93 protein-coding genes, 7 tRNA genes and 1 pseudogene (1 of these 101 cut by a window edge) are annotated in these 113,937 nt (G+C 76.7%); 27 read left to right on the forward strand and 74 right to left on the reverse strand.

Going from position 1 to position 113,937, the window contains the following annotated elements; genetic code table 11:
- Nucleotides 1-52: 52 nt before the first annotated feature.
- The 4 genes from ACFY07_RS02020 to ACFY07_RS02035 form a co-directional block, all read right to left on the reverse strand.
- Nucleotides 53-574, reverse strand: a complete 522-nt coding sequence (locus ACFY07_RS02020; RefSeq protein ID WP_390866932.1) for a GNAT family N-acetyltransferase — start codon at nt 572-574, stop codon at nt 53-55.
- A gap of 94 nt (nt 575-668) precedes the next feature.
- Complete coding sequence (gene aspS / locus ACFY07_RS02025; protein WP_390866933.1) at nt 669-2,453, reverse strand: aspartate--tRNA ligase; 1,785 nt, start codon at nt 2,451-2,453, stop codon at nt 669-671.
- Nucleotides 2,450-3,712: a histidine--tRNA ligase gene (gene hisS, locus ACFY07_RS02030; protein ID WP_390866934.1), complete on the reverse strand. Its 1,263-nt coding sequence runs from the start codon at nt 3,710-3,712 to the stop codon at nt 2,450-2,452. Before hisS ends, aspS begins: the two co-directional genes overlap by 4 nt.
- A gap of 11 nt (nt 3,713-3,723) precedes the next feature.
- The gene (locus ACFY07_RS02035) at nt 3,724-4,434 is read right to left on the reverse strand and encodes an MBL fold metallo-hydrolase (protein WP_390866935.1); all 711 of its coding nucleotides are present in this window, start codon (nt 4,432-4,434) and stop codon (nt 3,724-3,726) included.
- Nucleotides 4,435-4,783: 349 nt separating this feature from the next.
- Here ACFY07_RS02035 and ACFY07_RS02040 point away from each other — a divergent pair, with 349 nt between their 5' ends.
- Nucleotides 4,784-5,605 (forward strand): peptidylprolyl isomerase, encoded by an 822-nt coding sequence (locus ACFY07_RS02040; RefSeq protein ID WP_390866936.1) that lies wholly within the window; start codon nt 4,784-4,786, stop codon nt 5,603-5,605.
- A 273-nt stretch (nt 5,606-5,878) separates the two neighbouring features.
- Nucleotides 5,879-7,108 carry a DUF349 domain-containing protein gene (locus tag ACFY07_RS02045; RefSeq protein WP_390866937.1) on the forward strand — a complete coding sequence of 410 codons (1,230 nt, stop codon included), beginning with the start codon at nt 5,879-5,881 and terminating at the stop codon, nt 7,106-7,108.
- Nucleotides 7,109-7,360: 252 nt separating this feature from the next.
- Here the strand turns inward: ACFY07_RS02045 and ACFY07_RS02050 are convergent, their stop codons facing one another.
- From ACFY07_RS02050 to pgsA, 15 genes are all read right to left on the reverse strand, one after another.
- Nucleotides 7,361-9,907 carry a RelA/SpoT family protein gene (locus tag ACFY07_RS02050; RefSeq protein WP_390866938.1) on the reverse strand — a complete coding sequence of 849 codons (2,547 nt, stop codon included), beginning with the start codon at nt 9,905-9,907 and terminating at the stop codon, nt 7,361-7,363.
- A gap of 109 nt (nt 9,908-10,016) precedes the next feature.
- The gene (locus ACFY07_RS02055; RefSeq protein WP_390866939.1) at nt 10,017-10,622 is read right to left on the reverse strand and encodes an adenine phosphoribosyltransferase; all 606 of its coding nucleotides are present in this window, start codon (nt 10,620-10,622) and stop codon (nt 10,017-10,019) included.
- 137 nt (nt 10,623-10,759) lie between these two features.
- On the reverse strand, nt 10,760-11,875 hold the full coding sequence (gene secF / locus ACFY07_RS02060; RefSeq protein WP_390866941.1) for a protein translocase subunit SecF: 1,116 nt from the start codon (nt 11,873-11,875) through the stop codon (nt 10,760-10,762).
- Nucleotides 11,875-13,704, reverse strand: a complete 1,830-nt coding sequence (gene secD / locus ACFY07_RS02065; protein WP_390866942.1) for a protein translocase subunit SecD — start codon at nt 13,702-13,704, stop codon at nt 11,875-11,877. Before secD ends, secF begins: the two co-directional genes overlap by 1 nt.
- A 147-nt stretch (nt 13,705-13,851) precedes the next feature.
- The gene (yajC, locus tag ACFY07_RS02070; protein WP_308188811.1) at nt 13,852-14,322 is read right to left on the reverse strand and encodes a preprotein translocase subunit YajC; all 471 of its coding nucleotides are present in this window, start codon (nt 14,320-14,322) and stop codon (nt 13,852-13,854) included.
- A 302-nt stretch (nt 14,323-14,624) separates the two neighbouring features.
- Entirely contained in the window at nt 14,625-15,731 is a 1,107-nt protein-coding gene (gene ruvB, locus ACFY07_RS02075; protein ID WP_390866943.1) for a Holliday junction branch migration DNA helicase RuvB, read from the reverse strand.
- Nucleotides 15,732-15,848: 117 nt separating this feature from the next.
- Nucleotides 15,849-16,460 carry a Holliday junction branch migration protein RuvA gene (ruvA, locus tag ACFY07_RS02080; RefSeq protein WP_230647710.1) on the reverse strand — a complete coding sequence of 204 codons (612 nt, stop codon included), beginning with the start codon at nt 16,458-16,460 and terminating at the stop codon, nt 15,849-15,851.
- Nucleotides 16,457-17,110: a crossover junction endodeoxyribonuclease RuvC gene (gene ruvC / locus ACFY07_RS02085; protein ID WP_390866944.1), complete on the reverse strand. Its 654-nt coding sequence runs from the start codon at nt 17,108-17,110 to the stop codon at nt 16,457-16,459. Before ruvC ends, ruvA begins: the two co-directional genes overlap by 4 nt.
- Nucleotides 17,111-17,284: 174 nt before the next feature.
- A complete protein-coding gene (locus ACFY07_RS02090; protein WP_230647714.1) occupies nt 17,285-18,040 on the reverse strand; it encodes a YebC/PmpR family DNA-binding transcriptional regulator in 756 nt (251 codons plus the stop codon).
- Nucleotides 18,041-18,125: 85 nt separating this feature from the next.
- Nucleotides 18,126-18,737: a pyridoxal 5'-phosphate synthase glutaminase subunit PdxT gene (gene pdxT, locus ACFY07_RS02095; protein WP_230647716.1), complete on the reverse strand. Its 612-nt coding sequence runs from the start codon at nt 18,735-18,737 to the stop codon at nt 18,126-18,128.
- A 279-nt stretch (nt 18,738-19,016) separates the two neighbouring features.
- Nucleotides 19,017-19,946, reverse strand: coding sequence for a pyridoxal 5'-phosphate synthase lyase subunit PdxS (pdxS, locus tag ACFY07_RS02100; protein WP_390866945.1), 930 nt, complete (start codon nt 19,944-19,946; stop codon nt 19,017-19,019).
- A 192-nt stretch (nt 19,947-20,138) separates the two neighbouring features.
- Nucleotides 20,139-20,684: a hypothetical protein gene (locus ACFY07_RS02105; RefSeq protein WP_230647718.1), complete on the reverse strand. Its 546-nt coding sequence runs from the start codon at nt 20,682-20,684 to the stop codon at nt 20,139-20,141.
- Nucleotides 20,685-20,759: 75 nt separating this feature from the next.
- On the reverse strand, nt 20,760-21,941 hold the full coding sequence (locus tag ACFY07_RS02110) for a glycosyltransferase family 4 protein (protein ID WP_390866947.1): 1,182 nt from the start codon (nt 21,939-21,941) through the stop codon (nt 20,760-20,762).
- Nucleotides 21,938-23,026 carry a phosphatidylinositol mannoside acyltransferase gene (locus tag ACFY07_RS02115; protein ID WP_390866948.1) on the reverse strand — a complete coding sequence of 363 codons (1,089 nt, stop codon included), beginning with the start codon at nt 23,024-23,026 and terminating at the stop codon, nt 21,938-21,940. Before ACFY07_RS02115 ends, ACFY07_RS02110 begins: the two co-directional genes overlap by 4 nt.
- Nucleotides 23,023-23,700, reverse strand: coding sequence for a phosphatidylinositol phosphate synthase (gene pgsA / locus ACFY07_RS02120; RefSeq protein WP_390866949.1), 678 nt, complete (start codon nt 23,698-23,700; stop codon nt 23,023-23,025). The genes ACFY07_RS02115 and pgsA overlap by 4 nt, the downstream gene beginning before the upstream one ends.
- Before the next feature lie 173 nt (nt 23,701-23,873).
- Between pgsA and ACFY07_RS02125 the strand changes: the two genes are divergently transcribed.
- Complete coding sequence (locus ACFY07_RS02125; RefSeq protein ID WP_390866951.1) at nt 23,874-26,090, forward strand: elongation factor G-like protein EF-G2; 2,217 nt, start codon at nt 23,874-23,876, stop codon at nt 26,088-26,090.
- 194 nt (nt 26,091-26,284) lie between these two features.
- Here the strand turns inward: ACFY07_RS02125 and ACFY07_RS02130 are convergent, their stop codons facing one another.
- A complete protein-coding gene (locus tag ACFY07_RS02130; protein WP_390866952.1) occupies nt 26,285-26,701 on the reverse strand; it encodes a thiol-disulfide oxidoreductase DCC family protein in 417 nt (138 codons plus the stop codon).
- Between the two features lie 219 nt (nt 26,702-26,920).
- Here ACFY07_RS02130 and ACFY07_RS02135 point away from each other — a divergent pair, with 219 nt between their 5' ends.
- Nucleotides 26,921-28,567: a hypothetical protein gene (locus tag ACFY07_RS02135; RefSeq protein WP_390866953.1), complete on the forward strand. Its 1,647-nt coding sequence runs from the start codon at nt 26,921-26,923 to the stop codon at nt 28,565-28,567.
- 84 nt (nt 28,568-28,651) lie between these two features.
- Here the strand turns inward: ACFY07_RS02135 and ACFY07_RS02140 are convergent, their stop codons facing one another.
- From ACFY07_RS02140 to ACFY07_RS02155, 4 genes are all read right to left on the reverse strand, one after another.
- Nucleotides 28,652-29,212, reverse strand: a complete 561-nt coding sequence (locus ACFY07_RS02140; protein WP_390866954.1) for an HIT family protein — start codon at nt 29,210-29,212, stop codon at nt 28,652-28,654.
- A 58-nt stretch (nt 29,213-29,270) separates the two neighbouring features.
- Nucleotides 29,271-31,250: a threonine--tRNA ligase gene (gene thrS, locus ACFY07_RS02145; protein WP_390866955.1), complete on the reverse strand. Its 1,980-nt coding sequence runs from the start codon at nt 31,248-31,250 to the stop codon at nt 29,271-29,273.
- Nucleotides 31,251-31,326: 76 nt separating this feature from the next.
- On the reverse strand, nt 31,327-32,652 hold the full coding sequence (locus ACFY07_RS02150) for a hypothetical protein (RefSeq protein ID WP_390866956.1): 1,326 nt from the start codon (nt 32,650-32,652) through the stop codon (nt 31,327-31,329).
- Nucleotides 32,653-32,664: 12 nt separating this feature from the next.
- Nucleotides 32,665-33,231: a DUF4365 domain-containing protein gene (locus ACFY07_RS02155; protein WP_390866957.1), complete on the reverse strand. Its 567-nt coding sequence runs from the start codon at nt 33,229-33,231 to the stop codon at nt 32,665-32,667.
- Between the two features lie 182 nt (nt 33,232-33,413).
- On the opposite strand from ACFY07_RS02155, the gene ACFY07_RS02160 reads away from it, so the two are divergent.
- Nucleotides 33,414-34,187 (forward strand): exonuclease domain-containing protein, encoded by a 774-nt coding sequence (locus ACFY07_RS02160; protein ID WP_390866958.1) that lies wholly within the window; start codon nt 33,414-33,416, stop codon nt 34,185-34,187.
- Nucleotides 34,188-34,301: 114 nt separating this feature from the next.
- Here ACFY07_RS02160 and ACFY07_RS02165 read toward each other — a convergent pair.
- The 3 genes from ACFY07_RS02165 to ACFY07_RS02175 form a co-directional block, all read right to left on the reverse strand.
- Nucleotides 34,302-34,373: transfer RNA gene (locus ACFY07_RS02165), tRNA-Val, on the reverse strand.
- A gap of 218 nt (nt 34,374-34,591) precedes the next feature.
- Nucleotides 34,592-34,663, reverse strand: a tRNA-Val gene (locus ACFY07_RS02170).
- Between the two features lie 57 nt (nt 34,664-34,720).
- Nucleotides 34,721-35,341, reverse strand: coding sequence for a TIGR02611 family protein (locus ACFY07_RS02175; RefSeq protein ID WP_390866959.1), 621 nt, complete (start codon nt 35,339-35,341; stop codon nt 34,721-34,723).
- Between the two features lie 208 nt (nt 35,342-35,549).
- Here ACFY07_RS02175 and ACFY07_RS02180 point away from each other — a divergent pair, with 208 nt between their 5' ends.
- Together ACFY07_RS02180 and ACFY07_RS02185 are read left to right on the forward strand one after the other, a co-directional pair.
- Complete coding sequence (locus tag ACFY07_RS02180; RefSeq protein ID WP_055586074.1) at nt 35,550-35,963, forward strand: SsgA family sporulation/cell division regulator; 414 nt, start codon at nt 35,550-35,552, stop codon at nt 35,961-35,963.
- A 296-nt stretch (nt 35,964-36,259) separates the two neighbouring features.
- Entirely contained in the window at nt 36,260-36,847 is a 588-nt protein-coding gene (locus tag ACFY07_RS02185; RefSeq protein ID WP_390866960.1) for a CGNR zinc finger domain-containing protein, read from the forward strand.
- A gap of 177 nt (nt 36,848-37,024) precedes the next feature.
- On the opposite strand, the gene ACFY07_RS02190 is transcribed toward ACFY07_RS02185, so the two are convergent.
- Entirely contained in the window at nt 37,025-37,564 is a 540-nt protein-coding gene (locus ACFY07_RS02190) for a hypothetical protein (RefSeq protein WP_390866961.1), read from the reverse strand.
- A gap of 217 nt (nt 37,565-37,781) precedes the next feature.
- Between ACFY07_RS02190 and ACFY07_RS02195 the strand changes: the two genes are divergently transcribed.
- A complete protein-coding gene (locus tag ACFY07_RS02195; RefSeq protein ID WP_230647753.1) occupies nt 37,782-38,282 on the forward strand; it encodes a DsbA family protein in 501 nt (166 codons plus the stop codon).
- A gap of 58 nt (nt 38,283-38,340) precedes the next feature.
- On the opposite strand, the gene ACFY07_RS02200 is transcribed toward ACFY07_RS02195, so the two are convergent.
- From ACFY07_RS02200 to ACFY07_RS02210, 3 genes are all read right to left on the reverse strand, one after another.
- Nucleotides 38,341-39,195, reverse strand: coding sequence for a GNAT family N-acetyltransferase (locus ACFY07_RS02200; protein WP_390866962.1), 855 nt, complete (start codon nt 39,193-39,195; stop codon nt 38,341-38,343).
- Between the two features lie 165 nt (nt 39,196-39,360).
- A complete protein-coding gene (locus tag ACFY07_RS02205; protein WP_390866964.1) occupies nt 39,361-40,185 on the reverse strand; it encodes an aminotransferase class IV in 825 nt (274 codons plus the stop codon).
- Nucleotides 40,186-40,310: 125 nt separating this feature from the next.
- Entirely contained in the window at nt 40,311-41,381 is a 1,071-nt protein-coding gene (locus ACFY07_RS02210; RefSeq protein ID WP_390866965.1) for a chorismate-binding protein, read from the reverse strand.
- Nucleotides 41,382-41,744: 363 nt separating this feature from the next.
- Here ACFY07_RS02210 and ACFY07_RS02215 point away from each other — a divergent pair.
- The 5 genes from ACFY07_RS02215 (at nt 41,745) to ACFY07_RS02235 (ending at nt 42,270) form a co-directional block, all read left to right on the forward strand.
- Nucleotides 41,745-41,817: transfer RNA gene (locus ACFY07_RS02215), tRNA-Gly, on the forward strand.
- Nucleotides 41,818-41,845: 28 nt separating this feature from the next.
- Nucleotides 41,846-41,919 (forward strand) — tRNA-Cys (locus tag ACFY07_RS02220).
- A gap of 29 nt (nt 41,920-41,948) precedes the next feature.
- Nucleotides 41,949-42,020 (forward strand) — tRNA-Val (locus ACFY07_RS02225).
- Between the two features lie 68 nt (nt 42,021-42,088).
- A tRNA-Val gene (locus ACFY07_RS02230) sits at nt 42,089-42,160 on the forward strand.
- Nucleotides 42,161-42,198: 38 nt separating this feature from the next.
- Nucleotides 42,199-42,270, forward strand: a tRNA-Val gene (locus ACFY07_RS02235).
- Between the two features lie 181 nt (nt 42,271-42,451).
- Here ACFY07_RS02235 and ACFY07_RS02240 read toward each other — a convergent pair.
- The 3 genes from ACFY07_RS02240 to ACFY07_RS02250 form a co-directional block, all read right to left on the reverse strand.
- Entirely contained in the window at nt 42,452-42,763 is a 312-nt protein-coding gene (locus tag ACFY07_RS02240) for a zf-TFIIB domain-containing protein (RefSeq protein ID WP_230647942.1), read from the reverse strand.
- Between the two features lie 95 nt (nt 42,764-42,858).
- Nucleotides 42,859-43,896 (reverse strand): phosphotransferase, encoded by a 1,038-nt coding sequence (locus tag ACFY07_RS02245; RefSeq protein ID WP_390866966.1) that lies wholly within the window; start codon nt 43,894-43,896, stop codon nt 42,859-42,861.
- Nucleotides 43,897-44,072: 176 nt separating this feature from the next.
- Nucleotides 44,073-44,267 (reverse strand): hypothetical protein, encoded by a 195-nt coding sequence (locus tag ACFY07_RS02250; protein ID WP_390866967.1) that lies wholly within the window; start codon nt 44,265-44,267, stop codon nt 44,073-44,075.
- Nucleotides 44,268-44,940: 673 nt separating this feature from the next.
- On the opposite strand from ACFY07_RS02250, the pseudogene ACFY07_RS02255 reads away from it, so the two are divergent.
- A pseudogene (locus ACFY07_RS02255) lies at nt 44,941-46,209 on the forward strand (protein kinase); the annotation flags it as partial.
- Between the two features lie 789 nt (nt 46,210-46,998).
- On the opposite strand, the gene ACFY07_RS02260 reads toward ACFY07_RS02255, so the two are convergent.
- The 7 genes from ACFY07_RS02260 to ACFY07_RS02290 form a co-directional block, all read right to left on the reverse strand.
- The gene (locus ACFY07_RS02260) at nt 46,999-48,330 is read right to left on the reverse strand and encodes a glutamate--cysteine ligase (RefSeq protein WP_390866969.1); all 1,332 of its coding nucleotides are present in this window, start codon (nt 48,328-48,330) and stop codon (nt 46,999-47,001) included.
- Between the two features lie 183 nt (nt 48,331-48,513).
- Nucleotides 48,514-49,380 (reverse strand): RNA methyltransferase, encoded by an 867-nt coding sequence (locus ACFY07_RS02265; protein ID WP_230647777.1) that lies wholly within the window; start codon nt 49,378-49,380, stop codon nt 48,514-48,516.
- A gap of 248 nt (nt 49,381-49,628) precedes the next feature.
- Nucleotides 49,629-50,657: a S66 peptidase family protein gene (locus tag ACFY07_RS02270; protein ID WP_390866971.1), complete on the reverse strand. Its 1,029-nt coding sequence runs from the start codon at nt 50,655-50,657 to the stop codon at nt 49,629-49,631.
- A gap of 52 nt (nt 50,658-50,709) precedes the next feature.
- The gene (gene cobA / locus ACFY07_RS02275) at nt 50,710-51,936 is read right to left on the reverse strand and encodes a uroporphyrinogen-III C-methyltransferase (RefSeq protein WP_230647781.1); all 1,227 of its coding nucleotides are present in this window, start codon (nt 51,934-51,936) and stop codon (nt 50,710-50,712) included.
- A gap of 204 nt (nt 51,937-52,140) precedes the next feature.
- Nucleotides 52,141-56,409 carry a nicotinate-nucleotide--dimethylbenzimidazole phosphoribosyltransferase gene (cobT, locus tag ACFY07_RS02280; protein WP_390866972.1) on the reverse strand — a complete coding sequence of 1,423 codons (4,269 nt, stop codon included), beginning with the start codon at nt 56,407-56,409 and terminating at the stop codon, nt 52,141-52,143.
- 688 nt (nt 56,410-57,097) lie between these two features.
- On the reverse strand, nt 57,098-58,393 hold the full coding sequence (gene cbiE / locus ACFY07_RS02285) for a precorrin-6y C5,15-methyltransferase (decarboxylating) subunit CbiE (protein ID WP_390866973.1): 1,296 nt from the start codon (nt 58,391-58,393) through the stop codon (nt 57,098-57,100).
- A gap of 205 nt (nt 58,394-58,598) precedes the next feature.
- The gene (locus ACFY07_RS02290) at nt 58,599-59,240 is read right to left on the reverse strand and encodes a GNAT family N-acetyltransferase (RefSeq protein ID WP_390866974.1); all 642 of its coding nucleotides are present in this window, start codon (nt 59,238-59,240) and stop codon (nt 58,599-58,601) included.
- A gap of 264 nt (nt 59,241-59,504) precedes the next feature.
- Here ACFY07_RS02290 and ACFY07_RS02295 point away from each other — a divergent pair, with 264 nt between their 5' ends.
- Nucleotides 59,505-60,272, forward strand: coding sequence for a class I SAM-dependent methyltransferase (locus ACFY07_RS02295; RefSeq protein ID WP_230647789.1), 768 nt, complete (start codon nt 59,505-59,507; stop codon nt 60,270-60,272).
- A 71-nt stretch (nt 60,273-60,343) separates the two neighbouring features.
- Here the strand turns inward: ACFY07_RS02295 and ACFY07_RS02300 are convergent, their stop codons facing one another.
- From ACFY07_RS02300 to argC, 14 genes are all read right to left on the reverse strand, one after another.
- A complete protein-coding gene (locus ACFY07_RS02300) occupies nt 60,344-61,180 on the reverse strand; it encodes a MetQ/NlpA family ABC transporter substrate-binding protein (protein WP_390866975.1) in 837 nt (278 codons plus the stop codon).
- 151 nt (nt 61,181-61,331) lie between these two features.
- Complete coding sequence (locus ACFY07_RS02305; RefSeq protein ID WP_390866976.1) at nt 61,332-62,156, reverse strand: methionine ABC transporter permease; 825 nt, start codon at nt 62,154-62,156, stop codon at nt 61,332-61,334.
- Nucleotides 62,153-63,178 carry a methionine ABC transporter ATP-binding protein gene (locus ACFY07_RS02310; RefSeq protein WP_230647794.1) on the reverse strand — a complete coding sequence of 342 codons (1,026 nt, stop codon included), beginning with the start codon at nt 63,176-63,178 and terminating at the stop codon, nt 62,153-62,155. The genes ACFY07_RS02305 and ACFY07_RS02310 overlap by 4 nt, the downstream gene beginning before the upstream one ends.
- Nucleotides 63,179-63,712: 534 nt before the next feature.
- Nucleotides 63,713-64,375, reverse strand: coding sequence for an HAD-IA family hydrolase (locus tag ACFY07_RS02315; protein WP_390866977.1), 663 nt, complete (start codon nt 64,373-64,375; stop codon nt 63,713-63,715).
- 124 nt (nt 64,376-64,499) lie between these two features.
- A complete protein-coding gene (locus ACFY07_RS02320) occupies nt 64,500-65,024 on the reverse strand; it encodes a GNAT family N-acetyltransferase (RefSeq protein ID WP_390866978.1) in 525 nt (174 codons plus the stop codon).
- 455 nt (nt 65,025-65,479) lie between these two features.
- Nucleotides 65,480-66,340, reverse strand: coding sequence for a hypothetical protein (locus ACFY07_RS02325; RefSeq protein ID WP_390866979.1), 861 nt, complete (start codon nt 66,338-66,340; stop codon nt 65,480-65,482).
- 118 nt (nt 66,341-66,458) lie between these two features.
- Nucleotides 66,459-67,748, reverse strand: a complete 1,290-nt coding sequence (locus ACFY07_RS02330) for a glycerophosphodiester phosphodiesterase (protein WP_390866980.1) — start codon at nt 67,746-67,748, stop codon at nt 66,459-66,461.
- A 603-nt stretch (nt 67,749-68,351) separates the two neighbouring features.
- A complete protein-coding gene (gene argH, locus ACFY07_RS02335) occupies nt 68,352-69,794 on the reverse strand; it encodes an argininosuccinate lyase (RefSeq protein ID WP_390866982.1) in 1,443 nt (480 codons plus the stop codon).
- Between the two features lie 115 nt (nt 69,795-69,909).
- A complete protein-coding gene (locus ACFY07_RS02340; RefSeq protein ID WP_230647804.1) occupies nt 69,910-71,106 on the reverse strand; it encodes an argininosuccinate synthase in 1,197 nt (398 codons plus the stop codon).
- A 165-nt stretch (nt 71,107-71,271) separates the two neighbouring features.
- Nucleotides 71,272-71,817 carry an arginine repressor gene (locus ACFY07_RS02345; protein WP_230647805.1) on the reverse strand — a complete coding sequence of 182 codons (546 nt, stop codon included), beginning with the start codon at nt 71,815-71,817 and terminating at the stop codon, nt 71,272-71,274.
- Between the two features lie 28 nt (nt 71,818-71,845).
- Nucleotides 71,846-73,048, reverse strand: coding sequence for an acetylornithine transaminase (locus tag ACFY07_RS02350; RefSeq protein ID WP_390866983.1), 1,203 nt, complete (start codon nt 73,046-73,048; stop codon nt 71,846-71,848).
- On the reverse strand, nt 73,045-74,019 hold the full coding sequence (gene argB / locus ACFY07_RS02355) for an acetylglutamate kinase (protein ID WP_390867059.1): 975 nt from the start codon (nt 74,017-74,019) through the stop codon (nt 73,045-73,047). Before argB ends, ACFY07_RS02350 begins: the two co-directional genes overlap by 4 nt.
- Before the next feature lie 124 nt (nt 74,020-74,143).
- Nucleotides 74,144-75,289 (reverse strand): bifunctional glutamate N-acetyltransferase/amino-acid acetyltransferase ArgJ, encoded by a 1,146-nt coding sequence (gene argJ, locus ACFY07_RS02360; RefSeq protein ID WP_390867060.1) that lies wholly within the window; start codon nt 75,287-75,289, stop codon nt 74,144-74,146.
- 65 nt (nt 75,290-75,354) lie between these two features.
- Nucleotides 75,355-76,383, reverse strand: coding sequence for an N-acetyl-gamma-glutamyl-phosphate reductase (argC, locus tag ACFY07_RS02365; protein ID WP_390866984.1), 1,029 nt, complete (start codon nt 76,381-76,383; stop codon nt 75,355-75,357).
- Nucleotides 76,384-76,634: 251 nt separating this feature from the next.
- On the opposite strand from argC, the gene ACFY07_RS02370 reads away from it, so the two are divergent.
- Nucleotides 76,635-77,255, forward strand: coding sequence for a DinB family protein (locus tag ACFY07_RS02370; protein WP_390866986.1), 621 nt, complete (start codon nt 76,635-76,637; stop codon nt 77,253-77,255).
- A gap of 463 nt (nt 77,256-77,718) precedes the next feature.
- The gene (locus ACFY07_RS02375; protein ID WP_390867061.1) at nt 77,719-79,257 is read left to right on the forward strand and encodes an FAD-dependent oxidoreductase; all 1,539 of its coding nucleotides are present in this window, start codon (nt 77,719-77,721) and stop codon (nt 79,255-79,257) included.
- 7 nt (nt 79,258-79,264) lie between these two features.
- On the opposite strand, the gene ACFY07_RS02380 is transcribed toward ACFY07_RS02375, so the two are convergent.
- Nucleotides 79,265-80,974, reverse strand: a complete 1,710-nt coding sequence (locus tag ACFY07_RS02380) for a RecQ family ATP-dependent DNA helicase (RefSeq protein WP_390866987.1) — start codon at nt 80,972-80,974, stop codon at nt 79,265-79,267.
- 600 nt (nt 80,975-81,574) lie between these two features.
- On the opposite strand from ACFY07_RS02380, the gene ACFY07_RS02385 reads away from it, so the two are divergent.
- From ACFY07_RS02385 to ACFY07_RS02400, 4 genes are all read left to right on the forward strand, one after another.
- The gene (locus tag ACFY07_RS02385) at nt 81,575-82,669 is read left to right on the forward strand and encodes a CaiB/BaiF CoA-transferase family protein (protein ID WP_308188814.1); all 1,095 of its coding nucleotides are present in this window, start codon (nt 81,575-81,577) and stop codon (nt 82,667-82,669) included.
- A gap of 147 nt (nt 82,670-82,816) precedes the next feature.
- Nucleotides 82,817-84,034 carry an acetyl-CoA C-acetyltransferase gene (locus tag ACFY07_RS02390; protein WP_230647815.1) on the forward strand — a complete coding sequence of 406 codons (1,218 nt, stop codon included), beginning with the start codon at nt 82,817-82,819 and terminating at the stop codon, nt 84,032-84,034.
- A gap of 91 nt (nt 84,035-84,125) precedes the next feature.
- Complete coding sequence (locus ACFY07_RS02395; protein ID WP_390866988.1) at nt 84,126-86,339, forward strand: 3-hydroxyacyl-CoA dehydrogenase NAD-binding domain-containing protein; 2,214 nt, start codon at nt 84,126-84,128, stop codon at nt 86,337-86,339.
- A gap of 69 nt (nt 86,340-86,408) precedes the next feature.
- The gene (locus ACFY07_RS02400) at nt 86,409-86,774 is read left to right on the forward strand and encodes a hypothetical protein (RefSeq protein ID WP_390866989.1); all 366 of its coding nucleotides are present in this window, start codon (nt 86,409-86,411) and stop codon (nt 86,772-86,774) included.
- A 20-nt stretch (nt 86,775-86,794) separates the two neighbouring features.
- Here the strand turns inward: ACFY07_RS02400 and ACFY07_RS02405 are convergent, their stop codons facing one another.
- On the reverse strand, nt 86,795-87,619 hold the full coding sequence (locus ACFY07_RS02405; RefSeq protein ID WP_390866990.1) for a MerR family transcriptional regulator: 825 nt from the start codon (nt 87,617-87,619) through the stop codon (nt 86,795-86,797).
- Nucleotides 87,620-87,828: 209 nt separating this feature from the next.
- Here ACFY07_RS02405 and ACFY07_RS02410 point away from each other — a divergent pair, with 209 nt between their 5' ends.
- Nucleotides 87,829-88,095, forward strand: a complete 267-nt coding sequence (locus tag ACFY07_RS02410; protein ID WP_230647824.1) for a DUF2630 family protein — start codon at nt 87,829-87,831, stop codon at nt 88,093-88,095.
- Between the two features lie 59 nt (nt 88,096-88,154).
- Here the strand turns inward: ACFY07_RS02410 and ACFY07_RS02415 are convergent, their stop codons facing one another.
- Complete coding sequence (locus ACFY07_RS02415) at nt 88,155-88,973, reverse strand: SDR family NAD(P)-dependent oxidoreductase (RefSeq protein ID WP_390866991.1); 819 nt, start codon at nt 88,971-88,973, stop codon at nt 88,155-88,157.
- 196 nt (nt 88,974-89,169) lie between these two features.
- Between ACFY07_RS02415 and ACFY07_RS02420 the strand changes: the two genes are divergently transcribed.
- Nucleotides 89,170-90,039: a 3-hydroxybutyryl-CoA dehydrogenase gene (locus tag ACFY07_RS02420; RefSeq protein WP_390866992.1), complete on the forward strand. Its 870-nt coding sequence runs from the start codon at nt 89,170-89,172 to the stop codon at nt 90,037-90,039.
- 61 nt (nt 90,040-90,100) lie between these two features.
- Here ACFY07_RS02420 and ACFY07_RS02425 read toward each other — a convergent pair whose 3' ends face one another.
- The 9 genes from ACFY07_RS02425 to infC all read right to left on the reverse strand — a co-directional run bounded on the left by ACFY07_RS02425 (nt 90,101) and on the right by infC (nt 101,143).
- The gene (locus ACFY07_RS02425; protein ID WP_390866993.1) at nt 90,101-91,213 is read right to left on the reverse strand and encodes a glycoside hydrolase family 10 protein; all 1,113 of its coding nucleotides are present in this window, start codon (nt 91,211-91,213) and stop codon (nt 90,101-90,103) included.
- A gap of 488 nt (nt 91,214-91,701) precedes the next feature.
- Entirely contained in the window at nt 91,702-93,234 is a 1,533-nt protein-coding gene (locus tag ACFY07_RS02430) for a S8 family serine peptidase (protein WP_390866994.1), read from the reverse strand.
- 194 nt (nt 93,235-93,428) lie between these two features.
- Nucleotides 93,429-95,957 carry a phenylalanine--tRNA ligase subunit beta gene (pheT, locus tag ACFY07_RS02435; protein ID WP_390866995.1) on the reverse strand — a complete coding sequence of 843 codons (2,529 nt, stop codon included), beginning with the start codon at nt 95,955-95,957 and terminating at the stop codon, nt 93,429-93,431.
- A complete protein-coding gene (pheS, locus tag ACFY07_RS02440) occupies nt 95,957-97,078 on the reverse strand; it encodes a phenylalanine--tRNA ligase subunit alpha (protein ID WP_230647832.1) in 1,122 nt (373 codons plus the stop codon). The genes pheT and pheS overlap by 1 nt, the downstream gene beginning before the upstream one ends.
- A gap of 207 nt (nt 97,079-97,285) precedes the next feature.
- Nucleotides 97,286-98,530 (reverse strand): ATP-binding protein, encoded by a 1,245-nt coding sequence (locus ACFY07_RS02445; protein ID WP_390866996.1) that lies wholly within the window; start codon nt 98,528-98,530, stop codon nt 97,286-97,288.
- A gap of 79 nt (nt 98,531-98,609) precedes the next feature.
- Entirely contained in the window at nt 98,610-99,488 is an 879-nt protein-coding gene (locus tag ACFY07_RS02450; protein WP_390866997.1) for a TrmH family RNA methyltransferase, read from the reverse strand.
- Between the two features lie 203 nt (nt 99,489-99,691).
- Nucleotides 99,692-100,075, reverse strand: coding sequence for a 50S ribosomal protein L20 (gene rplT, locus ACFY07_RS02455; protein WP_230647838.1), 384 nt, complete (start codon nt 100,073-100,075; stop codon nt 99,692-99,694).
- Nucleotides 100,076-100,183: 108 nt separating this feature from the next.
- Nucleotides 100,184-100,378 carry a 50S ribosomal protein L35 gene (rpmI, locus tag ACFY07_RS02460; RefSeq protein ID WP_230647840.1) on the reverse strand — a complete coding sequence of 65 codons (195 nt, stop codon included), beginning with the start codon at nt 100,376-100,378 and terminating at the stop codon, nt 100,184-100,186.
- Between the two features lie 108 nt (nt 100,379-100,486).
- On the reverse strand, nt 100,487-101,143 hold the full coding sequence (gene infC, locus ACFY07_RS02465) for a translation initiation factor IF-3 (protein WP_230647949.1): 657 nt from the start codon (nt 101,141-101,143) through the stop codon (nt 100,487-100,489).
- 461 nt (nt 101,144-101,604) lie between these two features.
- Here infC and ACFY07_RS02470 point away from each other — a divergent pair, with 461 nt between their 5' ends.
- Complete coding sequence (locus ACFY07_RS02470) at nt 101,605-102,057, forward strand: DUF1844 domain-containing protein (RefSeq protein ID WP_230647842.1); 453 nt, start codon at nt 101,605-101,607, stop codon at nt 102,055-102,057.
- A 107-nt stretch (nt 102,058-102,164) separates the two neighbouring features.
- Here the strand turns inward: ACFY07_RS02470 and ACFY07_RS02475 are convergent, their stop codons facing one another.
- Nucleotides 102,165-102,911, reverse strand: a complete 747-nt coding sequence (locus tag ACFY07_RS02475; RefSeq protein WP_390866998.1) for an SseB family protein — start codon at nt 102,909-102,911, stop codon at nt 102,165-102,167.
- Between the two features lie 299 nt (nt 102,912-103,210).
- Between ACFY07_RS02475 and ACFY07_RS02480 the strand changes: the two genes are divergently transcribed.
- Nucleotides 103,211-104,188, forward strand: a complete 978-nt coding sequence (locus ACFY07_RS02480; protein ID WP_390866999.1) for a serine hydrolase — start codon at nt 103,211-103,213, stop codon at nt 104,186-104,188.
- Here the strand turns inward: ACFY07_RS02480 and ACFY07_RS02485 are convergent.
- Together ACFY07_RS02485 and ACFY07_RS02490 are read right to left on the reverse strand one after the other, a co-directional pair.
- The gene (locus ACFY07_RS02485; RefSeq protein WP_390867000.1) at nt 104,160-105,473 is read right to left on the reverse strand and encodes a S8 family serine peptidase; all 1,314 of its coding nucleotides are present in this window, start codon (nt 105,471-105,473) and stop codon (nt 104,160-104,162) included. The two genes, ACFY07_RS02480 and ACFY07_RS02485, sit on opposite strands and share 29 nt — an antisense overlap.
- Before the next feature lie 243 nt (nt 105,474-105,716).
- Entirely contained in the window at nt 105,717-106,703 is a 987-nt protein-coding gene (locus ACFY07_RS02490) for a hypothetical protein (RefSeq protein ID WP_390867001.1), read from the reverse strand.
- Nucleotides 106,704-106,886: 183 nt separating this feature from the next.
- On the opposite strand from ACFY07_RS02490, the gene ACFY07_RS02495 reads away from it, so the two are divergent.
- Nucleotides 106,887-108,095, forward strand: coding sequence for an amino acid deaminase/aldolase (locus ACFY07_RS02495; RefSeq protein ID WP_390867002.1), 1,209 nt, complete (start codon nt 106,887-106,889; stop codon nt 108,093-108,095).
- A gap of 130 nt (nt 108,096-108,225) precedes the next feature.
- Here ACFY07_RS02495 and ACFY07_RS02500 read toward each other — a convergent pair whose 3' ends face one another.
- The 4 genes from ACFY07_RS02500 to ACFY07_RS02515 are packed head-to-tail and all read right to left on the reverse strand — an operon-like array spanning nt 108,226 to nt 113,241.
- Entirely contained in the window at nt 108,226-109,536 is a 1,311-nt protein-coding gene (locus ACFY07_RS02500; protein ID WP_390867003.1) for a DUF2510 domain-containing protein, read from the reverse strand.
- A 46-nt stretch (nt 109,537-109,582) separates the two neighbouring features.
- Complete coding sequence (locus ACFY07_RS02505; RefSeq protein WP_390867004.1) at nt 109,583-110,401, reverse strand: 3-oxoacyl-ACP reductase; 819 nt, start codon at nt 110,399-110,401, stop codon at nt 109,583-109,585.
- Nucleotides 110,402-110,408: 7 nt separating this feature from the next.
- On the reverse strand, nt 110,409-111,881 hold the full coding sequence (locus tag ACFY07_RS02510; RefSeq protein WP_390867005.1) for an aldehyde dehydrogenase family protein: 1,473 nt from the start codon (nt 111,879-111,881) through the stop codon (nt 110,409-110,411).
- 10 nt (nt 111,882-111,891) lie between these two features.
- A complete protein-coding gene (locus ACFY07_RS02515) occupies nt 111,892-113,241 on the reverse strand; it encodes a glutamine synthetase family protein (RefSeq protein WP_390867063.1) in 1,350 nt (449 codons plus the stop codon).
- A 239-nt stretch (nt 113,242-113,480) separates the two neighbouring features.
- Between ACFY07_RS02515 and ACFY07_RS02520 the strand changes: the two genes are divergently transcribed.
- Nucleotides 113,481-113,937 carry the 5' portion of a gamma-glutamyl-gamma-aminobutyrate hydrolase family protein gene (locus ACFY07_RS02520; protein WP_390867006.1) on the forward strand. Its footprint extends 254 nt past the window's final position, so only the first 457 of its 711 coding nucleotides appear in the window; its start codon is at nt 113,481-113,483; its stop codon lies beyond the right edge, outside the window.

The following is a 113,937-nucleotide window of genomic DNA, read 5'->3' on the forward strand; positions in this document are numbered from 1 at the left end:
CGGGGCGGACGGGCCCGTCCGCCCGGGCCCGTCCGCCCCGGCCCGGGGCCGGTCAGACCTGGGCGAAGGGCGGCGGGTAGACCGCGACGCCGCGCGGCGCCCCGTCGTGGGCCGCCAGCGGCAGCGCCTGGAAGTGGGCGGCGGCCCCGTCGAACGGGCCGTCGACGCCGTGGTCGGCGGCGGGGGCGAAGCCGAACCGGCCGTACCAGCGCGGGTCGCCCAGCACCACGACCAGCCGCTCCCCGGCGGTCTCGGCGGCCTCCAGGGCGGAGCGGACGACGAAGGTCCCGACCCCGCGGCGCTGCCACTCCGGGGCGACCCCCACCGGGGCGAGGGCCAGCGCGTCGCCGCCGCCGACGTCGAGCCGGGTGAGGAGCGCGTGGGCGATCACCAGGCCGCGGTGGTCCACCGCGACCCAGGACAGGCCGGGCAGCCACACCGGGTCCTTGCGCAGCGTGTCGACCAGGTCGGCCTCCGCGGGACTCGGGAAGGCCGCCATGTGCACGCGGCGCACCGCCGGTGCGTCGCCGGGCTCCTCGGGTCTCGCCCGGACCACTCCGGTGCGCTCGATCATCGCCTGCTCCCTCCGTGCTCCACACCGTTGTGAACGGGCCCCGGCGGCCGCCAGGTACGCGGCCGCCGGGGCCCGGAAGGTCCTGCCGCCCGGGTCAGGACCCGGACGCCTGCTCCGCCTCGCCCCTGGGCCTGGGCTTGGCGTCGACCCCCGCCTCGCGGCGCTGCTCGGGGGTGATCGGGGTCGGGGCCCCGGTCAGCGGGTCGCCGCCGGTCGACGTCTTCGGGAAGGCGATGACGTCCCGGATGGTGTCGTACCCGCCGAGGAGGGTCACCAGCCGGTCCAGGCCCAGCGCGATGCCGGCGTGCGGCGGCGGGCCGTAGTTGAAGGCCTCCAGCAGGAAGCCGAACTGCGAGGCGGCCTCCTCCGGGGAGAGGCCGATGGCCTCGAAGGCCCGCTGCTGGACCTCGCGCTGGTGGATACGGACGGAGCCGCCGCCGATCTCGGAGCCGTTGAGCACGAGGTCGTAGGCGTTGGACAGGGCGCTCGCCGGGTCCTTGTCGAAGGTGTCCAGGGAGGCGGCGGTGGGGGCGGTGAACGGGTGGTGGATGGCGGTCCAGCCCGTCTGCTCGCCCTTGTCGTCCTCCACCGGCTCGAACATCGGGAAGTCGACGACCCAGAGGAACGCCCACGCGGACTCGTCGATCAGGCCGCAGCGGCGGCCGATCTCCAGGCGGGCGGCGCCCAGCAGCTCCTGGGAGGCGGTGCGGCGGCCGGCGGCGAAGAAGATCGCGTCGCCCCTGGCCGCGCCGGCGGCCTCGACCAGGCCGGCCAGGTGCTCCTCGGAGAGGTTCTTGGCGACCGGGCCGCGCAGCTCGCCGGTCTCGGCGTCGACGACGACGTACGCGAGGCCGCGGGCGCCGCGGGCCTTGGCCCAGTCCTGCCAGGCGTCGAGCTGCTTGCGGGTCTGGGAGGCGCCGCCGGGCATGACGACCGCGCCGACGTAGGGGGCCTGGAAGACGCGGAACTCCGTGCCGGCGAAGTAGCCGGTGAGGTCCACCAGCTCCTGGCCGAACCGGACGTCGGGCTTGTCCGAGCCGTAGCGGGCCATGGCGTCGGCGTAGGAGAGGCGCGGCAGCGGGCGCGGGACGTCGTAGCCGTGCACCTCCTTCCACACGCGGGCGACGACCTGCTCGCCGACGTCGATGACGTCCTCCTGGTCGGCGAAGGACATCTCCACGTCGAGCTGGGTGAACTCCGGCTGCCGGTCGGCGCGGAAGTCCTCGTCGCGGAAGCAGCGGGCGATCTGGTAGTAGCGCTCCATGCCGGCGACCATCAGCAGCTGCTTGAAGAGCTGCGGGGACTGCGGCAGCGCGTACCAGGTGCCGGGCTGCAGGCGGACCGGGACGAGGAAGTCGCGGGCGCCCTCGGGGGTGGAGCGGGTGAGGTTCGGCGTCTCGATGTCGAGGAAGCCGTTCTCCTCCATCACCGTGCGGATGACGTGGTTGACCTTGGAGCGCAGGCGCAGCGCGCGGGCCGGGCCCTCGCGGCGCAGGTCGAGGTAGCGGTACCGGAGCCGCACCTCCTCGTTGACCGTGCCGGGCTCGTACTCGGCGACCGGGAACGGCAGCGGGGCGGCCTCGGAGAGGACCTCCAGGTCGGCGACGACGACCTCGACGGCACCGGTGGGGATGTCGGGGTTCTCGTTGCCCTCGGGGCGCACGCGGACCTCGCCGGTGACCTTGACGCAGTACTCGGCGCGCAGGCCGTGCACCGAGTCCAGGTCGCGGACGACGACCTGCACGGTGCCGGAGGCGTCGCGCAGGTCGATGAAGGCGACGCCTCCGTGGTCGCGCCGGCGGGCGACCCAGCCGGCGAGGGTCACGGTGGTTCCGGCGTGCTCCGCGCGGAGGGTGCCCGCGTCGTGCGTGCGGATCACGAAAGCTTCTCCTTCAGGGTGGTGACGAGAGCGTCGACGGCGACCGGGGTCTGGTCGCCGGTGGTGAGGTCCTTGAGCTGGACGACGCCGTCGGCGAGGTCGCGCTCGCCCGCGACGACGGCCCAGCGGGCGCCGGAGCGGTCGGCGGACTTCATGGCGCCCTTGAGCCCCTTGCCGCCGAAGGCGAGGTCGGCGGCGATGCCGGCCCGGCGGGCCTCGGTGACCAGGCCGAAGAGCGTCCGGTGCGCCTGCTCGCCGAGCGGCACCGCGAAGACCTGGGTGCGGGCGGGGACGGCGACGTCCACGCCCTCGGCCCTCAGCGCCAGGACGGTGCGGTCCACGCCGAGCGCCCAGCCGACGGAGGGCAGCGCGGGGCCGCCGATCATCTCGGACAGGCCGTCGTACCGGCCGCCGCCGCCGACCGCGGACTGCGAGCCCAGGCCGTCGTGGACGAACTCGAAGGTGGTGCGGGTGTAGTAGTCCAGGCCGCGCACCAGCCGGGGGTCGTCGGTGTACGCGACGCCGGCCGCGGTCAGCAGCTCGCGCACCTGCTCGTGGTAGGCCTTGCAGCCCTCGCACAGGTGGTCGCGCATGAGGGGCGCGCCGGCGAGCTGCTTCTGCACGGCCTCGCGCTTGTCGTCGAGGACGCGCAGCGGGTTGATCTCGGCGCGGCGGCGGGTGTCCTCGTCGAGGTCCAGGCCGCCCAGGAAGTCCTGGAGGGCGGCGCGGTAGAGGGGGCGGCACTCGCGGTCGCCGAGGCTGTTGAGCAGTAGGCGGAAGTCCCTGAGACCGAGGGAGCGGTAGGCGTCGGCCGCGAGGACGATCAGCTCCGCGTCGAGTGCGGGGTCCTCCGCGCCGATGGCCTCGGCGCCGACCTGCGAGAACTGGCGGTACCGGCCGGCCTGGGGCCGCTCGTAGCGGTAGTAGGAGCCGGAGTACCAGAGCTTGACCGGCACGTTGCCGGTGCGGTGCAGGTTGGCCTGGAGGGCTGCGCGCAGCACGGAGGCGGTGCCCTCGGGGCGCAGCGCGAGGTCGTCGCCGCCCTTGGTGGTGAGGGTGTACATCTCCTTGGTGACGATGTCGGTGGACTCGCCGACACCGCGGGAGAAGAGGTTGACGTCCTCGAAGACGGGGGTCTCGACGTAGCCGTACCCGGCGCGGCGCAGGGGCGCGGCGATGGCCTCGCGCACGGCGAGGAAGGTCTCGGAGTCCGGCGGGATCAGGTCGTAGGTGCCCTTGGGGGCGGAGAAGGTGCTCAACTTCGCTTCCGTCACATTCCTCGTCGCGGGGCGGCGGGTGCCGCCCCGGCGGCGCCGGCCGCCTGCCTGAGGTAGGGGTTGGCGGCGCGCTCGCGGCCGATGCTGGTCTGGGAGCCGTGGCCGGAGAGGACCACCGTCTCGTCCGGAAGCGGCAGGCACACGCGTGCCAGCGACCTCAGGAGTGCGGCGGAGTCTCCCCCGGGCAGGTCCGTGCGTCCGACGGAGCCGGCGAAGAGCAGGTCGCCCGAGAAGAGGACCGGGGGCACGTCCCCGGCGGCGGGCGTCCTGAACGTCACCGACCCCTCGGTATGGCCGGGTGCGTGGTCGACCGTGAGCCGCAGGCCGGCGAGGTCGAGGACGGCGCCGTCGGAGAGCTCGCGCACGTCGTCGGGCTCGCCGACGGTGATCGACCCCATGATCTGCTCCCCGAGGGAGCGGCCGAGGCCGCGGGCCGGGTCGGCCATCATGGAGCGGTCGTCGGGGTGTATCCACGCCGGGACGCCGCGGGCGCCGCAGACCGGCACCACGGAGGCGATGTGGTCGATGTGCCCGTGGGTCAGCACCACCGCGACGGGCTTGAGCCGGTGCTCGCGGACCAGTTCCTCGACGCCGTCCGCGGCCTCGTGGCCCGGGTCGACGATCACGCACTCCTCGCCGGCGGCCGGGGCGACCAGGTAGCAGTTGGTGCCCCAGGCTCCGGCGGGGAATCCGGCGATGAACACGGGCGTCCTCGGGGGTGGGTTCGGGCGGCGGTCTCTGAGGTCTCCGGGCAGCCTACCGGCGGTGCGGTGCCGTTTGCGAACCAGATGCGGGGCCCGGCGCCCGCGCGTCCCCGCCGCTCCCCCGTCCGGCGCCGCCGCTCCCCGGGGCGGGGCCGGCCGGGTGCGCGCCGGGTGCGGCCCCGGCGGGGGCGCGGCACGGCTGCGGTGCGGAACCGTCCGCTGACGCCGGGTTTACCCGGGACGTCCCTACACTGGCCGCCGACAGGCGCGTGCCGCACCGGCGCACGCCCCTCAGCCCCCGGCCGCGGACCCCCGGCGGACCCCCGGCCACGAACGAGGAGACCCCCAGGTGGACAGCGAGAAGCGGCGGCGGGAGCTCGCCCGGGCGAAGTACGAGCGGCAGCAGCAGCGCCGGGCCGAGGCGCAGCGGCGCGCCAGGCGGCGCAACACGGTGGTCGGCGCCTCGCTGGCCGTGGTGCTGCTCGCTGGCGGTGCCGCCTGGGCCGGGGCGTCGCTGGCGGGCGACGGCGACGCGAAGAAGGACGCCCCGGCGGCCGGCGACGCCGTGTCCACCGCGCCGTCCGCCGCCCCCTCGGCGGACCCGGCGTCGGTCAAGGGCTGCAGGGTCCCGTCCTCGGCGAAGCCGAACGGGAAGCAGTGGAAGGCCGAGCCCGCGCTCACCGTCGACACCGAGGCGACCTACCGGGCGGTGCTGGACACCACCTGCGGGAAGGTGACGCTGGAGCTGAACCCGGCCGCGGCGCCGCACACCGTCAACTCGTTCGTCTTCCTCGCCGGGCAGCACTACTTCGACCACGTGCCCTGCCACCGGCTGACCACCCAGGGCATCTACGTGCTGCAGTGCGGCGACCCGACCGGCCAGGGCTCGGGCGGCCCCGGCTACCAGTTCAAGGACGAGAACCTCAAGGGCGCCACCTACAAGGCGGGCACGGTGGCGATGGCCAACGCGGGCCCCGGCACCAACGGCAGCCAGTTCTTCCTGGTCTACAAGGACACCGAGCTGCCCCCGAACTACACGCCCTTCGGCCGGATCACCGGCGGGCTGGACGTGCTGCAGAACATCGCCGCCGGCGGCGTGGTGGGCGGCGGCGCGGACGGCGCCCCCAAGGCCGGCGTGGTGATGGACTCCGTCACCGCCGCCAAGGGCTGACCGGCGGCACGGGCGCCCCGGCCCGGGGCGCGGGCGGCGGGACCCCGCCGCGCGAAACGGGCGGCCCCGGATGCGGACAGCACCGGTGCCGGTCGCCTATGTTGCTGTTGTGTAGGGTGCCCTGACCCGGCGGCCGCCTCCACCAGGCACCGCGAAGGCGGCGCACCGGGCGGCCGGTCCGTGAGCCGGGGCGGCCGTACACCAACTGTGGACGACGTCCGCACCCCGGCGGCCCGGCGCCGCCGGGGGCGGGTGTCATGTGGAGGAGGCGCTGTGACCAGCGACCGGTGGGGCCGTGTCGACGAGCAGGGGACCGTCTACGTGCGGACGGCCGAAGGAGAGCGCGTCGTCGGCTCCTGGCAGGCGGGCTCCCCGGAGGAGGCCCTCGCGTACTTCGAGCGGAAGTACGAGGGCATCGCGGTGGAGATCGGCCTCCTGGAGCGCCGCGTACGCACCACCGACCTCGCGCCCAAGGACGCGCTGACCGCGGTGGAGCACCTGCGCGCCCAGGTCGTCGAGGCCCACGCGGTGGGCGACCTCGCCGCGCTCGCCGCCCGGCTGGACGCCCTGACCGGCGAGATCGAGTCCCGCCGCGAGGAGCGCAGGGCCGCCCGGGCGAAGGCCCAGGAGGAGGCCCGGACGGCCAAGGAGCAGCTGGTCGCCGAGGCGGAGCAGCTGGCGGAGTCGACCCAGTGGCGGGAGGCCGGGGACCGGCTGCGCGCCCTGGTCGACACCTGGAAGGGCCTGCCGCGGCTCGACCGCAAGAGCGACGACGAGCTGTGGCACCGCTTCTCGCACGCCCGCTCGGCGTTCTCCAAGCGGCGCAAGGCGCACTTCGCCACCCTCGACCAGCAGCGCGAGGAGGCGCGCGCCCGCAAGGAGGAGCTGGTGGCCGAGGCGGAGGCGCTCTCCGGCTCCACCGAGTGGGGCGAGACCGCGGCCCGCTACCGCCAGCTGATGACGGAGTGGAAGGCGGCGGGCCGCGCCCAGCGGGAGGCCGAGGACGAGCTGTGGACCCGCTTCCGCGGCGCCCAGGACGTCTTCTTCCAGGCCCGTTCGGAGGCCTTCTCCGAGCGCGACGCCGAGCAGCGGGAGAACCAGACGCAGAAGGAGGCGCTGCTGGTCGAGGCCGAGGCGCTGCTGCCGGTCGCGGACCTGAAGGCGGCGAAGGCCGCCTACCGGTCGATCGGCGAGCGCTGGGAGGCGATCGGCCACGTGCCGCGCGACGCCCGGCCCCGCCTGGAGGCCCGGCTGCACACCGTGGAGCGGGCGATCCGCGAGGCCGAGGAGGCCGAGTGGCGCCGCACCAACCCGGAGGCCCGGGCGCGCGCCCAGGGCATGACGGGGCTGCTGCAGGCCGCGGTGGAGAGGCTGGAGGGCGAGGCGGAGCGGGCCCGTGCGGCGGGCAACACCGCCAAGGCCGCGAAGCTGGAGGCCGAGCTGGCCGGGCGCCGCGAGCTGCTGGAGCAGGCGCAGAAGTCGCTGGAGGAGTTCAGCGGCTGAGCCGCGCCGACGGCCCGGACACGGCGGCCGGGACCCCGCAGCGGCGGGGTCCCGGCCGCCGCCGCGTCCCGGCCCGTGCCGTCCCGTGCCGTCCCGGCGCGCGGGCCGGCAGAGCAGCGGGGCCGGCGGACGACGGGGGCGGCGGACGGCCGCCCCGCCCCACCGGACGGACCGGTCCGTCGTGCCGCCGCCCCGGCGGGCGGCCGGGGCGGCGTCGGGGCCGGGCGGCGGGAACGCCGGCGGGTCGGGCCGTCAGCGCTGCTGGCGGGCGGAGGTGACGCGGTAGACGTCGTACACGCCCTCCACCCCGCGGACCGCCTTCAGGACGTGCCCCAGGTGCTTGGGGTCGCCCATCTCGAAGGTGAAGCGGCTCATCGCCACCCGGTCGCGGGAGGTCTGCACCGCCGCCGACAGGATGTTGACGTGCTGGTCGGAGAGGACCCGGGTGACGTCGGAGAGCAGCCGGGAGCGGTCCAGCGCCTCGACCTGGATGGCGACCAGGAAGACCGAGGACTGGGTGGGCGCCCACTCGACGTCGATCATGCGCTCGGGCTGCTGGGAGAGCGACTCCACGTTGACGCAGTCCGCGCGGTGGACGGAGACGCCGTTGCCGCGGGTGATGAAGCCGACGATGGGGTCGCCGGGCACCGGGGTGCAGCAGCGGGAGAGCTTCACCCAGACGTCCTCGACGCCCTTGACGATGACGCCGGGGTCGCCCTTGGGGCGGCGCCGCCGGGCGTGCTCGGGCGACGGGGTGGTGATCTCCGCGATGTCCTCGGTGGCGCCCTCCTCGCCGCCGAGCGCCTGCACCAGCTTCTGCACGATGGACTGCGCGGCGACGTGGCCCTCGCCGATGGCGGCGTAGAGGGAGGAGATGTCGGGGTAGCGCATCTCGTGGGCCAGGGTGACCAGCGAGTCGCCGGTGAGGATCCGCTGGATGGGCAGGCCCTGCTTGCGCATGGCGCGGGCGATGGCGTCCTTGCCCTGCTCGATGGCCTCCTCGCGGCGCTCCTTGGAGAACCAGGCGCGGATCTTGTTGCGGGCCCGCGGCGACTTGACGAAGCCCAGCCAGTCGCGGGACGGCCCGGCGCCGGCGGCCTTGGAGGTGAAGACCTCCACCAGGTCGCCGTTGTCCAGGGTGGACTCCAGCGGCACCAGGCGGCCGTTGACCCGGGCGCCGATGCAGCGGTAGCCGACCTCGGTGTGGACGGCGAAGGCGAAGTCCACCGGCGTGGACCCGGCGGGCAGCGCGATCACGTCGCCCTTGGGCGTGAAGACGAAGACCTCGTTGCTGGAGAGGTCGAACCGCAGCGACTCCAGGAACTCGCCCGGGTCCTCGGTCTCCTTCTGCCAGTCGACGAGCTGCCGCAGCCAGGCCATCTCGTTGAGGTCGCCCCGGTCGCCGGCCCGGCGCGGCGCGGCGGGGGCGTCGGTGCGCACCTTGGAGGCGCCGGCGACGGCCCGCTGCTTGTACTTCCAGTGCGCGGCGATGCCGTACTCGGCGCGGCGGTGCATGTCGAAGGTGCGGATCTGCAGCTCGACCGGCTTGCCGCCGGGCCCGATGACCGTCGTGTGCAGCGACTGGTACATGTTGAACTTGGGCATGGCGATGTAGTCCTTGAACCGCCCCGGCACCGGGTTCCACCGCGCGTGGATGGTCCCGAGCGCCGCGTAGCAGTCGCGGACGGTGTCGACCAGCACCCGGATGCCCACCAGGTCGTAGATCTCGGCGAAGTCGCGGCCCCGCACGATCATCTTCTGGTAGACCGAGTAGTAGTGCTTCGGGCGGCCGGTGACGGTCGCCTTGATGCGGGCGGACCGCAGGTCGCCCTGCACCTGGTCGATCACGGTGGCCAGGTACTCGTCGCGCTTGGGGGCGCGCTCGGCGACCAGCCGGACGATCTCGTCGTACATCTTGGGGTAGAGGATCGCGAAGGCGAGGTCCTCCAGCTCCCACTTGATGGTGTTCATGCCCAGCCGGTGCGCCAGCGGGGCGTAGATCTCCAGGGTCTCGCGGGCCTTCTTCTCCTGCTTCTCCCGCTTGAGGTAGCGCATGGTGCGCATGTTGTGCAGGCGGTCCGCGAGCTTGATCACCAGGACGCGGGGGTCCTTGGCCATGGCGACGACCATCTTGCGGACGGTCTCCGCCTGGGCCGCCTCGCCGAACTTCACCTTGTCCAGCTTGGTGACGCCGTCCACCAGCATCGCGACGGTGTCGCCGAAGTCGCGGCGCAGGGTGTCCAGGCCGTAGTCGGTGTCCTCGACGGTGTCGTGGAGCAGGCCCGCCATCAGGGTGGGGGCGTCCATGCCCAGCTCGGCGAGGATGGTGGTCACCGCGAGCGGATGGGTGATGTACGGGTCGCCGCTCTTGCGCTTCTGGCCGCGGTGCCAGCGGTCGGCGACGGTGTAGGCGCGCTCGATGTCCCGCAGGTCGGCCTTGGGGTCGTTGCCGCGGACGATCCGGAAGAGGGGCTCCAGCACCGGGTTGAAGGTGCTGGTGCGCTGGCCGCCGAGACGGGCGAGCCGGGCCCGCACGCGGCCGCTGGAGGCGGAGGCGGACTGCCGTGCGGCGCCCGCCGCGGGCGCGACGGCGCGCGAGGTGCCCGATCCGGCCGCCGTGGGCGCGGACTGCCCGCCGGACCCGCCGACGGGGGGCGTGGCCGGTCCGGGGGTGCCGCCTGCGGCGGGGGCGGTGTCCTGGACGGCCGCGGCCTTGGGCACAACCTCTTCGGGCAAGGGCGCTCCTCGGGCGGTGCGGGCTCCTGGGCTCCGGCGGCGGAGCGCAGGTGGAACTTCCATGGTACCGATGCGGGGGCCGCCGTGTTCCCCGCGGTCCCCGGGAACGCCGCGGGGCGGGCCGGGGATTCCCGGCCCGCCCCGGGCGCTCCCGGTCCGCCCCGGGCGCGCCTCAGACCGCGAGCAGGGCCTCCAGGGGGGCGTCGCCGAGGTGCTCGGCGAGGACGCCGCGGCCGTCGAGGAAGCCCAGCTCCATGAGGACGACCACGCCGGCCAGGTCGGCGCCGGCCTGGCGCAGCAGGTCCAGGGCGGCGGAGACGGTGCCGCCGGTGGCGAGGACGTCGTCCACCACCAGCACCCGCTCGCCGGGCGCGAAGGCGTCCTGCTGGACCTCGATGACGGCGGAGCCGTACTCCAGGTCGTAGGCGCGGCTGTGGACCGGGCCGGGCAGCTTGCCCTGCTTGCGGATCGGCACGAAGCCGAGGCCGGCCGCGTGGGCTGCCGGGGCCGCGAGGACGAAGCCGCGCGCCTCCAGGCCCGCCACCTTGGTCGCCCCGAGCGCCCTGGCGCGCTCCGCCAGCGCCTCGACGAGCGCCCCGAAGGCGGCGGCGTCGGCGAGGAGCGGGGCGATGTCCTTGAACACCACGCCCGGCTGGGGGTAGTCGGGGACGTCCCGGATCCTGGAGAGCAGCAGCTCCGCCAGTCCGGCGTCGGGGGTGGCCGTGTGGGCGGCGGTCAACGTGGTCCTCTTCTCGGTGGCCGGATGGATGCCGGTCATCGACCCTACCGCCGTCCGTGCGCCGGGCGGACCGGCGGGTGCCGTCGCGGGACCGCGCCCGGGTCCCGGAAAGCGCCGCCGCCCGGCGGGAGTCTCCTCCCGCCGGGCGGCGGCGGTCGTGCGCGCGGGAACGGGGGTCAGTTCCGCTTGCCCGAGGGGCGGCCCCTGCCGCGGCGGCCGACGGGCTGGTTCCGCTGGCCGACGACGCCGGCCGGGACGGCGTCCTCCGGACCCTCCCCGTCCTCGCCGGGGGTCGGCCCGCCCTTCTCGGCGGCGGCCTTCGCGTCGGCGGCGCGGCGCTGCGCGACCCGCCTGGCCAGGGCCTTCATCTCGGGCTGCTCCTCCTTGAGCTGCGCCAGCAGCGGGGTGGCGACGCAGATCGAGGAGTAGGCGCCGGCCGCGAGGCCGATGAAGAGCGCCAGCGAGATGTCGTTGAGCGTGCCGGCGCCGAGGATGCCGCCGCCGATGAAGAGCAGCGCGGCGACCGGCAGCAGTGCCAGGACCGTGGTGTTGATGGAGCGCACCAGGGTCTGGTTGAGGGCGTGGTTGGCGGCCTCGCTGTAGGTGAGGCGGTTCTGCTTGGTGAGGCCGCGGGCGTTCTCCTTCACCGTGTCGAAGACGACGACGGTGTCGTAGAGCGAGTAGCCGAGGATGGTGAGGAAGCCGATCACGGTGCCCGGGGTGACCTCGAAGCCCACCAGGGCGTACACGCCGACGGTGATCACGAGGTCGTGGAGCAGGGCGACCAGGGCCGAGACGGCCATCCGCCACTCGAAGGCGATCGCCAGGTAGGCCGTCACCAGGATCATGAAGATGATCAGGCCGGTGAGCGCCTGCTTGGAGATCTCCTTGCCCCAGCTCGGGCCGATGAGGTCGGCGTTGATGGTGTCGGCCTTGACGCCGAGGTCCTTCGAGAGCTCGTCGGTGACCTGGGCGGTGGTCTTGGTCTCGTCCTTGCTGATCTGGATCGTGACCTTGTCGCTGCCCACCGTCTGGACGATCGGGTTGGAGTGCTCCACGATCCGGTCCGCGGCCGTCCGGGCCTCGGTGGTGGTGATGCCGGGCTTGGTCACCGTGTAGACGGAGCCGCCGGTGAACTCGATGCCGAGCTTGAGCCCGTTGACGCCCAGGCCCACGAGGGCGGCGAGCAGGATCAGCGCGGACAGGGAGTACCAGAGCTTGCGCCGGCCGACGAAGTCGAAGCTGACCTCGCCCTGGTAGAGGCGATGGCCGAGACTGCCGAGCTTGGACATCAGGCCTCCTTGGCGACGCTGGGTCGGCCGGTACGGCGGCGTCCGCCGCGGATGGGCGGACGGGCTCCGAGCCGCTTGGGGTCGAGCCCGGACCAGGGGTGGCCCCCGCCGAAGAACTTCGTCCGGGCGAGCAGGGTGATCAGCGGCTTGGTGAAGAGGAAGATCACCACGACGTCGAGCAGCGTGGTCAGGCCCAGCGTGAACGCGAAGCCCTGGACCTTGCCCACCGAGACGATGTACAGCACCGCGGCGGCGAGGAAGGACACGAAGTCCGACACCAGGATGGTGCGCCGCGCCCGCGGCCAGGCGCGCTGCACGGCGGTGCGCAGCTGGGCGCCCTCGCGGACCTCGTCGCGGATGCGCTCGAAGTACACGATGAAGGAGTCCGCCGTGATGCCGATCGCGACGATGGCGCCGCAGACGGCCGGCAGGTTGAGGGCGAAGCCGATGGCCTTGCCCAGCAGGCACATGATCGAGTAGGTCAGCACGGCGGAGACGACGAGGCCGGCGATGCTGACCAGGCCGAGGCCGCGGTAGTAGACCAGCGAGTACAGGACCACCAGGCCGAGGCCGATGGCGCCCGCGATCAGGCCGGCGTGCAGCTGCTCACCGCCGAGCTGCGGGGAGACGGTGCTCACCGACTGGGTGGTGAAGTCCAGCGGCAGGGCGCCGAACTTCAGCACGTTGGCGAGGTCGTCGGCCTCCTTCTGCGTGAAGGAGCCGGTGATCTCGGCGCTGTTGCCGGGGATGGGAGCGGTGACCTGGGGGGCGGAGACGTTCTGGCCGTCCAGGACGATGGCGAACTGGTTCTGCGGCGACTGCTTGGCGGCCAGCTGCGTGGTGGTGGCCGTGAACCCCTTGGCGCCCGTGCCGTCGAACTTCAGCTGGACGATCCACATGGAGCGCTGGGTGTCGAAGACCGCGCTGGCGTCGGTGACGTTGACGCCGTTCACCGCGACCGGGCCCAGGGCGTACTTCTCGTAGGTGCCCTTCGGGACGCCCGGCTGGGTCGACTCCTTCTCGTCGCAGGCGACCGCGTTGGCGGTCGTCGACGTCTGGTAGTTGCGGCTGCGCTGCGCCTGGTCGGTGCAGTCCAGGGCCGCGAACTGCTTCGCCAGGTCGGCCGGGACGGCGCCGCCGGTGGTGATCGAGGTCGGGGTGTCCGTGGAGGCGGGGGCGCTCGCGCTCGGCGCGGGCGACGCCTTGGCGGCGCCCTTCGCGGCCGCGCCCTTCGCCGAGGGGGCGGTGGACGGCGCGGCGGTGGAGCCGGCCTGCAGGGCGCGGCTCACGGCACGGCCGGCCGTGGTGCTGCTCGGCGCGGGGGACGCGGCCGAGGCGGAGGGCTTCGCCGAGGAGCCGGCGGAGGGCTTGGTCCCGGAGGCGGAGCCGCTCGGTGCGGGGGCCGGCTTGGCGGCGCCCTTCGGCACGGAGACGCCCGTGGCGAGCACGGGGCGGAAGTACAGCTTGGCGGTGGTGCCGATCTGGGCGACCGCGTTGCGGGTGTCGTCCTTCCCGCTGCCCTTCGGGATGTTGACGATGATGTTCTTGCTGCCCTGGACCTGCGTCTCGGCCTCGGACACACCCATGCCGTTGACGCGCTTGAGCATGATGCTCGCCGCGGTGGCCATGTTGGTCTCGTTGACCGCCTTGGGGTCCTTGGACGAGGCGGTCAGCGTGACGCTGGTGCCGCCCGCGAGGTCGATGCCCAGGCGGGGCGTGGTGAGGTTCTGCGCGAACATCAGGCCGACGAGCCCGACCATGACGACCAGGATGAAGGCCAACGCCTTCCCCGGGTGCCCGTCGCGAGGACGCGACTTGGGTGTTGCCACCTTCTCGTTTCTCCCTGTCCGTGCGGCCGGCTGCGGCGGGCCGCCCCGGACCGCTGTACGGCCGGGGGCGGCGGGCGCGGCGGTCCGCTGGTCCTGAGGACCGGTCGGCGGAGGTGCCGCCCGGTCGGCGAAGCGCGCCTGCGACCGCTACTTCGCGGCGGCCGGGCCCTCGCCCTCGGCGGCCGGGCCGCTCTTCGGGGCGTCGGCGGTGCCCTCGGGGGCGTCGGCGGCCGGGGCGGCGGCGGGCTTCGAGAGGTCCGCGGCGGCGGGCTTGGTCAGGTCCGCGGTGACGGCCGCGGCGTCGTCCTCGACGAAGGGCGGGACGTCGTCGGACGCCGGGACCCCGTGGATGATCGCCGCGTACTCCTCGGGCTCCAGCACCGCGGCGATGGCGCTCTTGGTGAAGTGCAGGAAGACGCCCGGGGCGGCCTCGAGCTCGACGGTGTCGTCGTTGACCGACTTGACCGTGGCGTACATGCCGCCGATGGTGCGCACCCCGGAGCCGGGCCCCATGGTGTTGCGCATCTCGAGAGCCTGCTGCTGCTTCTTCTTGGCGTTGCGCGTCATGAGGACCATGACGCCCACCAGGAGGAGCAGGGGGAGAAGGGTGGTAAGCACGGCTTGACAGGTCCTTTGCGGGGCCGCGCGGGGCGACCGGTGTGGGGGGAGGTCTGGCCGCCCGGCAGGGGCGGCTCGGCGGAGTCTAGGGTGACCCGCCTTGGTCGGACAACGTCAAGCATTGCATCCGGGTTCCGCAAGTGGCGAGCCCCCGGCCGGGTGCACCGCCGCGGACCACCGGTGCGGGGGACCCCGCGGCGGGGCCGGGGGCCCGCTCCCCCGGGGGTGCGGGCGGGCCCGCTCCCCCGGGCCGGAGGGTCCGCCCCCACGGCCCGGAGGGCTCAGTGCTCCGGCGCGGGGGCTCAGTCCTCCGGCGCGGGGGGCTCGGAGCGGTCGAAGAGGCCCTGCTGGGCGGCGAGCGGGGCGCGGGGCCCCGGCGGGGCCGCGGGCGGTGTCATGCCCATGTGCTGCCAGGCGGCGGCGGTGGCGATCCGGCCGCGCGGGGTGCGGGCGAGCAGGCCCTCGCGGACCAGGAACGGCTCGGCGACCTCCTCCACCGTCTCGCTCTCCTCCCCCACCGCGACCGCCAGCGTGGACAGGCCCACCGGGCCGCCGCCGAAGAGCCGGAGCAGCACGTCGAGCACGGAGCGGTCCAGGCGGTCCAGGCCGCGGCCGTCGACCTCGTACACGTCCAGGGCCTGCGCCGCGATCTCCGGGGTGATCAGTCCGCCGTGCCGGACCTCGGCGTAGTCGCGGACGCGGCGCAGCAGCCGGTTGGCGATGCGGGGGGTGCCGCGGGAGCGGCCGGCGATCTCGGCGGCCCCCGCGGCGTCGATCTCCACGTCGAGGAGCCCGGCCGAGCGGTGGACGACGCGCTCCAGCTCGGCGGGGGCGTAGAACTCCATGTGCCCGGTGAAGCCGAAGCGGTCGCGCAGCGGGGGCGGCAGCAGGCCGGCCCGGGTGGTGGCGCCGACCAGGGTGAAGGGCGGCAGCTCCAGCGGGATGGCCGTGGCGCCGGGGCCCTTGCCGACGATGACGTCGACCCGGAAGTCCTCCATCGCCATGTACAGCATCTCCTCGGCGGGCCGGGACATGCGGTGGATCTCGTCGAGGAAGAGCACCTCGCCCTCGGTGAGGGAGGAGAGGATCGCCGCGAGGTCGCCCGCGTGCTGGATGGCGGGCCCGGAGGTGATCCGGATGGGGGCGTTCATCTCCGCGGCGATGATCATGGACAGGGTGGTCTTGCCCAGGCCGGGCGGGCCGCTGAGCAGCACGTGGTCCGGGGTGGCGCCGCGCCGCCGGGCGGCCTGGAGCACCAGCGAGAGCTGCTCGCGCACCCGCTCCTGGCCGATGAACTCGCCCAGGTCCCTGGGCCGCAGCGCCGCCTCGACCGCCCGGTCCTCGCCGTCGGCGGCCGCGGTGACCAGGCGGTCGCCGGCCTCGGAGTCGGTGGGGTCGTACGGCGTCATGGGGGGCGCTCTCCGGAGGGGGGTGCGGAAGGGGTGCGGGCGGGCGGGTCTGCGGCCGGGGGGGGACCGGGCGGCGGAGGGGTGCGGGGCCGAGGGTACGGGGTCGGGCGGGCCGGGTCAGCGGGTGCGGTTGAGGGTGCGCAGGGCGGTGCGCAGCAGGACGGCGATGTCGGGCCGCTCCTGGGCCTCGGCGTCGGGGGCGACGGCGGCGACCGCGTCCTCCGCCTCGCGGGGGGCGTAGCCGAGGCCGACCAGGGCGGAGTGCAGCTGGTCGCGCCAGGGGGCCGGGCCGGCGGCGAGGGGCTGGGCCGGGACGGAGCCGGTGGGGGCGCCGAGCTTGTCCTTGAGCTCCAGCAGCAGCTTCTGCGCGCCGCGCTTGCCGATGCCGGGGACGGCGGTGAGGGCCTTCTCGTCCCCCTGGGCGACGGCCAGGCGCAGCGCGTCGGGGCTGTGGACGGCGAGCATGGCCTGGGCGAGGCGGGGGCCGACGCCGCTGGCGGTCTGGAGCAGCTCGAAGGTGCGGCGCTCGTCGTCGTCGGCGAAGCCGTACAGGGTCAGGGAGTCCTCCCGGACGACCAGGGAGGTGGCGAGGCGGGCGTGCTCGCCGACCCGCAGGCCGGCGGCGGTGGCGGGGGTGCACTGCAGGGCGAGGCCGACCCCGGAGACCTCCACGACGGCGGTGCCCGTGGGGGAGACGGCGGCGACGGGGCCGCTGACGAAGGCGATCACGGGCGGTTCTCCTCGGACGTGCCGGAGCGGGGGGTGCGGGCCGGACGGGCCGCGCCGGCGGCGGCCGTGCGGGCCGGGGCGGACGGGGAGCCGGCGGCGGACGGCGGGCCGGCGGCGGGGGGACGCGCCGACGGCCGGGCGGCGGTCCGGGCGACGGCCGCGGCGATCCGGTCGCCGGCGGCGCCGCGCCAGATGTGGCAGATGGCGAGGGCGAGCGCGTCGGCGGCGTCGGCCGGCTTCGGGGGCGCGTCGAGGCGGAGCAGGCGGGTGACCATGGCCCCGACCTGCGCCTTGTCGGCGCGGCCGCTGCCGGTGACGGCGGCCTTGACCTCGCTGGGGGTGTGCAGGACGACGGGCAGGCCGCGCCGGGTGGCGCAGAGCATGGCGACGGCACTGGCCTGGGCGGTGCCCATGACGGTGCGGACGTTGTGCTGGGCGAAGACCCGCTCGACGGCCACCACGTCGGGGCGGTGGGTGTCCAGCCACTCCTCCAGCCCCTGCTCGATCAGCAGCAGCCGGGCGCCGATCTCGGCGTCGGCGGGGGTGCGGACCACGCCCACGCCGGCCATGCGCAGCGGGCGGCCGGGGCCGCCGTCGACCACGCCGACGCCGCACCTGGTCAGTCCGGGGTCCACACCCAGTACCCGCACGCGGGGACCGCCTCTCGGTCGATGGCTGTTCGAGGTCAGAGGCTATCGGGAGGGTCCGACAACCGGGTGCCGCGCCCCGCCGGGCCGCGCCGGGCCGCGCCGGGGCGGCCCCCGAAGCGGACCGGCCCGGCAGCCCCCGGGAGGGGCGGCCGGGCCGGCGCGGGGTGCGGCGGGTCAGGCGTCGATCTCGGCCATGACCTCGTCGGCGACGTCGAAGTTGGCGAAGACGTTCTGCACGTCGTCGCTGTCCTCCAGGGCGTCGATCAGCTTGAAGATCTTCCGGGCGCCGTCGGCGTCCAGCGACACCTGCACGCTCGGGACGAAGTTGGCGTCGGCCGAGTCGTAGTCGATCCCGGCCTCCTGGAGCGCGGTGCGGACCGCGACCAGGTCGGAGGCCTCGCAGATCACCTCGAAGGCCTCGCCGAGGTCGTTGACCTCCTCGGCGCCGGCCTCCAGGACGGCGGTGAGGACGTCGTCCTCGGTGAGCTCGCCGGCCTTGGGCACGATGATGACGCCCTTGCGGGTGAACATGTACGACACCGAGCCCGGGTCGGCCATGGAGCCGCCGTTGCGGGTCATGGCCACGCGCACGTCGGAGGCGGCGCGGTTGCGGTTGTCGGTGAGGCACTCGATCAGCACGGCGACGCCGTTGGGACCGTAGCCCTCGTACATGATCGTGGAGTAGTCGGCACCGCCGGCCTCGGCACCGGAGCCGCGCTTGACGGCGCGGTCGATGTTGTCGTTCGGGACCGAGCTCTTCTTCGCCTTCTGGATGGCGTCGTAGAGGGTGGGGTTGCCTGCCGGGTCGCCGCCACCGGTGCGGGCCGCCACCTCGATGTTCTTGATCATCTTCGCGAAGAGCTTGCCGCGCTTGGCGTCGATCACGGCCTTCTTGTGCTTGGTGGTGGCCCATTTGGAGTGGCCGGACATCGCCTGGCTCCTTACAACGTCATCCAACGGAAAAGAACAGTGCGATCCTACCGAGACACGGGGCCCCGGCCGGAACCGGCGGAGGTCAGCGCGCGGCGGCGCGCACCAGGTCCACGAAGAAGGCGTGCACGCGGTGGTCGCCGGTGAGCTCCGGGTGGAAGGAGGTGGCCAGCAGGTTCCCCTGCCGGACGGCGACGGTCCGGCCGGCCGCGGGGCCCGCGGGCAGCTCGGCGAGGACCTCGACGCCGGCGCCGACCGACTCCACCCAGGGGGCGCGGATGAAGACGCCGTGCAGCGGACCGCCCTCCAGGCCGGCGAAGTCGACCGGGGACTCGAAGGACTCGTTCTGCCGGCCGAAGGCGTTGCGGCGCACGGTCATGTCGATGCCGCCGACGGACTGCTGGTCGTCGCGGCCGTCGAGGATCTTGTCGGCCAGCATGATCATGCCGGCGCAGGACCCGTACACCGGCAGGCCCTCGGCGACGCGGGCGCGCAGCGGCTCCATCAGGCCGAAGGCCAGCGCCAGGTTGGACATGGTGGTGGACTCGCCGCCGGGTATCACCAGGCCGTCGAGGTCGGCCAGCTCCTCGGGGCGGCGGACCGGCCGGGCGAGCGCGTCGGCCTCGGCGAGCGCCACGGCGTGCTCGCGGACGTCGCCCTGGAGGGCGAGGACTCCGACGGTGGGGGTGCTGGACACGGGTTTCCCCTTCGGGGCAGGAGGCGGGGGGTGCGGGAACACGGGCGGGGCGGGAGGGAGGACGCGGACGGGACGGGAGGGAGGACGCGGACGGGACGGGAGGGGCGCGGGCGGGGCGGGAACGCGGACGGTCCGCCGCGCCGGGCCGGGCCCGGTGCGGCGGACCGCTGCGTGGGGGCGGGCCCGGTGCGGCGGACCGCTGCGTGGGGGCGGGCCCGGCGGCCCGGCCCGGCCGGCCGCACGGGGTGCGGACGGTCCGGCGGGCCCGGCCTGCCGGGACTACCAGCCGCGGTTGGCGTAGCGCTCGGTCTCGGGCAGGGTGTCGCAGTTGATGCCGACCATGGCCTCGCCCAGGCCGCGGGAGACCTTGGCGATGACGTCCGGGTCGTCGAAGAAGGTGGCGGCCTTGACGACGGCGGCGGCACGCTTGGCCGGGTCGCCGGACTTGAAGATGCCGGAGCCGACGAAGACGCCCTCGGCGCCGAGCTGCATCATCAGCGCGGCGTCGGCGGGGGTGGCCACGCCGCCCGCGCTGAAGAGGACGACCGGGAGCTTGCCCAGGGTCGCGACCTCCTTGACCAGCTCGTACGGGGCCTGGAGGTTCTTGGCGGCGACGAAGAGCTCGTTCTCGTCGAGGGTGGTCAGGCGGCGGATGTCGGCGCGGATCTGCCGCATGTGGCGGACGGCCTCGACGACGTTGCCGGTGCCGGCCTCGCCCTTGGAGCGGATCATGGCCGCGCCCTCGGCGATGCGGCGCAGGGCCTCGCCCAGGTTGGTGGCGCCGCAGACGAAGGGGGTGGTGAAGGCCCACTTGTCGCTGTGGTTGACCTCGTCGGCCGGGGTGAGGACCTCGGACTCGTCGATGTAGTCGACGCCGAGCGCCTGGAGGACCTGGGCCTCGACGAAGTGGCCGATCCGGGACTTGGCCATGACCGGGATGGAGACGGCGTTGATGATGCCGTCGATCATGTCCGGGTCGGACATGCGGGCCACGCCGCCGTCCTTGCGGATGTCGGCGGGGACGCGCTCCAGGGCCATGACGGCCACGGCGCCGGCGTCCTCGGCGATCCTCGCCTGCTCGGGCGTGACGACGTCCATGATCACGCCGCCCTTGAGCTGCTCGGCCATGCCGCGCTTGACGCGGGCCGTGCCGACCTGGGGCTGGTCGCCCTCGCCGTGGGAGGGGGTGGCGGGAGAGGTGGTGGACACGGAGGACCTCACTGGGAGACGAATCGGTGCGACGGGCCCATCGTAGGCCGGGCCCGCCCCCCGTCGATGTGCCACCGGGGCCAGCTTCCGGCCGCCGTTGCGACAGTCCGGCGCGCAGCCGCTACCCATCCGCTACCGCCCGCCGGTCCCCCGCGGCACCCGCCGGGCCTGCTGCGGGGCCTGCTGCGGGGCCTACTGCGGGGCGCCCTCGGGGGTGAGCGAGGCCGGGGCCTCGTCGTCCATCTCGAACGCCATCGGGAACGGCGCGTGCCCCGCCAGCCGCAGGTAGCGGACGATGCGGTGCCGGCGCACCGCCCGCGCCGCCCGCACCGCGTCGTTGTGGAAGCGGCGGGCCATCGGCACCCGGCGGACCGCCGCGGTGAGGTCGTGGAGCGCCTCGTCGCCGCCCGGCGCCGCGCGCAGCGCCAGCGCCTGCTCGGGCTCGGCGAAGACCGCCCGCAGCGCCTGGCTCAGCTCGCTCTCGGCCACCTCGCGGTGGTCCTCGTCCGCCTGGAGGGCGGCGTGCGCGGCCTGGTGGAGGACGATGGAGGCCGCCGGGTCCAGCAGTGTCGAGGTGGCGAGCTCCTGGGAGACCGAGGCGCGGCGCAGCAGCTGCGCGTCCAGGGCCGCGCGGGCGGCGTCGATCCGGGCGTGCAGCCGGTCCAGCCGGCCCGCCGTCCAGCTGAGGTAGAGGCCGACGGCGACGACGGCGGCGAGGGCCCAGATCCATGTGGTCACGGCGGATCAGGGTACCGGCCGGCCGGGCCTCCCCCGGCCGGGGCCCGTGCGGGACGGGCGCCGGCCGGGGTCCGCTCAGTCGCGGGCCAGGCCGAGGCGTCCGAGCCAGCCGGTCCGCTCGTCCTCCTCGACGGCCGCGGCGCCCGCCGCCACCGTCTCGTACACGGCGAGGACGTCGGCGCCGACCGTCTCCCAGTCGAAGCGCCGCACGTGGCGGGAGGCCGCCTCGCGCAGGGCGGCCAGCCGCGCGGGGTCGCCCAGCAGCCGGACGGCGGCGGCGGCGAGCGCCTCCGCGTCCTCCACCGGGAACAGCTCGCCCGCGCCGCCGCCGTCGAGCACCTGGCGGAACGCGTCGAGGTCGCTGGCCAGCACGGGCGCACCCGCCGACATGGCCTCGACCAGGATGATGCCGAACGACTCGCCGCCGGTGTTGGGGGCGACGTACAGGTCGACGCTGCGCAGCAGCCGGGCCTTCTCCTCGTCGCTGACCATGCCCAGGAACTCCACCTGGCGGCGGACCTCCTCGGACACCCCCTCCAGCGCCTCCTCCTCGTCGCCGCGCCCGGCCACCAGCAGGCGCGTCCCGGGGCGGGCGGCGAGGATCGCGGGCATGGCCGCGAGGAGCGTCGGCAGGCCCTTGCGGGACTCGTTGATGCGGCCGATGAAGCCGATGGCGGCCGGCCCGCCGTCCGCGGCGCCGCCGGTCCAGCGGGGGTCCGGCTCGGCGTCGGCGAAGAAGGAGACGTCCACGCCGTTGGGGATCACGACCGCGTCGCCGCCCAGGTGCTCCACGAGGGTGCGGCGGGCGTACTCGCTGACCGCGACGCGGGCCCGGATCTTCTCCAGGGCCGGCTGCAGGATCGGGTACGCCGCGGTCATGGCGCGGGAGCGGGGGTTGGAGGTGTGGAAGGTCGCGACGATGGGCCCGTTGGCGGACCAGCAGGCCAGCAGGGAGAGGCTCGGGGAGGCCGGCTCGTGGATGTGGAGCACGTCGAAGCGGCCCTCGTGCAGCCAGCGGCGCACCCGGGCGGCGGAGAGGAAGCCGAAGTTGAGCCGCGCCACCGAGCCGTTGTAGGGCACCGGCACGGCACGGCCCGCGGAGACGACGTACGGCGGCAGGGGGGTGTCGTCGTCGGCGGGGGCCAGCACGGAGACGTCGTGGCCGAGCCGCAGCAGGTGGTCGGCGAGGTCCCGGACGTGGAACTGGACGCCGCCGGGGACGTCCCAGGAGTAGGGGCAGACGATGCCGATCCTCACCGGGCGGCCGCCTCGCCCCGGCCGGCGGCGGCCGGTCCGGAGGTGCCCTGCGCGGAGGGGTCCTGCCCGGCGGAGGCGCCGGCGGGGGTCCCGGAGGGCTCCTCGGCGGGGTCCTGCGCGGCGGAGGCGCCGACGGGGGTCTCCGCGGGGGCCCCGGAGGGCTCCTCGGCGGCATCCTGCGCGGAGGCGCGGGCGGCCGGCAGGTCGGCGAGCCAGAAGCGCTGGAGCATGTGCCAGTCCTCGGGGTGGCTGCGGACGCCCTCGGCCCACACCGCGGCGAGGGCCCGGGTCATGGCGGCCGACCTCTCGCGGCGCGAGCCCTCGGCCGGCACCGGGACCTCGGGGTGCACGGTCCCCTTCATCACGGGCGTCCCGTCGTACCAGAGGGTGACCGGCAGCAGCGCCGCACCGGTCTGCACGGCCAGCGCGGCCGGACCGGCGGGCACCCGGGCCCGCTCGCCGAGGAAGTCGACCTCGACGCCGTTGGCGGAGAGGTCCCGGTCCCCGACCAGGCAGACCAGCCCGCCGGCGCGCAGCCGCTTGGCGAGGGTGCCGACGACGGAGACGGAGCCGCCGGTCAGCGGCAGCACCTCCATGCCGAGGCCCTCGCGGTAGGCGACGAAGCGGTCGAAGAGCGACTCGGGCCTCAGCCGCTCGGCGACGGTGGTGAAGCGGTGGCCCAGGTGGGAGACGAGCCATGCGCCGGCCAGGTCCCAGTTGCCCATGTGCGGCAGGGCGAGGACCACGCCGCGCCCCTCGGCGAGGTGGCGGCCGATCCGCTCGTGGCCCTCGGGGGCGAAGGAGCGGGCGATCCGGTCGGCGTCCCACGCCGGCAGCCGGAAGGACTCCTGCCAGTACCGCAGGTAGGAGCGCATCCCGGCGCGCGACAGGTCGCGGATCTCCGCCTCGCCCGCGTCCGGGCGGACCCGGCGCAGGTTGGCCTCCAGCCGCTGCACGCCCTTGCCGCGCTGCCGCCACGCCGTGTCGGCGATCCGCCGGAAGAGCGCCGTCGCGGCGGGTTCGGGCAGGCGCCGCACGGCGGACCAACCGAGCGCGTACGCCGAGTCGGCGAGCCGCTCCCTCATACCCCCGCCTCCCGGGCCTCGGTACCGCCGGCGGCGGCGGCCCCGGCCTCCGCCTCGGCGGCCTCGCGGCGCACGGTGAGCATCCGCTGGAGGACGGTGACGAGGCTGCCCGCGGCGATCAGCCAGAGGGCGACCGGCAGCAGCCACTCGACGTACGGCACGCCGAAGCCGTGGAGCCCGGCCAGGCCGGCGGCGACCAGGGTGACCACCAGCCGCTCGGCCCGCTCGACCAGTCCGGAGACGTCGCACGGCAGGCCCAGGGACTCCGCCCGCGCCTTGGTGTACGAGACCACCTGGCCGCAGGCCAGGCAGAAGACCGCCACCGCGCAGAGCAGCAGGTTGTCGCCCTTGCCCGCGTACCACAGGGCGATGCCGCCGAAGATCGCCGAGTCGGCGACCCGGTCGAGGGTGGAGTCGAGGAAGGCGCCCCACCGGCTGGACCGGCCGGCCTGGCGGGCCATGTTGCCGTCCACCAGGTCGCTGAAGATGAAGAGCGTGATCACGATGGTGCCCCAGAAGAACTCGCCCCTGGGGAAGAAGGCCAACGCGCCCGCCACGGAGCCCGCGGTGCCGATGAGGGTGACCGCGTCGGGGCTGATCCCGGCGCGCAGCAGCATCGACGCGAACGGCGTGAGGACACGCGTGAAGAAGGCACGCGCGTATTTGTTGAGCATGGCCTTTCCGACGGCTCCGATCTCGTTCGGTTCTGCGGCTGGCCCATGGTAGCCGCGCGGGGCGCGCACGCGGCCCGGGCACCCCCCGTCGGAGCAGCGGCGGCCGCTCCCGTATGGACCGGGGGCGAACACGGTGGAAAGCTCGAAGGACGCGCAGTGGGAGGAGCAGGCACATGGCCGACAAGGGATCCCACCCATCAGGAGCCGCCGGAAGGGCGCCGGCGGCCGACCGCCCCACACAGCTGCGGAACGTGGTGCTGGTCGGCCACAGCGGTGCGGGCAAGACCACCCTGGCCGAGTCGCTGGCGCTGGCCGCCGGCGCGGTCAACCGGGCCGGACGGGTGCAGGACGGCACCACCGTCTCGGACCACGACGACATCGAGCACCGCCAGCAGCGGTCGGTGCAGCTCTCGCTGGTCCCCCTGGAGTGGGACGGCGTCAAGGTCAACCTGCTGGACACGCCCGGCTACGCGGACTTCGTCGGCGAGCTGCGGGCGGGCCTGCGGGCCGCCGACGCGGCCCTGTTCGTCGTCTCCGCCGCCGACGGCGTGGACGGCGCCACCCGGATGCTGTGGGACGAGTGCGCCGCCGTGTCGATGCCGCGCGCCGTGGTGGTGACCAAGCTGGACACCGCCCGCGCCGACTTCGACCAGGTGGTGGAGGCGTGCCGGGAGGCCTTCGGCGGCGAGGACCCCGACGCGGTCCTCCCCCTGTACCTGCCGCTGCACGGCGGCGCCCCGGGCCACGACGGGGAGCCGCCGGTCTGCGGCCTGGTCGGCCTGCTGACCGAGCGCGTCCTCGACTACTCCTCGGGCGTCCGCGAGGAGCGCGCGCCGGACCCGGTGCTGCGGCCCGCCCTGGAGGAGGCGCGCGGCCGGCTCATCGAGGGGATCATCGCCGAGAGCGAGGACGAGACCCTCATGGACCGCTACCTCGGCGGCGAGGCGATCGACGTGAAGACCCTCGTGGAGGACCTGGAGCGGGCCGTCGCCCGCGGCTCCTTCCACCCGGTGCTGGCGGCGGCGCCGCCCGTCGAGGGCTCGAAGCAGGGCATCGGCACGGTGGAGCTGCTGGAGCTGGTCACGGCCGGCTTCCCCTCCCCCGCCGAACGCGAGGCGCCGCCGGTCACCACGCCCGACGGCCGGCCGCGGCCCGCCCTGGCCTGCGACCCCGAGGGGCCCCTCGCGGCCGAGGTGGTCAAGACCAGCGGCGACCCGTACGTGGGCCGGCTGAGCCTGGTCCGGGTCTTCTCCGGGACGCTGCGGCCGGACGCGGCCGTCCACGTCTCCGGGCACGGCCTCGCCGACCGCGGCCACGAGGACCACGACGTGGACGAGCGGGTCGGCGCGCTGTCCACGCCGTTCGGCAAGCACCAGCACCCGGCGCCCAAGGGCATCGCCGGGGACATCGTCTGCGTCGCGCGGCTGGGCCGGGCCGAGACGGGCGACACCCTCTCGGCGAAGGAGCAGCCGCTGCTCATGGAGGCGTGGGAGATGCCCGACCCGCTGCTGCCGGTCGCGGTGGAGGCCCACAGCAAGGCCGACGAGGACAAGCTCTCGCAGGGCCTGGCCCGGCTGGTCGCCGAGGACCCGACGCTGCGGCTGGAGCAGAACCCCGACACGCGGCAGCTGGTGCTGTGGTGCATGGGCGAGGCCCACGCCGACGTGCTGCTGGAGCGGCTGCGCACCCGCTACGGGGTGCAGGTGGACCCGGTGCCGTACCGGGTGCCGCTGCGGGAGACGTTCGGCTCGGCCGCCTCGGCGCGCGGGCGGCACGTCAAGCAGTCCGGCGGGCACGGCCAGTTCGCGATCTGCGAGATCGAGGTGGAGCCGCTGCCCACCGGGGGCGGCTTCGAGTTCGTCGACCGGGTGGTGGGCGGGGCGGTGCCCCGGCAGTTCATCCCCTCCGTGGAGAAGGGGATCCGCACGCAGCTGGCGAAGGGCGTCGCCTCCGGCCACCCCGTGGTGGACGTCCGGGTGACGCTGGTGGACGGCAAGGCTCACTCGGTGGACTCCTCCGACGCCGCCTTCCAGACCGCGGGCGCGCTGGCCCTGCGGGAGGCGGCCGCGCAGGCCGTGATCCACCTGCTGGAGCCGGTCTCCGAGGTGCGGGTGCTGGTGCCGGACGACTACGTGGGCACGGTCATGAGCGACCTGTCGGCGCGGCGCGGCCGGGTGCTGGGCACCGAGCCGGTGCCGTCGGGCCGGCTGACCCTGGTCCGGGCGGAGGTGCCGGAGGTGGAGATCAGCCGGTACGCGGTGGACCTGCGGTCGCTCTCGCACGGCACCGGGCGGTTCTCCCGGGAGTACGCCCGCCACGAGCCCATGCCGCCGCAGGTGGCGGCACGGATGCGGGAGCAGGAGCGGGAGGCGCAGCCGGCCGGGCGCTGAGGCCGCCCGCCGCCCCGGGCCGGCTCCCCCGCCGGGGTGCCGGCCCGGGGCGTGCGGCCTGCCGCGGGACGGCAGGCCGCAGGGGCCGGACGGGCGGACGGGCCGCGGACCGGGCCGGGCAACCGGCCGTGCGGGGCCCCGGGCCGGGCAACCGGCCGTGCGGGGCCCCGGTCCTGCCGGGGCCGGGCCGGGCCTCAGGTCGTTCGGGGCGGCAGGGCGCAGGCGGCCGTGCCGCCGGGCATCCGGTGGCGGTGGCGGGCGACCAGCCGGTACACGCCCGCCGCGGCCCAGCGCACCGGGGGGAGCGTGACCAGGGCGCCCGGCACAATCCACACGCCCCCGGCACGCATCAGCAGCCGGGCGACGGCCTGCGCGCCGCCGTACACCTGCCCGCCGGGGGTCACCCAGAGCACCTCGCGCCCGGCGCGCCGGGCGGTGACCAGCCCCAGGCCGCCGCAGCGGGCGTCCAGTCCCGCCAGGTCGGCGGTGCGGAAGGGGACGGCGTCCCAGCCCCGGGCGGCGGGGTCCGCGGGAAGCCGCGCCGCGAGCCCGACGCAGCGGGAGCAGAAGGCGCAGTCGCCGTCGTAGACGAGAACCGGTCGTGTGGCCATGGCCCGATCCTGCCCCACGGGCCCGGCCGTGCGCCCCCGCCGCGCGCCGACGGATCCCACCGAGGGGGGAACGGGGCGCATGGCGGGGGGCGCGGAGGGGCAGAACCATCCGGACCGGTGAACCGCGCGCCGGGCCGGTGACGCCTGGTCAGAAGAGCGTCGCCGCAGCGGAGCGGGGCGCGGTAGCCTGCCGCTGACAGGGGAGGAGGGGGAGGCCGCGTGACCACGCTCGACATGACCCCCGGGGCACAGATACCCCGGTTCGACACGGGCCCCCAGACCGCGGTCACCCAGGCGCTGGCCTCGGCCGCGTACCGCGACGGGCCGCTCGACGACCTCGTGAGGCTGCGGCCGGACGTGAAGCCGAAGCCGCCGCGCTTCGCGCTCTTCCGGGCCAACCTCGGCGAGGCCTTCACCGAGGCGGTCATCGCCCGGACGCTGGGCAGCGGCCGCAAACCGCTGGTGCCGTCCTTCGGCACCGACGCCCGGATGGTCGTGGAGCACTGCCTGGAGGCGCAGGAGCTGCGCAACGGGCGCGACCGGCAGCTGTCCCTGGTCACGCTGCTCACCGGCGTGCTGTTCCTGCCGGGGGCGCTGCTGTGGCTGCTCGCCTTCCAGCTGCGGGCGGTGCTGCGGAAGGCGGCGCCCGACCGCGCGGGCCTGTACGGCAGCGTGGTCTTCGCCGCCCTGGCGGTGCTGGGCGTCCTCTTCGTGCTGAAACCGCCCGCGAGCGGCATGGCCGCCCTGTACCTGCGGGTGATGATGGTGGCGCCGGTCGTCGGCTGGTACGCCGCGAAGCGGATCTGCCTGCGCAGCGCGGAGCAGATGCGGGCGCAGTGGACGGCGCTGGTCGAGGGCAGCGCGATGGGCCCCATGCTGCCGAAGATCGTCCCCCGGGACGACAAGGACGCGAAGGCCGTGGACCTGCGGGACCAGCTGGACCGGCTGGCCGCCGAGCAGGAGACCAACGTGCTGCACTACGCGGGCACCAAGGGGATCCTAGGCCTCGGCGGGCGCTGGGGCGCCTGGCACCTCACCGGACCGCTGGCGCCGCGGGAGGGCGCCGCCGACATCCACTCCTTCCGGCCGTGGGACCTGGTCCGCAGGATCAACGAGCGGCTGGGCGCGCTGGAGCGCAGCGAGGTCGCGGCGGGCGGCATGCCGGCGCCGCGGCTGGAGCAGTGGGCGGTGCGGCCGGTCGGCGAGGGCGCGGACGAGATCGCCCGGCCCGGGGACGTCGAGACCATGGACGGGCAGCGGATGCGGGACTTCGCGGTGCAGAACCTCTGCAACGCGCAGAAGTTCGGCGCCGAGCCCCGGCACTACCAGGGCACCCACTTCGTGCTCTGGAAGGGCCAGCTGGTGGTGTCGCTGATGCTGACCGTCACCGTGCTCCACGACTACCTGCGGGTGGAGGTCACCGGGCACGCGCTGGGCCCGATCGCCGGCCTGTTCACCACCAAGCCCTCGCCCAAGGAGGTCACCTTCACCCGGCCCGGCCGGCCGTGGAAGGAGGAGAAGCGCCACCTGCCGGTGGTGGACGGCGACGAGGTGGTGCGCCTGGCCGTGCGGGCCCCGCTGATGTGGACGCCCGTGGTCCGGGACTGGCTCGGGGGTCAGCTGGTGCTGCCGGAGCCGTTCGGCCTGCGCTCGGCGTGGGTGGACCGGATGTGGACGCACCGCTTCATGGCGGACGACGCGATCCGCGCCGCGACCCCGATCGTGCGGACGGTGCGCACCGTGATCGACGAGTTCCTCGCCGAGCACGACGTGGACGTGGAGAAGTTCGCCAAGGCGCACTCGCTGCTGCCGGGGGCCGAGGCGGAGGGCGTGCGGCCCTTCAAGGCCGACGTCTACGACGCCTGAGGCGGGCCGCCCCGCGCACGGGGCGCGCACGGTGGGGGCCGGGACCCTGCAGGGTCCCGGCCCCCACCGTGCGCGGACGGCGGATCAGGCCGCCGGCCAGGCCTCCGCCAGCATCTTGCGGGTGTCGGCCAGCAGCTGCGGCAGCACCCTGGTGTGGCCGACGACGGGCATGAAGTTGGTGTCGCCGCCCCAGCGCGGCACCACGTGCTGGTGCAGGTGGGCGGCGATGCCGGCGCCGGCGGCCGCGCCCTGGTTCATGCCGATGTTGAAGCCGTGGGCGCCGGAGGCGGCGCGCAGCGCGGTCATCGCCTGCTTGGTGAGGGCGCCCAGCTCGGCGGTCTCGGCGTCGTCGAGGCCGGTGTAGTCGGCGACGTGCCGGTACGGGACGACCATGAGGTGGCCGCCGTTGTACGGGTACAGGTTGAGCACCGCGTACACGCGCTCGCCGCGGGCGACCACCAGCCCGTCCTCGTCGCTCAGGGCGGGGATGCCGCAGAACGGGCAGCCCTCGTCCTCGCCGGGGCCGGTGGGCTTGTTCTCGCCCTTGATGTACGCCATTCGGTGGGGGGTCCACAGACGCTGGAAGCCGTCCGGCTCCCCGACCCCGTCCTGCAGCTCCGGCTCGCTCGTCATGCGGATCAGCATAGGCGCCGCGGGGCGGCTCCCCGAAGGGAGCCGCCCCGCGGGCGCTGCGACCGCCGGCTCAGACCTGGACGCGGTCCCGGACGGCCTTCACGATCTCGGCGACGGCCTCGTCCACCGGGACGCCGTTCTTCTGCTCGCCGTTGCGGTAGCGGAAGGAGACGGCCCCGGCCTCGACGTCGTCGTTGCCGGCCAGCAGCATGAAGGGCGCCTTGGCCTTCTGCGCGTTGCGGATCTTCTTCTGCATGCGGTCGTCGGAGGCGTCCACCTCGACGCGGACGCCCTCGGCGCGCAGCTTCGCCGCGACCTCCCGGAGGTACGGGACGTGCTCGTCGGTGATCGGGATGCCGACCACGGCGACGGGGGCGAGCCACGGCGGCATGGCGCCGGCGTAGTGCTCCAGCAGCACGCCGAAGAAGCGCTCGATCGAGCCGAAGAGCGCCCGGTGGATCATGACGGGCTGCTGACGGGACCCGTCCGCCGCGGTGTACTCCAGGTCGAAGCGCTTGGGCTGGTTGAAGTCGACCTGGATGGTCGACATCTGCCAGGAGCGGCCGATGGCGTCCTTGACCTGCACGGAGATCTTCGGACCGTAGTACGCCGCGCCGCCCGGGTCGGGGGTGAGCGGCAGGCCCTGCTTCTCCGCGGCCTGGCGCAGCGCCTCGGTGGCCTCCTCCCAGTCCTCGTCCGTGCCGATGAACTTGTCGGAGTCGTCGCGGGTGGACAGCTCCAGCTCGAACTCGGTCAAGCCGTAGTCGCGCAGCAGGTCGAGCACGAAGGTCAGGAGCGTGTCGAGCTCCTGCGGCATCTGCTCCTTGGTGCAGTAGATGTGCGAGTCGTCCTGGGTGAAGCCGCGGGAGCGGGTCAGGCCGTGCACCACGCCCGACTTCTCGTACCGGTAGACCGTCCCGAACTCGAACAGCCGCAGCGGCAGTTCGCGGTAGGAGCGTCCGCGCGACTTGAAGATCAGGTTGTGCATCGGGCAGTTCATCGCCTTGAGGCGGTAGTTCTGCTCGTCGAACTGGATGGCCGGGAACATGCCGTCCGCGTAGTGCGGCAGGTGCCCGGAGATCTCGAAGAGGCGCTCCTTGGAGAGGTGCGGGGTGTTGACGAACTCGTAGCCCGCGGTCTCGTGCTGCCTGCGCGAGTAGTCCTCCATGGCCTTGCGGATCACGCCGCCCTTGGGGTGGAAGACCGCCAGGCCGGGGCCGAGCTCGTCGGGGAAGGAGAACAGGTCCAGCTCGGCGCCGAGCTTGCGGTGGTCGCGCTTCTCGGCCTCGGCGAGGAAGTCCAGGTGGGCCTTGAGCTCGTCCTTCGACGGCCAGGCGGTTCCGTAGATCCGCTGGAGCTGCTTGTTCTTCTCGCTGCCGCGCCAGTAGGCGGCGGCGCTGCGCATCAGCTTGAACGCGGGGATGAGGCGGGTGGTGGGCAGGTGGGGACCGCGGCAGAGGTCCTTCCAGCACAGCTCCCCGGTCTTCGCGTCCAGGTTGTCGTAGATGGTCAGCTCGCCCGCGCCGACCTCGGCGGAGGCGCCGTCGGCGGCCTCGGCGGCGGAGCCCTTGAGGCCGATCAGCTCCAGCTTGTACGGCTCGGCGGCCAGCTCCTCGCGGGCGGCCTCGTCGTTCACCGCGCGACGGGAGAAGCGCTGGCCGCGCTTGACGATCTCCTGCATCTTCTTCTCGACGGCCTTGAGGTCGTCGGGGTGGAAGGGCTTCTCGACGTCGAAGTCGTAGTAGAAGCCGTCCTTGATCGGCGGGCCGATGCCGAGCTTGGCCTCCGGGAAGAGCTCCTGCACGGCCTGGGCCATGACGTGGGCGGTGGAGTGGCGCAGGATCGCCAGGCCGTCCTCGCTGGTGACGGCGACGGGCTCCACCTCGTCGCCGTCGGCGAGCACGTGGGCGAGGTCGCGCAGGGCGCCGTTCACGCGGGCGGCGACGACGGCGCGGTCGCCGGTGAACAGCTCGGCGGCGGTAGTGCCCGTGGTCACCACGCGCTCTTCCCGATCGGGTTCGCGGTTGATGGTCACACGGACGTCCGACACCGGTCTCTCCTGACTCGCGGAACTCGCGGAATGCTTTCGGAGCAGCCTACGGCTGCGGTGTCGATGGTACCGAGAATTACGGAGCGTCCTCCTCGGGGCGGTCCCGCAGCGCCTTGAGGAGGCGGTCGCGCTCGGCGTCGTCGAGCTCGCAGGGTTCGACGCCGCGGGGGCGGGCCAGCCGCCGGAACCCGCTGCCGGGCTCCAGGCGGCCGCCGAGCCGCAGCGGGACGCCCGCCAGGTGCGCCCGCACGGCGGTGCGGTACTCCTCCTCCTCCAGCCGGACGCGGACCTCCGCGACGTCCGCCCCGGCCAGCACCCGCAGCCGCACGGCCCCGGCGCCGTCCGGCCGCGGCCGCCCCAGCCGCACCACCGCGCCGGTGATCCGGACCTCGACCGCGGGCTCGGCCCGCTCCAGCCGCTCCACCGCCTCCTCCAGGGCCGGCAGGTCGCCGGGCGAGAACTCCACGGGCGGCCGCCGGTCGGTGAACCCGCGCGGCGTACCGGCCGCCGGGGACCAGGCGAGGGCGACCTGCGCCCCCTCGCTCCCCCGGACCAGCTGCGCCACCGAGGCCGCCAGCTCCCGGCTCACCCCGGCGCCCACCGACCCGTCGAAGGCCTCGGGCCGCCCGGTGGCCCGGCGGTAGTCGACCGCGTCGCGCAGCGCCTCCAGGGAGCGGACCAGCACGGTGGTGGCGCCGCGGCCCTCCGGCGCGGGCACGTGGGCGGTGAGCCGGCCGGCGCCGCTGCCGGGTCCCGCCACCAGCACCTGCCGGAGGAAGGCGGCGGCGTGCCCGTCGAGCCGGGCGCCGAAGAAGGCCGCCCGGGTGTGCGCCGCCTTGGCCGCGGCCCGCAGCATGGCCGCGGCGGCGGCGCGCAGCGCGTCCTCGGCCTCCCAGGGCACCGCGCCGTCCGCGCCGGGCGCCTCCCGCTCCCAGCGGACCTCGTCGCCGGGCACGTCGAGGGCCAGCAGCACGGACCGGGCGGACGGCAGCGGGGAGCGGACCAGTGCGGCGAGGGCCTCGGCGAGCAGCTCGTCGGCGTCGTCGAAGGCCCGTCCGGCCGGGACCAGCAGGCTGAGGCCGGACGCCTCGCCGCCGGGCGGCGTCCAGCGGCCGTAGCGGTCCGCCGGGCCGCCGCGGCGCACCCAGCCGTGGCGGGCGAGCAGGGCGCCCAGCACCCCGGGGTCGACACGGCCGGGGTCGACGCGCGGCGGTCCGGGCCACGGGCCGGCGACCGCGTCGGCACGTCCGGTGGCGGCACGCCCGGTGGCGGCACGTCCGGTGTCCGGCCGTCCCGCGTCCGGCCGTCCCGCGTCCGCCCGGCCGCTGCCCGGCCGTCCCTGTCCGCCGCCGTCCGGCCGCCCGTCGCCGCCGGACCCGTCCTCACGCGGTGTCGCAGTCACGCGCGCCTCCCGTCATGGGCTGCCGCCCGCGCCGACGCGGGCCATGATGTCGCAGAGCGCGCGGTCGTCGAAGATCCGCGCCGTCGGGACGCGCACGTTGGTGCGGCGCTTCCCGGTGACCGGGTGTCCCGCGAGGTTGACCCAGTAGCAGCAGTGCCGCAGCTCCAGGCGGTCGGGCCGGGCCAGCAGCCAGTCGTCGACGGCGCTGGGCAGCAGCATCACCACCAGGATGCGGTGGACCGCCACCCGGGACCGGGCGAGGGTGCGCAGGTGGTCGTTGTCGAGGGTGAAGCTGAAGAACGGGCCGGGCGGGCAGGCGGCCGTCTGCTGCGTCGCCTTGAGCTGGATCTTGACGGTGACCTCGTCGTCGACCGCGTGGAGCGGCGAGCCGTGGCTGACGTGCCAGTCGATGCCGTTGTCGGGGAACGGCTGGGAGAGCGAGCAGCCCGCGGCTGCGGCGACGGCGTGCAGGTACGCCACCTGCAGCGTCTCCATGCAGGCGGTGGTCGCCAGGTCCCCTCGCAGCGGTGCGGCCCACACCGTGGGCGGGCCGCCCGGCTCGGGCTGTGTCAGCGCCATGGCCGTGCCGTCCCCGTGTCCCCGTGGCGGCCCCGGCGTCCTGGGGAGCGGACAGGCCGTCACCCGGGGTGATCCCCCGCCGCGGGGAGGGCGAAACGCGCAGGTCGGGACGGGTTGCCCGGCGGCGGAGCGGGTATCACACCGCCAGGAGGACGTGCTGCAAGAGGAAGTGAGGTCCCGTCATGGCGCACTGGTACGAGGGGCCCCTCGCCGCCTTCGACACCGAGACCACCGGCGTGGACGTCGAGACCGACCGCATCGTCTCCGCGGCGCTCGTCCTGCAGACCGGCCCGGCGGAGCCCGCCCGGACCCTCCACTGGCTCGCCGACCCCGGCGTCCCCATCCCCGAGGCCGCCCGGGCGGTGCACGGGATCAGCGACGCCGAGGTGCGCGCGCACGGCAGGCCGCCGCACGCGGTCGTGGACGAGGTGGCCCGGGCGCTGGCCGACCTGGCCGGCGCCGGGGTGCCGCTGGTGGTGATGAACGCGCCGTACGACCTGACCCTGCTCGACCGGGAGCTGGAACGGCACCGGGGGCGGTCGCTCGCCGACCACCTGGGGGACGGCGCGCCGCTGCTCGTCCTGGACCCGCGGGTGCTCGACAAGCACGTGGACCGCTACCGCAAGGGCCGGCGGACGCTGACCGACCTGTGCGTCCACTACGGGGTGGTCCTCGGGGCGGCGCACGACGCGGCGGCGGACGCTCTCGCGTCGCTGCAGGTCGTGCGGGAGATCGGCCGCCGCCACCCGGGGACGCTCGGCTCCCTCTCCCCCGGCGAGCTGCACCCGCGGCAGGCCGTGTGGCACGCGGCGCAGGCCAGGGGGCTGCAGGCGTGGTTCGAGCGGTCGGGGACGCCGGAGCGGGTGGACACCGCCTGGCCGCTGCGGCCCCGGCGGTGCGGGTGCGGGCGGCGGTTGCAGCCGGGGCGCGTGCACAGCTGCGAGGCGGCGGCCTGAGGGTCCCGGGCCGGCCCGGGAGGCGCACCCGCGCCACCGGCCCGGACCCGCGGAACCCGGCGCACGCACGGCGAAGGCCCCGACCGGATGATCCGGTCGGGGCCTTCTTCCCGGTGGGCGATACTGGGATCGAACCAGTGACCCCTTCGGTGTGAACGAAGTGCTCTCCCGCTGAGCTAATCGCCCGGGCACAGGAAGAACGTTACCACCCCCCCGGGGGCGCCCCGCAACGCGCTTCCCGGTGACCGGCCGTCAGGAGGCGGCGGGGGTGCCGGAGCCGACGCCGGACCACTCGGGGAAGCGCCCCGGAACCGGTCCCGCCCCGCGCGCGGAACCACCGGACGGAGCATTCCTGCGACAATGCGGAAACCCCGGCCGGAATTCCGGCCGGGGTCCATTCCCGGTGGGCGATACTGGGATCGAACCAGTGACCCCTTCGGTGTGAACGAAGTGCTCTCCCGCTGAGCTAATCGCCCGGGCGCAGGGAAAACATTACCGCATGTCGCAGGGTGGTCGTGACCGGCGCCCCCGGGTCACCACCGGGGGAGCGCCCACCCGTACCGGCTCACGTACAGGGCGGCGCCGGCGGCGAGCAGCACCAGGACGGCCGCGAGGATCAGCAGGTTCCGGCGGCGCACCCGCGGGTCGACGGCCTTCCTCGCGTACTCGGTGAGCTTGGCCTTCGCCCAGTGCAGCAGGCGCTGGGCCCAGGCGAACTCGGTGGCGAGGATCGCCAGGCCGCCGAAGATCACGGCCCAGCCGGGGCCGGGCAGGGGGAGCAGCAGCACGCCGCCGGCGATCACCGCGACGCCGACGACCAGGATCCCGATCCGCCAGGTGAGGTGCAGCGACCGGGAGCGGCGGATGAACGCGGGGGCCCTGGACCCGTACCGGGGGCGGGGCTGCTCCCCGTCCTGCCCCTCGTGGTCCCGTCCCTCGTGGTCCCGCCCCTCGTGGACGTGCCCCTCGCGGGCCTGCCCCTCGTGGACCCGTCCGCCGTGGTCGCGGCCCGCACCGGCCTCACGGCCGGGGACCCGGTCACGGCTGTCGTCGGGGCCCGGCTGCGGGTCGGTCCGGGACTCCGGTCCGGGAGGGGACTGCGACCGGGTGCCCCGGACCGCGCCGGTGCCCTCGTGGTCTCTCTGCGGCGCCATACTCGAAAACCTACCCGAGCGTTTCGCGGCACTGTGTGCCGACTCGCTCACCGGAACGGCCGCACCGGCGTTTCCGGGATGCGCCGGAAGGGGTACGAACCGCTCCCTAATCGGGACAGAGGGGTTTACACCGGTCGCCTGGGTGGGATGGTCCGTTCGCCGACGTGCGATTCCCCGAGCGCACACTGAGCGAAAGGCCCTGGCGCTTATGAACACCACGGTCAGCTGCGAGCTGCACCTGCGCCTCATCGTGTCGAGCGACTCCTCCCTGCCCGTCCCCGCGGGCCTGCGCTACGACACGGCCGACCCCTACGCCGTGCACGCCACCTTCCATACCGGTGCCGACGAGACCGTGGAGTGGGTGTTCGCCCGCGACCTCCTGGCAGAAGGGCTGCACCGGCCGACGGGTACCGGCGACGTCCGTGTCTGGCCCTCCCGGAGCCACGGCCAGGGCGTCGTCTGCATCGCCCTGAGCTCCCCGGAGGGCGAGGCCCTCCTGGAGGCCCCCGCACGGGCGCTCGAGTCCTTCCTCAAGCGCACCGACGCCGCCGTGCCGCCCGGCACCGAGCACCGCCACTTCGACCTGGACCGGGAGCTGTCCCACATCCTGGCGGAGAGCTGACCGCCGGACCGGGGTCCATCGCAGTCCGGCGCCGCGGCGGCCGTCCTACTCGGGGGTACGGCCGCTCCGGCGCCTCGCAGAGCCGGGGCGGCCGGGCCCGGCGGACAACCGAAGACCGTCCGGCGGCAGGCCCGCCACCGTGTTCCCCGCACGGCGGCGGACCTGCCGCCCGGGCGCGTCGGGCCGCCCGCCGGCCGGCGCCGTACGGGTAGAGTCGCGGCCACGGACGGGGGGCGACCGCGCCCGCCGCAACCCCGGCCCGCACCGGGCCCGGACGCCGAGCGAGGAGTCTCGACGTGCTGATCACCCATGACACCGAGTGCGCCCTGGGCATGCTCGTGGAACTCCTCAACACGTCCCCCGAGGCGTGCGGGCGCGAGGACCTGCCCGACCTGGCGGCGCTGCGCGACTTCGTGGTGCGGCGGGAGATCAGCGACGTCGGCCCGCTGGGCCAGGCGGACCTGGAGGCGGTGCGCGCCCTGCGGGAACGCCTCCGGGCGGTGTTCGCGGCCTCCTCGACCCGCGAGGCCTCCGACCTCGTGAACCGGCTGGTGGCCCAGGCCGGCACCACGCCCCGGCTGACCGACCACGACGGCCACGACTGGCACATGCACTACTTCGCCCCGGGCGCCGCCCTGGCCGACCACCTCGGCGCCGAGGGGGGCATGGCGCTGGCGTTCATCCTGGTCGCCGGGGAGCGCGAGCGGCTGCGCCGCTGCGAGGCGCCGGACTGCGCCCGGGTCTTCGTCGACCTCTCCCGCAACCGCTCCCGGCGCTACTGCGACAGCCGCACCTGCGGCAACCGGCTGCACGTCGCGGCGTACCGGGCCCGCCAGCGCTCCGCCGCCGAGACGCCGGACGCCCTGGCCGCGCCCGCCCGCTGACCTGCGGGCCCCCGCGCGCGGCGCCGGGACACCGGCAGGGCCCCCGTCCGCGCCGGGACCCCGGCGGGGCGGACCCGTCCGGCCGCCCGTACGGTCGCCCGCCCGGTCCCGGGCGCCGCGGCGGTGCGGGCCGCCGCGTCCCGCGGGGGCGGGGACGGCGAACGGCGGACGGGGGGCTCAGATGCCGCGGCGGCGGAGGATCTCCTCGATCTCCGAGAAGTCCCCGAGGTCGTCCGTGCCGCCGGAGCCCGCAGGGCGGGCCCCCGGCGCCTTCCCCGCCTCCGCGGGCCGGGCGGGCTTCGCCGGCTGTCCGGGCCGTCCGGGCTTCGCCGGACCGCCGCCGAGGGCCGGGGCCGGCGGGGACGGCGGGGCCGCGGCACGCGGTGCCGCGGCGGGCACGGCGGACTCGGCGGCCGGTCCGCGGGCCGCGCGCCGGCGGGACACCGCGCGGGCGGCGGCGAGGAGCAGCAGCGACAGCGCGATCATGCCCAGGCCGGTCCAGACGCGCGGGCCGAGCACCAGGGCGGCCGCCCAGTCCCCGAGTGCCCGGCCGACGCGCCGGGCGACGGGCACCAGGCCGGAGAGGTACAGGCCGGCCGGCAGCAGGGCCACCGCGAGCCAGCGGACGGCGGCGGTGAACCGCCGCCGCACGGCGCACAGCAGCGCCACCGCCAGCCCGGCGGCGGAGAGGGCGTAGCAGAGCACCTCGGTCGTCACGTCCTCATCGTGCCCGCCCCGCGCCACGGCAACCACGGCCCGGGGATCCCGTACCCGGGGTCCCGGACCTGTGACGCGGAGCCTGTGACGCGGGACCCGCGAGCGGGACCTGTGCCACCGGACCCGTGCCGCCGGACGGGCGCACGGGGGCGCGGGCGCCCGGGGCGCGGCCCGCCTGCGGGCGGCGGCCCTCCCCGCCGGTGGGAGACTGGTTCCCATGACCGACGGAACCCTCCCCCGCCTCGAGTTCTGGTGCGAGCTGCAGTGCCCGGACTGCCGCACCGCCCTGGACGACGTCCGCGCCCTGCGGGCCGCCTACGGCGACGCGCTCACCGTGGAGCTGCGCCACTTCCCGCTGGAGAAGCACAAGCACGCGTTCGCCGCCGCCCAGGCGGCCGAGGAGGCGTTCGCCCAGGGGCGCGGGTGGTCCTTCGTGGAGGCCGTGCTGGCCCGGGTGGAGGAGCTCGACCGGCGCGGCGAGGAGCTGCTGCTCGACGTCGCCCGGGAGCTGGGCCTGGACGCCGAGGAGATGGACACCGCCCTCGTCGACGGCCGCCACATCCTGACCGTCGACGCGGACCACGCGGAGGGCAGGGCGATCGGCGTGACCGGCACCCCGACCTACGTGCTCGCGGGCGAGCGGATGGACGGCGGGAAGAGCCAGGAGGGGCTGCGCGAGCGGATCGCCGCCGTCCTGGACCGGCACCGCGCGGGCTGAGCCGCCGCACCCCCCCGCGCCGCGGGCCCCGGGGCACCCCGCCCCGGGGCCCGCGGCGTCAGGCCAGCGGCTTGCCGAGGGTGCGGCGGGTGGTCCGGTAGCCGAGGGAGGTGTACAGGCCGAGGGCGGCCGCGTTCCCCGCGAAGACGTTGAGCTCCAGGTCGTGGACGCCCGCCTCCGCGCAGCAGCGCTCGGCGAGCAGCATGAGGGCGCGCCCGTACCCGCGGCCGCGGGCGTGTGCGGCGACCTCGACGTCCAGGACCCAGGCGGGCCCGCCCGGATGGCCCGGCAGGCCGCCCAGCCGGAGCCAGAGGCCGCCGAGCGGTCCGGCGCCGGGCGGCGCGTCCTCCGGCACCAGGTGGCGCAGGACCGTGCCCGGGGTGTCCGGCCCGTCCGGCAGCAGCGCCCGGCAGTCCGCGGCGGCCTTGTGGCGGGCCTGCGCCTCGCTGAGGCCGGAGCCGGCCAGCGACGCGGTGTAGCCCTCCTGCTGGGCGGCCAGCCACGCCGGGAAGGCGTCCGCGGCGACGGGCCGCGCGGTGAGTCCCTCCGGCATCGGCGGGGGCGGCCCGGCGAGGTGCTTGGCCATGGTGCGGGAGCGCTCGCGGTAGCCCAGGGCCTCCGCCAGGCGCAGGGCGCCCCCGCACTCCTCGGGGACGGCCACGTCGACGCGGGTGCAGCCCCAGCCGCGCAGCACCTCCTCGGCGGCCAGTGCGGCGACCGTGCCGCGCCCCCGCCGGCGGCCCTCGGTGACCTCCAGGCCGGCGATCTCCCCGAGGGGCCCGCCCGGTCCGGCGTGGGCTGCGGCGCGCAGGGAGCCGACCGGCCTGCCGTTGACGCACACGGCGTAGCGGCGGGTGCGGCCGCCGCCGGGCAGGGGCTCCTCGGGGCCGTCGGGGCGCAGCGTCGTCGTCATGGGGTGGGTCCTCCCGCCTCTCCGGATCGGCCGCCGTCGCCGCCGTGCCCGCAGGTGGTGCGGGTGGGCGGCGGACGCGGCCGAGGCTACCGCCGGGCGGGCGGCGCGGGTACCGGTTCCGGGTGCCGGTGCCCGGTACCGGTCACGGGCCCGTCCCGGGACCCGTCACGGGTCGACGTCGTCCGCGCTGCGCTCGGCGAAGACGGCCATGGCCTTGGCGGCGACCGGGCCGGGGGCGCCCGGCAGGTCGCGCCCGTCGACGCGGTGCACGGCCTGGACGTCCCGGAGGGTCGAGGTCAGGAGGACCTCGTCGGCCTCCTGCAGCACCGACAGCGGCAGGTCGGCCTCCTCCGCGCCGAGCCACTCGGCGACCAGGGCGCGGGTGACGCCCGCCAGGCAGCCGGAGGTGAGCGGCGGCGTGAGCAGGCGGCCCCCGACGACCACGAAGACGTTGGAGCCGGTGCCCTCGCAGAGCATGCCGGCGGTGTTCGCGAACAGGGCCTCGGAGGCGCCGCGCCGGTGGGCGTGGGCGAGGGCGACGACGTTCTCCGCGTACGAGGTGGTCTTCAGGCCGGCGACGGCGCTGTGCTCGTTGCGGGTCCACTCCACCGTGACCGCGGCGGTGGTGTCGGGGCGGGGCGAGGCGGGGCCGAGGGCGACGACCAGGGTGGGGGGCGCGTCGCCGCGGTCGGAGCCGAGCGGGGAGAGGCCGCCGGTGTAGGTGATCCGCAGACGGCCCAGCGGCATCGGCTGCGCCCGGAGCACCTCGTCGCAGGCGCGGCGGACCAGGTCCTGGTCGGGCTCGGGCAGGCCGAGTCCGGCGGCGGAGCGGGCGAGCCGGTCCAGGTGGCGGGTGACGGCGAAGGCGCGCCCGTCGACGGCCTTGAGGGTCTCGAAGACGCCGTCGCCCACGGTGAGGCCGTGGTCCAGTACGGAGACGGCGGCCTCCGCGGGGTCCGCCAGGGAACCGTTGACCCAGATCATCGGCATGCACTCCTTCTCGGTGGGGCGGGCTTCTCGGTGGGGCGCGGCTTCTGTGCGGGGCCCGGTCGGGCGCGGTCGGGCGCGGTGGGGCCGGTGCCCGGGCACGGTGGGGCAGGTGCCCGGGCGCGGGGTCACGCCGGCTGCTCCGGCTCCGACGCTACAGCCAGCAGCCGGGCGGCCTTGAGCTCGGTCTCGTCCCACTCGCGGTCGGGGTCGGAGCCCCAGGTGATGCCCGCGCCGGTGCCGAAGCGGACGACGGGGGCGGCCGGGTCGGCGCGGTCGAGCCAGAAGGTGCGGATGCCGACGGCGAGCTCCGCCTCGCCGCGGTCGGCGTCGACCCAGCCGACGGCGCCGCAGTACGGGCCGCGGGGGGCGGTCTCCAGGGCCTCGATGATCCGCAGCGCGCTGGACTTGGGCGCGCCGGTGACGGAGCCGGGCGGGAAGGTCGCGGCCAGCAGGTCGGACCAGCCGGCCCCCGGGCGCAGGATGCCCTGCACGGTGGAGACGAGGTGGACGAGGCCGGGGTGCTTCTCCACCGCGCACAGGTCGGGGACGGTCACGCTGCCGGTGGCGCAGACGCGTCCGATGTCGTTGCGGACCAGGTCGACGATCATCACGTTCTCGGCGTGGTCCTTCTCCAGCAGGTCCGCCTCGGTGCGGCCGGTCCCCTTGATCGGGCCGGAGAGCACGGTGGCGCCGGTGCGGCGCAGGTACAGCTCGGGCGAGGCGGTGGCGACCTCGACGCCGCGGGCCGGGAGCCGGACCGTGCCCGCGTAGGGGGCGGGGTTGCCGCGGGCGAGGAGGCCGGTGAGGGCGTCGACGTCGGTCCGGGCGGGGTCGGGCAGCGGGGCGGAGAGGACCCGGCAGAGGTTGGCCTGGTACACCTCACCGGCCGCGATGTGCTCGCGGATGCGGCGGACGCCCGCGGTGTAGGCGGCGCGGTCGAGGGAGCTGCGCCAGGCGGTGCGGGCCGGGCCGCGCCAGCCGGCGGTCGGCGGCGGGGCGGGGGCGGGGCGCACCTCGTCGAAGCGGGCGCAGGTGGTGCGGCCCTCGAAGTCCGCCACGACGGCCCAGAAGCCGGCCGAGTCCAGGGCCGCCGGGTCGTGCGTCACGTCGCGCAGGCCGGTGGCGACCCGGTCGCCGAAGCGCGCCAGGGGCGGCAGGCCGGGGGCGGCGGGGCGGCGGGAGGTGGTGCCGGACACGGTGGGTGCTCCTGCTGGGGACGGGGCTGGACGCGGCGGGACGGGACTGCGGGACGGGGCCCGAAGCGGTGGCGGGACGGGACTGCGGGTGCCGGCGACGGGTCGCGCGGCGCGGCCCGGGACGCGCCGGGCGGGGCGCGCCGGAACGGGCCGGGTCTGCGGAAGTGTAGGTCGCGGCGGGGACCGGGAGCCGTTGCGGGCGGGGCTGCTGTGGCTCCTGCGGCGGCTGTGACGCATGGGTACCGCCGCGGCAGGGCGCCACGCTGCGGATACGGAATTTGAGCTGGCGAAGGAATCCGCTAAAGTTCATGACGTCGCCGGGGAGCGGAGCCGCAGGAAGCGGGGAAGCCCACCGGAGATCATGCGGACGTGGCTCAGTTGGTAGAGCATCACCTTGCCAAGGTGAGGGTCGCGAGTTCGAATCTCGTCGTCCGCTCGGAGAAGGACCTCCGGGTCCTTCGCTCGGTGGAGTGGCCGAGAGGCGAGGCAACGGCCTGCAAAGCCGTCTACACGGGTTCAAATCCCGTCTCCACCTCCATGGGGCACCCGGTTCTCCGGGGACCTCAAGGGCGATTAGCTCAGCGGGAGAGCACTACCTTGACACGGTAGGGGTCACTGGTTCGATCCCAGTATCGCCCACCGGACCTCCGGGTCCGACGGTCGCGCCCCGGCGCGCACCACCCCGACGACCGGCACGCCGGCCGCCAGGACGATTAGCTCAGCGGGAGAGCACTACCTTGACACGGTAGGGGTCACTGGTTCAATCCCAGTATCGTCCACTCTGCACCAACCGTACGGCCGCTCCGGCGGGCGTCACGGGCGATTAGCTCAGCGGGAGAGCACTACCTTGACACGGTAGGGGTCACTGGTTCGATCCCAGTATCGCCCACCCACGGCAGATTTCGAGGCCGCCGTCCCACGGGACGGCGGCCTTCGTCGTGTCCGGACGTTCCCGGCGCTCCCCGGCGCTCCGGGCCCCGCGGTCCGGCGGCGGCCGGCCGGTGCCGCCGGGCGGGAGGCCCGGCGGCAGCCGGGCGGCAACCGGGTGGCGGACCGTCAGGGACGGCGCGTCACGACGAGAAGAGCATGTGGGCGAAGCCCTTGTGCCCGTGGTGGCCGTACCCGTGGCCGCCGTGGTGCCCGCCGTGGTGCGGGGCTCCCCAGGCGGGGGCGGCGTGGCCGTAGCCGGCCGGCGGGGCGGGCGGCATCGGCGCGGCCGGGGGCGGCGGCGCCTGCTGGGACCAGCGGGCCTCCATCGCGGTCAGCGACTCCAGCTCCCCGTAGTCGAGGAACACGCCCCGGCAGTTGTCGCACTGCTCGATGTGCACCCCGTGGCGGTCGTAGGTGCGCATGGTGCCACGGCACTTGGGACACTGGTACATCTCGCTCATCCCCTCATCTCCGGGGCCCGCGTCCGGCGGGCCCCCGTCTCGCGGGCGGCCGCCGGCGCACGCGGCGCACGGCGGCGGAAGCCACCCTACTGACCGGGCGCCGGGGCGGTCCCGGCGATCCGGGCGCAGGCGTCGAGCACGAGCCGCTCGACCTCGTCGGGCTCCCGGCCCTCGCGGGCCGCGCGGACCAGTGCGAGCGCGGCGAGCTGCACGACCAGCGCCCTCGCCGGGACCTCCAGCACCGTCCAGGGGTCGGCGGGGCCGTCCGGCAGCGCGGGACCGCCGGCCCCGCGGTAGGCGGCGAGGAAGCGCTGCCAGGGGCCGGGCGGCAGCAGGCCGGCGGCGTACCAGGCCGCGGGGCGGGCGAGGTCCCAGGCGGGGTCGCCCCGGCCCAGGTCGTCGACGTCGATGAGCCGCCAGCCCCGGTGCGGGTCGCCGGGCGGCGCGCCCGGCAGGCGGACCAGCTGGCCCAGGTGCAGGTCGCCGTGGACCAGCCGGGGCGCGGGGTGCGCCGGGGGCTCGGCGGCCCCCCGGGCCCAGGCGGGCAGCGTGGCGCAGGCCGCGCGGACGGCGGCGGCGCCGGCCGGGTGGGCCCCGGCGGCGGCGTCCAGCCGGCGCAGGGCGGCGGCCACCTTCGCGGGGCCGCCCATGGGCGGCAGGCCGGGCGGGGGCGGGACCGCGTGGAGGCGGGCGGCCAGGGCCCCGGCCTGCTCCCAGGGGGCCAGCTCCGGGGCGTCCGGTGCCACCGGCCGGCCCGCGGGCCAGGCGGTGACCAGGAGGCCGCCGGCCTCCGCCAGGAGCCGGCCGGAGCCCGGTACGGGGAGCGGGGGGAGCAGCACGGTGCGCAGGGCGGGCCCGGCTGCGGCGTCCAGCCGGGCCTCCAGGGCCGCGCGGCCGGTGCCGGGGGCGTGGGCCTTGAGGACGGTCGCGCCGAAGCGCAGCACGGTGCCGTCGGGGCGGTCCGCGAGCACCTGCGGGACGGCGTCCCGGTCGGCGGGCGGCAGCAGGGCGCGGCCGGCCGACCGCAGGAGGGCGTCGGCCCGCGAGGGGTGCGGGGCGTCCGCACGGGGGCGGGCGCCGGGAGGGGGGTCCGCGGCGGGCGGGTCCGGGGCGGGCAGGTCCATGGCGGACGAGTCAAGCACGTCCGCGGCGGAGGGTGGCCGCCGCGTCCGGACGCCCTCACCGGCGTCCGGACGCGGGGCCACCGTACGGCCGGTGCGGTGCGCGTCGCCCGCCCGTCCGCGTGTCCCACGCGAACGCGCACCGCGCTCCGGCCGGCGCCGCTCCCCTGCCCCGGGGATCAGCGCCCGATCATGGCGGCGACGGACTGGGCCTGGACCACCAGCTGGTGCCAGCCGCCGAAGGCCACGGCCAGCAGGGCGGCGACGGGCGCCGCGATCGCGACCGCCACCAGCGGGTGGCGGGTCTCGCCCGCGGGACGGCCGTGGACCGGCGTCCAGCGGCGCCGCGCCGGCCCTCCGAACTGCACGGCCATGGCCCTGGCTCCTCGTCTGCCCTGTCGTCTTTCCTGCGGGTGGTGATGGTGCTGCGGGGAGTGCTCCCGCGGGCAGCGGCACGGGTCGGCGTGCCGCTGCCCGGGGCACCCGGTCCGGCGCGGTGGACGGTGTACCTCGGGGGACGAGCGTCCCGTCCACCGCTGGTCACCACCGTAGGCGCGGCGGGGGCGCCCGGTCCTCATGCCCGCGTACCGTCCTTGCGGCATCCCGGAGGATGACGCCGGGGCTGCAGGCGTACTACCAGAGGCGGAGGCCGCGCCTCCGCCACCCCGGGACAACCCCGAGAACGACCCCGAGACGGCTGCACGCCGCCCCTCCGTCACGGCTCCCACCTGAGAACTCCCCACCCGTGAGCACGACTGACGCCCCGTCGGGCAGTCCCTGCCCCCGACGGCCGCGGCGACACCATGGTGGAGGGCCGCACGCCCGTTGTCTCCCGGTTTTCCGCGGCGCGCCTCAAAGCCCGGCAGCGGCCGGCGTCCGGTCCCGGGAGCGGCCGCCCGGCGGGGCCCCCGGCGCGGGCCCCCGGCGCGGGATCCCGGCGCCCGTACGTGCGTTGCGTGTCGGCACACCGCTGCGGGCAGTCCGTAAGCTGTCCCGGGAGAGGTCAGGCGAGGCCCCGGTGCGGGGGATTGAGGCGGCGGGAAGCGAATGGCGTTGATGCGGCTCCGGCGAGAGGATCCGCGCGTCGTCGGCTCCTACCGGCTGCACCGGAGGCTGGGCACCGGCGGCATGGGGGTCGTGTACCTCGGCTCCGACCGGCGCGGGCAGCGCGTCGCCCTCAAGCTGATCCGCGCCGAGCTGGCCGGCGACCCGGAGTTCCGCACCCGCTTCGCACGCGAGGTCGCCGCCGCCTCCCGGATCCGGGGGGGCTGCACCGTCCGGCTCGTCGCCGCCGACATCGACGCGGAGCGGCCGTGGCTGGCGACCGCGTACGTGCCCGGCCCGTCGCTGTACAAGCGGGTCGGCGACGAGGGGCCGCTGCCGTGGCACGAGGTGGCGTCCGTGGGCTCGGCGCTCGCCGAGGGCCTGGTCCACGTGCACGAGGCCGGGGTGGTCCACCGCGACCTGAAGCCCTCCAACATCCTGCTCTCGCCGAAGGGCCCGCGGATCATCGACTTCGGCATCGCGTGGTCGCTGGGCGCCAGCACGCTCACGCACGTGGGCACCGCCGTCGGCTCACCCGGCTTCCTCGCCCCCGAGCAGGTGCGCGGCGCGCCGGTGACACCGGCGACCGACGTCTTCGCCCTCGGCGCGACGCTGGCGTACGCGGCCTGCGGCGACTCGCCCTTCGGTGCCGGCACCTCCGAGGTGATGCTCTACCGGGTGGTGCACGAGGAGCCGGACCTGTCGGGGGTGCCCGGACCGCTGGCGCCGCTGATCCGGGCCTGCCTGGCCAAGGAGCCGGCCGACCGCCCGGGGACGGTCCAGCTGTACGAGCGGCTGCGGGAGCTGGCGGCCCGCGGCGCCGCGGGCCGCGCCGCGGCCGGGGACGGCGCGGCCGCGGCCGACGGGCGGGCCCCCGCCGGGGAGCGGCGGCCGCCGCGGCGGCCGTCCGGGGAGGGGCGCCCCGCCCCGCAGCGGCGGCCCGCCGGCCAGCCGCCGACCGCCCCGATGCCGCACGGCGCGGGCCAGCACGGCCCAGCCCAGCACGGCCCAGCCCAGCACGGCGCGGGCCAGCACGGCTCCGGGGCCGGAGGGCACCACCCCGCCCCGCCCGGCGGCGCCCGCACCGGCGGGCGGCCCCGGCCGTCCGCCGACCGCCAGCGCACCCCGGCGCCGGGACGGACCGCACCGGGCCGGAACGGGCCGGGCCGGACCGCGCCCGAGCGGCGCCGGCTGCTGCGCCAGCGGCTGGTCGTCTTCGTCACGGTGACGGCGGGGGTGGCCCTCGCCATCGCGGCGGCCCAGGGCTGCCGCGACCGCAACGGCCAGGGCATGCCCAGGCCGCAGGACGTCCGCACGGGCTTCCACCAGTCGGTCGACCGGGCGGGCGGCGCGGCGGGCGGCGCGGCGGCCGTGGCACCGGCCCCCGCCGCCTCCCGGCCGGCGGGCGGCGCGACCGCCGACGGCGCGCTGGCGGCGTCCGCGGACGCCCCGCCCGGGGTGGACTGGGCCAACCGCAGCTACCCGGACCCGGGCGAGGGCCCGGCCATCCGGCTGCGCGACGGGCGGGCCGCGCCCGGCGGCGCCCGGGTCACGCTGACCACCGTGCTCTCCGCCCGCTACCGGGGCGCCCCGGCCGCGGTGGTCGTGCTCAACCGCACCGAGGGGTCCGTGCCGGTGGACCTGGTCGAGCTCTTCGGCTTCTCCGGCGGCTCCCCGGTGCTGCTGGCCGCCCGGTCCTCCGCGGCGGACCCGCGGGCGGCCGCCGTCTGGCGGATCACGGGCGGGGCGCTGATCCGCGAGGAGCGGGTGCCGGGCGCGCAGGGCAGTACGGCCACCCGCTACACCGTGCGGGGCGACGGCACCCTGGAGGAGTCCTGGCCCGGCGCAGGGGGCGTGGGCACGGGCGGCGGGGACTGAACCCCGGCGGACGGGTGCGCGGCGGACGGGTGCGCGGGCGGCTCCTCCGGCGGACCTGAGGGCGGGTGCGCGGGCGGCGGCCGGGCCTGCGGGCGCAGGCGGAGCGGCCTCCGCACCGGGCGCCGTGCCCCGGGGGGCGGTGGGAGGCCTCGTCACCGCCCGCCGCGTCACCCGCCCTCCGCGTCACCCGCCCGCCGCGGTCTCCGCACCGTCCGCGGGCTCCGCGGCGTCCGTCGACTCCGCCAGGGCGCGCACCACGTCGCGGAGGTCGCCGCGGCGGTCGAAGGCGGCGCGCTGCCGGACGGCCCCGCCGCCGCGCCGGAGGACGCCCGCCAGCAGGGCGGCGACGGCACGGTGGTCCCCCGCCGCCTCCAGGCCGGGGCGGGCGCGGCGGACCAGGTCCTCCAGCAGGTCCCCGGCCGGGCGCAGGCGGCACGCCAACGGGTCCAGGCCGAGGCCCGCCAGCCCGTCGCGGGCGGCGCGCCAGTGCGCGGCGCGGAGCAGTTCGCCGGGGACGGCGGGGGCGGTCCGCCCGGCGCGGACCTCGGCCAGCAGCGTCGCGCACAGGCCCCGGACGAGGGCTGCGACGAGGACCACCGTGTCCAGGTCGTCGTTGGAGTCCGCGACGCGGACCTCGACCGTCGGGTACCGCTCGGAGAGGCGGGCGTGCCAGTAGACCATCCTGCGGTCGAGCAGCATCCCCGAGTCCACGAGGGCGTCGACCAGGTCGTCGTAGGCCTTCGCGGAGGCGAACAGGGGCGCCGGGCCCGTGCCGGGCCAGCGGCCCCAGACCAGGGCCCGGGTGCTGGCGTAGCCCGCGTCCAGGCCGTGGCGGAACGGGGAGTTGGCGGCCAGCGCCTCCAGGACCGGCAGCCAGGGCCGCAGCCCGTTGCCGACCTGCACGGCCTCGTCGCGGTCCTCGATGCCGACGTGCACGTGGAGCCCGCAGACCCCCTCGGCCTGGCCCCGGGCGATCGGCCCGAACCGGTGCACCATGCGGCGGTAGCGGGGGTCGTCGGTGACGTCCACCTCCGCCGCGGCGGCCAGGACGGCGGTGCCGCAGGCCACCGGCAGGCAGCCCTCCTCCCGGGCGGCGGCCGCGATGCCGCGGCGCAGGCGCGCGAGGTCGGCGCGGAGGTCGGGCAGGGCGGTGCACGGCACGCTCGCGGTCTCCACCTGGGTGGGGAACAGCTCCGCCTGGATCCGGCCCGGCGCGAACCGGCCGGCCGCCCGGCCGATGACCTCGGGGCCGTAGGGGACCGCGCGCCCGGCGCCGGGGACGACCAGCAGGAACTCCTCCTCGACCCCGACGGTGGGGACGGGGGCGCCGCGGCCCGGTGACGGCCGGGACGCCCGGCCCGGGGCGGGGCGGCGGGGGGCGGGGCGGGGTGCGGTGGTCAGGGCGGCTCCGTCCGCGCGGTCGGCGGGGTCCGCTCCCCGCTCCGGGAAGGGGAGCGTCCCCGTACCGCCGCCGCGCCACGCGGGGGGCGCCGCACCGCCGCCCCGTCGGCCCACGCGGGCGGGGGCCGTCCGTGGGAGCCGGGGCGCACGGCGGGTCGGGGCCGGGGCAGGCGTCGCCCCGCCCGGCCGGTGCGGGCAGGTGCGCGCCGGTGCAGGCCGGTGCGGGCAGGTGCGCGCAGGTGCGGGCAGGTACGGACAGGTGCGGGCAGGTACGGGCCGGTGCGGGCGGACCGTCCGCTACCGGGCCCGGCGCTCCGGGGCCAGGGCGTAGAAGGCCACGGCCGAGGCCGCCGCGACGTTGAGGGAGTCCACTCCCCCGCCCATCGGGATGGTCACGGAGAGGTCGGCGGCCGCGACCGTCGCCCGCCGCAGGCCGTCGCCCTCGGTCCCGAAGACCAGGGCGAGCCGGGGGCAGCGGCGGGCGGCGAGCTCGTCGAGGCCGACCGCGTCCTCGTCGAGGGTGAGCGCGGCCGTGGTGTAGCCCGCGTCGCGCAGGGTCCGCATGCCCTCGGGCCAGGGGTCGATACGGGTCCACGGCACCTGGAAGACGGTCCCCATGGAGACCTTGACCGCCCGGCGGTAGAGCGGGTCGGCGCAGCGGGGGGTGAGGAGGACCGCGTCGACGCCGAGGGCGGCGGCGTTGCGGAAGGCGGCGCCGATGTTGGCGTGGTCGACGATGTCCTCGAAGACGGCGACGCGGCGCGGGGCCGCGGCCGGCTGCCCGTCCGGGACGGGTGCGGCGGCGCCGGCGGTGCCCGCGAGCAGGGCGGCCGCGTCGGGCAGGGCGCGGCGCTGCATGGAGGCGAGGGCGCCGCGGTGCACGTGGTACCCGGTGACGGCCTCGGCGACGGCGGGGGCGACCTCGTACACGGGGGCGTCGGCGGCGTCGATGACGTCGCGCATCACCGCGGTCCACTTGGGGGTGAGCATCATGGACCGCATGCGGTAGCCGGCGGCCAGCGCCCGGCGGACGACCTTCTCCCCCTCGGCGATGAAGAGGCCCTCGGCGGGCTCGCGGCGGCGCCGCAGCTCGACGTCGGTGAGGGAGGTGTAGTCGCCCAGGCGCGGGTCCGCCGGGTCCTCGACGGTGATGATCTCAGCCACGGGAACGATCCTGCCTGCTGCGGCGCCGCGGGCCCAAACCGGCCCGGGGAGGGGACCCGCGGACGGCTCCCCCGCGTGCCCGGTCCCCGTGGGCGCCGGGGCGGGCGACGACGGTCGGGGCGGGCGTCCGGGCACGGGCAGCGTGCGCGTCCGGCAGGGCGCCCCTGCCGCCTGCGGCGGACGCGGGCAGGGCCGGTCCGCAGTCCGGCGTGCCGGCAGCCCCGGGGCCGCCCTCCGCCACCGGGACGTCAGTCCAGCGTCTGCACCAGTTCACGGCGGGTCGCCGTGTGGACGAGACGGCCCCGGGCCCCGTTGACGAGGGGGAGGTGCGGCGGGACGTGGCCGCACTCGACGTCGGCGACGATCGGCACCCCCAGCGGGCCGAGCGCGTCCAGCACGGCTTCGTGCTGGGTGAGCGAGTCCTGGTCGGGCGCCCGGGTGCGACCGACGAGGACGGCGTTGGCGGCGTCGAAGAACCCGGCGAGGCGCATCCCGTGGAGATTGCGGCAGATCGTGAAGGCGTCGTCGCCGAACGCCTCCACGTAGACGAGCAGCCCCTCGGGCGCGTGGGCGCGGGCGAACGCGGTGACGTCCCCGTAGGGCGTGCCCGCCACGTTGCACAGCGTCTCGATGCAGCCGCCGATGAGGCGCCCCCGGACCTCCACGTCGCCGTCGCCGTCCAGCCTGGTCCACGTGCCGGGGGTGTCCAGCGTGTACTCGTCCACCTGCGGGAAGAGCCGGTAGTCGGCCCAGCCCGAGGACCGGTGGCGGCCCGGCGGGGTCTGGGCGAACCGGCTTCCCGCCGGCAGGGCCGCGATGTCCAGCCACGACAGCAGCCCGTCGGGCACGCGGTAGGGGGTGTCCATGAGGTTGTTGCCGTGCAGGGTGGCGGCCCCGGTGAGGAGCGTCAGCGGGGTGAGCAGGGTCGACATGTCCGAGAACCCGACGAGCCAGGTGGGCTCGGCCGCACGCAGCCGGTCCCAGTCGAGCAGGGGCAGCAGGTCGATCGCGGTCTCCCCTCCCCACGGGGGGACCACCGCGGCGATCCCGGGGTCGGCCAGCATCTCCGTCAGCTCGGCCGCACGGTCCGCCGCGGGGGCGCTGACGTGTCCGGAGCCGTCCATGCAGCGGCCGACGACCACCTCGTAGCCGCGGGCCTCCACCGCGCGGACCGCCAGCCGCAGGCGCTCGTGGAGCTCGCCGCCGACCCCGCTCGACGGGGAGGTGACGGCGATGCGGTCGCCGGGACGCAGGGGGCGCGGGTATCGGATCGGCATGGCGGGAGTCTGGCACGAAGGCCCTCCCGGCCGCCTGCCCGGTTCCCGCGGGTCAGCCCGCGTGGACGGAGACGACGTCGCCGACGACGACCACCGCGGGCGGGCGGACGTCCTCGGCCGCGACGACGGCGGCGACGGTGGCGAGGGTGGCGTCGACGCGGCGCTGGGCCGCCGTGGTGCCCTCCTGGACGACGGCGACCGGGGTGTCGGCCGCCCGCCCGTGGGCCATCAGGGTGTCGGCGATCGCCCCGATCCGCTCCACGGCCATCAGCAGGACCAGGGTGCCGCGCATCCGGGCGGCGGCCTCCCAGTCCACGAGGGAGCGCGGGTCGTCCGGGGCGACGTGGCCGGAGACGACGGTGAACTCGTGGGTGATCCCGCGGTGGGTGACCGGGATGCCGGCGGCGGCGGGGACGCTGATGGAGCTGGAGATGCCGGGGACGACGGTGACCGGCACGCCCGCCTCGGCGCAGGCGATGACCTCCTCCATGCCGCGGCCGAAGACGTACGGGTCGCCGCCCTTGAGGCGGACGACGAACCGGCCGGCCTTCGCGTGCTCCAGCAGGGTGCGGTTGATGGCCTCCTGGGCCATCGCCCGACCGTAGGGGATCTTGGAGGCGTCGATCACCTCGACGTGCGGCGGCAGCTCGGCGATCAGCTCCCGGGGGGCGAGGCGGTCGGCGACGACCACGTCGGCGTCGGCCAGCAGGCGGCGGCCGCGGACGGTGATCAGGTCGGGGTCGCCGGGGCCGCCGCCGACCAGGGCGACGCCGACGGCGCGCTCGCGGTGGTGGCGGGCGCTCAGCGAGCCGTCGCGCAGGCCCTCGACGACGGCGTTGCGCAGGGCGGCGGAGCGGCGGGGGTCGCCGGAGAGCACGGCGACGGTGACCGAGCCGTCCCGGCCGGTGGCGGGGGTCCAGGCGGTGGCGGCGGACGCGTCGTCGGCGCGGGCGCAGAAGACGCGGCGCTCCTCGGCCTCGGCACTGACGGCGGCGTTGACGGCGGGGTCGTCGGTGGCGACCAGGGCGTACCAGGCGCCGTCGAGGTCGCCGGGGGCGTAGCCGCGGTCGTGCCAGACGACCTCCCCCGCGTCGGCCATGGCCTGCACGGCGGGCGTGGTCGCGGGCGATATGAGGTGCACGTCGGCGCCGGCCGCGATGAGGGCGGGCAGCCGCCGCTGGGCGACCTGGCCGCCGCCGACGACGACGGTGCGGCGGCCCTCCAGGCGAAGGCCGACCGGGTAGGGGGTCACGTCGGGGCGGGGTGCGGGCGCGGCCATGGCGTGCTCCTGTGCGGGGCTCGTACGGACGGGGTGGGATGCGGGGATGCGGAGGGGTGCGGCGATGCGGCTCCGCAGCCGGTGCGCCCTCGGACCGGCTGCGGAGCGGGTGGTGCGGTGGTGCGGCGACCGGGGCGGTGCCCCGGCCGGGTCCTCGGCCGGGGCCCGGCCGGTGTCCCGGTCAGGCCCCGGCCGGTGTCCCGGTCAGTGCTTCTCGGTGACCCCGGCGGAGTCGAACGTGGCTACATCGTGCATCGCCCGGGCCGCGGACTGCACCAGCGGCAGCGCGAGCAGTGCGCCGGTGCCCTCGCCGAGCCGCAGGTCGAGGTCGACCAGCGGGCGCAGGCCGAGCTTGGCGAGCGCCGCCTTGTGGCCGGGCTCGGCCGAGCGGTGGCCGGCGATGCAGGCCGCGAGGACCTCCGGGGCGATCGCCTTGGCCGCCAGGGCCGCGGCGCCCGCGTTGATCCCGTCCAGGATGACCGGGGTGCGCAGCGAGGCGGCGCCGAGGAGGAGGCCGGCGAGGGCGGCGTGCTCCAGGCCGCCGACGGCGGCGAGGACGCCCACCGGGTCGCCCGGGTCGGGCCGGTGCAGCTCCAGCGCGCGGCGGACGACGTCGACCTTGCGGGCGTGCGTCTCGTCGTCGATGCCGGTGCCGCGGCCGGTGACCTCGGCCGGGTCGGTGCCGGTGAAGACCGAGATCAGGGCGGCTGCGGCCGTGGTGTTGGCGATGCCCATGTCGCCGGTGACGATCGCCTTGTTGCCCGCCGCGACCAGGTCGCGGGCGGTCTCGATGCCGACCTCGACCGCCCGCAGGGCCTCCTCGCGGCTCATCGCGGGGCCGGTGGTCATGTCGGCGGTGCCGGGGCGGACCTTGCGCGGCAGCAGGCCGGTGGTGCGGCCCTCCTGGACCGGCGCGGGCAGCTCGGAGGCGACGCCGACGTCGACCACGCACACCTCGGCGCCGACCTGGGCGGCGAAGGCGTTGACCACCGCTCCCCCGGCGAGGAAGTTGCCCACCATCTGCGCGGTGACCTCCTGCGGCCAGGGGGTGACCCCCTGGGCGTGCACGCCGTGGTCGCCGGCGAAGACCGCCACGCAGGCGGGCTCCGGGATCGGCGGCGGGCACTTGCGGGAGAGGCCGCACAGCTGGGCGGAGATTATCTCCAGCATCCCGAGGGAGCCGGCGGGCTTGGTCATCCGCTTCTGGCGGTCCCACGCCTCGCCGAGCGCCTTGGCGTCGAGCGGGCGGATGCCGCGCAGGGTCTCGTCGAGCACGCTGTGCGGGTCCTCGCCGGGCAGGGCCCGGTTGCCGTACTGCTCCTCGTGGACGACCCAGGACAGCGGGCGCTTCCTGGCCCAGCCGGCCTGCTGGAGCTCCGGCTCGTCCGGGAAGGAGTCCACGTAGCCGACGCAGAGGTAGGCCACCACGTCGAGGTGGTCGGGCAGGCCGAGCTCGCGGACCATCTCGCGCTCGTCGAAGAAGGACACCCAGCCGACGCCCAGGCCCTCGGCGCGGGCGGCGAGCCACAGGTTCTCCACGGCGAGGGCGGCGGAGTACGGCGCCATCTGGGGCTGGGTGTGGCGGCCCAGGGTGTGGCGGCCGCCGCGGGTGCGGTCGGCGGTGACGACGATGTTGACCGGGGTCTCGAGGATCGCCTCGATCTTGATCGACTTGAACTGCTTGGCGCGGCCCTTGGGCAGCGAGGCGGCGTAGGCGTCGCGCTGGCGCTCGGCGAGCTCGTGCATCCGCCGGCGGGTCTTGGCCGAGCGGATCACGACGAAGTCCCACGGCTGCGAGTGGCCGACGCTGGGGGCGGTGTGGGCGGCCTCCAGGACCCGGATCAGCACCTCGTGCGGGATGGGGTCCGGGCGGAAGCCGTGGCGGACGTCGCGGCGCTCGCGCATCACGCGGTGCACGGCGTCGCGCATGGACTCCTCGTAGCCGGGCGCGGCCGGGCCCTGGGGCAGGTCGGGGCCGGACTGGATCTCGGACTGGATCTCGGGCTGGATCTCGGGCTGCACGTCGGGGTGGGCCTCGGTCTCGGCGGCGGCCTCGGGCCGGGGCTCGGGCACGGACTGCGGTTCGGGCTGGGGCTCGGGCTGGGGCTCGGGCGCGGGCTCGGGCGCGGGCTCGGGCCGGACCTCGGCAGCCGGAACGGCCCCGGGGCCGGCCTCGGCGCCGTGGGGTTCCGCCTGCTCGGACACGTCGACGGCCTGCTCGGCGGCGGCCGCCGGGAGCTCGGGCCGGGGCTCGGACTCGGACTCGGGCTCGGGAAGGGCCTGGGGGGCCTGTCCGGCGGCGGGCCCGGTTCCGGCGGCCTGGTCGGCGGCGGCCCCGGCGGGGGCCTCCTGGACGGCCTGCTGCACGGGGGCGGCACCCTCGGCGCGGGCGTCGACGGGGTCCGCGGCGGCGGTGCCGGGGACGGTGGCCTGCTCGACGGGCTCCGGGTGCCCGGCGACCGCCTCCTGCGGTGCCGCGGCGGCCTCCGCCGTGCCGGGACCTGCGAGCCCGACCGGCTCGGCGGACCCGACCGGCTCGGCGGCCACGGCGACGGGCGGCTCCTCCGCCGGGGCCCCGCCGGGCACGACGGGGGCGGCGGCCTGCTCGACGGCCTCGGGCCCGACGACGGCCTCGGGCTCGGGCTCGGGCTCGGCGACGGCCGCCTCGGGGGCGGCCTCCGGGAGAGCGGAACCGGAGGCCGCGCCCTCGACGGCGGCGCCCTCCTGCAGCACCGGGGCGTCGGCGGCGGGGGCACCGGACTCTGCGTCCGCGGCACCTCCGGCCGCGGACTCCGGTGCGGCCGCCGCAGGGGCGTCCGGCATCCCCGCCCCGGCGTCCGGGACGGCCGGGCCGGCGTCGGCGACCTCCTCGGGCAGGCCGGGCGCGGGCGGTACGGCGAGGAACGCCGCGATCCTGCTGGGGGGGCCGTCCGAGGACCGGGCGGGAGCCGGGATCAGGGTGGCCTCGGGGAGGCCGGAGGCGGCGGCGTTCTCGGACGGGAGCGCCTGCGCGGGCGGGGTGGCGGAGGCGTCCTGGACCTGTGGCGCGGTGTCCACTGCGACCGCCTGGGCCGCGGGCTCCTGCGCCGTCGGCGCCGTGGGGGAAGGGGCGGGGGCGGGGACGGCCGCCGCGGAGGCGTCCTGGGGTGCGGCGTGGCCGGGCCCGGCCTCCGCCGGAACGGCGGCGGCCTGCTCGGCGACGGCTGCCCGGGGCACCGCGACGGGCTCGGCGGTCACGGGCTCGGCGGTCACAGGCGCGGGCGCGGGCTCGGCGGCGGGTGCCTGCACCGCCGCCTGCTCCGCCGCCACGTCCTGCGCAAGCACCGCCTCCTGCACGGGGGCCTGCGGGGCCGCCGCCTCGTCGGCGGGGGCCTCCTGGACAGGGGCCTCCTGGACCGCCGCCGGCTCGGCCGCCGGGACCTCGGGGGCCACGGGTGCCGCGGGTGCCGCAGGCTGCACCGACTGCTCCGGTGCGGGCTCGGACGCGGGCGCGGTCTCGGCGGCGGGTGCCTGCACCGCCGCCTGCTCCGCCGCCACGTCCTGCGCGGGCACCGCCTCCTGCACCGGGCCGTCCTGGGCCCCGGGCTCCTGAACCGCCGTCGGCTCGGCCGCCGGCGCCTCGGCCGCCACTGGTTCGGGGGCCTGCACCGGCTGGACCGGCTGCACCGGCACGGCGACCGCGGGGGCCCCGGGCTGCTGGGGCGGGGCCAGCCGGACGCCGTAGCCCTGGGTGTCCCCCGCGGAGGGTCCCCGGTCGGCGAGCGAGCGGACGGGGACCTGACCGGTCATCAGGGACGGGTCGGGGATGGGCGGTCCGGCGTGCAGCGGACGTCGGGGCGCCGCGGCGGCGGCCGCCGCGGACTGCGGCGCCACCGGGGGCTGGGGCGCCACCGGGGCCTGCGGCTGCGGCTGCGGCGGGGCGACCGTGAAGGGACCGTGCTCGGGGACCGGTACCGGTGCCGGTGCGGCGGGGGCCTGGCCCGGGGCCGCCTGCAGGGCGGTGGCGGCGTCGACCGCCGCCTGGACCGCGGCCTCCGGCGGCGCCAGCGGCGGCCAGGACGGGGTGACGGGGGTGCCCGCGGCGTGCGCGGCGGCCTCCTCGGTGGTGACGGTGCGCAGCGGGATGGTCTCCGCCGGCATGCCGTGCACGGCCGGGTCGGCGGGCATCGGGGTGCCGTGGGCCGGGGTGGGCTCGCGCAGGGCGGCCTCGCTCCAGGAGCCCTGCGGACCGGGCATGAGGAGGAGGTCGTCCTCCTCGTCCAGCTGGTCGGGCTGGTCGAGGAAGGTGAAGGCGGGCCGCAGCCCGGCGTCGTGCGCGGCGGCCTCGGGGCCCGGGCCGAAGGGGTCGGGACGGAAACCGGCGCCCGCCGTCTCCGCAGGGCCGCCGACCGGCTGGTACGCCGGGTCGTGACCTGCCTCGGAGAGCGGGTGCTCCGGCAGTCCCTCGCCCGGGACGTGGCCGGTATCGGTCATCTCAGAAACTCCTTCCAGGGCCGCGTAGGCGTCCTCGGCGTCGCGGTCGCCGACCGCGGCGTCCGACCGCGCGGGGCCGGGCCGGGTCGGTCCCGCCCCGTCGCGTGTGACCGGCGGCCGCGCAGGCACGGCAGCCGTGGTCCCGTCCGGTCCTCCGCTCCGTGGCGGCCCGGCCGACGCCGGCCCGTCACCACAACAACGACGGACCGGGGGCAACCGGCACGACCGCCCCCTGACATCGGGGCATTCTTCCGGCCCGGGCCGCCCGGCGGCACGCGTGGACGCGATCACCCGGTGTGGGCTCCGCCACGTCATGGTCGGGATCCGGGATCACCGGTTCCTGGCCGCCGCACCGCCGCGGAGACAACCGCACGTCACCCTACCGGCCGGGGCGGACACCCGGTCGGGGTGGTGCCCATTCCCGGACGGTGTGACCGCGTTCGCCCGGATCGCGCACACCGGGCCGGGACCGTCGGCCGCCTCCCCGTGCCCGTCCGGCCCTTCCCCTCCTCGCCCGGTCCGCCCCCGGCCCGTCCCCGGTCCGGTCCGTGGCGCGCACCGGGCCCCGGGCCCACCGGACCGGGACGTCCGGAGCCCACGGCTCCGGCGGTCCGGCCGGGGCGGGCCTGCAGGCAGCCGGGCGCGCGGAGGGCCGGGCGGACAGGCGGGCGGGCGGGCCGGCGGCCCGTCAGGCCGGGCGCTCGCCCCAGAGCAGCAGGACCGGCGCCGAGGGCGCCGGGGCGTGCCCGCCGCCGAGGGCGGGGTCCTCGGCCGGCTCCAGCGCGGAGGCCTGCAGCAGCGTGCCCCCGGTGCGGTAGCCGGCGGCGGCGAAGGCCCGGCGGAACGCCTCGGCCTCCGCGAGGGTCCGGGGCACGGCCACCAGGCGCTCGGGGCGGCGGGCGAGGCAGGCGGCGACCGTGGCGGCCCCGCTGTGCTCGACGGCGACGACGTCGGGTTCGGGCAGTTCGCCCAGCACCTCGGGTGCGTCGCCGTGGACCACCTCGACCTCGACGCCGTAGCGGCGGGCGTTGACGGCGGTCCGGCCGCAGGCGTCGGCGTCGGCGTCCACGGCGACCACGGCGGCGCCGAAGCGGGCGGCCTCCACGGCGAGGGAGCCGCTGCCGGCGCCGACGGACCAGAGCAGGTCGCCCGGCCGCGGCCCGAGGCGGGCGAGGACCAGCGCGCGGGCCTCGGCGGGCAGGGCGGGGGTGTCCGGCGCGGGGGGCCCGCCGGGGTCGGGGGCGGGGGCGGCGCCGGTGACGCCGACCGGGCGGTCGGCGGCGGCGTACGCCTCTCCGTCCAGGGCCCAGCCGCGGACCGTCCCGGGGAAGTCGACCGGGCGGCCGGCGAGCCAGCCGGCGGCCTCGGTGGCGGGGCGGGTGGCGCCGCCGACCACGATCACCACGTTGGGGTCGCGCCAGACGTGGTCGGGCACCCGGTCGGAGGTCAGCACGCTGATCTCCTCGTCCGGGGTGCCGAGGGCCTCGCACACCACGAAGGTGCGGTGCACGTCGCGGAGCATCAGGGCAAGCTCGGTGGGCCCGGCGCCGGGGGCGGTGAGGACGGCGACCTTGGGGTGGGCGCGGCAGACGTTGGCGGCGCGGCGCAGCCGGCGGCCGTGGGCGCTGACGACCTGGGCGTCGTCCCAGGGCATGCCGGCGCGGGCGAAGGCCGCGGCGACGGAGGAGACGGCGGGCAGGACCTCCAGCTCCAGGCCGAACTCGGGCCTGCGCAGGGTGCGGACCACGCCGAAGAAGCCGGGGTCCCCCTCGGCGACGACGACGGCGGCGCCGCGGTGGTCGGCGATGCGGCGGGCCGCGAGTTCGACGCTGCCGAGCGCCATCCGCTCGGCGCCCTGCGGCAGGTCGAGCGCGGCGAGCTGGTAGGGCGCCCCCGCGACCAGGGTGGCCGCCCCCAGCGCCGCCCGCGCCGCCTCCGTGAGCGGAGTGCCGTCCCACCCGATGACCGTGACCCGGTCAGCCATTCCGGCTGTTCTCCTCGCTGTCCGTGTACGCCTGGGGACCGGCCCGGGACGTGCGCCCGGGGAACCGGTCCGCGGGGATCCGTCCGCGCTCCGGGGTCCCCCTGCCCCCGGCGGCCGGGGGCACGCCCGCGGACCGCCCCGGGGGGCGGGCGGCGCGTGCCCGCGAGGAGCGTACAGGCCGGGACGGGGAGGTCCGGCGGCCGCCTCAGATCCTGGTCGCCCTGCGGTCGTCGGCCGGGCGGCCGGGGGTGCGGGGGGCGGGGATCTCGAGGTCCTCCGGGAGCAGGCTCCACACGATGAGGTCGGTGCGGACCTCCTCGTCGGTGCCGTCGCCGGACTCGCCGCCGCGGACGGTCCCGGCGCTGCGCAGGACGCCCTCGCTGATGCAGCCGGTCTTCTGGGCGACCTGCTGGGCGGCGGTGTTGCCGGCGGCGGTGCGCAGTTCCAGGCGCTCGAAGCCGCGGTCCTCGAAGAGCCACTGGGCGACGCCGAGCAGCGCCTCGGGGGCGTAGCCCTCGCCGCGGGCCCAGGGCGAGGTGACGAAGGCCGCCTCCGTGGTGCGCAGCCGCCAGTCGGTCTGCTGGAGGCGGACGACGCCGACCAGGCGCTGGGTGAGGTTCTCGGTGACGGCGAAGGCGATGCCGCGGCCGCGGGCCCGGTCCTCGGGGGCGGTGGTGCGGATCCAGGTGCGGGCGTGGTGCTCGGTGTACGGGTGGGGGACGGGGGTCCAGCAGCGGACGGCCTCGTCGTCCATCGTCCCGGCGAGGGCGGGGGCGTCCTCCTCCTCGAAGGGGCGCAGCAGCAGCCTTTCGGTGCTGATGGCGGTCTCGGGGAAGGTGGATGCCATGGCCGTCTCTCCTCGCCGGGTGGTGCACACACGGTACGCCCCGCGTCCCGGTGGGCGGGGCGGCGGCGACACGGCGATCATGCTCCACGGGCCGGGGCGCCGTCACCACGGACGCGGCGCGGATACAGCAGCATGCAGCATCTCCCGGGCCGGTGCAGCGGGTTGGGCCCGCCGGGCGGCCGCCGGCGGGGCGCGGCGCGGGGCCGGACGCCCGTCGCACGCCGTTCGGGTGGCGTCCACCTGCGGCTGATAGCGTCAGGGGGCGTGACGGTTCACCAGGCGGCGGGGACGGGCTACCAGCGGGCGGCGGACGCGTACGAGCGGTCCCGGCCGTCCTATCCGCTGCCGGCGCTCCGCGGACTCGCCGACGCGGTGGGCCTGGAGCCCGGCCGCACGGTGGTCGACCTGGGCGCCGGCACGGGGAAGTTCACCCGGCTGCTGGCGCTGACCGGGGCCCGGGTGGTGGCGCTGGAGCCGGTGGCGGCGATGCGCGGGCGGCTGGCGGAGCTGCTGCCCGGCGTGGAGGTCGGGAGCGGCACGGCGGAGGCCACGGGCCTGCCGGACGCCTCGGCGGACGTGGTGGTGGCCGCGCAGGCGTGGCACTGGTTCCGGCAGGAGGAGGCGCTGGCGGAGGTGGAGCGGGTGCTGCGGCCCGGCGGGTCGCTGGCCCTGGTGTGGAACACCTTCGACGACTCGGTGCCCTGGGTGCGGGACTTCCAGCGGATCTACTTCGGCCGCGCCCCCGAGGACCTGCCGAGCCACCTGGACGGCCGGTGGCGGACGCTGCTGGAGGCGCGGCCGGGCTGGTCCCCGGTGGAGGAGCTGCACCTGCCCAACCCGCACCCGGTGACGCGGGAGGGCGTGCTGGAGCGGATGGCGTCCAGCAGCATCATCGCGGCGCTGGACGCCGCGGAGCAGGAGCGGGTGCGGGCGGAGGTCGACGCGGTGCTGCGGGCGCACCCGCAGACCCGCGACGGCGACCGCGTCGAACTCCCCTACACGACGGACGTGTACTGGACCCGCCGGGCCTGAGCCCCCCACCGGGGGCCCGGGCCCGGCGTCCCCGCGCACCGGCTGACGGTGCGCCACGAGGTCCGGACGGCTCAGAAGGCCGGGACGACGGAGCCCTGGAAGGTGTCCTGGATGTACTTCCTCACCTCGGGCGAGTGGAGCAGCTCGGCGAGCTTCCGCACGCGGGGGTCGTTCTCGTTCCCCTTCTTCACGGCGAGGATGTTGGCGTAGGGGTTGCCCTCGGCCTTCTCCAGGACGACGGCGTCGGTGGCGGGCCGGAGGCCCGCGTCGAGGGCGTAGTTGCCGTTGACGACGGCGGCGTCCACGTCGCCGAGGGAGCGGGGCAGCTGGGCGGCCTCCAGCTCCTTCCACCTGAGGTTCTTCGGGTTGCCGGTGACGTCGCGGACGGTGGCGGTGGTGCCGGCGCCGGCCCTGAGGGTGATGACGCCGTTGTCGGCGAGGAGCCTGAGGGCGCGGCCCTCGTTGGTGGCGTCGTTGGGGACGGCGACGGTGGCCCCGGCGGGCAGGTCGGCGACCTTGCGGACCTTCTTCGAGTACAGGCCCAGCGGCTCCAGGTGGACGGACTCCACGGCGACGACGTCGGTGCCGCGCTGCTTGTCGAAGTCGTCCAGGTAGGGCCGGTGCTGGAAGAAGTTGGCGTCGGCCGAGCCGTCCTGCACGGCGGTGTTGGGGGTCACGTAGTCGGTGACCTCCTTGACCTCGAGCTTCAGGCCGGCCTTGGCGGCCAGGTGGTCCCTGACGTAGTCGAGGATGCGGGCGTGCGGGGTGGGGCTGGCGGCGACGACCAGCGCGCGGTCGGCACCGGCGGCGGAGCCGGACGACGAGGAGTCGCTTCCGCAGGCGGCCGCGGCCAGGGCGAGGGCGCCCGCGGTGAGGGTGGTGGCGGTGAGCTTGACGGCGTTGCGCACGAAGAGTGCCTTTCTCCATGGACCGGCGCGCGGGGACGCGTGCCGGGGTGTGGCGGGTGCCCGCCGGGCCGGGAGGGACCGGTGGGCGGGGTGGGACCGGTGGGCGGGGTGGGACCGGTGGGGGTGGGACCGGTGGGGGGTGGGACCGGGGCTAGCGGGAGGCGGCCGGCTCCGGGACGGCGCCGCCGTCCTCGGAGGGACCGGCGGGCCCGGGGTCGGGCGTCCCCCCGCGGGGGGCGGTCCGCACGGCGTGCGGGGCCGGGGCGGTACGGACGGCTGCCGGGCGCCGCCGCAGCAGCCGGACCGGCCCGGAGCCGCGGCCGCGGTGCGCCAGGGCCCGCGCCGCGAGGTCGCCGAGCGCCTGGACGAGGGCCACCAGGAGGACCAGTTCGACCACGATGACGGTCATGAAGTCCGTCTCGAAGCGCATGTAGCCGTAGGTGTAGGCGAGGTTGCCCAGGCCGCCGCCGCCGACCGCGCCGGCCATCGCGGAGTAGCCGACCACCGCGATGACGGTGGTGGTCAGGCCCGCGACGAGGGACGGCAGCGCCTCGGGGACGAGGACCTTGCGCACCGCCGTCCAGGTGGAGCCGCCCATCGCCTGCACGGTCTCGACCAGGCCGCCGTCGACCTCCCGCACGGCGGTCTCCACCAGCCGGGCGAAGAAGGGGACGGCGCCGACCGCCAGCGGCACGGAGGCCGCCTGCCAGCCCAGCGAGGTGCCGACGACCCACTTGGTGAACTGGGTGAGCGCCAGCATCAGGACGATGAACGGCAGCGAGCGGCCGACGTTGACGACCGCGCCGAGCACCCGGTTGACGGGACGGTTCTGCAGCAGCCCTCCCCGGTCGGTGAGGACGAGCAGCACGCCGGCCGGGAGGCCGGCGAGCAGCGCGACCAGGGTGGCGGTGCCCACCATGGAGAGCGTCTCGCGGGTGGCGGTCAGGAGCAGGGGCTGCATCTCGGCCCAGGTCATGCGGCGTCCTCCGTGCGGTCGGTGACGACGTCCACCAGCAGTCCCTGCTCGCGCAGGTAGCCGATGGGGACGGCGTTCTCGTCGTGGCGGCCCGGCAGCTCGATCCGCATCCGGCCGATCTGGCGGCCGCCGACGGTCTCCACGGCGGCGCCCAGGATGCTGAGGTCGACGTGGTGGGTGCGGGCGAGCTGGGAGACGAAGGGCCGGGCGGCGGTCTCCCCCGGGAAGGTGATGTCCAGGACGGTGGCGTCCGGGCGGCCCGCCGGGAGGTCCCCGAGGGGGAGGACCGCCCGGGCCAGCTCGGAGCCGGGGGTGGCGAGCAGGTCGGCGAGCCTGCCTGACTCGGTGATCCGGCCGCCGCGCATCAGCGCCGCCGAGTCGCAGACCGACGTGATGACGTCCATCTCGTGCGTGATCAGCAGGACGGTGAGGCCGAGGCGGCGGTTGAGGTCGCGCAGCAGCTCCAGGATCGACCGGGTGGTCTCCGGGTCGAGGGCGGAGGTGGCCTCGTCGGAGAGGAGCACCTTGGGGTCCCCGGCCAGGGCGCGGGCGATGCCCACGCGCTGCTTCTGGCCGCCGGAGAGCTGGGCGGGGTAGGCGCCGGCCTTGTCGGCGAGCCCGACCAGGTCGAGCAGGTCGCCCGCCCTGCGGCGGCGCTCGGTGCGGTCCAGGCCCATGATCTCCAGCGGCAGCTCGACGTTGTCGCGGACGGTGCGCGAGGAGAGCAGGTTGAAGTGCTGGAAGACCATGCCGATGCTGCGGCGGGCGGCGCGCAGCCCCCGGCCGGCGCGGGGGCCGCGGCCGGCCAGGGCGGTCAGCTCCAGGCCGTCGACGGTGACGGTGCCGGAGGTGGGCCGCTCCAGCATGTTGACGCAGCGCACGAGCGTGGACTTGCCGGCGCCGCTGGTGCCGACGACGCCGTACACCTCGCCCTCCTGCACGTGCAGGTCGACGCCGTCGAGGGCGGTGACGTCGCGGCCTCGGACGCGGTAGGTCTTCCTCAGGTCTGCGGTAGTGATCATCGGGTTTCGTCCACGGGTCGGGCGCACGGCGGCTCGGGGCCGCGGCGCGGGGCGTGCTGATGCCGGGAAGGGGGCGCCGGGAGAGGGGCGCCGGGAGAGGCTGCCGGGGAGGGCGGAGCGGCGGGGCTCCGGCCCTGCCGTGCCGTGCCGGGGTGCGGACGCGGGCGTCCGCGGCGCGGCGGGCTCAGCGGCGGCGTGCTCCGGGGGGCTGCGCACGGCGGGCGGCCCTGCGGCGGAGGACGGCGGCCGGGCGGAGGCGGGGCGCGCGGAGGGGGGTGAGGTCCAGGTGCATGTCAGGAGGGGGCAGGGCGCCGGCCGGTGCGGCGGCGCGCGGGGGTCTCGCTTCGGGGCGCGAGGCTGGTACGGGGACCCTCAGCAGGCACACATTCGACGGCGCAGGGCACGACCGGCTGCCGGCACGGTGCCGGCGGGGGTGCGGTGTGTCGTCGTGGTCATGGGCCCCAGTAAACCAGACGGGCGATCCACTGCCCGCATACCGGCCCCGGATGTCCGCATGGCGGACAGGGGCACGGCTCAGGCCGCCTCGGCGCGGACCCGCAGGCCGCCGGGCACCACGGCCGCCCGGACCCGGTCCAGGCCCTCCACCACGGCGTCGGCGGCCAGGTCGGAGGCCGGGTGGGTGGTGGTGACGGCGATGCTGCGCATCCCGGCGGCACGGGCGGCCGCCAGGCCCGCCGGGGCGTCCTCCAGCACCACGCAGGAGACCGGGTCCGCGTCCAGCATGCGGGCGCCGAGCAGGAAGGGCTCCGGGTCGGGCTTGCCCCGCACCACGTCGTCGGCGGTCACCAGCACCGGGGCGGACAGGCCGGCCGCCTTCAGCCGCACCTCGGCCAGCCTCCGCGTGGCGGAGGTGACCACGGCCCAGCTGCCGGCCGGCAGCGACTCCAGCAGCTCCACCGCGCCCGGCAGCGCCACGGTGCCCTCGGTGTCCGCCACCTCCAGCTCCTCGATCCGGCGCAGCGCGGCGTCGAGGCCGCCCCCGGCGAGGCGCTCCGGCGGGAGCAGGTCGCCGATGATCTCCGCCGCCGGGCGGCCGTGGGTGGCGATGCGGGCGAAGTCCGCCGGGGTCAGCCCGTACTCGGCCGCCCACGCCAGCCAGCAGCGGACGACCGCCGGGGTGGAGTCGACCAGGGTGCCGTCCATGTCGAAGAGCAGGGCGTCTGCGGCGGTGTCCATGATCCCCGAGCCTACCGGCGGGCCGCCGCCGGGCAGGGCGCCGGAGGACGTGAGGACGCCCACAGCGGCGCGCTCCCCCGCCCTCGGCGGGCGGGGGAGCGCACACGGCGGCGGACGGCGGGCGTCAGGCGCTGGCGGCCAGGGCCGGTCCCGGGGCGGACGCCTGCGCGGGCACGCCGGGCTTCTCCAGGATCACGAGGCTGAGGCGGCGGCTGACCTCCTCGACGCCCGCCTCCCGGTAGCCCAGGCGCCGGTACAGCCGCTGGCTGCCCAGGCTGCGGTGGCCGGTGATGAGCCGGTACGCGGTGACCGGGCCGGACTCCGCGAGCCGCTCCTCCACCCCCTGCAGCAGGCGGCTGCCGAGGCCGTGGCGCTGCATCCGCGGGTGCACGACCAGGCGGCCGACGCGGGCCACCCCGTCGTCGCCGAGGCGGCCGCGGACGGAGCCGACGACCTCGCCGCCGAGCCGGGCGACGAGCACGCAGTGCCCGGCCAGCTCCTCGCGCAGGCTGTCGAGGCTCTGCGTGAGCGGGTCGATGGCCCAGTCGCCGTAGAGCTCCGCCTCGCTCTGGTAGCAGAGGTACTGGAGCTTGAGGATCTGCTCGGCGTCGCCCTGGTCGGCGACCGAGATGGTCACGCTCATGCCCATGTGCGCATGCCTCCCCTTCGTGTGTGCCCGGCGCCGGGGTGAGGGTGTGCGCGGGCGGCCCTGACCGGAGGTGGACCCGTGCCGGGGATCGCTCCCGGCCGGGGATGGTGCGCGAGCGTACCGGCCCGGGACCGGCGGGCCGCGGGGTGTGCGGCCCACAGGAGGGGACGGCCGCGCTCACGCTCAGTATCCGGGCGGTCGCGGTCGCGTCAAGAGGCACGTTCGCCCTGGCATTACCCTCCCGTCGGCCGCTTGCAACCTCCCGGCCCCGCCCGGCGGAGTGATCTGTGCCACGCGGGGCGGGCGGGGACGGGCCGCCGCACGGCGCCGGTCCGGCGCCCGGGGGCCCTGCGGCGGGGTCACTGCCACGCGGGGTCACCGCCGCGCGGGGTCACTGCCGCGCGGGGTCACTGCCGCGCGGGGTCACTGCCGCGCGGGGTCACTGCGGCGCGGGGTCACTGCGGCGCGGCGACGTCGTGGAGGAGGCGGCGCAGGCAGGCGAGGCAGCGGGAACGGGTCGGCCCGATGCTGCCGCGGGGGATGCCGGTCTCGGCAGCGAGCCGGGTGTACGTCATGCCGGGGTCGTCGAGCAGGGCGGTCATCAGGGCGGCGCAGCGGGCGGGCAGCCGGGCCACGGCGGCGCGCACGGCCGCCGGGAGGGACGGGGGCGGGGCCGCCGGGCGGGGCGGGAGCGCGGCCGGCGTCTCGGCCCGGGCGGGGGCGAGGGCGCGGCGGAACTCCTCCAGGGTCAGCGAGCGGAGCCAGCCCTCCGGCCGGGCGGGCAGCGGCGCCCGCGCGGCGTGCTCCAGCACGCGCAGCCAGACGGCCTGCTCCAGGTCGCGGGGGTCCAGCCCGTGGGCGCGGGCGAGGGAGGCCGCGAGCGGGGCGAAGGCGGCCTGGACGCGGTGGTGGGGGGACGGGTCCGGTCCGGGGCGCGGAGGGCGGCCGAGGTCGTGGCGGGCGGGGTCGCGGCGGGCCGGGTCCGGGCGGCCGGGGTCCGGGCGGCGGTTCGGTGCGGGACCGGGGTCCGGGCCCGGGTCGGCGTCCGGCCGGCGCGGGGGGCGGGCGGGGCGGACGGGCTGCGGGGGCCGGCCCGCGTCCGGACGGCGGTCCGACCGCAGGAGGCCGGGGAGGAGGGGCCGGCGGTCGGGGCCCGGGCCGCGGTCGGGCAGCGGGCGCCGCCCGGTCCGGGCGGCCAGGTCGGGCCGGTCTGCACGGTCGGGCCGGGTGGTCAGGTCGGGCCGGGCGGCCTGGACGGCCTGGACGGTCTGGACGGCCTGGACGGGCCGGGTGGCCTGGACGGTCTGCGTGGTCACGGGTGCCTCCGGGTGGTGGGGCGGCTGTGACCGTGGGGACGCCACCGCTCCGCCCCGGGATGCGGCCCGGGGCGGAACAGTGGGTCAAACCCCCCGAAGGGGTGACATATTCGACTGTTCAGCCGATACCGCGCGAAGCCCAGAAGTCGGCGCGGGCCAGGACGGCGGTGTCGCTGTTGTCGGTGAAGAAGCCGTCCACGCCGAGCTCGTAGAGCCGGGTCGACCAGGCGAGGGCGTCGCCGTAGGCGGCCGGGTCGGTGCCGCGGCGGAAGTCCGCGGGCAGGAAGCCGTTCTCGTTGCGCACCGTGTACGGGTGCAGCAGCAGCCCGGCGGCGTGGGCGTCCGCGACGAGCGTGGTGGGCGTCCCGAGCCGGCCCGTGGCCTTGTCGGTGGGCACGATCAGCTGCGTGGTGGGGCCGATGCCCTGGGCGTACCCGGCGATCCAGGCCAGCCCCTCGGGGGTGACCAGGTCGGCGACGGTGCGCCGGTCGCCGGCCGCGGTGAAGTCGTAGGGCTGCGAGGCCGCCGCGTCCAGCAGCTGGATGCGGGGGTTGCCCACCAGCCGGGCCAGCCGCTGGAGGCTGCTCGGCTCGAAGGACTGCAGGATGGCGCGGCCGTGCCCGCCCGCGTAGCCGCTGCGGCGCAGCTGGTCGGCGAGGCGCTCCTCCAGGGGCAGTCCGATCGAGCGGAAGTACGTGGGGTGCTTGGTCTCGACGTACAGCCAGACGTCGCGGCCGAGGGTGCGGGAGCGGCGGTCGGCGAACTCGATCACCTCGGCGAAGGTCGGCACCGGCCAGCGGCCGTCGTAGAGGGTGTTGTGCTGGCGCTGCTGCGGCAGCCGCTCCTTGGCCCGCAGGGTGCGCAGCTCGGCGAGGGTGAAGTCCTCGGTGAACCAGCCGGTGAGCACCGTGCCGTCGACCGTCTTCGTGGTGCGGCGGGAGGCGAACTCGGGGTGGTCGGCGACGTCGGTGGTGCCGCCGATCTCGTTCTCGTGGCGGACGACGAGGTGGCCGTCGCGGGTCGGGACCAGGTCCTGCTCGATGACGTCGGCGCCGAGCTCCAGGGCGAGCTCGTACGAGCCGAGGGTGTGCTCGGGGCGGTAGCCGGAGGCGCCGCGGTGCCCGACGACCAGCGGGTGCGGGAGGCGGTCCAGGGCGGTTCCGGTGCGCACCGGCGGGCGGGTGCCGCGGGTGCGGGCGGGGGCCCCGGCGGCGGGGGCGGCGGGGGCGTCCGCCGCGAGGGCGTCCGGTGCGGCGAGGACGCCGGCGGCCGCGGCGCCCAGGCCGACCGCGCCGGCGGTGCGCAGGAAGCCGCGCCGGGAGGGGGCGCCGCCGGGGGCGTACGGGGCCGGGGACTGCACGGCCGGGGTCTGCGGGGCGCCGGGGGTGCCGGTCTGCGGGTGCGTCATGGTGCTCCTCGGGTCCGGGGGCGGGGGGTGGCCCGGATGGGGGTCCGCCGGGGGTGCGGGGCGGTCCGGGGTGCCGGTACCGCGCCGCAGCGTAGGAGCCGGACCGGGACCGTCCGGTGTCCTGCGGGCGAACCGCGGGGGAAACCGCGCGTAACCGCCCGGACGGCAGTCCCGCGTGACCGGGCGGACACGGAACCGCGCCGGACGCCGCGCCGGGACGTCCGGAGGTGCACCACCGCGCGGCTGCGCTCCCGCCCGGCCCGCCGGGACCGCCCGACCCACCGGGCCCGCTCGGACGGTGAGGACCGCGGGGAGGCGCCCCGGTCCACCGGACGTGCGCACGGGTCCTCGCCGACCGGTCCGTCCGCGCCTCCCCTCCGCGCCGCCCGTCCGCCCCGGCCGCGGGCGGCGGGGCCGGAGGACGGGCCGGCCCGCGGCGCCGCGCTCGCCGCCCGGGCCGAGCCGCCGTCCGGCGGCTCGGCCCTCATCGCGCCGACGGCGCCCCCGCGGGCCCTCTCCGCGGAGGGGCGGGGGTGTCCCCCGGACACGGGACGGGGGCGGGACGGCCGCCCGGCCGTCCCGCCCCCGAGGGGTGGCGCTCCGTCACTTCTTCGCGTCGGCCCACTCCTGCTGGACCGCGAGGTCCGCCTTCACCTCGGCGAGCTGCCGGGCGACGGCGGCGGGCGCGGTGCCGCCGCGGCCGTCGCGGGAGGCCAGCGAGCCGCGGACGGTGAGCACCGAGCGGACCTCCGGCGTCAGGTGCGGCGAGACGGCGGCGAACTGCTCGTCCGTCAGGTCGGCCAGGTCGATCCCCAGGCCCTCGCAGACCTTGACGCACTCCCCCGCCATCTCGTGCGCGACCCGGAACGGCACCCCCTGCCGCACCAGCCACTCGGCGACGTCGGTGGCGAGCGAGAAGCCGGCCGGGGCCAGCTCCTCCAGGCGCTCGCGGTGCACGGTGAGGGTGGCGATCATGCCGGTGAAGGCCGGCAGCAGGACCTCCAGCGTGTCGCAGGAGTCAAAGACCGGCTCCTTGTCCTCCTGCAGGTCGCGGTTGTACGCGAGCGGCAGGCCCTTGAGGGTGGCGAGCAGGCCGGTGAGGTTGCCGATGAGGCGGCCGGACTTGCCGCGGGCCAGCTCGGCGATGTCGGGGTTCTTCTTCTGCGGCATGATCGAGGAGCCGGTGGAGAAGGCGTCGTGGAGCGTGATGAAGCCGAACTCCTTCGTGTTCCAGAGGATCACCTCCTCCGCGATGCGGGAGAGGTCCACCCCGGTCATCGCGGTGACGAAGGCGAACTCCGCCACGAAGTCGCGGGAGGCGGTGCCGTCGATCGAGTTGCCCGCCGAGCCGCCCTCGAAGCCGAGGTCGGCGGCGACCGCCTCGGGGTCCAGGCCGAGCGAGGACCCGGCCAGCGCGCCGGAGCCGTACGGGGAGACGGCGGTGCGGGCGTCCCACTGCCGCAGCCGCTCGGCGTCCCGGGAGAGCGCCTGGACGTGGGCGAGCACGTGGTGGGCGAAGAGCACGGGCTGGGCGTGCTGGAGGTGGGTGCGGCCGGGCATGGCGGTGTCCGGGTGGGCCTCGGCGAGGCCGACGAGGGCGTGCTGGAGGTCCAGCAGCAGGCCGCCGATGATCCGGGCGTGGTCGCGCAGGTACATCCGGAAGAGCGTGGCGACCTGGTCGTTGCGGGACCGGCCGGCGCGGAGCTTGCCGCCGAGGTCGGGGCCGAGCCGCTCCAGCAGGCCGCGCTCCAGGGCGGTGTGGACGTCCTCGTCGGCGACGGTGCCGGTGAAGGCGCCGGACTCGACGTCGGCGAGCAGCCGGTCCAGCCCGTCCAGCATCCGGTCCAGCTCGTCGGCGGTGAGCAGCCCCGCCTTGTGCAGCACCCGGGCGTGGGCCCGGGAGCCGGCGATGTCGTAGGGGGCCAGCCGCCAGTCGAAGTGCACGGAGGCGGAGAGCGCGGCCAGCGCCTCCGCCGGGCCGTCCGCGAAGCGCCCGCCCCACAGGCGGACGTCTCCGGCGGGGGCGGGGGTCGGGTCGTGCGACACCTGGTGCTCCTTCGGTGCTGGGGCGGGGCGGGTCTGGGCTGGGCTGGACGGGCGGGTGGGACGGCAGGGGCCCCGGGGTCCGGACGGACCCCGGGGCCCCTGGGGCAACGCGGGATCAGGCCCGGAGGTCACGCTTGGCCGCGATCTTCGACGACATGCCGAAGATCTCGATGAAGCCCTTCGAGAGCGACTGGTCGAAGGTGTCGCCGGTGTCGTAGGTGGCGAGGTTGAAGTCGTACAGGGACTCCTCGCTGCGCCGGCCGGTGACGACGGCGCGCCCGCCGTGCAGGGTCATCCGGATGTCGCCGGAGACGTGCTGGTTGGCCTCCTCGACGAAGCCCTCCAGGGCCCGCTTGAGCGGCGAGAACCACATGCCGTCGTAGACGAGCTCGCCCCAGCGCTGGTCGACGCCCTTCTTGTACCGGGCGAGCTCCCGCTCGACGGTGACGTTCTCCAGCTCCTGGTGGGCGGTGATCAGCGCGATCGCGCCGGGCGCCTCGTACACCTCGCGGGACTTGATGCCGACCAGCCGGTCCTCGACCATGTCGAGGCGGCCCACGCCCTGGGCACCGGCCCGCTGGTTGAGCTGCTCGATCGCCTGGAGGACGGTGACGGGCTTGCCGTCGATCGCGACCGGGACGCCCTGCTTGAAGGTGATGACGACCTCGTCGGCCTCGCGCGGCTGCGCGGGGTCCTGGGTGTACTCGTAGATGTCCTCGACGGGGCCGTTCCAGATGTCCTCGAGGAAGCCGGTCTCGACGGCGCGCCCGAAGACGTTCTGGTCGATGGAGTACGGGGACTTCTTGGAGGTGGCGATCGGCAGGTTCTTGGCCTCGGCGAAGGCGATCGCCTTGTCCCGGGTCATGGCGTAGTCGCGGACGGGGGCGATGCACGTCAGGTCGGGCGCGAGGGAGGCGATGCCGGCCTCGAAGCGGACCTGGTCGTTGCCCTTGCCGGTGCAGCCGTGGGCGACGACGGAGGCGCCGTGCTTGTGGGCGGCGGCCACCAGGTGCTTGACGATCACCGGCCGGGAGAGCGCGGAGACCAGCGGGTAGCGGTCCATGTAGAGGGCGTTCGCCTTGACCGCCGGGAGGCAGTACTCGTCGGCGAACTCGTCGCGGGCGTCGGCCACCTCGGCCTCCACCGCGCCGCAGGCCAGCGCCCGCTTGCGGATGACCTCCAGGTCCTCGCCGCCCTGGCCGACGTCGACGGCGACGGCGATGACCTCGGCGCCGGTCTCCTCGGCGATCCAGCCGATGCAGACGGACGTGTCCAGACCGCCCGAGTAGGCGAGTACGACGCGCTCGGTCACGGCTTTCTCCTTCACAGTGCGTGCGGGGCGGCACCCCATGCGGTGCTAGGCATAAGTATGCATGAGACCGTATGGAATTCAAAGCGGACGGCCCCGGGCGGGTGACGCCGGGGCCGTCGCGGGGGGCACGGGAGCGCCCCGGGGAGGCCGGAGCGCCCGGGCCGCTCAGCCGCTCTTGGACTGGGCGAGCTGCATGAGGTGGTCGGCCAGCTCCTGGCCGCCCTGCGGGTCGCGGCTGATCAGCAGCACCGTGTCGTCGCCGGCGATGGTGCCGATGATCTCGAACACCCCCGCCTGGTCGATGGCGGACGCGAGGAACTGCGCCGCACCCGGCGGCGTGCGCAGCACGACGAGGTTGCCGGACGCGGTCGCCGAGACCATGAGCTCCCCGGCGAGCCGCGCCATCCGGGCCTCGGTGGCGGACTCGCCCATCGGAGCCCGCGGGGTGCGGTCGCCGCCCTCCGCGGGGACGGCGTAGATGAGCGCGCCGTCCTTGTTGCGGATCTTGACCGCGCCCAGCTCGTCCAGGTCCCGGGAGAGCGTGGCCTGGGTGACCACCAGCCCGTCGTCGGCGAGCAGCTTGGCGAGCTGGCTCTGGGAGCGCACGGGCCGGCGGGTCAGCAGGTCCACGATCCGCCGGTGCCGGGCCGTGCGGGTCTGCGGGACCTGCGGCGTCGGCTGCCCGGCCTGGGGGCGGTGGACATCGGTCATGGGGGACGGCTCTCCTGCCTGGGGTGCTCTACGGTCGTCGTTCGCTGCTGACAGCATCCCGCACACCGTCGAGGATGCGCGGCAGGGCCTCGACCAGGGCGTCCACGTCCTCCTCGCCCACGACCAGCGGCGGCGCCAGCCGCACGGTGTCGGGGACGCAGGCGTTGACCAGGAAGCCCGCCTCCTGGGCGGCGTCCTGGACCCGGGCGGCGACGGGCTGCGTCAGCACGATGCCGAGGAGCAGGCCGGCCCCGCGGACGTGGGAGACCAGCGGGTCGCCGAGCGCCTCGACCCCCTTCCGCAGCCGCTCGCCGAGCTGCCCGGCGCGGTCGAGCAGGCCGTCGGCGGCGATGGTGTCCAGGACCGCGAGGGCGGCCGCGCAGACGACCGGGTTCCCGCCGAAGGTGGAGCCGTGCTGGCCGGGGGTGAGCAGGCCGGCGGCCTCGCCGAAGGCGACGGTGGCGCCGATCGGCAGGCCGCCGCCGAGGCCCTTGGCGAGGGTCACGACGTCCGGCTCCACGCCGAGCGCCTGGTGGGCGAACCAGTGGCCGGTGCGGCCGACGCCGGTCTGGATCTCGTCCAGCACCAGCAGGGTGCCGGTGGCGCGGGTGATCTCGCGGGCGGCGGCGAGGTAGCCGTCGGGCGCCGGGACCACGCCGTTCTCGCCCTGGATCGGCTCCACGACGACGGCGGCGGTGGCGGTGGTCACGGCGGCCCGCAGCGCCTCGGCGTCGCCGAACGGGACGTGGGTGACGTCGCCGGGGAGGGGGCGGAAGGGCTCCTGCTTGGCGGGCTGGCCGGTGAGCGCCAGGGCGCCCATGGTGCGGCCGTGGAAGCCGCCGGCGGTGGCCACCATGCGGGTGCGGCCGGTGCGGCGCCCGATCTTGAAGGCGCACTCGACGGCCTCGGCGCCGGAGTTGGAGAAGTACACCCGGCCGGGGCGGCCGAACAGCTCCAGCAGGCGCTCGGCCAGGCGGACCGGGGGCTCGGCGACGAAGAGGTTGGAGACGTGGCCGAGGGTGGCGATCTGCCGGGTCACGGCCTCGACCACGGCCGGGTGGGCGGTGCCGAGGGCGTTGACGGCGATGCCGCCGACGAAGTCGCGGTAGACGTTCCCGTCGGCGTCGGTGAAGCGGGCGCCCTCCCCGCTGACGAGCGGGACGCGGGGGGTGCCGTAGTTGTCCATCAGGGCGTGCTGCCAGCGCCGGGTCAGGTCGGTGTTGCCGCTCATGAGGAACCCCCGTCGGTCTCGGTGGTGGCGGCGGTCGGTCCGGTGACGGCCGCGGTGGCGTCCGCCGGGGGGTCGGGCACCACCATGGTGCCGATCCCCTCGTCGGTGAAGATCTCCAGCAGCAGCGCGTGCTGGACGCGCCCGTCCAGGACGCGGGCGGTGCCGACGCCCTCCCGCACGGCGCGCAGGCAGCCCTCCATCTTGGGGACCATGCCGCTGGAGAGCGTCGGCAGCAGCTTCTCCAGCTCGCTCGCGGTCAGCATGCTGATCACGTCGTCACTGGCCGGCCAGTCGGCGTACAGGCCCTCGACGTCGGTGAGCACGACGAGCATCTCGGCCTGCAGCGCGGAGGCGAGGGCCGAGGCGGCGAGGTCGGCGTTGATGTTGTAGACGTGGCCGTCCTCGCTGCGGGCGATGGAGGAGACGACGGGGATGCGGCCGTCGTCGAGGAGGGCCTGGACGGCTCCGGGGGCGACCCGGACGATGTCGCCGACCAGGCCGATGTCGACCTGCTCGCCGTCGACCTCGGCGTAGCGCTTGACGGCGGTGAGGGTGTGGGCGTCCTCGCCGGTCATGCCGACCGCGAACGGGCCGTGCTCGTTGAGCAGGCCGACCAGCTGCCGCTGGACCTGGCCGGCCAGCACCATGCGGACCACGTCCATGGTCTCGGCGGTGGTGACGCGGAGCCCGGCGGTGAAGGAGGACTCCAGGCCGAGACGGTCGAGGTGCGCGTTGATCTGCGGGCCGCCGCCGTGGACGACGACGGGCTTGATCCCGGCGTAGCGGAGGAAGACGACGTCCTGCGCGAAGGCGCGCTTGAGGTCCTCGTCGACCATGGCGTTGCCGCCGAACTTGATGACGACCGTTCTGCCGTGGAAGCGCTCCAGCCAGGGCAGGGCCTCGATGAGGGTGCGGGCCTTGGGCAGGGCGGTGTGGTTGCGGGCCTGGGTGGCGGCCGGCTCGGTGTTCACGGGTCTCCCGCGGGTCGCGGCGGACGGCTGGTCGGGGGCGGCGGCCGGCCGGTCCGGGTCGGACGGCTGGTCGGGGGCGTTCGGCTGGTCGGGGGCGTTCACGGCAGGGGTTCCTGACGGAGGCTCAGGTGCTGTAGGCGCTGTTCTCGTGGACGTAGTCGGCGGTGAGGTCGTTGGTCCACACGGTGGCGGACGCGGGGCCGGCGTGCAGGTCCGCCGTGATGACCACCTCACGTGACGACATGTCGACAAGGTTGCGGTCGTCGCCGGCCTGGCCGCCCCTGCACACCCAGACGCCGTTGATGGCGACGTCGAGCCGGTCGGGGTCGAAGGCGGCGGCCGTGGTGCCGATGGCGGAGAGCACGCGGCCCCAGTTGGGGTCCTCGCCGTGGATCGCGCACTTGAGGAGGTTGCTGCGGGCGACGGTGCGGGCCACGTCGACGGCCTCGTCCTCGGTAGCGGCCCCGGTCACGTCGATGCGGATGTCCTTGGAGGCGCCCTCCGCGTCGCCGACGAGCTGCAGGGCGAGGTCCGCGCAGACGGTGCGCACGGCCCCGGCGAAGACCGCCGGGTCGGGCGTGGCACCGGAGGCGCCCGAGGCGAGCAGCAGGACGGTGTCGTTGGTGGACATGCAGCCGTCGGAGTCGACCCGGTCGAAGGTGGTGCGGGTGGCGGCGCGCAGCGCGGTGTCCAGCCCGGCGGCGTCGACGTCGGCGTCGGTGGTGAGGACGACCAGCATGGTGGCGAGGCCGGGGGCGAGCATGCCGGCGCCCTTGGCCATGCCGCCCACCGTCCAGCCGTCGACCGTGACGGCGGCGGTCTTGTGGACGGTGTCGGTGGTCTTGACGGCGATCGCGGCCGCCTCCCCGCCGTCCGCGGACAGAGCCTGCGCGGCCTGCTCGACCCCGGGGAGCAGCTTCTCCATCGGGAGGCGCTCGCCGATCAGCCCGGTGGAGCAGACGGCGACCTCGCCGGCGTTGAGGCCGAGCACCCCGGCCGCCTTCTCGGCGGTGGCGTGGGTGTCCTGGAAGCCGAGCGGGCCGGTGCACGCGTTGGCGCCGCCGGAGTTGAGGACGACGGCGGAGACCAGGCCGCCCTTGAGGACCTGCTCGGACCAGAGGACCGGCGCGGCCTTGACCCGGTTGGAGGTGAAGACGCCCGCGGCGGCCAGCGAGGGGCCGTCGTTGACGACCAGGGCGAGGTCGGGCGTGCCGGACGCCTTGATGCCCGCGGTGACGCCGGCCGCACGGAACCCGCGGGCCGCGGTCACGCCGGTGCCGGAGGCCGGGGTCTGGGCGTGCGCGGGGGCGGGGGCGGGGCTGCTGGGAGAGGTCGTCACGGGGCGACTCCGATCCGGGGAAGTCCGAGGCCCTCGGGGAGCCCGAGGGCGAGGTTCGCGCTCTGCACCGCGCCGCCGGCGGTGCCCTTGGTGAGGTTGTCGATCGCGCTGACGGCGGTGATCCGCCCGGCGGCCCCGTCCAGGGCGACCTGGACGAGCGCAGTGTTCGACCCGTACACGGCGGCGGTGGCGGGCCACTGCCCCTCGGGCAGCAGGTGGACGAACTCCTCGCCGCCGAGGGCGTCGGCGTAGGCGGCGCGGACGGCGGCCGCGGTCGTGCCGGGCCGGGCCTTCACGCTGCACGTGGCGAGGATGCCGCGCGGCATGGGCGCGAGGGTGGGGGTGAACGAGACGGTGACCGGCCCGCCCGCGACCGCGCCGAGGTTCTGCGCCATCTCGGGGGTGTGGCGGTGGACCCCGCCGACCCCGTACGGACTCATGGAGCCCATGACCTCGCTGCCCAGCAGGTGCGCCCTGGGCGCCCTGCCCGCGCCGGAGGTCCCGGAGGCGGCGACGACGACGACCTCGGGCTCGGCGATCCCGGCCGCGTAGGCGGGGAAGAGGGCGAGGGAGACGGCGGTGGGGTAGCAGCCGGGGACGGCGATCCGGCGGGTGCCCTTCAGGGCGTCGCGGTGCCCGGGCAGCTCGGGCAGGCCGTAGGGCCAGGTGCCCGCGTGCGGGGAGCCGTAGAACCGCTCCCAGGCGGCGGCGTCGCGGAGCCGGAAGTCGGCGCCGCAGTCGACGACCAGCACGTCGCCGCCGAGGGCCTCGGCGACGGCGGCGGACTGCCCGTGCGGCAGCGCGAGGAAGACGACGTCGTGCCCGGCGAGCACCTCGGGCGCGGTGGGCTGCAGGACCCGGTCGGCCAGCGGCAGCAGGTGCGGCTGCAGCGGGCCGAGGGGGGACCCGGCGTTGGAGTTGGCGGTGAGCGCCCCGATCTCGATCTCGGGGTGGCCGAGCAGCAGGCGCAGCAGTTCGCCCCCCGCATATCCGCTCGCACCGGCGACGGCTGCCCGGAATGCCATGGTCTTCCCTTCTCCGACTGGGCATGAATATACGCATCGCAGAAAATTCATGCAAGGAGTTCCCCCTTCCGGCACGGACGGGCCGAGCACCCGGCTCCGCGGCCGGCCCCGCGGCGGCGGCCGCCCCGGGAGCGCCCCGGGAACGCACCGGGAACGCACCGGAAAAGGAGGGGCGGGGCCGGGCCGGCTGTGGCAGCCTGGCGGACCGGCACCCCCGGTCCCGCACCGCCCGCCCCCGCAGGAGCCGCCCGATGACGACACCGCCCCGCCTGGTCCCCCTGCTGGAGCAGTTCGACTTCGCCCGCAGGCGCCTGACCGACCGCATGACGGGCCCGGCCGTGGACAGCGGCAGCGGGACGGACGTCGAGGTCGGCGCCATGAGCGACGAGGAGTACCTCTGGGAGCCGGTGCCCGGCTGCTGGTCGGTCCGGCGGCACACGGAGGGGCCGGGGCCGCGCGCGGCCCTCCTCGTCGGCGCGGGCGCGTGGGGGTACGACGCCGCACCCCACCCCCACCCCGTGCCGCCGCCCTTCACCACGATCGCATGGCGGTTGAGCCACCTCACCGGGATGCTGCTCCTCCGCGCCGACCACACCGCCGGCAGCCGCAGCCTGACCCGGGACGACCAGCGGCCCGCCGGGGACGCCGCCGGGGCGGTCGCGGCCTTCCGGGCGGGGGCGGACGCGTGGCGGCAGGCGCTGCTCGGCGCCGACGACGCCGCACTCGACACGGTCGGGCACTGCGCCTACCCCTACGGCAGCGACCCGGAGGACCCCTTCCTGGAGGTCGTCTGGTGGGTGAACCAGGAGCTGCTGCACCACGGGGCCGAGATCGCCCTGATCCGCGACCTGTACCGCGACCGGCCGCGCTGACGCCCGGCCGGTCCGGGCAGCGCGGGCAGCGCGGGCAGCGCGGACAGTACGGGCAGCGCGGACAGTACGGACAGCGCGGGCAGTACGGGCAGCGCGGGCAGTACGGGCAGTACGGGCAGTACGGGCAGTACGGGCAGCGCGGGCAGTACGGGCAGCGCGGGCAGTACGGGCAGTACGGGCAGTACGGGCAGTACGGGCAGTACGGGCAGCGCGGGCAGTACGGGCAGCGCGGGCAGTACGGGCAGCGCGGACGACGCGGGCCGGAGGCGGCCGGCGGGCTGCCGCGGGGGCGGCCCGGGCACGGCCGCACGGGGCCGACCGCCTGAATCCGGGCGCCGCGGGGCGTCGGACGGGCGACGGCGGGAATGCGTCCTGCGCCCCGCCGGACCGGGCGCCCGCCCGGACCGCCGCACCGAAGGAGCCTGCCGTGACGCTGCTGCCGGGCCTCGCCGGGTCGTACTGGATGGACTCCTCCCCCGGCACCGACTTCCCCCGCCTGGACGAGGACGTCGAGACCGACGTCGTCGTGGTCGGCGGCGGCATCGCCGGCCTGTGCACGGCCTGGGAGCTGGTGCGGTCCGGGCTCGGGGTGGTCCTGCTGGAGGCCGGCCGGATCGCGGCGGGCACCAGCGGCTCCACCACGGCGAAGCTCTCGTCGGTGCACGGCACGGCCTACGGGCGGCTGCGCCGCTCGGCGGGCCCGGAGGCCGCCCGCCTGTACGCGCGCTCGCAGCAGGAGGCCGTGGAGCACGCCGCGGCGGTCGCCGCCGAGCTGGGCGCCGACTGCGAGCTGGAGCGGGTGCCGGCCTTCGTCTGGACGGAGTCCGCGCGGGGGGTCGACCGGGTCCGGGAGGAGGCCGAGGCGGCCCGCGAGGCGGGGCTGGAGGCGTCGGTGACCCTGGAGACGGGTCTGCCGTTCCCGGTGGCGGCGGCGATGCGGGTGGAGGACCAGGCGCAGTTCCACCCCCGCCGGTTCCTGCTGGCGCTGGCGGAGGACCTGGTCCGCCGCGGCGGCCGGGTCTTCGAGCGGTCCCGGGCGGCCGCGCTGCACCGGAGCGGCCCGTGCCGGGTCGCGGTGCGCGACGGCGGGACGGTCACCGCCTCCGACGTGGTGGTCGCCACCCACTACCCCGTCTTCGACCGCATGCTGCTCTTCCCCCGCCTGTCCCCGCGGCGCGAGCTGGTGGTCGCGGCGACGGTGCCCGCCGGCCACGATCCGGGCGGCATCCACATCAACGCCGAGAAGCCCCTCCGGTCGGTGCGGACCGCGCCCTTCCCGGACGGCATGCGGCTGCTCATCGCCACCGGGGAGCCCTTCGCGCCGGGCGCGGGCGACGTGGTCCGGCGCTTCGAGCGGCTGGCGGAGTGGACCCGGGAGCGGTTCGACTCGCCGCAGATCGTCTACCACTGGGCGGCCCAGGACAACGACACCGCCGACGGCGTCCCCTTCGTGGGCCGCGCCCCCGGCGGCGACCACCTGTACGTCGCGACCGGCTTCGGCGGCTGGGGCATGAGCGGCGGGGTCATGGCGGGGCGCCTGCTCTCGGCGCTGGTCACGGGCGGGCAGGAGCCGCCGTGGACGGGGCTGTACGACCCGCGGCGGCTGCACCTGGGCCGGGAGGCGCTGCCCATGGCCGGGTACCAGGCGAAGGCCGCCCGGTACTTCGTCGGCGACCGGCTGCGCGGCCGCTCCGCCCGGGCGGTGGCGGAGCTGCCGCCGGACTGCGGCGCGGTGCTCCACCTGGACGGACGGCGGTGCGCGGTCTACCGGGACCGGGCCGGGCGGCTGCACGCGGTGTCGGCCCGGTGCACGCACCTGGGCTGCCTGGTGCGGTACGACGACGCGGAGCGCTGCTGGGCGTGCCCGTGCCACGGGTCGCGGTTCGGTGTGGACGGCAGTGTCCTGGAGGGTCCGGCGACCGCGCCGCTGGAGCGGCTGGAACCGCCCCCGGAGGACGCGGCGGAGGACGCCGCCGGGGAGCCCTCCCCGCACGATGTGTGACGGAGCGTCAGGGATCGGCGTCCTCCGGCCGCATCAGGCCGTGCTCGGCGACGGCGGCGAGGGAGAGGGTCCGGTAGCCCGCGGTCTCGAAGAGGACCGTGAGCCGGTCCTCCTCGGTCCGCATCACCGCCCCGGGGCCCCACGCGCGGTGGACGACCCGGGCGCCCGGCGGGAAGGGGGCGGCCGGCGCGGCGGCGGGGGCCTCCCCGGCCGGGCCGGAGGCGGCGGCGGAGGCGGCGGAGGCGGCGGAGGCCGAACCGGAAGCGGCGCAGGTGTCGCAGGCGGTGCACCGCCCGGGCGCAGCCTCGCCGAAGTAGCCGAGCAGGAAGCGGCGTCGGCAGCCGGTGGTCTCGGCGTAGCCGCGCACCATCTCGACCCGGGACCGCTCCAGCCGCCGCCGGTCCTCCGCGACGGCGGCGGCCAGCGCGGCGGCCTCCTCCGGGCCGTGGGCGCCGACGGCCCGCACGCCCCCGCCGCGCCCGGTCTCCAGTTCCCCGGCCTGCTCCAGCAGGTTGACCGCCGCGGTGAGGCGGCCCGGGCCGACCCCGGCCCCCTCGCGCAGCCGGGCGAGCGGGACCGGCCCGCCGGCGGCCCGCACCCGGCGGGCCACCTCGGCCAGCACCTCCGGGTCCGGGGTCACGGAGGCGAAGAAGCGGCGCAGGCCGAGGTCCTCGGTCCGGTACATCAGCACGGCCGCGGCGGGCCGCCCGTCGCGGCCGGCGCGGCCGATCTCCTGGTAGTACTCGTCGAGCGAGCCGGGCACGGAGGCGTGCAGGACGAAGCGGACGTCCGGCTTGTCGATGCCCATGCCGAAGGCCGAGGTGGCGGCGACGACGTCGAGGCCGCCGCCGAGGAAGGCGTCGTGGACGCGGCGGCGCTCGGCGGCGCGCAGACCGGCGTGGTAGGCGGCGGCGGACAGGCCGAGCCCCGTCAGCTCCGCCGCGTACGCCTCGGTGTCCCTGCGGGTGGCGGCGTAGACGAGGCCGGGCTTGGGCTCGGCGGCGGCGCGCTCGACGACGGCGCGGCGCTTGTCCGCGTCGTCCAGGAAGCGCCGCACCTCCAGGAAGAGGTTGGGCCGGTCGAAGCCCGCGACGACCTGGAGGGGGTCGCGCATGCCGAGGGAGGCGGCGATGTCGTGGCGGACGGGCGGCGCGGCGGTGGCGGTGAGGGCGAGCACCACGGGGTGGCCGAGGCGCTCGACGGCGGCGCCGACGCGGCGGTACTCGGGCCGGAAGTCGTGGCCCCAGGTGGAGACGCACTGGGCCTCGTCGACGACCAGCAGGCGGGGGCCGAGCCGGGCCAGGCGCTCCACCACGTCGTCGCGGGCGAGCTGCTCGGGGGCGAGGAAGAGGAACTCGGCGTCGCCGTGGCGCACGGCCCGCCAGGCGGCCTCGGTCTCGCGGGCGTTCTGCGCGGAGTTGACGGCGACGGCGAGGGCGTCGGGCGAGCCGCGGCCGAGCAGGCCGGCGACCTGGTCGCGCTGGAGGGAGATGAGCGGGGAGACCACCACGGTCGGGCCGGGGACGAGGAGGGCGGGCACCTGGTAGACGGCGGACTTGCCGGCGCCGGTGGGCATGACGACGAGGGTGTCGCGGCCCGCGAGGACGGCCTCCGTGGCGGGGAGCTGGCCGGGCCGCAGGTCCGTCCAGCCGAAGACCTCCCGAGCGGTGGCGCGCAGCCGGTCCCCGGGTTCGCCGGGCGGCTGCCGGTGGGGCATCGCGGCCTCCCGCGGGTCGGGTACGGCGCGGACGGTGCCGTCCGCGCGGCGGGCGTCGCTTACCCGGGGCGGGGGGCGGGAAACAGGGTCGGCGGGCGGGGGGAGACAGGGCGGGAGGGCGGGAGGAAGCAGCGCCGGGAGGGCGGGAGGAAGCAGCGCCGGGAGGACGGGAGGAAGCAGGGCGGGGCAGGGCGGGAGGGAGCAGGGCGGGAGGGAGCAGGGCGGGAGGGAGGAAACAGGATGGGCGGGCGGGAGGAAGCCGCGCCGGGAGGGGCGGGGAGCAGAGCCAAAGGGAGGGGCCGGGCGGCGGAGGCGGTGGTGCGGAGTCCTTGCGCGGGGTGCCCCGCACTCCTAGCATCACGCGTGTGACACATCTGGTGTCACACACGGCGCGCGGACGGCCGGACACGGCGCACGGCGCCGGGACGCGCCGGACGCCACGGCCGGGCCGCGCGGCCGCGGAGGGGAGCAGGCATGGACGGCACCGGCACTCCCCCCGACCCGCAGCGGCCCCCGGGACCGCGGGGACCGGCCGGAGCGCAGGACCCCCCGGTTCCCCCCTCTCCCCCGGCCGGCCCCCCGTCCGGACCCCTGGCCGGGGTGCGCGTGGTGGAGCTGGCCGGGATCGGCCCGGGCCCCTTCGCCGCGATGCTGCTGGCCGACCTGGGCGCCGACGTGGTCCGGGTGGACCGCCCCGGTCCAGCCCCCCTCGGCGTCGAGCCGGCGCAGGACGTGACCAACCGCAACAAGCGGTCCGTGCTGCTCGACCTCAAGGCCCCCGACGGCCCGGGCCTGCTGCTGGACCTCGCCGAACGCGCCGACGTCCTCGTCGAGGGCTGGCGGCCGGGTGTCGCCGAGCGCCTCGGCGTCGGCCCCGGGCCCTGCCTGGCCCGCAACCCCCGGCTGGTGTACGGGCGGATGACCGGCTGGGGCCAGGAGGGCCCGCTGGCCCCGTACGCCGGGCACGACATCGGCTACATCGCCACCGCGGGCGCCCTCGGGCTGGTCGGGCCGCCCGACGGCCCGCCCGCGATCCCCGCCAACCTGCTGGGCGACTACGCGGGCGGCTCCCTCTACCTCGTGGTCGGCGTCCTCGCCGCCCTGCACCACGCCCGCGCCACCGGCGCCGGCCAGGTGGTGGACGCCGCCGTCGTGGACGGCACCGCGCACCTGGGGTCGATGCTCTGGGGCCTGCTGGGCGCGGGCGCCTGGCAGGACCGGCGCGGGGTGAACCTGCTGGACGGCGGCTGCCCGTACTACGCCGTGTACGCGACCGCCGACGGCGGCTGGATGGCCGTCGGCGCGCTGGAGGAGCGGTTCTACGCGGAGTTCGCGAAGCTGCTCGGCCTCGGCGGGGACGCGCCCGACCGGGGCGACCCGGCCCGCTGGGACGAGCTGCGGGAGCGGATCGCGGCCCGCTTCGCCACCCGGACGCGGGCAGAGTGGACGGAGGTCTTCGAGGGCACCGACGCCTGCACGGCGCCGGTCCTGTCGCTGCGTGAGGCGGCGGCCCACCCGCACCTGCGGGCCCGGGGCACCTTCACCGAGCACGGCGGACTCCCCCAGCCGGCGCCGGCCCCGCGCTTCTCCGCCACCCCGGGGTCGCTGCGGCGTCCCCCCGCCCTGCCCGGCGCGGACAGCGCCGAGGTGGCCCGCGACTGGGGGCTGCCCGGCCTGCACCGGCCCCCCTCCTGAGGCCTCCCCGCCCCCGGCGCACCCGTCCCCGGCGCACCCGCCCCCGACGCCCCGCACCACCGACGCCCCGCACCACCGACGCCCCGCACCACCGACGCCCCGCACCACCGATGCCCCGCACCACCGATGCTGCGAAAGGCGGCGACGTTGACACCGGAAGCCTTCGTGTACGAGGCCGTCCGCACCCCGCGCGGGCGCGGCCGGTCCTCCGGCGCGCTGCACGGCACCAAGCCCGTCGACCTGGTGGCCGGCCTGGTCCACGAGCTGCTGCGCCGCCTCCCCGGGCTGGACCCGGCGGGGATCGACGACCTCGTCCTCGGCGTGGTGACCCCGGTCGGCGACCAGGGGGCCGACCTGGCCCGGACGGCGGCGCTGGCCGCCGGGCTGCCGCACACCGTGGCGGGCGTCCAGGAGAACCGGTTCTGCGCCTCGGGGCTGGAGGCCGTCAACCTGGCCGCCGCGAAGGTCCGCTCCGGCTGGGAGGACCTGGTGCTGGCGGGCGGCGTGGAGTCGATGTCCCGGGTGCCGATGGGCTCCGACGGCGGGGCCTGGGCCATGGACCCGATGACCAACCACACGACCGGATTCGTGCCGCAGGGCGTCGGCGCCGACCTGATCGCCACCCTGGAGGGCTTCACCCGCACGGACGTGGACGCCTACGCCGCCGGGTCGCAGGCGCGGGCCGCGCGGGCCTGGGCCGAGGGCCGGTTCGCCCGCTCGGTGGTCCCGGTGCGGGACCGCAACGGCCTGACCGTGCTCGACCGCGACGAGCACCTGCGGCCCGGCACCACCGTGGACGGCCTGGCCGCGCTCAAGCCGTCCTTCGCCGACGCCGGGGAGCTGGGCGGCTTCGACGCGGTCGCGCTCCAGACGTACCACTGGGTGGAGCGCATCGACCACGTCCACACCGCCGGCAACTCCTCCGGGATCGTCGACGGCGCCGCCCTGGCCGTCGTCGGCTCCCGGGAGGCCGGTGAGCGGTACGGCATGGCGCCGCGGGCCCGGATCCTCTCCGCCGCGGTGTCCGGGGCCGACCCGACGATCATGCTCACCGGCCCGGCCCCCGCCGCCCGCAAGGCGCTGGCCAGGGCCGGGCTGACGGCGGACCGGCTGGACCTGGTGGAGGTGAACGAGGCCTTCGCCGCCGTGGTGCTGCGCTTCGCCCGCGACCTGGGCCTGCCGCTGGAGAAGGTCAACGTCAACGGCGGCGCCATCGCGCTCGGCCACCCGCTGGGCGCCACCGGCGCCATGCTCCTCGGCACCCTCGTCGACGAGCTGGAGCGGCGCGACCAGCGCTACGGGCTGGTGACGCTCTGCGCCGGCGGCGGCATGGGCATCGCCACCGTCGTCGAGCGCCTGCGCTGACGCGCCCGGCACCCGCCCCCTCGCCCGTTCCGGCACCCGGTCCCGCACGCCCGCCCCGTTCCCGTCCCCCCGCAGATCCGGAGAGGTCCCCGTGTCCGAGAGCGCCATCCGCTGGGAGCAGGACGCCGACGGCGTCGTCACCCTCGTCCTGGACGCCCCGGGACAGTCCGCCAACACCGTGGGCGTCGCCTTCACCGACGCCCTGGAGGCGGCCGTCGACCGTCTGGAGGCCGAGCGCGGCTCCGTCCGCGGCGTCGTCGTCACCTCCGCCAAGAAGACCTTCCTCGCCGGCGCCGACCTGCGCGAGCTCATGGCCGCCACGCCCGAACGGGCCGGCGAGGTGTTCGCCTCCTCGATGCGCTTCAAGCGGCAGCTGCGCCGCCTGGAGACCCTGGGGCGGCCGGTGGTGGCGGCGCTCAACGGCGCGGCGCTCGGCGGCGGACTGGAGCTGGCGCTCGCCTGCCACCACCGGATCGCCCTGGACGCCCCCGGCTCGCGGATCGGCCTGCCCGAGGTGACGCTGGGCCTGCTGCCGGGCGGCGGCGGGGTGGTGCGCACCGTGCGGCTGCTCGGCATCGCCGACGCCCTCCTGAAGGTCCTGCTGGAGGGGCAGCGGTACCGGCCGCGGGCGGCCCTGGAGGCGGGGCTGGTGCACGCGGTCGCCGCCGACCGGGAGGAGATGCTGGCCCGCGCCCGCGCCTTCGTCGACGCCCACCCCGACGCCGTCCAGCCGTGGGACGCCCCCGGGTACCGGATCCCCGGCGGCACCCCGGCCACGCCGTCGCTCGCCGCGCAGCTGCCCGCGTTCCCCGCGCTGCTGCGCGCGAAGCTGAACGGCGCCCCCTACCCGGCGCCGCGGAGCATCCTGGCGGCGGCCGTGGAGGGCGCCCAGGTGGACCTGGGGACGGCGATGGAGGTCGAGGGCCGGTACTTCACCGAGCTGGCCTGCGGGCAGAACGCGAAGAGCATGACCAAAACGTTCTTCTTCGACCTGCAGGCCGTCGAGTCCGGCGCGGCCCGGCCCGCCGGCGTGGAGCGGCGCGCGGTGCGCCGGGTGGCGGTGCTGGGCGCGGGCATGATGGGCGCCGGGATCGCGTACTCCTGCGCGCGGGCCGGGATCGAGGTGGTGCTCAAGGACGTCACCGCCGAGGCCGCCGAGCGGGGCCGGGCGTACTCCCGGGGGCTGCTCGACAGGGCGGTGGCCCGGGGCCGCACCACCGGGGAGGAGCGGGACGCGCTGCTGGCCCGGATCACGCCGACCGCCGACACCGCCGACCTGGCGGGCTGCGACGCGGTGATCGAGGCCGTCTTCGAGGACCCGGCGCTGAAGCACCGGGTGTTCCGGGAGGCCGAGTCGGTCGTCGCCCCCGACGCGCTGCTCTGCTCCAACACCTCCACCCTGCCGATCACCCTCCTGGCGGAGGGGGTGCGGCGGCGCGCGGACTTCGTCGGCCTGCACTTCTTCTCGCCGGTGGACCGGATGCCGCTGGTGGAGATCGTCCGGGGCCGGGAGAGCGGCGACGAGGCCATGGCCCGGGCGTTCGACCTGGTGCGGCAGATCCGCAAGACGCCGATCATGGTCAACGACTCCCGCGGGTTCTTCACCTCGCGGGTCATCGGGCACTTCGTCAACGAGGGCGTGGCGATGGTCGGCGAGGGCGTCGATCCCGCGTCGGTCGAGCAGGCCGCCGCCCAGGCCGGATACCCGGCGAAGGTGCTGGCCCTGATGGACGAGCTGACGCTGACCCTGCCGCGGCGCATCCGCGAGGAGACGCGGCGGGCGGTGGAGGAGGCCGGGGGCACCTGGGAGCCGCACCCGGCGGACGCCGTCGTGGACCGGATGGTCGGGGAGTTCGGCCGCACCGGGCGCAGCGGCGGCGCCGGCTTCTACGACTACGAGGGCGGGCGGCGGGCCCGGCTGTGGCCGGGGCTGCGGGAGCACTTCGCCCGTCCGGGCGCGGCGGCGGTGCCGTTCCGGGACCTGCAGGAGCGGATGCTCTTCGCCGAGGCGCTGGACGCGGTGCGCTGCCTGGAGGAGGGCGTCGTCACCTCGGTCGCGGACGCCAACATCGGCTCGGTCCTCGGCATCGGCTTCCCCGCGTGGACCGGCGGGGTGCTGCAGTACGTCGACGGCTACCCGGGCGGCCCGGCCGGCTTCACGGCGCGCGCCCGCGCGCTGCAGGCGGCGTACGGGGACCGCTTCGCCCCGCCGCCGCTGCTGCTGGCGACGGCGGGACGCGGCGGCCTGCTGGCCGACGCCGGGGGCGGCCCGGGCCGCCCGGCGCAGGGCTCCGCACGGGACTGACACGCCGTCGGCGGGGCCGGCGCGCGGGTGGGCGGGGAACCGGCGGACCGGCGCGGGCGTCGCAGGGGCATGACGGAGAGAACCGGGCGGGTCGTCCTCGCCCTCGCACTGGCCGGCGGGGTGCTCACGGGCTGCGCCCGCGCCGACGGGGCGGCCGCGCCCGCAGGCACGGTGGCGCCCGGCGGGTCCGCGGCCTTCGACCTCTTCACGCACTGCGGGATCGACGAGGCCCGGATCGGGGCGGCCTGGTTCGAGGCCGAGGAGCCGCTCTCCGACGGGTCCGGCAACCCGCCCGCGGGGTGGGGCAACCCCGTCCAGCACGGCACGATGACCCTGCGGTCCGCGGCGGAGGCCGTCTTCACCGACGACGCGGGGCACCGGGTCGTGTTCCGCGTCCGGCCGGGGGCGACCGGCTTCAAGCGCCTCTGTGCCTGACGGGGGGCCGGGCGCCCCGCTCAGGGCCGCTCCCTCCCGGAGGCCTCGACCTCCTCCCGGAGGGAGCGCTGGAAGGCCGTGACCAGGGCCTGGACGAGCACGGGCTGGATGTGCTCGGTGAGGGCGCGCATCCGCTCGACCTCCTCGGGGCTGTGGTCCTCCTCGCGGTAGGGGCGCCACACGGTGTCCCGGAAGAGCTGCTGGAGCTCGTGGGCGACCGCGCGGGTGTGCCGCTGGACGACGTCGCGGGTGGCGAGGATGGTCTCCATGGGGAACGGCACCTCCAGCAGCCGCACCCCGAGGTGGAGGACGCCCGGCAGGACGCGCAGCGTGCCGGGGTCGTCCGTGCGCTCCAGGACCCCCATGGCGGCCAGCCGGTCCAGGTCGCCGTCGGAGAGCGGGCGGCCGGCCCGCCGCTCCAGCCGGTCCCGGGTGGTGTCCTCGGCGGCGGCGGGCGTCCAGGAGGCGACCAGCGCGCGGTGGATGGCGAGGTCCTCGGGTGCGGTGTCCTCGGGGAGCTGCTCGAGGTAGCGCTCGATGGCGGCGAGGGTGAGCCCCTGGTGCCGGAGCTCCTCGATGAGGGCGAGCCGGGCCAGGTGCGCGGGCCCGTACCGGCCGACGCGGCGGGGGCCGAGGACGGGCGGGGGCAGCAGGCCCCGGCTGCCGTAGAAGCGGACCGTCCGCACGGTGGTGCCGGCGCGGGCGGCCAGCTCGTCCACGGTGAGGGCGGGCAGGGGCGCGGCGGCGGGCTCCCTGCCGGGCCCCGCGCCGGCGGCGGGACCGCCGGCGGGATCGGCGGCGGGATCGGCGGCGGGATCGGCGGGGGCGGACGCGGACGTCGTCATCGGCGGCTCTCGCTCTCCGTGGGCGGGTGGGGCGCGGGTCCGCCGCGCCGGTCCCCCTGCGGCGGTGCCGCTGTTCCGGCGGCAGTCTGGCACTCCCCCGGCGGCGGGTCCACTCCCCCGGCCCGCGCGCACGGCGGGGGCGGAGTCGGCGTCCCCGCTCTGGGCAGGAGAGCCGCGAGAGGCAGCGACGGCATCCGAGGAGGAGCGCGATGGCATCGGCAACACCGGCGGGCGAGGACCGCAGGATCCTGGACCGGATCGGGGACATGGTCGCCGCGGAGAAGGACCTGCGGGAGCAGGTCGCCGAGGGCCGGGCGGAGGGCGACGACGTCCGTGAGCGGCTCGCGGCGCTGGAGGTCGAGCTCGACCGGTGCTGGGACCTGCTGCGGCAGCGCCGCGCCCGGGAGGAGTTCGACGAGGACCCGGGGCAGGCCAGGGCGCGGCCGGCCTCGGAGGTGGAGGACTACCTGTCCTGAGCGGGTGCCGGACCGGGCCCGTCCCGGTCCGGCCCGGCCCGGGGGCGGCCCCGGCACGCTCAGGCCAGCGGGTCGTCGGCGCCGTAGGGGCGCAGCCGCAGGGTGCGCGCGTCCCGCTCCACGATGTGCTCGGCGCGGGAGAGCAGCACCTCGACGCTGTCCCGCCCGACGTGGACGAAGCGGCCGGTCAGCCGGTCGAAGCGGCCGCGGGCGGCGTCCGCCAGCACCCCGACCGTGTACGGGATGCTGCCCCACTCCTGGCGGTCGGCGAACATCGGCATGCCGGCCGTCATGTCGGTGGCGACCGCGCCGGGGCTGATGTCGAGGATCACCACGCCGTGCTGCCGCAGCGAGTCGGCGATGTTGTCGCTGAGCCGGAGCAGGGCGGCCTTGGAGGTGGCGTAGGCGGTGTAGTGCCCGTCGGGGCGGACGGCGAAGCCGGAGTTGAGGTTGAGCACCCGGCCGCGGCCCCGCGCGACCATGCCGGGGAGGACGGTGCGCAGCAGGTTGTAGGGCCCGCGCAGGTTGGTCTCCACCACCTGCCACCACTGGCCCGGGTCGGTCTCCCAGAGCGGCACCTCGGCACCGTCGACCTGTCCGGCGTTGTTGACGAGCAGGTCGACGGGGCCGAGGTCGCGCTCGACGGTGCGGACGGCCTCGCGGACGGCGGCGGGCCGGGTGACGTCGGCGGAGACGACGACGCCCCGGGCGCCCTCGCGGACGCAGGCCTTCAGGGTGTCCACGAGGCGGTCGCGGGAGCGTCCCATCAGGCCGACCGCCATGCCCTCGGCGGCGAGGCCGACGGCGACCTCCCGTCCGATGCCGCGTCCGGCCCCGGTGACCAGGGCGACCTGCCCCGCCAGCGAACCCCTGTCCATCGACCTCTCCTCACCGCGTCGTGCGCCCCGGGCGATCCGATCATCGCACAGTGTGACGGATCGTGTGCGTACCGTGGAGGGCGGCACGGGCGATGTCCCCCCGTGCCACCGGGCGGAGTAACGTCAGGTCGGCAGCACGGCCCGGCACACCCCCGCCACCGCGCTGCGCCCACCGGATACGACGAAAGGCAAGTGTGTGAGCGGCATCGGACGCGTCGGCGTGGTCGGCTGCGGCCTCATGGGCTCGGGCATCGCGGAGGTCTTCGCCCGCGCGGGCCTGGACGTGCTGGTCGCCGAGGCGAGCGGTGAGGCGCTGGAGATCGGCCGCACCCGGCTGACCGGCTCGCTGGACACCGCCGTCAGGCGCGGCAAGCTCGCCGAGGAGGAGCGCGACGCGGCGCTCTCCCGGATCGCGTTCACCACCGACCTGGCCGACTTCGCCGACCGCGACCTGGTCGTCGAGGCCGTGGCCGAGCGCGAGGACGTCAAGATCGCGATCTTCCAGACCCTCGACCAGGTGGTGGAGCGGCGGGACGCGATCCTGGCGTCCAACACCTCCTCCATCCCGATCGTGAAGCTCGCCGCCGCGACCAGCCGCCCCGAGCAGGTGCTGGGTCTGCACTTCTTCAACCCGGCGCCGGTGCAGAAGCTGGTCGAGGTCATCCCGACCCTCACCACCGCGCCGGAGACCGCGGCCCGCGCCGAGGCGTTCGCCGTCGAGGTGCTCGGCAAGGAGCCGATCCGGGCCCGCGACCGGGCCGGCTTCGTGGTCAACGCCCTGCTGGTGCCGTACCTGCTCTCCGCGGTGCGGATGTTCGAGTCCGGGGTGGCCACCGCCGAGGACATCGACAAGGGCATGGAGGCTGGCTGCGCCCACCCGATGGGCCCGCTGCGGCTGTGCGACCTGATCGGCCTGGACACCATCGTCTCCATCGCGGAGTCGATGTACGACGAGTACAAGGAGCCGCTGTACGCCGCTCCCCCGGTGCTGCTGCGCATGGTCGACGCGGGCCTGCTCGGCCGCAAGTCCGGCCGCGGCTTCTACGACTACACCGCCGGGCGCTGAACCGGCGCCCGCGCCCCCGCCGCGCGAGGTGCGCGGCCGGGGGCGCGGGGGCGGGTACGGCTCAGGAGGCGGGCGCGGCCTGGGCGTAGTGGTCCCGGACCAGGCGGGAGAACGCCTTGAGCCGGTCGCGGTGCACCGCCGTCGCGTTGTAGTGGATGTTGCCCCCCACCTGCGGGTGGCGGCCGCAGAGGTCGAGGTGGCGGGAGAGCTCCGCCGGGTCCTGCCAGGCGGCGGACTGCGACGGGTCGCCCGCGCGGTAGACGGCCTCGCCGACGTACAGCCGCACGCCGGTGCCGTCCACCTGGCGCGCCCACCAGTCGACCAGCACCCGGTAGTCGGCGGCGGCGAAGCCGATCTGCCAGTACAGCTGGGGGGCGACGTAGTCGACCCAGCCCTCGCGGATCCAGCGGCGGACGTCCGCGTACAGGTCGTCGTAGGCCTGCACCCCGGCGGTGGTCTCCGAGCCGGCCGGGTCGGCGGAGCGGTTGCGCCACACCCCGAAGGGGCTGACGCCGAACACGGCCTCCGGCCGGGTCCGCCGGACGCGGTCGTGGACCTCCTCCACCAGCAGGTCGACGTTGCGGCGGCGCCAGGCGGAGCGGCCCAGCCCGCCGCCGTGGGCGTCGTAGGAGGCGTCGTCGTCGAAGCGCTGCCCCTTGACCGGGTACGGGTAGAAGTAGTCGTCGAAGTGGAGCCCGTCCAGCGGGTAGCGGCCGACCGCGTCCAGGACCGACTCCACGACGTGCTCCCGCACCTCGGGCACGCCCGGGTCGTAGTAGAGCCTCCCCCCGTGGCGGACCACCCAGTCGGGGTTGCGGCGGGCCGGGTGGGCGGGGTGCAGCGCGTCGAGGCGGTCGTCGGTGCTGATCCGGTAGGGGTTGCACCAGGCGTGCAGCTGCAGGCCGCGGCGGTGGGCCTCCTCGACGGCGGTGCCCAGCGGGTCCCAGCCGGGATCGCGGCCCTGGGTGCCCGTCAGGTACTTCGACCAGGGCTCGCAGGGGGACGGCCAGAAGGCGTCGGCGGCGGGCCTGACCTGGAGGAAGACCGCGTTGAGGCGGTTGCGGGCGGCCATGTCGAGGATGCCGGCGAGCTCGGCGTACTGGGCGTCGGCGCTCAGGCCGGGCTTGGACGGCCAGTCCGTGTTGGCGACGCTCGCCGCCCACAGGCCGCGCATCTGCGGGCCGTCGGAGCGGTGGCGCGGCGGACGGCGGGCCGGCCGCGGTGCGGGGCGTGCGGCCGGTGCGGTCGCGGCGGCGGGCCCGGCGGACCCGGTGGACAGCAGGAGGCCGACGGCGGCGGCCGCGCCCGAGGCGAACAGCCCGCGGCGGGTCGGGCCGGCCGGCCGCGCACCGCCCGCGGTCCGCGCCCCGTCCCCGGTCACGGCCTGCGCACGGCCCTGTGCACGGGTCCGCCGGCCGGCGCCCGCTCCTGACCCGGCGTCCGTTCCGGACCCGTCGTCCGTCGGGGCCCCGGTTCCCGTTGCGGCTGCGGCGTCCGTTCCCGTGGAGTGCGGTGGCATGGTTCCCCCGGTCCTGGGCGGTGTCTCCGTCGTCGCATGGTCCGTCGACGGGCGGCCGGGGGGCAATCCGCCGCACGGGTGCGCCCCGGAGTTCACTCCTCCGGGGCGCACCGGTGTGCGCCGGGACGGCGCCTCACGCGGGGTCAGCCGGTGACGGCCCGGTAGGCGTCGACCATGCCGTGGCCGTAGAAGCCGTTGTAGGACGCGGTCCCCTCGCAGACGGCGTCGGCGGTGCCGTCGCTGTTGATGTCGTACGGGGCCGGGCAGGCCACCGGGTCGGCCTCGCGCTCCAGCAGGCCGGCGATGACGTGCGGGGAGGCGCCGGGGTGGGTGCTCTTCAGCAGCGCCGCGACGCCGGCCACGTGCGGGGAGGCCATCGAGGTGCCGTTGAGGTAGGCGTAGCCGCCGCCCGGCATGGTGGAGAGGATGCCGCCGCTGGTGGCCGGGGCCTGCGGGGGCTGGTAGGCGGTGCGGTCGCCGCCGGGGGCGGTGACGTCGATGACGTTGCGGCCGAAGTTGGAGTACGACGACTTCAGGTTCTTCGCGCCGGTGGCCGACACCGTCACCACGTCCGGCAGGGCGGCGGGGAGGTCCAGGCAGGCGTGCGGGTTGACCGTGCGGGTGACGGCGGTGCCGTCGTCGGGGCTGGTGGCGTCGTCGATCGTCCGGGAGAGGTCCCAGCGCTCGTTGCCGGCGGCGGCGACGTTGAGGGTGCCGCGGCCGGTGGCGTACGCGGCGGCGCGGCGCACCGACTGCACGATCGCCTTCTGGTCCGAGTCCTCCAGGCAGTTGAAGTACCACGGATCGATGTAGTAGCTGTTGTTGGTCACGTCGACGTGGTGCTCGCCGGCCCAGACGAAGCCGCAGACCACGGCCTCCGGGTAGAAGAAGCTCCCGGTCGGCTCGGACACCTTGATGGCCGCGACCCGGACGCCGGGCGCGACACCGGTGACGCCCAGGCCGTTGCGGGCGGCGGCGATGGTGCCGGCGACGTGGGTGCCGTGGTAGTAGCCGGGGGCGCCGGTGGTGGGCCGCCAGGCGCCGGCGGTGGTGTCGGGGGCGCCGGAGACGCAGTTGACGGAGTCGGCGGCGTCGAAGTTGGGTGCCAGGTCGGGGTGGGTGTCGTCGACACCGGTGTCCACCACGCCGACGAGGACGCTGCGGCTGCCGGGGTTCACGGCCTGGGCCCGGTCGGCCCCGATGGTGCGGATGTCCCACTGGAGGGGCTCCAGGGGCTCCGCGCCGGCGGGGGCGGCGTCGGAGGCCCGCTCGGCCTCCTGGGCGCCGAGGGAGACCGGGTCGGTCTCCAGGGCGGGGGTGAGCGGGGCGGTGCGGGTGGCGCCGACGGAGTCGAAGAGGTGGGTGGCCCGCAGGGTGGCGGCGAACGCGGGGTTCGCGGAGTGCGCGACCACCACGCCTATCTGCTCGTACGCGTGGACCACGGTGCCGCCGGCGCGGGCGATCTGCGCCTCGGCGGTGAGGGCGGCGTCGTGGCCGGCGCCGGTGTTGACGACGTAGCTGAGCAGCGGGCCGTCGGCGGCCTGCGGTTCTGCGGCCCGGGCGCCGGCCGGCAGTGCGGTGAGGGCCGCGGCCGTGGTGAGGCCGATCAGCGCCGAGGCGGTGCGCCGGTACCGGGTGGGGGCCGGGCGCAGCCGTGCGAGAGAGCGCAGGTCCATGCGTGGTCTCCAGTTCGTCCGCGCAGACGGCCGCGGACCTGGTGTCCACGGCCGGGCGGATGACATGTGAAGGTAAAGCAGGGACCACGGGTCGCTCAAGGGTGCGGACGGCACACGCGCGTCCGGATACGGAGCCGCCCCGTCCGGTACTCCCGGACGGGGCGGCTCCCGTGACGTTCCGCCGGCTCGGGCGGTCAGGCCCCGCGCAGGACGGCGCCGGTGCGGGCGACGGCCTCCGCCACGGCGGCGTCGCGGGCCGCGGACGCCTCCTCGGCGGTCAGCGTGCGGTCCGGGGCGCGGAACCGCAGCGCGTACGCCAGCGACTTGCGCCCCTCGCCGAGCTGCTCGCCGGTGAAGACGTCGAACAGGCGCAGCGACTCCAGCAGCGGCCCGGCGCCGGCCCGCAGCGCGGCCTCGACGTCGGCAGCGGGCACGGAGGCGTCGACCACGAGGGCGACGTCCTGGGTGGCCACCGGGTAGGCCGACACGTGCGGCGCGGTGACCGGCTCCTCGCCGTCGGCGGAGAGCAGGTCGAGGTCGATCTCCATCGCGCAGGTGCGCTCCGGCAGGCGCATCGCCTTGACCACGCGCGGGTGCAGCTCGCCCGCGTGCCCGACGAGCCGCTCGGTGCCGTCGGCACCGGCCACCAGCAGGGCGGCGCAGCGGCCGGGGTGCCACGGGGCGTGCTGGTCCTGGCGGACGATCAGCTCGACCCCGGCGGCGCGGGCCACGGTGCGGCCCGCCTCGACCGCGTCCGCCCACAGGGCCGGGCGGCCCTGCCCCCACCAGCCGGCGGGCTCGCGCTCGCCGGCCAGCGCCACCGCGACGCGGCGCGGCTGGTGCGGCAGCGCGGCGTCGAGGGCGGCGAGCTCCTCGTCCGTGGGGCGGCGGTCGACGGGCGGCCGGGGGGCCGTCGTCCGCTCGTCGCGGGGACGGAAGACCAGGCCGGTCTCGAAGAGCGCCACGTCGCCGCTGCCCCGGCTGACGTTGCGGTGCAGCGTGGCGAGGAGGCCCGGCAGCAGCGTGGTGCGCAGCGCCGGCTCCTCGTGGTTGAGCGGGTTGACCAGCTTCACCGTGGTGCGGCGCGGGTCGTCCGCGTCCAGGCCGAGGGCGTCGAACGCGGCCTCGCCGAGGAACGGGTAGTTCTGCACCTCGACGTGGCCCGCGGCGGCCAGCGCCCGGCCGACGCGGCGCAGCCTGCGCTGGGCGGCGGTCAGGCCGCGGCCCGGCGGGACCTGCGGCATCCGGGAGGGCACGTTGTCGTAGCCCTCCAGCCGGATGACCTCCTCGGCCAGGTCGTTGGGGTCGGTGAGGTCGGGGCGCCAGCTCGGCGGGACGACGGTGAGGACGTCCGTGCCGGAGACGGAGCAGCCGACCTCCTGCAGGCGCCGGGTGACGGTCTCGCGGCCGTACACCGTGCCGGCGACCCGGTCGGGGTGGTCGGCGGGGATCGCGAGGGTGCGGTCCGGCTGCGGGGCGACGACGTCGGTGACGCCCCCGCCCGCGGTGCCGCCGGCGATGAGGACCAGCAGGTCCACGGCGCGCTGGGCGGCGGCCGGGGCGGCCTGCGGGTCGACGCCGCGCTCGAACCGCTTGGCCGCCTCGGAGGACAGCTTGTGGCGGCGGGCGGTGCGGGCGACGGAGACCGGGTCGAAGTGGGCGGCCTCGATCACCACGTCGGTGGTGCCGAGCACCTGGCCGCTCTCCGCGTCCACGGCGTGGTCGGCGATCTCGGTGGAGGCGCCGCCCATGACGCCGGCCAGGCCGATGGGGCCCGACTCGTCGCAGATGAGCAGGTCGCCGGCGTCGAGGACGCGCTCGGTGCCGTCCAGGGTCCGCAGCTTCTCGCCGGCCCGCGCGCGGCGCACCGAGACGGTGCCGGCCAGGCGCGACCGGTCGTAGGCGTGCAGCGGCTGGCCGATCTCCAGCATCACGTAGTTGGTGACGTCGACGGTGAGCGACACCGGCCGCATGCCGGCCTTCTGCAGGCGGCGCTGCATCCAGATCGGCGAGACGGCCGACGGCTCGATGCCGCTGACCGTGCGGGCGGTGAAGCGGTCGCAGCCGGCGGCGTCCTCGACGCGCACCGGGTATCCGTCCGCGTTGGCCTGCGGCACGTCCAGCAGCGCCGGGTCGGCGAGCGGGAGGCCGTAGGCGGTGGCGGCCTCGCGGGCGACGCCGCGCATCGACAGGCAGTAGCCGCGGTCGGGGGTGACGGCGATGTCGAGGACCTCGTCGACCAGTTCCAGCAGCTCGATCGCGTCGGTCCCGGGCACGGTCTCCCGCGGCAGCACGATGATGCCGTCGTGGTCGTCGCCCATGCCCAGTTCGCGGGCCGAGCAGATCATGCCCTCGGAGGTCTTCCCGTAGGTCTGCCGGGCGGCGATCGGGAACGGGCCGGGGAGGACGGCGCCGGGGAGGACCACGACGACCTTGTCGCCGACGGCGAAGTTCCGCGCGCCGCAGACGATGTTCTGCGGCTCACCGGTGCCGTTGGCGTCGCCGACGTCGACCTGGCAGTACCGGATCGGCTTCTTGAAGCCCGTCAGCTCCTCGATCGCCAGCACCCGGCCGACGACCAGGGGGCCCTTGAGGTCGGCGCCGAGCTGCTCGACGGTCTCGACCTCCAGGCCGGCGGCGACCAGCCTGGCGGCGACGTCGCGGCCGGTCTCGCCGGCCGGAAGGTCGACGTACTCCCGCAGCCACGAAAGCGGGACCCGCATCAGATCTCCATCCCGAACGGGAGGGTGAAGCGCACGTCACCCTCGACCATGTCTCGCATGTCCTCGACCCCGCTGCGGTTCATCAGGATCCGCTCCAGGCCGAGGCCGAAGGCGAAGCCGCTGTACCGGTCCGGGTCGATGCCGCAGGCGACCAGCACCCGCGGGTTCACCACGCCGCAGCCGCCCAGCTCGATCCAGCCCTCGGAGGAGCAGGTGCGGCAGGGGCGGTCCGGGTTGCCGACGCTCGCGCCGCGGCACACGAAGCACTGCAGGTCGATCTCGGCGGACGGCTCGGTGAAGGGGAAGTAGGAGGGGCGCCAGCGCTTCTCCAGGTCGTCGCCGAACATCGCGGAGGCGAAGTGCTCCAGGGTGCCCTTGAGGTCGGCGAAGGTGATGCCCTCGTCGACCGCGAGGCCCTCGACCTGCCCGAACACCGGGGTGTGGGTGGCGTCCAGCTCGTCGGTGCGGAAGGTGCGGCCGGGGCAGACCACGTAGATCGGCGGCTCGCCGTGCAGCATGGTGCGGGCCTGCACCGGCGAGGTGTGGGTGCGCAGCACGACCCCGGAGTCGGCGCCGCCGTCGGGCGCGGCCACCCAGAAGGTGTCCTGCATGGTGCGCGCCGGGTGGTCCGGGCCCAGGTTGAGAGCGTCGAAGTTCAGCCACTCCGCCTCGACCTCGGGGCCCTCGGCCACCGTGTAGCCCATGGCCGTGAAGGTGTCCTGGATCAGCTCGGTGAGGGTGGTCAGCGGGTGCCGGGCGCCGAGCGGCGCGCGGTCGTACGGCAGCGTGACGTCCACCGCCTCCTCGACCAGCACGCGGGCGTCCCGCTCCGCCTCCAGCTCCTCGCGGCGGCGGGCCAGGGCCTGGTTGACCGCGCCGCGGGCCTGTCCGACGCGCTTGCCGGCGTCGGCCTTGGCGTGCGGGGGCAGGGCGCCGATCTCGCGGTTGGCCAGGGCCAGCGGGGAGCGGTCGCCCGTGTGCGCGACCTTGACCGCGTGGAGCGCGTCGAGGTCGCCGGCGGCCGCGACGGCCGCCAGGGCCTCGTCGCGCATCCGCTCGACCTCTTCGGGCTTGAGGGCCTCGACCTCGACCGGGTCGTACGACTTGTTGGGTGCCGACATCTCTATCTTTCCCGTGCTCCTGCTCGTCCGTGCTCGGGTGGGGGCGTACCGGGGTGGGTGCGGCCCGGCCCTTCCCTCAGGGTGTGGTCCGAAGGTGTGATCCGCCTGACCTCCCGCGCGGCAGCGCAGGACGCCGCGCGACGCCATCCAGCGAGTCTAGTCGCACCGGGTCGGGGGGCCGGACGGGAAGCCCGCCGGGGCGGCCGACTACAGCATGAAGTCGGGGACCCCGGCGGGCAGCACGAATCGGAAGCGGGCGCCGCCGCCGGGGGCGCGCCCGACGCGGATCGTGCCGCCGTGGGCCTCGACGATGCCCTTGACGATGTAGAGGCCGAGGCCGGTGCCGCCGCGGCGGCTGCCCCGCCAGAAGCGGGTGAACACGCGCGGGATGGCGTCCTCGGGGATGCCGGGGCCCTCGTCGCTCACGGTGACGGCAACCCCTTCCCCGACGCGGCCCTCGACCTCCTCGCGGGCGGCTCCGACCTCGATGGTGACAGTTCCCTCACCGTGGCGCACCGCGTTTTCCAGCAGGTTCCACAGCACCTGGTCGACCTTGTCCGGGTCGGCCCACAGCTGCGGCAGCGGCCCGCCGGCCAGGACGCGGAACCGGCCGGGGGCGGTGCCGGCCGCCGCCAGTGCCTCGGTGTGCCGTTGCACGGCCGCGGCGACGTCGACCACCTGGCGGCGCAGCTCCAGGCGGCCCGCGTCGATGCGGGAGATGTCCAGCAGCTCGGCGATCAGGCGGGTGACCCGGTCGGCGTCGGCGTCGACCGTCTCCAGCATGAGCTTCTTCTGGTCGTCGGTGAAGCGCTCCCACTTGCCGAGCAGCGTCGCCGTGAAGCCCTTGACGCTGGTCAGCGGCGAGCGCAGCTCGTGGGCGACGGTGGCGATCAGCTCGGCGTGGCTGCGCTCGGTGCGGCGGCGGGCCTCGGTGCCGCGCAGCGCCACCACCAGGCGCCGCAGCGGCCCGCAGGGGGCGGCGCGCACGTAGCGGGCGGAGACCAGCACCTCGCGGCCGCCGGGCAGCAGCAGGTTGCGCTCGGGCTGGCGGGTGCGGGTGGCCAGGCCGCCGTAGGGGTCGGTGCACTGCCACCAGCGGCGGCCGTCGAGGTCCTCCAGGGGCAGCACCTCGGCGAAGGGGCGGCCGAGGGCGCGGCGGGGGCTCAGGCCGGTGATGCGGGCGGCGGCGCTGTTGAAGCAGACGACCGTGCCGCGCTCGTCGGCGACCACCAGGCCGTCGGGCAGGTCGTCGGGGTCGACGCCGCCGGGGCCGGCGCCGGGGCGGACGGGCCCGGGGTCGGCGGGGGCGGGTACGGGGTCGGCGGAGCCGGTGCGGGCACGGCCGGCGGTGTCGCGGTCCGGCGTGTCGCGGTCCGGCGTGTCGCGGCGGGGCCCGGCGCACTCCGGGCGGGCGCCCCCCGCACCGAGGGCCTCACCGGTGTCCTGGGACAATCGCTTCCCCCCGCGTGCTGGCCGGCCGGCGGCCGCCCCGTCCTGTGCTCCGGGCGCCGACCCGCCTCACAGTAGCGCCCTAGCCGTCCGCGCGGCACCCTCCCGCCACGCGCTGGGCACGGGCGGACGCGTAGAGGCACACCGCGGCGGCGGTGGCCAGGTTGAGGCTCTCGGCGTGGCCGTGGATGGGCACCCGCACCACCGCGTCGGCCAGCGCCCGGGTCTGCTCCGGCAGGCCCCAGGCCTCGTTGCCGAAGACCCAGGCGGTGGGGCCGCCGAGGGCGCCGGCGTCGAGCTCGGCGTCCAGGTCGCGGTCGCCGGCGCCGTCCGCCGCGAGCACCCGCACCCCGGCCGCGCGCAGGCCGGCCATCGCCGCCTCCACCGGCACGCCGACCGCCACCGGGAGGTGGAAGAGGCTGCCCACGGAGGCCCGCACGGCCTTGGGGTTGTACAGGTCCACCGAGGCGTCGGTGAGGACGACCGCGTCGGCGCCGGCCGCGTCGGCGGTCCGCAGGACGGTCCCGGCGTTGCCGGGGTCGCGGACGTGGGCGAGGACGGCCACCAGCCGGGGCCGGGCCGCCAGCACGGCGTCGAAGGGGGTGTCCACGAAGCGGCAGACGGCGACGATGCCCTGCGGGGTGACCGTCTGGCAGACGTCGGCGATGACCTCGGCGCTGGCGGTGAGCACCGGGACCCCGGCGGCGCGGGCGGCGCCGGTGATGCCGGCGTACCGCTCGTCGGCCTCCGGGGTGGCGTAGACCTCGACCACGGCGTGCCCGCCGGTGCCGGGCAGCGGGCCGTGGGCCACGGCCTCCCGGACCGCCTGCGGGCCCTCGGCGATGAAGCGGCGCTCCTTGGTGCGCTGGGCGCGCCGGGCGAGGCGCCGGGCGGCGGTGACCCGCGGGGAGCGCAGGGAGGTCAGCAGGGGGCCGTGCTCGGGGCGGTCGGTGGTAGCCATGGCGCTTTCTGCGTGGGGTGCCGGGTGCGGGCGGGACGCCGGGTCCGCGGGCGGGACGCCGGGCCCGCCCGGGGGCGGGGGCTCCGGGCGGAGGGGGGTTCCGGGCGGAGAAAGAACGGACCCGCAGGCGCACGCCGGGGCGTGGCTGCGGGTCCGGTCTGCCTCGCGGCGGGCTCGGGCCCGACCGCTCGGGGATGCCTGGATCAGGCGGCCGTGGGGGCGTTCACGTCGGCCGGCAGCGCCTTCTTGGCCACCTCGACGAGGGAGGCGAAGGCGTTGGGGTCGTTGACCGCGAGCTCGGCGAGCATCTTGCGGTCGATCTCGACGTTGGCGGCCTTCAGGCCCTGCACGAAGCGGTTGTAGGTGATGCCGTTCGCACGCGCGGCGGCGTTGATCCGCTGGATCCACAGCTGGCGGAAGTCGCCCTTGCGCTTCTTGCGGTCGTTGTAGTTGTAGACGAGGGAGTGGGTGACCTGCTCCTTCGCCTTGCGGTACAGGCGCGACCGCTGGCCGCGGTAGCCGCTGGCCCGCTCGAGGATGACCCGGCGCTTCTTGTGGGCGTTGACCGCCCGCTTGACGCGTGCCACTGCATTACTCCTTGGGTAGGACCGCGGACGTCTTCACGCGGTCCGCAAATCGAATAGGTCGGGAAGGATCGGCTGGTTCCCGCACCGGCGCTGCGGTGCGGGGCGCGATCACTTGCCGAGAAGCTTCTTGATCTTCTTGGCGTCGGCCGGGGCCATCTCGACCGTGCCGGCGAGGCGGCGGGTCAGCGTCGAGGGCTTGTGCTCGAGCAGGTGACGGCGGCCGGCGCGCTGGCGCACCACCTTGCCGGAGCCAGTGAGCCGGAAGCGCTTGCTGGCGCCGCTGTGCGTCTTGTTCTTCGGCATGTCGCCGTACTCTCCTCGTCGGTCCGCCCCCGCCCGCACACCGTCGGGGCGGGCGGGAGCGCTGGATGGATCTTCGGGTGCCGGGGCGGGGGCCCCGGTACCGAGGTGTTACTCGGCCGGTGCCTGGGCCTCGACCGGCTGCTCGACCTCGGCGGCCTGGGGGGCCTCGGGGGTCTCGGCAGTCTCGGTGCGGCCCTGGCGCTCGGCCTTGCGGGCGGCAGCGGCCTCGCGGGCCTCGGCCATGGCCTCGGTCTTCTTCTTGTGCGGACCGAGAACCATGATCATGTTACGGCCGTCCTGCTTGGGCGAGGACTCGACGAAGCCCAGGTCCTGGACGTCGTCGGCCAGCCGCTGCAGCAGTCGGAAGCCCAGCTCGGGGCGGGACTGCTCGCGACCGCGGAACATGATCGTGATCTTGACCTTGTCGCCCTGCTTGAGGAACCGTACGACGTGACCCTTCTTGGTGTCGTAGTCGTGCGGGTCGATCTTCGGCCGGAGCTTCATCTCCTTGATGACCGTGTGCGCCTGGTTCTTGCGCGCCTCACGGGCCTTCATGGCCGACTCGTACTTGAACTTGCCGTAGTCCATGAGCTTGCACACCGGCGGCCTGGCGGTCGCCGCGACCTCGACGAGGTCCAGGTCGTACTCCTGGGCAAGCTCCAGCGCCTTGGCAAGCGGCACGATGCCGACCTGCTCGCCACTGGGACCGACGAGTCGCACCTCGGGGACGCGAATCCGGTCGTTGATGCGGGGCTCGGTGCTGATGGGGCCTCCTCGGTTGCACCTTTTCCGATGCGGCCGTCGGGCGGCGGTCGCACGTGTCGAATCGACTCACCGGGCGGGACTTCATCCGCGCTGCGCTGCGCGCCGCACCGGGCGCGCACCGCGGACACGAAAAAAGCCCCGCACGATGCACAGGCGGGGCTCCACAACAACCGGAAGCGCCCTCGCGAGCGTGCTCGCGCGGGGCGATAGGCGGCACGGACGCGCAGGGCGTCGGCCGCGGACCGGACCCGTCGACCCGGAGGACGATCGGGTGGGAGACTGACGGGTGGTCCCTGTCGGGATCCCTCGTACGTGGAGCCTCCACTTGCAGGCCGGGCACCTCGTCGGGTGTCTGGCCGGTCAGTCTCGAATCATAGCAGCGTCCGGGGCCCCGGCGTTATTCCGCACCCCGCCGCGTACGCTCGCGGGGAGAGTCCTGACCCGCGGAGACAAGCGAGACCATGAGCACCCAGCCCGACCCCGCCGCCGGCAACGGCGCCCCCGAGCACGACGCCCCCCGGTACGGGGACCCCGAGCACGACGCCCCCCGGCACGACGCCTCCGGGACGGAGGAGGCCGGGAGCGACGCGTCCGGCGCCGAGCGCGACATCGCCGACGTGCCCGCCGTCGAGGTGATCACCACGGTCGCGGTGCACCTGATGAGCGCGGCGGCCGTGAAGTGCGGGCTCACCGAGGACGGCGAGCAGCACAAGGACCTGGACGAGGCGCGCAAGCTGATCACCGCCCTGGCCGGCCTGATCACGGCGAGCGCCCCGGACCTGAGCAACTTCCACGCGGCGCCGCTGCGCGACGGGCTGAAGTCGCTGCAGCTGGCCTTCCGCGAGGCGTCGCTGGTGCCGGACGAGCCGGGCCAGGGGCCGGGCGAGAAGTTCACCGGTCCGGTCTACGCCTGACGCCCGCGGGGGCGTCCGGCGGCCGGACACACGGGGAGGGGCGGGCCCGCCGGGCCCGCCCCTCCCCGTGTGTCCGGCCGCCGTCCTCCAGGGCGTGTGCGCCGCCCTCAGCGCGTGTACAGGGGCTCGCCCGGGACGTCGGCGGCGGCAGGCAGCAGGGCGAGGTCCAGTCCGAGGTCCAGGCGCACCCGCAGCAGCTCGTCCGCGGCCAGCGCGGCAGCGATCCGCTGCGCCGCCCCGCGCACGGCGGCCTCGTCCGCGTCCGGTCCGGGCACCAGGGCGACCACGGCGTCCGTCTGCTCGGCGGGCCGCAGGTAGGCGCGGAGCACGGCCGGCTCGTCGGCGACCACCCGGCGCACCGCCTCCAGCACCTCCGGGTCGCGGGCCGGCGGCACGTGGGCGCGGCCCTCGGCGACGGCCCGCATGGGCGCGCCCGTCAGCTGGTAGGCGACCGGACCGGCCGGGTCCACCAGGAGGGTGTCCGCCCGCTCGGAGTAGGCCGCGAGGACCGCCTGCCGGCCGTGGACCGGCACCGGCCGGGCGTCGGCCCGCCAGCGGGCCAGGGACTCCAGGGAGGTGAAGGCGGGCAGGGCCCGGCGGCCGTCCGGGGCCTCGACCACGGGGACGGCCATGTCGCTGGTCTTCTCCCGTCGCAGGCCGTCCGGTCCGGTCTCGACCTCGCCGAGGACGGCCACCACGGGCACCATGAGGCGGGCCGCGGGGAGCGCGGCCAGCACCTCGGGCCCGGCCGCGGCGGGGTCGTCGGCCCAGCGGGCGAGTGCTGCGGCCAGGTGCGGGTCGGCGGCCCCGCCGTCGCCGGCGAAGCCGGGGTCCGGGATGTTCTTGCGCTCCACGTCCCCGAGGGTATGCGACGGCCGGGCGGCCCTCCCGGGCGGTGCTCACCCGGTTCTCAGGGTTTCCGCAGGAACGCTCCGTACCGTCCCCGTGCATGCGGGCACGGGGATCGGAGATGCTGGCCGGGACGGGCCGCACCGGCGGCGGGCGGCGGGGACGGCGGAGGCGCGGGTGGCGGCGGGGACGGGCACGGCGGCCGGGGCGGCGGATCCGGTTCGGCGCGGTCGCGGCGGTCGCGCCGATCACGGCGGCCGCGGTCGCCGTGGCGGCGGCCGCGAACCGCGGGGCGGTGCCGCGCATGGCAGGTGACACGGCGGGAGGGGGGACGGCCGGGGCGCGGCCGTCGGCGGCCGGGGCGGCGGCGCCGCAGGCGTCCCCGCGCCCCTCCGGGGAGGGGTGGCGGGAGCGGCAGGCCGTGGAGGACCCGGCCGCGTCGGACCCCGCGGTGCCGGACCCGGCGGCGTCCGCCTCCGCGCGTGCCCGGGACGGCGCCGCGGCGGCCGTGGAGCGGGCGGTGCGGGCGGTCGCCGCCCGGGCCCCGGGCGGCCTGGCGGTCGCGGTCGCCGACCTGGCCACCGGCGTGTCCGCCGGGTACGGCGCGACCGGGCGCACCTTCGTCACCGCGAGCATCGCCAAGGCGGACATCCTCGCCGCCCTGCTGCTCCGGGCCGAGGACGCCGGGCGCGGCCTGAGCGCGGAGGAGCGGGAGCGGGCCGCCGCGATGATCCGCCGCAGCGACAACGGCGCCGCCGACGCCCTGTACACCGCGGTCGGGCTGGCCGACGGACTGGACCGGGCCAACCGCACCCTCGGCCTGACCGCGACCACCGCGGGGGGCGACCGCCGCTGGGGCCTCACCGCGACGACCGCCGCCGACCAGCTGGCGCTGCTCCGCGCCGTCTTCGACGGCGGCTCGCCGCTGGGCGCCGCCTCCCGCGCCTACCTGGGCGGCCTGATGGGGCAGGTCGAGGCCGGGCAGGACTGGGGCGTCTCCGCCGCGGCCGACGCGGGCACCGGGCCCCGGCTGAAGAACGGCTGGCTGCCCCGGAGCGCGACGGGCCTGTGGGTGGTGAACAGCATCGGCCTCGTCCGGCACGACGGGCGGCCGCTCCTGGTCGCCGTGCTCTCCGACGGCAGCCCGGCGCTTGCGGACGGGATCTCCCTGGTCGAGTCGGCGGCCGTGGCGGCCGCCGACGCCCTCACCGGTGCACTCGCCGGCGGGGTCGTCGGGGGCCTCACCGGGGGGCTCACCGGCGGTCCGGAGGTCCGGGCCTGAACCGGGCCGGGCCGGGCGGGGGCGGCGGGCCGGGCGGGGCGCCCACCGGTAGGGCGGACGGGCGGCGTCCGCGCCGCAGCAGGGCGCCGAGCAGGAGCAGCAGCAGCCCGGCGGGCACGCGCAGCCGGTCCGCCGGGAGGGCCCCGGACCGGGAGGGGCTCCCCGGCGCGGGGGCGGCCGCCGGGGACGGGCCGCCCCCGTCCGGCACGGCTCCGCGGACCGGTCCGAAACGCAGCCGGGCCGCGGGGACGGGCACGGGCACGGCGGGCTCCGCCCGCATCCGGGCCGCCGCCGCCAGCGCGGCGGGCGGGTCGACCAGGCCGGCGCCCAGCGCGTCGCTGCGGCCGCCGGGCGGCCGCCGGTCCGCGGTCGCCTCCAGGGCGGCGCGGAGCTGCGCGGGGCCGAGGTCGGGGCGGACGGAGCGGAGCAGCGCGAGGGTGCCCGAGACGTAGGCGGCGGCCGCGCTGGTGCCCCAGCCGGTGTAGTAGTGGCGGTCGGGGTCGGCGATCACCACGTCGACGCCGGGCGCCGCGACGGAGGTGTACCAGCGGCGGGTGGAGAAGGCGGCCGGGCGGCCGGCGGCGTCGGCGGCGGCCACCGCGACGACCCCGGGGTGGGCGGCGGGGTAGGAGGACCGGTTGCCGCTGCGGAGGCCGTTGCCCGCCGAGGCCACCAGCGGCACGCCGCGGCTCAGCGCGTACCGGACGGCCGCGTACTCGTCGGGGTCGGCGTGGGCGGTCTCGGCGTCGTCGCCGAGGGAGAGGTTGACGACGTCGGCGCCGTGGTCGACCGCCCAGCGGATGCCCGCCGCGAGGGCGTTGCCGGGGCGGCGGCGGGCGGCGGGGAGCGCCGGGTCGGTGTCCTCCAGGATGACCCGGACCGGGAGGATGCGGGCGTCCGGCGCGATCCCGAGGACCCCGTCCGCGCCGCCGGGCCCGTGGCCGCGTCCGGCGACGACGGCGGCCATGGCGGTCCCGTGCCGGGCCCACGCCGGGTCGCCGGGGCGGGCGCCGGTGCCGACGGTGTCGGTGCCGGGCAGCACGCGCCCCGCGAGGTCGGGGTGGCCCGGGTCGACGCCGGTGTCGAGCACCGCGACGACGGTCCCGGCGCCGCGGGTGGTGCGCCACGCCTCCGCCGCGTGCAGGGCCCGCAGCGGCCACTCGTGGTCGCGGACGCTGTCGGCGGCGGCGGGCGGCGCCGGGGCGGAGGCCAGGACGGTGAGGCAGAGCACGGCGGCGGCGCGGCGGGTCCCGGCGGCGGTCCGGCGGACAGGGGTGTCACGCACGGCGGGCCCCGCTCGGGGGGAGGGCGCCTGACGCACCGCCGCCCGGACTGCCGTGCGCGTCCGGCGTGCCCGCGCGGCCCCGCGTTGCTGCGCGGCCCCGCGTTGCTGCGCGGCCCCGCGTTGCTGCACGGTCCGGCGTTCCTGCACGGCACCGCGTTCCTGCACGGTCCGGCGGGCCCGCGCGGCCCGGTGCGGCGCCCCGGCCCGGCGGGCCGGGGCCGTCCGACGTGCCGCCGGGGCGGGTCACCGGGCGGGTCCGCCGGCCGGGGGGCGGTACCGCCGGGCGGCGTCGAGGGCGCGGTCGAGGGCGGCGCGCACCGCTGCGGCGAGGACGCGGACGGCGGGGCGGAGGCCGGACTCGACGAGGGGGTCGCGGGGGTCGTCGGCGGAGGCGGGACCCGCCGGGACGGGGGCGGCGGTACGCCGGCCGTCGGCGAAGGAGGCGGCGGCCCAGACGACCCAGGGATGCCCGGGGTCGGGCTCGGCGGTCCAGACGGCGGGCGGCGGGGCCGGGCCGGTGGCGGGCGCCTCCGGCGGCGGGGCCGCCGCACCGCCGCCCCCGGCCGGCGGTGCCCCGGCGGGCCGGGCGGCGGCGGGCGGGGGCACGGCGGTCGGGGCGGCCGTGGTGACGACGCCGACCGTGACCAGCCGGGTGCGGGCCGGGTCGGTGTAGGTGGCGCGGAACACCGGCCCGCAGCCGCGCGGGGCGAGGGCGGCGTACAGGTACCGGCCGAGCCCGGCGGGGGTGCACGCGGCGGCGGGGGCGAGCGCGGTGCGGATCCAGGCGGAGCCGTCGGCGGGGTCGATCCGGGGCGGCAGGAGGCTGTCGGCCGGGGCGGTGCGCCAGAGGGCGCGGGCCAGGGCGAGGCGTTCCGCGGTGCCGTCCCCACGGCCCGGGGCCGGGAGGAGGGCGGCCGTGACGCCCGGCCCCAGCAGCAGCCCCAGGCCGGACGCGGCGCAGGCCAGGGCGAGGCCGGTCCGCAGGCGCCGCCGGGCGGCGCGCGGACGGGCCGGGGCCGGAGGCGTGGGCGCGGGTACAGGTGCGGACGCGGCCGGGACAGGGGACGCGGGTGCGGGTGCGGACGCGGCCGGGGACATGGGCGCGGGTGCGGGCGCGGGTGCGGACGTGGGCGGAGGCGCGGGGTGCTCTGCGGGGGCCGGGAGGGCGCGCAGCGGCGGGCGGGGGGCGGGGACGGCGGGGCGGGGCGGTGCCGTCTCGACCTCGCGCACCTGCGGCCACCCCCGTTCCTCGGCGGGCCGTCGGCGGCGCTCCCCGGCGCCCGGCCTCCGCAACTCCGGCGGCCACCCTACGCGGTGGGCGGCGGCCGTGTTCGCCGTTGCCCGGCAGAATCGTTCCTGCAGGGACCGTCCGACTCCTCCCGTCCGGCGGCGGCGGTGTGGCACGCTTCGGCCATGCCGAACTCCGCCGCCGACCGGGCCCGCTACGACCGGGCCACCGCCCACCTGGAGGCGCCACTGGCGGTCGTGGACCTCGCGGCGTTCGACGCCAACGCGGCGGACCTCGTGCGGCGGGCCCATGGCAAACCGGTCAGGGTGGCCAGCAAGTCGGTGCGCTGCCGGGCACTGTTGGAGCGGGTCCTGTCCATGGACGGCTTCGCCGGGGTCATGGGCTTCACCCTGCGCGAGTGCCTGTGGCTGGCCGGGTCGGGCTTCCGGGACGTGCTGCTGGCGTACCCCTCGGCCGACCGGTCGGCCTTCGCCGAGCTGGCGGCCGACCCCGCCATGGCGGCGGCCGTGACGGTGCTGATGGACGATCCGGCGCAGCTGGACCTGGCCGACGCGGCACGGGAGGACGGCCCGGGGGCGGGCGCGGAGATCCGGGTCTGCCTGGAGCTGGACACCGCCCTGCACCTGCTGGGCGGCCGGGTGCGCGTGGGGGCGCGCCGGTCGCCGCTGCGCTCCCCCCAGGAGCTCGCCGACTTCGCCGAACTGGTGCAGAAGCGGCCCGGCTTCCGGGTCGTGGGGCTGATGGCGTACGAGGGGCACGTCGCGGGCGTCGGCGACTCCGTGGCGGGCCGCCCGCTGCGGTCGGGGGCGGTCAGGGCGATGCAGCGGGTGGCGCGGACCGAACTGGCCGTCCGGCGGGCCGCGGCGGTGCGGGAGCTGCGGCGGGTGGCCGACCTGGAGTTCGTCAACGGCGGCGGCACCGGCAGCCTGGAGTCGACGGCGGCGGAGGCGGCGGTCACCGAGGTCGCGGCCGGTTCGGGGCTGTACGCGCCGCGGCTCTTCGACGACTACGCGGCGTTCCGCGCCCGGCCGGCGGCGCTCTTCGCCCAGCCGGTGGTACGCCGGCCCGGTCCGGGCGCGGTGACGGTGCTGGGCGGCGGCTACCCGGCCTCGGGGCCGTCCGGCCGGGACCGGCTGCCGCAGCCGTACCTGCCGGAGGGGCTGCGCTACGACCCGCAGGAGCAGGCGGGCGAGGTGCAGACGCCGCTGCTGGGGGCGGCGGCGGACGGGCTGCGGGTCGGCGACCGGGTGTGGTTCCGGCACGCCAAGGCCGGCGAGCTGTGCGAGCGGTTCGACCGGCTGCACCTGGTGGAGGGCGGCCGGGTGGTGGACTCGGTGCCGACCTACCGGGGCGAGGGCCGGACGTTCCTCTGACGCCCCGCCCCGGCGGGCCGGTCGCACCTGCGGGCCGTCCGCCCCGAAGGAGCGGCCGCCCGCTCCCGGGGGTCCGGCCGCCCGCCGCGGCACGGCCGCCCACCGCGGTCGGGCCGCTCCCGGCGGCCCGTCAGGCGCCGCTGCCGGCGCCGGGTCCCGCGTGGTCGCGGATGCCGGCGACGAGGGAGTCCATGACGGCCTGGGAGGGCGCCTTGTCCACCGCGTCGAAGCCGAGGTGGACGGCGACCAGGGCGCGGCCCGAGCGGTTCGGGAAGACGACCGTCTCCACGTAGCCGTCGTTGCCCGTCCTCGCGTCGACCTTCCAGCGGACGAGGTAGCCGGACCGCCCGGCGACCGTGACCGGCTCAGCTTTGAGCTGCCGGTGTCCGGCGGGCCTGCCGTACGCCTCCTCGGCGGCGGCGGCGATGTCGGCCTTCGCGGCGGCCTCCGGGTTGCCCGCGCCGGCCTTGAGCGTGCTGGTCACCACGCCCGCCAGGCTGCACCCGGCCGGGGACTGCGGGCAGGAGTAGGAGCCGGTGGAGAGGGAGGCGTGGCCGTCGCGGGTGGTGCCGCCGGTCCAGCCGGACGGGACCGGGAGGGCGATGCCGTTCACCGCGTCCACGGCCGTGCGGGGCCCGGAGCCGGTGCCGCCGGACCCCGGGCCGCCGTCGGGGGCGCCGCCCCGGCCGTCCTGGCTGTTCGGGCCGTCCTGGCCGCCGCCGGAGCCGAGGCCGGGCGGGGAGCCGTCCGGAGCGCCGTTCCGGCCGGTCCCGGGCGCGGGGAGGGCCCGCGCGGAGCCGCCGTCGTCACGCATCGCCAGGTAGGTCGCGCCGACGCCCACGGCGCCGCCGACCAGGGCCCCCACCACGGCGGCGACCGCCACCGCGCGGGCGGACCGCCGGGGGCGGTCCGTACCGGAAGGCTGCCCGGCGCCGAAGGGGTGGGCCGGGCCGAAGGGGTGGGCCGGGCCGAAGGGGTGGGCGGCGCCGGGGGGCTGCACCGCGCCGGGGGGCTGCGGCGCCCCCGCGGGCGGAACCGGCCAGGCGACCGGGGAGGCGGGGGCGGGCGGGGCCGTCCACCCGTCCGGCGCACCGGGCGTCCGCGGGACGCCGTCCGTGCGGTCCTCCGGCGGAACACCTCCGGCGAGGGCGGGCGGGACCGCCTCGGGCCCGGACCGGCGGGCGGGATCGGCGGGCCCCGCGGCCGGCCCGGGAGCAGGATCCGCCCCGGCCCCGGACCCAGGCACCGCGCCGGGCTCCGCCCCGGCCTCGTCCGGCGCCTCCGCCGGCTCCGCGGCGGGACCGGCGGCGGCCCCCTCGGGCGGCAGGGGGCGCGTGTCGCCGGTCCAGCCGCTGCCGTCCCACCATCGCAGCCGCCGCCCGGCGGCCGCGCCGTTCTCGCTCGGGTCCGGGTACCAGCCGGACGGAATCGTCGCAGTCACGGTCGGCACCGTACGGCGCGGCCGATAAGGCCGAGGTCAAGAGCCGTCAGATCGGCGTCACGTACGCCCCGGAGATGCCGCCGTCGACCATGAAGGCGCTCGCCGTGACGAAGGAGGAGTCGTCGCTGGCCAGGAAGGCGACCGCGGCGGCGACCTCCTCGGCGCGGGCGAAGCGGCCCAGCGGGATGTGGACGAGCCGGCGGGCGGCGCGCTCCGGGTCCTTCGCGAAGAGCTCGCGCAGCAGGGGGGTGTCCACCGGCCCGGGGCAGAGCGCGTTGACGCGGATGCCCTCGCGGGCGAACTGCACGCCCAGCTCCCGGGACATCGCGAGCACCCCGCCCTTGGAGGCGGTGTAGGAGATCTGCGAGGTGGCGGCGCCCATCACCGCCACGAAGCTGGCGGTGTTGACGACCGAGCCCCTCCCCTGCCGCCGCATGTAGGGCAGCGCGGCCCTGCAGCACAGGTACACGGAGGTGAGGTTGACCTCCTGGACGCGGCGCCAGGCGTCGAGGCCGGTGGTGAGGACGGAGTCGTCGTCGGGCGGCGAGATCCCGGCGTTGTTGAAGGCCACGTCGACGCTGCCGTACGTGTCGTGCGCGGCCCGGAACAGCGCCTCGACCTGCTCGGCGTCGGTGACGTCGGTCTCCACGAAGAGGCCGCCGGCCTCCTCGGCGGCGGCCTTCCCGGCTCGTTCGTCGATGTCGGCGCAGACCACGCGGGCGCCCTCGGAGGCCAGGCGGCGGACGGCGGCGAGCCCGATGCCGCTGCCGGCGCCGGTGACGACGGCGGTCCGGCCGACCAGGCGGCGGCAGACGGGCGCCTCCGCGGGGGCCCCGGCGGCGGGGGCGGCGGGGGTGTCGCTCATGGGCGGATCACTCCTCGGAGCTGATGAAGACGTTCTTGGTCTCGGTGAAGTACGCGACGGCGTCGGGCCCGAGCTCGCGGCCGAGGCCGGACTCGCCGAAGCCGCCGAAGGGCGTCCAGTAGCGCACGGAGGCGTGGGAGTTGACCGAGAGGTTGCCCGCCCGCACACCGCGCGCCATGCGCAGCGCCCGGCCCACGTCGCGGGTCCACAGCGAGCCGGAGAGGCCGTACCGGCCGGCGTTGGCCAGGCGCAGGGCGTCGGCCTCGTCGTCGAAGGGCAGCACGACGGCGACCGGGCCGAAGACCTCCTCGGTGGCGGCGGGGCAGCCGGGGTCGGCGGGGGCGAGGACGGTGGGCGGGAACCAGAAGCCGGGTCCGGCGGGGGCGGTGCCCCGGGCGGCGACGGGCAGGTCGGGGGTGACGTACGCGGCGACGCGGTCGCGGTGGGCCGCGGAGATCAGCGGTCCCATGTCGGTGGCCGGGTCGGCGGGGTCGCCGACGGCGACGGCGGTGACGGCGGGCTCCAGCAGGCCGAGGAACACGTCGTACACCTCGTGCTGGACGAGGATGCGGGTGCGGGCGCAGCAGTCCTGCCCGGCGTTGTCGAGGAAGGACATGGGGGTGGCCGCGGCGGCCCGCTCCAGGTCGGCGTCGCGGAAGACGATGCTGGGGGACTTGCCGCCGAGCTCCAGGGTGACCCGCTTGACCTGGGCGGCGCAGCGGGCCATGACCTCCTTGCCGGTGGCGGTGGAGCCCGTGAAAACGACCTTGCGCACCAGCGGGTGGTCGACGACGGCGCGGCCGGTGACGGGCCCGGCGCCGGGCAGGACCTGGAGCAGGCCGTCGGGGAGGCCCGCCTCCAGGGCGAGTTCGGCGAGTCGCAGGGCGGTGAGCGGGGTGGTCTCGGCGGGTTTGAGGAGGACGGCGTTGCCCGCGGCGAGGGCGGGGGCGAAGCCCCAGGCGGCGATCGGCATGGGGAAGTTCCACGGGGCGATGACGCCGACGACGCCGATCGGCTCGTGGAAGGTGAGGTCCACGCCGCCGCCGACCGGGATCTGACGACCGGTCAGCCGCTCTACTCCCCCGGCGGCGTACTCCAGCAGGTCGCGGACGTTGCCGGCCTCCCAGCGGGCGCCGCCGACGGTGTGCCCGGCCTCGCGGACCTCCAGGGCGGCCAGCTCCTCCAGGCGGGCGTCGACGGTGGCGGCGAAGCGGCGCAGCAGCCGGGCGCGGTCGCCGGGGGCGAGGGCCGCCCAGCCCTCCTGGGACCCGGCGGCGCGCCGGGCGGCGGCGTCGACCTCGGCCGGGGAGGCGGCGGGGACGGTGGCGAGGACCTCCTCGGTGGCGGGGTTGAGGACGAGGTGCGACCCCGGGTCGGCGTCGCGGGCGGCGGCGGTGCCGGCCGTGCGGGTGCCGGCCGTGCCGGCGGTGCGGGCGGCGCCGGCGGTGCGGGCGGTGCGGGTGGTGTCGGTACCGGTCATGGGCTGCGGCTCACATCCGCTCGAAGGAGCGGTAGCGCTCCCAGTCGGTGACGGCGGTGTCGTGGGCGTCCTGCTCGACGCGGGCGGCGGTGAGGTAGTGCGCGACGACCTCCTCGCCGAAGGCCTCCCGGGCCAGGGCGCTGCCCTCCCACAGCCCGGCGGCCTCGCGCAGGGTGGCGGGCACCCGCTCGTGGCCGGCGGTGTAGGCGTTGCCCGTGCACGGCTCGGGCAGCTCCAGCTTCCGCTCGACGCCGTGGAGTCCGGCGGCGACCATGCCGGCCACGGCGAGGTAGGGGTTGACGTCGCCGCCGGGGAGGCGGTTCTCCAGCCGCAGCGAGGGGCCGTGCCCGACGACGCGCAGGGCGCAGGTGCGGTTGTCGCGGCCCCACGCGACGGCGGTGGGCGCGAAGGAGCCGGGCCGGAACCGCTTGTAGGAGTTGATGTTGGGGGCGTACAGCAGGGTGAGCTCGCGCAGGGCGGCGAGCTGCCCGGCGAGGAAGTGGCGCATGGTGTCGCCCATGGCGCCGTCGGGGTCCGCGAAGACGGGGGCGCCGTCCTCGTCGCGCAGCGAGAGGTGGACGTGGCAGCTGTTGCCCTCCCGCTCGTCGTACTTGGCCATGAAGGTGAGCGCGCAGCCCTCCTGGGCGGCGATCTCCTTGGCGCCGGTCTTGTAGACGCTGTGCTGGTCGCAGGTGGTGAGGGCCTCGTCGTACCGGAAGGCCACCTCGTGCTGGCCCAGGTTGCACTCGCCCTTGGCGGACTCCACGGTCATGCCCGCGCCGCCCATCTCGTTGCGGATGCGGGCGAGCAGCGGCTCGATGCGGGCGGTGCCGAGGAGGGAGTAGTCGACGTTGTACTGGTTGGCGGGGGTGAGGTCGCGGTAGCCGCGCCGCCAGGCGTCCTCGTAGGTGTCGCGGAAGACGAGGAACTCCAGCTCGGTGCCGGTGTACGCGCGCCAGCCGCGTTCGGCGAGGCGGTCGAGCTGGCGGCGCAGGATCTGGCGCGGGGAGGCGGCGACGGGCGTGCCGTCGTGCCAGGCCAGGTCGGCGGTGGCCAGGGCGGTGCCGGGCTGCCAGGGGACGCGGCGCAGGGTGGAGAGGTCGGGGAGCATCGCGAAGTCGCCGTAACCGGTGTCCCAGGAGGCCATCCGGTAGCCGTCGACGGTGTTGAGGTCGACGTCGACGGCGAGGAGGTAGGCGCAGCCCTCGCTGCCGTGGCGGGCGACCTCGTCGAGGAAGAAGCGGGCGGCGAACCGCTTGCCCTGGAGCCGGCCCTGCATGTCGGTGAAGGCCAGGGCGACGGTGTGGACCTCGCCGCTCTCCACGTGGGCGCGGAGCGCGTCGAGGGTGAGCGGGGGCACGGGCGGGGATCCGGTGCGGGGCGGCGTCGGACGGTCGGGCACGGTGGCTGCCTCCTCGGTTCCGCGAGGAGTCCCACGGTAGGTTCCCGCACCGGGCCGGGGAAGGTGGCGCGCGGGGCCGGACGGGGGGCGCGCCTGCGCGGGGGGACGGCTCCCGGTCCGGCCCGTGCCGCCGCGCGGGTCCGCGGGCGTGTCCGGCCGTACCGTGGCAGCCGTACCGTGGACCGGAGGACCGTGCCGTGCAGGACCGCCCGCTGATCGGCGTCACCACCTACCTGGCCACCGCCCGCTGGGGCGTGTGGGAGGAGCCCGCCGTGCTCCTGCCGGCCGCGTACCCCGCGCTGGTGCGGGCCGCCGGGGGCCTGGCGGTGATGCTGCCGCCCGACGGGCCGGAGGCCGCCCCCGCCGTTGCGGCCCGGCTGGACGCCCTGGTGGTCTCCGGAGGGCCCGACGTGGACCCGGCGCTGTACGGGGCGCGACGGCACCCGCGGACCGGGCCGGCGGTGCCCGAGCGCGACCGGTGGGAGGCGGCGCTGCTGCGGGCGGCGCTGGCGGCGGGGCTGCCGCTGCTGGGGATCTGCCGGGGGATGCAGCTGCTCAACGTGGTGTGCGGCGGCACCCTGCTGCAGCACCTGCCGGAGGCGGTGGGGCACGAGGGGCACTGCCCGTCCACAGGCGCGTACGCCCGCCACCTGG

It is taken from the genome of Streptomyces sp. NPDC001380, assembly GCF_042895785.1.
Taxonomy (GTDB): Bacteria; Actinomycetota; Actinomycetes; order Streptomycetales; family Streptomycetaceae; genus Peterkaempfera.

Excerpts from the sequence above, each read along its gene's own strand:
- ACFY07_RS02020 (WP_390866932.1), bottom strand. The coding sequence starts at position 574 with ATGATCGAGCGCACCGGAGTGGTCCGGGCGAGACCCGAGGAGCCCGGC.
- ACFY07_RS02050 (WP_390866938.1), bottom strand. The coding sequence starts at position 9,907 with ATGGAAGTTCCACCTGCGCTCCGCCGCCGGAGCCCAGGAGCCCGCACC.
- ACFY07_RS02055 (WP_390866939.1), bottom strand. The coding sequence starts at position 10,622 with ATGACCGGCATCCATCCGGCCACCGAGAAGAGGACCACGTTGACCGCC.
- secF (WP_390866941.1), bottom strand. The coding sequence starts at position 11,875 with ATGTCCAAGCTCGGCAGTCTCGGCCATCGCCTCTACCAGGGCGAGGTC.
- ruvB (WP_390866943.1), bottom strand. The coding sequence starts at position 15,731 with ATGACGCCGTACGACCCCACCGACTCCGAGGCCGGCGACCGCCTGGTC.
- ACFY07_RS02090 (WP_230647714.1), bottom strand. The coding sequence starts at position 18,040 with ATGTCCGGCCACTCCAAATGGGCCACCACCAAGCACAAGAAGGCCGTG.
- ACFY07_RS02115 (WP_390866948.1), bottom strand. The coding sequence starts at position 23,026 with ATGAGGGAGCGGCTCGCCGACTCGGCGTACGCGCTCGGTTGGTCCGCC.
- pgsA (WP_390866949.1), bottom strand. The coding sequence starts at position 23,700 with ATGCTCAACAAATACGCGCGTGCCTTCTTCACGCGTGTCCTCACGCCG.
- ACFY07_RS02125 (WP_390866951.1), top strand. The coding sequence starts at position 23,874 with ATGGCCGACAAGGGATCCCACCCATCAGGAGCCGCCGGAAGGGCGCCG.
- ACFY07_RS02130 (WP_390866952.1), bottom strand. The coding sequence starts at position 26,701 with ATGGCCACACGACCGGTTCTCGTCTACGACGGCGACTGCGCCTTCTGC.
- ACFY07_RS02140 (WP_390866954.1), bottom strand. The coding sequence starts at position 29,212 with ATGCTGATCCGCATGACGAGCGAGCCGGAGCTGCAGGACGGGGTCGGG.
- ACFY07_RS02155 (WP_390866957.1), bottom strand. The coding sequence starts at position 33,231 with ATGGCGCTGACACAGCCCGAGCCGGGCGGCCCGCCCACGGTGTGGGCC.
- ACFY07_RS02160 (WP_390866958.1), top strand. The coding sequence starts at position 33,414 with ATGGCGCACTGGTACGAGGGGCCCCTCGCCGCCTTCGACACCGAGACC.
- ACFY07_RS02175 (WP_390866959.1), bottom strand. The coding sequence starts at position 35,341 with ATGGCGCCGCAGAGAGACCACGAGGGCACCGGCGCGGTCCGGGGCACC.
- ACFY07_RS02180 (WP_055586074.1), top strand. The coding sequence starts at position 35,550 with ATGAACACCACGGTCAGCTGCGAGCTGCACCTGCGCCTCATCGTGTCG.
- ACFY07_RS02195 (WP_230647753.1), top strand. The coding sequence starts at position 37,782 with ATGACCGACGGAACCCTCCCCCGCCTCGAGTTCTGGTGCGAGCTGCAG.
- ACFY07_RS02200 (WP_390866962.1), bottom strand. The coding sequence starts at position 39,195 with ATGACGACGACGCTGCGCCCCGACGGCCCCGAGGAGCCCCTGCCCGGC.
- ACFY07_RS02205 (WP_390866964.1), bottom strand. The coding sequence starts at position 40,185 with ATGCCGATGATCTGGGTCAACGGTTCCCTGGCGGACCCCGCGGAGGCC.
- ACFY07_RS02240 (WP_230647942.1), bottom strand. The coding sequence starts at position 42,763 with ATGTACCAGTGTCCCAAGTGCCGTGGCACCATGCGCACCTACGACCGC.
- ACFY07_RS02245 (WP_390866966.1), bottom strand. The coding sequence starts at position 43,896 with ATGGACCTGCCCGCCCCGGACCCGCCCGCCGCGGACCCCCCTCCCGGC.
- ACFY07_RS02250 (WP_390866967.1), bottom strand. The coding sequence starts at position 44,267 with ATGGCCGTGCAGTTCGGAGGGCCGGCGCGGCGCCGCTGGACGCCGGTC.
- ACFY07_RS02270 (WP_390866971.1), bottom strand. The coding sequence starts at position 50,657 with ATGCCGATCCGATACCCGCGCCCCCTGCGTCCCGGCGACCGCATCGCC.
- cobA (WP_230647781.1), bottom strand. The coding sequence starts at position 51,936 with ATGGCCGCGCCCGCACCCCGCCCCGACGTGACCCCCTACCCGGTCGGC.
- cobT (WP_390866972.1), bottom strand. The coding sequence starts at position 56,409 with ATGACCGATACCGGCCACGTCCCGGGCGAGGGACTGCCGGAGCACCCG.
- cbiE (WP_390866973.1), bottom strand. The coding sequence starts at position 58,393 with ATGGCTGACCGGGTCACGGTCATCGGGTGGGACGGCACTCCGCTCACG.
- ACFY07_RS02290 (WP_390866974.1), bottom strand. The coding sequence starts at position 59,240 with ATGGCATCCACCTTCCCCGAGACCGCCATCAGCACCGAAAGGCTGCTG.
- ACFY07_RS02305 (WP_390866976.1), bottom strand. The coding sequence starts at position 62,156 with ATGACCTGGGCCGAGATGCAGCCCCTGCTCCTGACCGCCACCCGCGAG.
- ACFY07_RS02310 (WP_230647794.1), bottom strand. The coding sequence starts at position 63,178 with ATGATCACTACCGCAGACCTGAGGAAGACCTACCGCGTCCGAGGCCGC.
- ACFY07_RS02315 (WP_390866977.1), bottom strand. The coding sequence starts at position 64,375 with ATGGACACCGCCGCAGACGCCCTGCTCTTCGACATGGACGGCACCCTG.
- ACFY07_RS02320 (WP_390866978.1), bottom strand. The coding sequence starts at position 65,024 with ATGGGCATGAGCGTGACCATCTCGGTCGCCGACCAGGGCGACGCCGAG.
- ACFY07_RS02330 (WP_390866980.1), bottom strand. The coding sequence starts at position 67,748 with ATGACGCACCCGCAGACCGGCACCCCCGGCGCCCCGCAGACCCCGGCC.
- ACFY07_RS02345 (WP_230647805.1), bottom strand. The coding sequence starts at position 71,817 with ATGACCGATGTCCACCGCCCCCAGGCCGGGCAGCCGACGCCGCAGGTC.
- ACFY07_RS02350 (WP_390866983.1), bottom strand. The coding sequence starts at position 73,048 with ATGAGCGGCAACACCGACCTGACCCGGCGCTGGCAGCACGCCCTGATG.
- argC (WP_390866984.1), bottom strand. The coding sequence starts at position 76,383 with ATGGCATTCCGGGCAGCCGTCGCCGGTGCGAGCGGATATGCGGGGGGC.
- ACFY07_RS02370 (WP_390866986.1), top strand. The coding sequence starts at position 76,635 with ATGACGACACCGCCCCGCCTGGTCCCCCTGCTGGAGCAGTTCGACTTC.
- ACFY07_RS02375 (WP_390867061.1), top strand. The coding sequence starts at position 77,719 with ATGGACTCCTCCCCCGGCACCGACTTCCCCCGCCTGGACGAGGACGTC.
- ACFY07_RS02380 (WP_390866987.1), bottom strand. The coding sequence starts at position 80,974 with ATGCCCCACCGGCAGCCGCCCGGCGAACCCGGGGACCGGCTGCGCGCC.
- ACFY07_RS02400 (WP_390866989.1), top strand. The coding sequence starts at position 86,409 with ATGACGGAGAGAACCGGGCGGGTCGTCCTCGCCCTCGCACTGGCCGGC.
- ACFY07_RS02405 (WP_390866990.1), bottom strand. The coding sequence starts at position 87,619 with ATGACGACGTCCGCGTCCGCCCCCGCCGATCCCGCCGCCGATCCCGCC.
- ACFY07_RS02410 (WP_230647824.1), top strand. The coding sequence starts at position 87,829 with ATGGCATCGGCAACACCGGCGGGCGAGGACCGCAGGATCCTGGACCGG.
- ACFY07_RS02415 (WP_390866991.1), bottom strand. The coding sequence starts at position 88,973 with ATGGACAGGGGTTCGCTGGCGGGGCAGGTCGCCCTGGTCACCGGGGCC.
- ACFY07_RS02425 (WP_390866993.1), bottom strand. The coding sequence starts at position 91,213 with ATGCGCGGCCTGTGGGCGGCGAGCGTCGCCAACACGGACTGGCCGTCC.
- ACFY07_RS02430 (WP_390866994.1), bottom strand. The coding sequence starts at position 93,234 with ATGGACCTGCGCTCTCTCGCACGGCTGCGCCCGGCCCCCACCCGGTAC.
- pheT (WP_390866995.1), bottom strand. The coding sequence starts at position 95,957 with ATGCGGGTCCCGCTTTCGTGGCTGCGGGAGTACGTCGACCTTCCGGCC.
- pheS (WP_230647832.1), bottom strand. The coding sequence starts at position 97,078 with ATGTCGGCACCCAACAAGTCGTACGACCCGGTCGAGGTCGAGGCCCTC.
- ACFY07_RS02450 (WP_390866997.1), bottom strand. The coding sequence starts at position 99,488 with ATGGCTACCACCGACCGCCCCGAGCACGGCCCCCTGCTGACCTCCCTG.
- rpmI (WP_230647840.1), bottom strand. The coding sequence starts at position 100,378 with ATGCCGAAGAACAAGACGCACAGCGGCGCCAGCAAGCGCTTCCGGCTC.
- ACFY07_RS02470 (WP_230647842.1), top strand. The coding sequence starts at position 101,605 with ATGAGCACCCAGCCCGACCCCGCCGCCGGCAACGGCGCCCCCGAGCAC.
- ACFY07_RS02480 (WP_390866999.1), top strand. The coding sequence starts at position 103,211 with ATGGCAGGTGACACGGCGGGAGGGGGGACGGCCGGGGCGCGGCCGTCG.
- ACFY07_RS02495 (WP_390867002.1), top strand. The coding sequence starts at position 106,887 with ATGCCGAACTCCGCCGCCGACCGGGCCCGCTACGACCGGGCCACCGCC.
- ACFY07_RS02505 (WP_390867004.1), bottom strand. The coding sequence starts at position 110,401 with ATGAGCGACACCCCCGCCGCCCCCGCCGCCGGGGCCCCCGCGGAGGCG.
- ACFY07_RS02510 (WP_390867005.1), bottom strand. The coding sequence starts at position 111,881 with ATGACCGGTACCGACACCACCCGCACCGCCCGCACCGCCGGCGCCGCC.